The 115343-nt window shown below is 42.2% G+C and carries 119 protein-coding genes, 1 tRNA gene and 1 riboswitch (1 of these 121 running past the window's edge); of the genes, 74 read left to right on the top strand and 46 right to left on the bottom strand.

Annotation, left to right across the window (positions count from 1 at the left end):
• The 3 genes from ACQKFG_RS14220 to ACQKFG_RS14210 form a co-directional block, all read left to right on the top strand.
• A protein-coding gene (locus tag ACQKFG_RS14220) for an NUDIX domain-containing protein (protein WP_427559934.1) crosses the window boundary here: on the top strand, positions 1-423 show its 3' portion. The gene continues 60 nt to the left of window position 1, outside the view; the window shows 423 of its 483 coding nt (coding positions 61-483); the start codon falls outside the window, past its left edge; its stop codon occupies positions 421-423.
• A 107-nt stretch (positions 424-530) separates the two neighbouring features.
• Positions 531-848 carry a YuiB family protein gene (locus tag ACQKFG_RS14215; protein ID WP_192206930.1) on the top strand — a complete coding sequence of 106 codons (318 nt, stop codon included), beginning with the start codon at positions 531-533 and terminating at the stop codon, positions 846-848.
• Between the two features lie 357 nt (positions 849-1205).
• A complete protein-coding gene (locus ACQKFG_RS14210) occupies positions 1206-1898 on the top strand; it encodes a 3D domain-containing protein (RefSeq protein WP_192206929.1) in 693 nt (230 codons plus the stop codon).
• A gap of 89 nt (positions 1899-1987) precedes the next feature.
• Here the strand turns inward: ACQKFG_RS14210 and ACQKFG_RS14205 are convergent, their stop codons facing one another.
• Entirely contained in the window at positions 1988-2776 is a 789-nt protein-coding gene (locus ACQKFG_RS14205) for a cobalamin-binding protein (protein ID WP_427559930.1), read from the bottom strand.
• A 9-nt stretch (positions 2777-2785) separates the two neighbouring features.
• Complete coding sequence (locus tag ACQKFG_RS14200) at positions 2786-3268, bottom strand: divergent PAP2 family protein (protein WP_098371458.1); 483 nt, start codon at positions 3266-3268, stop codon at positions 2786-2788.
• Between the two features lie 270 nt (positions 3269-3538).
• Here ACQKFG_RS14200 and ACQKFG_RS14195 point away from each other — a divergent pair, with 270 nt between their 5' ends.
• Positions 3539-5044, top strand: a complete 1506-nt coding sequence (locus tag ACQKFG_RS14195; RefSeq protein WP_349728805.1) for a leucyl aminopeptidase — start codon at positions 3539-3541, stop codon at positions 5042-5044.
• Between the two features lie 61 nt (positions 5045-5105).
• Here the strand turns inward: ACQKFG_RS14195 and ACQKFG_RS14190 are convergent, their stop codons facing one another.
• Positions 5106-5501 carry a hypothetical protein gene (locus ACQKFG_RS14190; protein ID WP_192206926.1) on the bottom strand — a complete coding sequence of 132 codons (396 nt, stop codon included), beginning with the start codon at positions 5499-5501 and terminating at the stop codon, positions 5106-5108.
• A gap of 256 nt (positions 5502-5757) precedes the next feature.
• On the opposite strand from ACQKFG_RS14190, the gene ACQKFG_RS14185 reads away from it, so the two are divergent.
• The 6 genes from ACQKFG_RS14185 (at position 5758) to ACQKFG_RS14160 (ending at position 10630) form a co-directional block, all read left to right on the top strand.
• Positions 5758-6507, top strand: a complete 750-nt coding sequence (locus tag ACQKFG_RS14185) for a GTP cyclohydrolase II (RefSeq protein ID WP_427559925.1) — start codon at positions 5758-5760, stop codon at positions 6505-6507.
• Between the two features lie 13 nt (positions 6508-6520).
• A complete protein-coding gene (gene ribD, locus ACQKFG_RS14180) occupies positions 6521-7621 on the top strand; it encodes a bifunctional diaminohydroxyphosphoribosylaminopyrimidine deaminase/5-amino-6-(5-phosphoribosylamino)uracil reductase RibD (protein WP_349728809.1) in 1101 nt (366 codons plus the stop codon).
• A gap of 17 nt (positions 7622-7638) precedes the next feature.
• Positions 7639-8736 (top strand): FAD-dependent monooxygenase, encoded by a 1098-nt coding sequence (locus ACQKFG_RS14175; protein WP_349728811.1) that lies wholly within the window; start codon positions 7639-7641, stop codon positions 8734-8736.
• Positions 8737-8751: 15 nt separating this feature from the next.
• Complete coding sequence (locus ACQKFG_RS14170; RefSeq protein WP_192206922.1) at positions 8752-9315, top strand: 5' nucleotidase, NT5C type; 564 nt, start codon at positions 8752-8754, stop codon at positions 9313-9315.
• Positions 9316-9425: 110 nt separating this feature from the next.
• Positions 9426-9824 (top strand): hotdog fold thioesterase, encoded by a 399-nt coding sequence (locus tag ACQKFG_RS14165; RefSeq protein WP_427559920.1) that lies wholly within the window; start codon positions 9426-9428, stop codon positions 9822-9824.
• Between the two features lie 86 nt (positions 9825-9910).
• A complete protein-coding gene (locus tag ACQKFG_RS14160) occupies positions 9911-10630 on the top strand; it encodes an MOSC domain-containing protein (RefSeq protein WP_349728813.1) in 720 nt (239 codons plus the stop codon).
• 52 nt (positions 10631-10682) lie between these two features.
• Here the strand turns inward: ACQKFG_RS14160 and mnhG are convergent, their stop codons facing one another.
• The 7 genes from mnhG to ACQKFG_RS14125 are packed head-to-tail and all read right to left on the bottom strand — an operon-like array spanning position 10683 to position 16411.
• Entirely contained in the window at positions 10683-11021 is a 339-nt protein-coding gene (mnhG, locus tag ACQKFG_RS14155) for a monovalent cation/H(+) antiporter subunit G (RefSeq protein ID WP_427559916.1), read from the bottom strand.
• Positions 11005-11277, bottom strand: a complete 273-nt coding sequence (locus tag ACQKFG_RS14150) for a Na(+)/H(+) antiporter subunit F1 (protein ID WP_370023645.1) — start codon at positions 11275-11277, stop codon at positions 11005-11007. The genes mnhG and ACQKFG_RS14150 overlap by 17 nt, the downstream gene beginning before the upstream one ends.
• An 11-nt stretch (positions 11278-11288) precedes the next feature.
• On the bottom strand, positions 11289-11765 hold the full coding sequence (locus ACQKFG_RS14145) for a Na+/H+ antiporter subunit E (RefSeq protein ID WP_076368131.1): 477 nt from the start codon (positions 11763-11765) through the stop codon (positions 11289-11291).
• A 6-nt stretch (positions 11766-11771) separates the two neighbouring features.
• Positions 11772-13253, bottom strand: coding sequence for a Na+/H+ antiporter subunit D (locus tag ACQKFG_RS14140; protein ID WP_349728815.1), 1482 nt, complete (start codon positions 13251-13253; stop codon positions 11772-11774).
• Positions 13246-13587: a Na(+)/H(+) antiporter subunit C gene (locus ACQKFG_RS14135; RefSeq protein ID WP_192206917.1), complete on the bottom strand. Its 342-nt coding sequence runs from the start codon at positions 13585-13587 to the stop codon at positions 13246-13248. Before ACQKFG_RS14135 ends, ACQKFG_RS14140 begins: the two co-directional genes overlap by 8 nt.
• Positions 13587-14009: a Na(+)/H(+) antiporter subunit B gene (locus tag ACQKFG_RS14130; protein WP_260285694.1), complete on the bottom strand. Its 423-nt coding sequence runs from the start codon at positions 14007-14009 to the stop codon at positions 13587-13589. The genes ACQKFG_RS14135 and ACQKFG_RS14130 overlap by 1 nt, the downstream gene beginning before the upstream one ends.
• Positions 14006-16411, bottom strand: a complete 2406-nt coding sequence (locus ACQKFG_RS14125) for a Na+/H+ antiporter subunit A (protein ID WP_427559911.1) — start codon at positions 16409-16411, stop codon at positions 14006-14008. The genes ACQKFG_RS14130 and ACQKFG_RS14125 overlap by 4 nt, the downstream gene beginning before the upstream one ends.
• 333 nt (positions 16412-16744) lie before the next feature.
• Here ACQKFG_RS14125 and ACQKFG_RS14120 point away from each other — a divergent pair, with 333 nt between their 5' ends.
• Positions 16745-17302: a DUF5366 family protein gene (locus ACQKFG_RS14120; protein WP_427559908.1), complete on the top strand. Its 558-nt coding sequence runs from the start codon at positions 16745-16747 to the stop codon at positions 17300-17302.
• A 35-nt stretch (positions 17303-17337) separates the two neighbouring features.
• Here ACQKFG_RS14120 and ACQKFG_RS14115 read toward each other — a convergent pair whose 3' ends face one another.
• The gene (locus tag ACQKFG_RS14115; RefSeq protein ID WP_427559905.1) at positions 17338-19197 is read right to left on the bottom strand and encodes a transglycosylase domain-containing protein; all 1860 of its coding nucleotides are present in this window, start codon (positions 19195-19197) and stop codon (positions 17338-17340) included.
• A 260-nt stretch (positions 19198-19457) separates the two neighbouring features.
• Here ACQKFG_RS14115 and kapD point away from each other — a divergent pair, with 260 nt between their 5' ends.
• Positions 19458-20081 (top strand): 3'-5' exonuclease KapD, encoded by a 624-nt coding sequence (gene kapD, locus ACQKFG_RS14110; RefSeq protein WP_427559902.1) that lies wholly within the window; start codon positions 19458-19460, stop codon positions 20079-20081.
• A 40-nt stretch (positions 20082-20121) separates the two neighbouring features.
• Here kapD and ACQKFG_RS14105 read toward each other — a convergent pair whose 3' ends face one another.
• Complete coding sequence (locus ACQKFG_RS14105) at positions 20122-20508, bottom strand: kinase-associated lipoprotein B (RefSeq protein ID WP_427559899.1); 387 nt, start codon at positions 20506-20508, stop codon at positions 20122-20124.
• A 179-nt stretch (positions 20509-20687) separates the two neighbouring features.
• Here ACQKFG_RS14105 and ACQKFG_RS14100 point away from each other — a divergent pair, with 179 nt between their 5' ends.
• The 4 genes from ACQKFG_RS14100 (at position 20688) to ACQKFG_RS14085 (ending at position 22940) form a co-directional block, all read left to right on the top strand.
• On the top strand, positions 20688-21278 hold the full coding sequence (locus tag ACQKFG_RS14100; protein WP_034310270.1) for a peptidylprolyl isomerase: 591 nt from the start codon (positions 20688-20690) through the stop codon (positions 21276-21278).
• A gap of 134 nt (positions 21279-21412) precedes the next feature.
• On the top strand, positions 21413-21637 hold the full coding sequence (locus tag ACQKFG_RS14095) for a hypothetical protein (protein ID WP_192206910.1): 225 nt from the start codon (positions 21413-21415) through the stop codon (positions 21635-21637).
• Between the two features lie 171 nt (positions 21638-21808).
• The gene (locus ACQKFG_RS14090; protein WP_427559896.1) at positions 21809-22285 is read left to right on the top strand and encodes a GNAT family N-acetyltransferase; all 477 of its coding nucleotides are present in this window, start codon (positions 21809-21811) and stop codon (positions 22283-22285) included.
• Positions 22286-22325: 40 nt separating this feature from the next.
• The gene (locus ACQKFG_RS14085) at positions 22326-22940 is read left to right on the top strand and encodes a PH domain-containing protein (protein ID WP_098371437.1); all 615 of its coding nucleotides are present in this window, start codon (positions 22326-22328) and stop codon (positions 22938-22940) included.
• A gap of 40 nt (positions 22941-22980) precedes the next feature.
• Here the strand turns inward: ACQKFG_RS14085 and ACQKFG_RS14080 are convergent, their stop codons facing one another.
• Complete coding sequence (locus ACQKFG_RS14080; protein ID WP_427560779.1) at positions 22981-23814, bottom strand: manganese catalase family protein; 834 nt, start codon at positions 23812-23814, stop codon at positions 22981-22983.
• A gap of 168 nt (positions 23815-23982) precedes the next feature.
• On the opposite strand from ACQKFG_RS14080, the gene ACQKFG_RS14075 reads away from it, so the two are divergent.
• Positions 23983-24738, top strand: a complete 756-nt coding sequence (locus ACQKFG_RS14075) for a TraR/DksA C4-type zinc finger protein (protein ID WP_427559891.1) — start codon at positions 23983-23985, stop codon at positions 24736-24738.
• Between the two features lie 41 nt (positions 24739-24779).
• Here the strand turns inward: ACQKFG_RS14075 and ACQKFG_RS14070 are convergent, their stop codons facing one another.
• Positions 24780-25964: a MalY/PatB family protein gene (locus tag ACQKFG_RS14070; protein WP_427560776.1), complete on the bottom strand. Its 1185-nt coding sequence runs from the start codon at positions 25962-25964 to the stop codon at positions 24780-24782.
• Positions 25965-26056: 92 nt separating this feature from the next.
• Between ACQKFG_RS14070 and ACQKFG_RS14065 the strand changes: the two genes are divergently transcribed.
• Positions 26057-26317 carry a DUF1871 family protein gene (locus ACQKFG_RS14065; RefSeq protein ID WP_427559888.1) on the top strand — a complete coding sequence of 87 codons (261 nt, stop codon included), beginning with the start codon at positions 26057-26059 and terminating at the stop codon, positions 26315-26317.
• Positions 26318-26558: 241 nt separating this feature from the next.
• On the opposite strand, the gene ACQKFG_RS14060 is transcribed toward ACQKFG_RS14065, so the two are convergent.
• The gene (locus tag ACQKFG_RS14060) at positions 26559-27452 is read right to left on the bottom strand and encodes an alpha/beta fold hydrolase (RefSeq protein ID WP_427559885.1); all 894 of its coding nucleotides are present in this window, start codon (positions 27450-27452) and stop codon (positions 26559-26561) included.
• Between the two features lie 304 nt (positions 27453-27756).
• On the opposite strand from ACQKFG_RS14060, the gene ACQKFG_RS14055 reads away from it, so the two are divergent.
• Together ACQKFG_RS14055 and ACQKFG_RS14050 are read left to right on the top strand one after the other, a co-directional pair.
• A complete protein-coding gene (locus ACQKFG_RS14055) occupies positions 27757-28257 on the top strand; it encodes an Lrp/AsnC family transcriptional regulator (protein ID WP_192206902.1) in 501 nt (166 codons plus the stop codon).
• Entirely contained in the window at positions 28254-29423 is a 1170-nt protein-coding gene (locus tag ACQKFG_RS14050) for an aminotransferase (RefSeq protein ID WP_427559882.1), read from the top strand. Before ACQKFG_RS14055 ends, ACQKFG_RS14050 begins: the two co-directional genes overlap by 4 nt.
• A gap of 160 nt (positions 29424-29583) precedes the next feature.
• Here ACQKFG_RS14050 and ACQKFG_RS14045 read toward each other — a convergent pair whose 3' ends face one another.
• Positions 29584-29937, bottom strand: a complete 354-nt coding sequence (locus ACQKFG_RS14045; protein ID WP_192206900.1) for a helix-turn-helix domain-containing protein — start codon at positions 29935-29937, stop codon at positions 29584-29586.
• A gap of 141 nt (positions 29938-30078) precedes the next feature.
• Positions 30079-31422 (bottom strand): sodium-dependent transporter, encoded by a 1344-nt coding sequence (locus ACQKFG_RS14040; protein WP_427559878.1) that lies wholly within the window; start codon positions 31420-31422, stop codon positions 30079-30081.
• Between the two features lie 343 nt (positions 31423-31765).
• On the opposite strand from ACQKFG_RS14040, the gene yugI reads away from it, so the two are divergent.
• The gene (yugI, locus tag ACQKFG_RS14035) at positions 31766-32170 is read left to right on the top strand and encodes a S1 domain-containing post-transcriptional regulator GSP13 (RefSeq protein WP_063234086.1); all 405 of its coding nucleotides are present in this window, start codon (positions 31766-31768) and stop codon (positions 32168-32170) included.
• 132 nt (positions 32171-32302) lie between these two features.
• Here yugI and ACQKFG_RS14030 read toward each other — a convergent pair whose 3' ends face one another.
• Positions 32303-32536, bottom strand: a complete 234-nt coding sequence (locus ACQKFG_RS14030; protein ID WP_063234087.1) for a DUF378 domain-containing protein — start codon at positions 32534-32536, stop codon at positions 32303-32305.
• Positions 32537-32742: 206 nt separating this feature from the next.
• On the opposite strand from ACQKFG_RS14030, the gene ACQKFG_RS14025 reads away from it, so the two are divergent.
• The 3 genes from ACQKFG_RS14025 (at position 32743) to ACQKFG_RS14015 (ending at position 36030) form a co-directional block, all read left to right on the top strand.
• The gene (locus tag ACQKFG_RS14025; protein WP_342614751.1) at positions 32743-33906 is read left to right on the top strand and encodes an iron-containing alcohol dehydrogenase; all 1164 of its coding nucleotides are present in this window, start codon (positions 32743-32745) and stop codon (positions 33904-33906) included.
• 147 nt (positions 33907-34053) lie between these two features.
• Positions 34054-35400: a glucose-6-phosphate isomerase gene (locus ACQKFG_RS14020; RefSeq protein ID WP_192206897.1), complete on the top strand. Its 1347-nt coding sequence runs from the start codon at positions 34054-34056 to the stop codon at positions 35398-35400.
• 225 nt (positions 35401-35625) lie between these two features.
• Complete coding sequence (locus ACQKFG_RS14015; protein ID WP_349728828.1) at positions 35626-36030, top strand: YugN-like family protein; 405 nt, start codon at positions 35626-35628, stop codon at positions 36028-36030.
• Here the strand turns inward: ACQKFG_RS14015 and ACQKFG_RS14010 are convergent.
• Entirely contained in the window at positions 36027-37019 is a 993-nt protein-coding gene (locus ACQKFG_RS14010) for a potassium channel family protein (protein ID WP_427559872.1), read from the bottom strand. The genes ACQKFG_RS14015 and ACQKFG_RS14010 overlap by 4 nt on opposite strands.
• A 247-nt stretch (positions 37020-37266) precedes the next feature.
• A complete protein-coding gene (locus tag ACQKFG_RS14005) occupies positions 37267-38553 on the bottom strand; it encodes a glycosyl hydrolase family 18 protein (protein ID WP_192206894.1) in 1287 nt (428 codons plus the stop codon).
• 165 nt (positions 38554-38718) lie between these two features.
• Here ACQKFG_RS14005 and ACQKFG_RS14000 point away from each other — a divergent pair, with 165 nt between their 5' ends.
• The gene (locus tag ACQKFG_RS14000; RefSeq protein WP_076368100.1) at positions 38719-38928 is read left to right on the top strand and encodes an alpha/beta-type small acid-soluble spore protein; all 210 of its coding nucleotides are present in this window, start codon (positions 38719-38721) and stop codon (positions 38926-38928) included.
• A 60-nt stretch (positions 38929-38988) separates the two neighbouring features.
• On the opposite strand, the gene ACQKFG_RS13995 is transcribed toward ACQKFG_RS14000, so the two are convergent.
• Positions 38989-39732 (bottom strand): glycerophosphodiester phosphodiesterase, encoded by a 744-nt coding sequence (locus tag ACQKFG_RS13995; protein ID WP_427559868.1) that lies wholly within the window; start codon positions 39730-39732, stop codon positions 38989-38991.
• 153 nt (positions 39733-39885) lie between these two features.
• Here ACQKFG_RS13995 and ACQKFG_RS13990 point away from each other — a divergent pair, with 153 nt between their 5' ends.
• The 4 genes from ACQKFG_RS13990 (at position 39886) to ACQKFG_RS13975 (ending at position 44183) form a co-directional block, all read left to right on the top strand.
• Positions 39886-40713 (top strand): undecaprenyl-diphosphate phosphatase, encoded by an 828-nt coding sequence (locus tag ACQKFG_RS13990; protein WP_286182396.1) that lies wholly within the window; start codon positions 39886-39888, stop codon positions 40711-40713.
• A 376-nt stretch (positions 40714-41089) separates the two neighbouring features.
• Positions 41090-42412, top strand: coding sequence for an APC family permease (locus ACQKFG_RS13985; RefSeq protein ID WP_427559864.1), 1323 nt, complete (start codon positions 41090-41092; stop codon positions 42410-42412).
• Positions 42413-42559: 147 nt separating this feature from the next.
• A complete protein-coding gene (locus ACQKFG_RS13980; protein ID WP_427559861.1) occupies positions 42560-43750 on the top strand; it encodes an MFS transporter in 1191 nt (396 codons plus the stop codon).
• A gap of 103 nt (positions 43751-43853) precedes the next feature.
• Positions 43854-44183 carry an Ac45/VOA1 transmembrane domain-containing protein gene (locus tag ACQKFG_RS13975; RefSeq protein ID WP_427559859.1) on the top strand — a complete coding sequence of 110 codons (330 nt, stop codon included), beginning with the start codon at positions 43854-43856 and terminating at the stop codon, positions 44181-44183.
• Between the two features lie 104 nt (positions 44184-44287).
• Here the strand turns inward: ACQKFG_RS13975 and ACQKFG_RS13970 are convergent, their stop codons facing one another.
• A complete protein-coding gene (locus tag ACQKFG_RS13970; protein WP_192206889.1) occupies positions 44288-44431 on the bottom strand; it encodes a hypothetical protein in 144 nt (47 codons plus the stop codon).
• Between the two features lie 145 nt (positions 44432-44576).
• Here ACQKFG_RS13970 and ACQKFG_RS13965 point away from each other — a divergent pair, with 145 nt between their 5' ends.
• From ACQKFG_RS13965 to ACQKFG_RS13955, 3 genes are all read left to right on the top strand, one after another.
• Complete coding sequence (locus ACQKFG_RS13965) at positions 44577-45440, top strand: STAS domain-containing protein (RefSeq protein WP_427559856.1); 864 nt, start codon at positions 44577-44579, stop codon at positions 45438-45440.
• A 178-nt stretch (positions 45441-45618) separates the two neighbouring features.
• Entirely contained in the window at positions 45619-46056 is a 438-nt protein-coding gene (locus ACQKFG_RS13960) for a hypothetical protein (RefSeq protein WP_427559853.1), read from the top strand.
• A gap of 253 nt (positions 46057-46309) precedes the next feature.
• Positions 46310-48679 (top strand): penicillin acylase family protein, encoded by a 2370-nt coding sequence (locus ACQKFG_RS13955; protein WP_427559850.1) that lies wholly within the window; start codon positions 46310-46312, stop codon positions 48677-48679.
• A 53-nt stretch (positions 48680-48732) separates the two neighbouring features.
• Here ACQKFG_RS13955 and ACQKFG_RS13950 read toward each other — a convergent pair whose 3' ends face one another.
• On the bottom strand, positions 48733-48951 hold the full coding sequence (locus ACQKFG_RS13950) for a hypothetical protein (protein WP_081395591.1): 219 nt from the start codon (positions 48949-48951) through the stop codon (positions 48733-48735).
• Complete coding sequence (locus ACQKFG_RS13945; protein WP_192206884.1) at positions 48944-49567, bottom strand: sigma-70 family RNA polymerase sigma factor; 624 nt, start codon at positions 49565-49567, stop codon at positions 48944-48946. The genes ACQKFG_RS13950 and ACQKFG_RS13945 overlap by 8 nt, the downstream gene beginning before the upstream one ends.
• 156 nt (positions 49568-49723) lie before the next feature.
• On the opposite strand from ACQKFG_RS13945, the gene ACQKFG_RS13940 reads away from it, so the two are divergent.
• The 4 genes from ACQKFG_RS13940 (at position 49724) to ACQKFG_RS13925 (ending at position 55772) form a co-directional block, all read left to right on the top strand.
• Positions 49724-49888: a YvrJ family protein gene (locus tag ACQKFG_RS13940; protein WP_228467557.1), complete on the top strand. Its 165-nt coding sequence runs from the start codon at positions 49724-49726 to the stop codon at positions 49886-49888.
• 414 nt (positions 49889-50302) lie between these two features.
• Positions 50303-51133 carry a GNAT family N-acetyltransferase gene (locus ACQKFG_RS13935; protein WP_427559845.1) on the top strand — a complete coding sequence of 277 codons (831 nt, stop codon included), beginning with the start codon at positions 50303-50305 and terminating at the stop codon, positions 51131-51133.
• Positions 51134-51144: 11 nt separating this feature from the next.
• A complete protein-coding gene (locus tag ACQKFG_RS13930) occupies positions 51145-51603 on the top strand; it encodes a DinB family protein (RefSeq protein WP_349728844.1) in 459 nt (152 codons plus the stop codon).
• A gap of 350 nt (positions 51604-51953) precedes the next feature.
• On the top strand, positions 51954-55772 hold the full coding sequence (locus ACQKFG_RS13925; protein WP_427559842.1) for a bifunctional 2',3'-cyclic-nucleotide 2'-phosphodiesterase/3'-nucleotidase: 3819 nt from the start codon (positions 51954-51956) through the stop codon (positions 55770-55772).
• A gap of 66 nt (positions 55773-55838) precedes the next feature.
• Here the strand turns inward: ACQKFG_RS13925 and ACQKFG_RS13920 are convergent, their stop codons facing one another.
• Positions 55839-56297 carry a TspO/MBR family protein gene (locus tag ACQKFG_RS13920; protein WP_427559839.1) on the bottom strand — a complete coding sequence of 153 codons (459 nt, stop codon included), beginning with the start codon at positions 56295-56297 and terminating at the stop codon, positions 55839-55841.
• A 142-nt stretch (positions 56298-56439) separates the two neighbouring features.
• Between ACQKFG_RS13920 and ACQKFG_RS13915 the strand changes: the two genes are divergently transcribed.
• Positions 56440-57303 carry a DUF4349 domain-containing protein gene (locus tag ACQKFG_RS13915; protein ID WP_427559836.1) on the top strand — a complete coding sequence of 288 codons (864 nt, stop codon included), beginning with the start codon at positions 56440-56442 and terminating at the stop codon, positions 57301-57303.
• Positions 57304-57350: 47 nt separating this feature from the next.
• Here the strand turns inward: ACQKFG_RS13915 and ACQKFG_RS13910 are convergent, their stop codons facing one another.
• On the bottom strand, positions 57351-58718 hold the full coding sequence (locus tag ACQKFG_RS13910; RefSeq protein ID WP_427559833.1) for an amino acid permease: 1368 nt from the start codon (positions 58716-58718) through the stop codon (positions 57351-57353).
• A gap of 457 nt (positions 58719-59175) precedes the next feature.
• On the opposite strand from ACQKFG_RS13910, the gene ACQKFG_RS13905 reads away from it, so the two are divergent.
• A complete protein-coding gene (locus tag ACQKFG_RS13905) occupies positions 59176-59472 on the top strand; it encodes a hypothetical protein (protein WP_427559830.1) in 297 nt (98 codons plus the stop codon).
• On the opposite strand, the gene ACQKFG_RS13900 is transcribed toward ACQKFG_RS13905, so the two are convergent.
• Both ACQKFG_RS13900 and ACQKFG_RS13895 read right to left on the bottom strand, forming a co-directional pair.
• Positions 59444-59788, bottom strand: a complete 345-nt coding sequence (locus tag ACQKFG_RS13900) for a phage holin family protein (protein WP_427559827.1) — start codon at positions 59786-59788, stop codon at positions 59444-59446. The two genes, ACQKFG_RS13905 and ACQKFG_RS13900, sit on opposite strands and share 29 nt — an antisense overlap.
• A gap of 428 nt (positions 59789-60216) precedes the next feature.
• The gene (locus ACQKFG_RS13895; RefSeq protein WP_192206877.1) at positions 60217-61107 is read right to left on the bottom strand and encodes a TetR/AcrR family transcriptional regulator; all 891 of its coding nucleotides are present in this window, start codon (positions 61105-61107) and stop codon (positions 60217-60219) included.
• A gap of 609 nt (positions 61108-61716) precedes the next feature.
• Between ACQKFG_RS13895 and katA the strand changes: the two genes are divergently transcribed.
• The 3 genes from katA to ACQKFG_RS13880 all read left to right on the top strand — a co-directional run bounded on the left by katA (position 61717) and on the right by ACQKFG_RS13880 (position 66180).
• Positions 61717-63174 carry a catalase KatA gene (katA, locus tag ACQKFG_RS13890; RefSeq protein ID WP_427560773.1) on the top strand — a complete coding sequence of 486 codons (1458 nt, stop codon included), beginning with the start codon at positions 61717-61719 and terminating at the stop codon, positions 63172-63174.
• Between the two features lie 197 nt (positions 63175-63371).
• Positions 63372-64907 (top strand): glycosyltransferase family 2 protein, encoded by a 1536-nt coding sequence (locus ACQKFG_RS13885; protein WP_427559824.1) that lies wholly within the window; start codon positions 63372-63374, stop codon positions 64905-64907.
• 79 nt (positions 64908-64986) lie between these two features.
• Positions 64987-66180 (top strand): M14 family zinc carboxypeptidase, encoded by a 1194-nt coding sequence (locus ACQKFG_RS13880; RefSeq protein ID WP_427559821.1) that lies wholly within the window; start codon positions 64987-64989, stop codon positions 66178-66180.
• A 432-nt stretch (positions 66181-66612) separates the two neighbouring features.
• Here the strand turns inward: ACQKFG_RS13880 and ACQKFG_RS13875 are convergent, their stop codons facing one another.
• Positions 66613-66789: a hypothetical protein gene (locus tag ACQKFG_RS13875; protein WP_427559818.1), complete on the bottom strand. Its 177-nt coding sequence runs from the start codon at positions 66787-66789 to the stop codon at positions 66613-66615.
• 418 nt (positions 66790-67207) lie between these two features.
• On the opposite strand from ACQKFG_RS13875, the gene purT reads away from it, so the two are divergent.
• The 9 genes from purT (at position 67208) to rpsN (ending at position 74232) form a co-directional block, all read left to right on the top strand.
• On the top strand, positions 67208-68365 hold the full coding sequence (gene purT, locus ACQKFG_RS13870) for a phosphoribosylglycinamide formyltransferase 2 (protein ID WP_427559815.1): 1158 nt from the start codon (positions 67208-67210) through the stop codon (positions 68363-68365).
• A 336-nt stretch (positions 68366-68701) separates the two neighbouring features.
• Positions 68702-70069 carry an alkaline phosphatase gene (locus ACQKFG_RS13865; protein ID WP_427559812.1) on the top strand — a complete coding sequence of 456 codons (1368 nt, stop codon included), beginning with the start codon at positions 68702-68704 and terminating at the stop codon, positions 70067-70069.
• Positions 70070-70091: 22 nt separating this feature from the next.
• Positions 70092-70739 (top strand): DUF4352 domain-containing protein, encoded by a 648-nt coding sequence (locus ACQKFG_RS13860; protein WP_353872659.1) that lies wholly within the window; start codon positions 70092-70094, stop codon positions 70737-70739.
• Positions 70740-70842: 103 nt separating this feature from the next.
• On the top strand, positions 70843-70995 hold the full coding sequence (locus ACQKFG_RS13855; RefSeq protein ID WP_076368068.1) for a YpzG family protein: 153 nt from the start codon (positions 70843-70845) through the stop codon (positions 70993-70995).
• A gap of 199 nt (positions 70996-71194) precedes the next feature.
• The gene (locus ACQKFG_RS13850) at positions 71195-71575 is read left to right on the top strand and encodes a nucleotide excision repair endonuclease (RefSeq protein WP_260285755.1); all 381 of its coding nucleotides are present in this window, start codon (positions 71195-71197) and stop codon (positions 71573-71575) included.
• Between the two features lie 166 nt (positions 71576-71741).
• Positions 71742-71912: a hypothetical protein gene (locus ACQKFG_RS13845; RefSeq protein ID WP_427559808.1), complete on the top strand. Its 171-nt coding sequence runs from the start codon at positions 71742-71744 to the stop codon at positions 71910-71912.
• 417 nt (positions 71913-72329) lie between these two features.
• Complete coding sequence (locus tag ACQKFG_RS13840; protein ID WP_427559805.1) at positions 72330-73523, top strand: GTP-binding protein; 1194 nt, start codon at positions 72330-72332, stop codon at positions 73521-73523.
• A 22-nt stretch (positions 73524-73545) separates the two neighbouring features.
• Positions 73546-73695, top strand: coding sequence for a 50S ribosomal protein L33 (rpmG, locus tag ACQKFG_RS13835; RefSeq protein ID WP_260285636.1), 150 nt, complete (start codon positions 73546-73548; stop codon positions 73693-73695).
• 267 nt (positions 73696-73962) lie between these two features.
• Positions 73963-74232 carry a 30S ribosomal protein S14 gene (gene rpsN / locus ACQKFG_RS13830; RefSeq protein WP_349728858.1) on the top strand — a complete coding sequence of 90 codons (270 nt, stop codon included), beginning with the start codon at positions 73963-73965 and terminating at the stop codon, positions 74230-74232.
• Between the two features lie 141 nt (positions 74233-74373).
• Here the strand turns inward: rpsN and ACQKFG_RS13825 are convergent, their stop codons facing one another.
• Positions 74374-74778 carry a VOC family protein gene (locus ACQKFG_RS13825; protein ID WP_427559801.1) on the bottom strand — a complete coding sequence of 135 codons (405 nt, stop codon included), beginning with the start codon at positions 74776-74778 and terminating at the stop codon, positions 74374-74376.
• 302 nt (positions 74779-75080) lie between these two features.
• Here ACQKFG_RS13825 and ACQKFG_RS13820 point away from each other — a divergent pair, with 302 nt between their 5' ends.
• From ACQKFG_RS13820 to ACQKFG_RS13810, 3 genes are all read left to right on the top strand, one after another.
• A complete protein-coding gene (locus ACQKFG_RS13820) occupies positions 75081-75350 on the top strand; it encodes a DUF1292 domain-containing protein (RefSeq protein WP_034310405.1) in 270 nt (89 codons plus the stop codon).
• A 220-nt stretch (positions 75351-75570) separates the two neighbouring features.
• The gene (locus tag ACQKFG_RS13815) at positions 75571-75999 is read left to right on the top strand and encodes a cell wall hydrolase (RefSeq protein WP_192206867.1); all 429 of its coding nucleotides are present in this window, start codon (positions 75571-75573) and stop codon (positions 75997-75999) included.
• A gap of 146 nt (positions 76000-76145) precedes the next feature.
• On the top strand, positions 76146-77612 hold the full coding sequence (locus tag ACQKFG_RS13810; RefSeq protein WP_342614739.1) for a PAS domain-containing sensor histidine kinase: 1467 nt from the start codon (positions 76146-76148) through the stop codon (positions 77610-77612).
• Positions 77613-77650: 38 nt separating this feature from the next.
• On the opposite strand, the gene ACQKFG_RS13805 is transcribed toward ACQKFG_RS13810, so the two are convergent.
• Positions 77651-78643, bottom strand: a complete 993-nt coding sequence (locus ACQKFG_RS13805) for an NADPH:quinone oxidoreductase family protein (protein WP_427559797.1) — start codon at positions 78641-78643, stop codon at positions 77651-77653.
• A 163-nt stretch (positions 78644-78806) separates the two neighbouring features.
• Between ACQKFG_RS13805 and ACQKFG_RS13800 the strand changes: the two genes are divergently transcribed.
• On the top strand, positions 78807-79247 hold the full coding sequence (locus ACQKFG_RS13800; RefSeq protein WP_192206864.1) for a peptidylprolyl isomerase: 441 nt from the start codon (positions 78807-78809) through the stop codon (positions 79245-79247).
• Positions 79248-79324: 77 nt separating this feature from the next.
• Here ACQKFG_RS13800 and ACQKFG_RS13795 read toward each other — a convergent pair whose 3' ends face one another.
• Positions 79325-80263 carry an oxidoreductase gene (locus ACQKFG_RS13795; protein WP_427559793.1) on the bottom strand — a complete coding sequence of 313 codons (939 nt, stop codon included), beginning with the start codon at positions 80261-80263 and terminating at the stop codon, positions 79325-79327.
• Between the two features lie 321 nt (positions 80264-80584).
• Positions 80585-81355, bottom strand: a complete 771-nt coding sequence (locus tag ACQKFG_RS13790) for a sulfite exporter TauE/SafE family protein (protein WP_192206862.1) — start codon at positions 81353-81355, stop codon at positions 80585-80587.
• A 217-nt stretch (positions 81356-81572) separates the two neighbouring features.
• On the opposite strand from ACQKFG_RS13790, the gene ACQKFG_RS13785 reads away from it, so the two are divergent.
• The gene (locus ACQKFG_RS13785) at positions 81573-82355 is read left to right on the top strand and encodes a TrmB family transcriptional regulator (RefSeq protein WP_192206861.1); all 783 of its coding nucleotides are present in this window, start codon (positions 81573-81575) and stop codon (positions 82353-82355) included.
• Positions 82356-82415: 60 nt separating this feature from the next.
• Here the strand turns inward: ACQKFG_RS13785 and ACQKFG_RS13780 are convergent, their stop codons facing one another.
• A complete protein-coding gene (locus tag ACQKFG_RS13780; RefSeq protein ID WP_427559790.1) occupies positions 82416-82769 on the bottom strand; it encodes a hypothetical protein in 354 nt (117 codons plus the stop codon).
• Positions 82770-82950: 181 nt separating this feature from the next.
• Between ACQKFG_RS13780 and nagZ the strand changes: the two genes are divergently transcribed.
• Both nagZ and ACQKFG_RS13770 read left to right on the top strand, forming a co-directional pair.
• On the top strand, positions 82951-84186 hold the full coding sequence (gene nagZ, locus ACQKFG_RS13775; RefSeq protein WP_427559787.1) for a beta-N-acetylhexosaminidase: 1236 nt from the start codon (positions 82951-82953) through the stop codon (positions 84184-84186).
• Positions 84187-84277: 91 nt separating this feature from the next.
• On the top strand, positions 84278-84466 hold the full coding sequence (locus tag ACQKFG_RS13770) for a hypothetical protein (RefSeq protein ID WP_260285626.1): 189 nt from the start codon (positions 84278-84280) through the stop codon (positions 84464-84466).
• A gap of 382 nt (positions 84467-84848) precedes the next feature.
• Here ACQKFG_RS13770 and ACQKFG_RS13765 read toward each other — a convergent pair whose 3' ends face one another.
• On the bottom strand, positions 84849-85250 hold the full coding sequence (locus ACQKFG_RS13765; RefSeq protein WP_192206858.1) for an SET domain-containing protein: 402 nt from the start codon (positions 85248-85250) through the stop codon (positions 84849-84851).
• A gap of 283 nt (positions 85251-85533) precedes the next feature.
• Positions 85534-87159 (bottom strand): M4 family metallopeptidase, encoded by a 1626-nt coding sequence (locus ACQKFG_RS13760; RefSeq protein ID WP_349728864.1) that lies wholly within the window; start codon positions 87157-87159, stop codon positions 85534-85536.
• Between the two features lie 441 nt (positions 87160-87600).
• Here ACQKFG_RS13760 and ACQKFG_RS13755 point away from each other — a divergent pair, with 441 nt between their 5' ends.
• The 3 genes from ACQKFG_RS13755 to ACQKFG_RS13745 all read left to right on the top strand — a co-directional run bounded on the left by ACQKFG_RS13755 (position 87601) and on the right by ACQKFG_RS13745 (position 91198).
• Positions 87601-89085, top strand: a complete 1485-nt coding sequence (locus ACQKFG_RS13755) for an amino acid permease (RefSeq protein WP_192206856.1) — start codon at positions 87601-87603, stop codon at positions 89083-89085.
• 243 nt (positions 89086-89328) lie between these two features.
• Positions 89329-90429 carry a CaiB/BaiF CoA transferase family protein gene (locus tag ACQKFG_RS13750; RefSeq protein ID WP_427559782.1) on the top strand — a complete coding sequence of 367 codons (1101 nt, stop codon included), beginning with the start codon at positions 89329-89331 and terminating at the stop codon, positions 90427-90429.
• Between the two features lie 244 nt (positions 90430-90673).
• Positions 90674-91198 carry a hypothetical protein gene (locus tag ACQKFG_RS13745; protein WP_427559780.1) on the top strand — a complete coding sequence of 175 codons (525 nt, stop codon included), beginning with the start codon at positions 90674-90676 and terminating at the stop codon, positions 91196-91198.
• 147 nt (positions 91199-91345) lie between these two features.
• Here the strand turns inward: ACQKFG_RS13745 and ACQKFG_RS13740 are convergent, their stop codons facing one another.
• On the bottom strand, positions 91346-92449 hold the full coding sequence (locus ACQKFG_RS13740) for a 5-methyltetrahydropteroyltriglutamate--homocysteine S-methyltransferase (RefSeq protein ID WP_427559777.1): 1104 nt from the start codon (positions 92447-92449) through the stop codon (positions 91346-91348).
• Positions 92450-92531: 82 nt separating this feature from the next.
• A riboswitch (SAM riboswitch) is annotated at positions 92532-92633 on the bottom strand.
• A gap of 166 nt (positions 92634-92799) precedes the next feature.
• Here ACQKFG_RS13740 and ACQKFG_RS13735 point away from each other — a divergent pair.
• From ACQKFG_RS13735 to glpK, 4 genes are all read left to right on the top strand, one after another.
• Positions 92800-93228 carry a hypothetical protein gene (locus ACQKFG_RS13735; RefSeq protein ID WP_427559774.1) on the top strand — a complete coding sequence of 143 codons (429 nt, stop codon included), beginning with the start codon at positions 92800-92802 and terminating at the stop codon, positions 93226-93228.
• A 165-nt stretch (positions 93229-93393) separates the two neighbouring features.
• Positions 93394-93936, top strand: a complete 543-nt coding sequence (locus tag ACQKFG_RS13730) for a glycerol-3-phosphate responsive antiterminator (RefSeq protein ID WP_061465361.1) — start codon at positions 93394-93396, stop codon at positions 93934-93936.
• A gap of 225 nt (positions 93937-94161) precedes the next feature.
• Positions 94162-94986 (top strand): MIP/aquaporin family protein, encoded by an 825-nt coding sequence (locus ACQKFG_RS13725; RefSeq protein WP_192206850.1) that lies wholly within the window; start codon positions 94162-94164, stop codon positions 94984-94986.
• Between the two features lie 21 nt (positions 94987-95007).
• Positions 95008-96498: a glycerol kinase GlpK gene (glpK, locus tag ACQKFG_RS13720; RefSeq protein ID WP_349728870.1), complete on the top strand. Its 1491-nt coding sequence runs from the start codon at positions 95008-95010 to the stop codon at positions 96496-96498.
• A 299-nt stretch (positions 96499-96797) separates the two neighbouring features.
• Here the strand turns inward: glpK and ACQKFG_RS13715 are convergent, their stop codons facing one another.
• Complete coding sequence (locus tag ACQKFG_RS13715; protein ID WP_427559769.1) at positions 96798-97175, bottom strand: hypothetical protein; 378 nt, start codon at positions 97173-97175, stop codon at positions 96798-96800.
• A gap of 78 nt (positions 97176-97253) precedes the next feature.
• On the opposite strand from ACQKFG_RS13715, the gene ACQKFG_RS13710 reads away from it, so the two are divergent.
• The 4 genes from ACQKFG_RS13710 (at position 97254) to ACQKFG_RS13695 (ending at position 100953) form a co-directional block, all read left to right on the top strand.
• Positions 97254-98906: a glycerol-3-phosphate dehydrogenase/oxidase gene (locus ACQKFG_RS13710; protein WP_427559767.1), complete on the top strand. Its 1653-nt coding sequence runs from the start codon at positions 97254-97256 to the stop codon at positions 98904-98906.
• Between the two features lie 206 nt (positions 98907-99112).
• Positions 99113-100567: an alanine/glycine:cation symporter family protein gene (locus ACQKFG_RS13705; protein ID WP_342614730.1), complete on the top strand. Its 1455-nt coding sequence runs from the start codon at positions 99113-99115 to the stop codon at positions 100565-100567.
• A 102-nt stretch (positions 100568-100669) separates the two neighbouring features.
• Complete coding sequence (locus ACQKFG_RS13700) at positions 100670-100834, top strand: sugar diacid recognition domain-containing protein (protein WP_427559763.1); 165 nt, start codon at positions 100670-100672, stop codon at positions 100832-100834.
• The gene (locus tag ACQKFG_RS13695) at positions 100831-100953 is read left to right on the top strand and encodes a sugar diacid recognition domain-containing protein (RefSeq protein WP_427559760.1); all 123 of its coding nucleotides are present in this window, start codon (positions 100831-100833) and stop codon (positions 100951-100953) included. The genes ACQKFG_RS13700 and ACQKFG_RS13695 overlap by 4 nt, the downstream gene beginning before the upstream one ends.
• A 168-nt stretch (positions 100954-101121) precedes the next feature.
• Here the strand turns inward: ACQKFG_RS13695 and ACQKFG_RS13690 are convergent, their stop codons facing one another.
• The 4 genes from ACQKFG_RS13690 to ACQKFG_RS13675 all read right to left on the bottom strand — a co-directional run bounded on the left by ACQKFG_RS13690 (position 101122) and on the right by ACQKFG_RS13675 (position 106627).
• Positions 101122-102342: a PucR family transcriptional regulator gene (locus tag ACQKFG_RS13690; RefSeq protein ID WP_427559757.1), complete on the bottom strand. Its 1221-nt coding sequence runs from the start codon at positions 102340-102342 to the stop codon at positions 101122-101124.
• A gap of 131 nt (positions 102343-102473) precedes the next feature.
• Positions 102474-103943: a sodium/proline symporter PutP gene (putP, locus tag ACQKFG_RS13685; protein ID WP_349728880.1), complete on the bottom strand. Its 1470-nt coding sequence runs from the start codon at positions 103941-103943 to the stop codon at positions 102474-102476.
• A gap of 167 nt (positions 103944-104110) precedes the next feature.
• Positions 104111-105652, bottom strand: a complete 1542-nt coding sequence (gene pruA / locus ACQKFG_RS13680; RefSeq protein WP_342614727.1) for an L-glutamate gamma-semialdehyde dehydrogenase — start codon at positions 105650-105652, stop codon at positions 104111-104113.
• Between the two features lie 57 nt (positions 105653-105709).
• Entirely contained in the window at positions 105710-106627 is a 918-nt protein-coding gene (locus ACQKFG_RS13675; RefSeq protein WP_095394596.1) for a proline dehydrogenase family protein, read from the bottom strand.
• A gap of 400 nt (positions 106628-107027) precedes the next feature.
• Between ACQKFG_RS13675 and ACQKFG_RS13670 the strand changes: the two genes are divergently transcribed.
• A complete protein-coding gene (locus ACQKFG_RS13670; protein ID WP_179891108.1) occupies positions 107028-107195 on the top strand; it encodes a hypothetical protein in 168 nt (55 codons plus the stop codon).
• Between the two features lie 551 nt (positions 107196-107746).
• On the opposite strand, the gene ACQKFG_RS13665 is transcribed toward ACQKFG_RS13670, so the two are convergent.
• A complete protein-coding gene (locus ACQKFG_RS13665) occupies positions 107747-107977 on the bottom strand; it encodes a helix-turn-helix transcriptional regulator (protein WP_141992925.1) in 231 nt (76 codons plus the stop codon).
• 241 nt (positions 107978-108218) lie between these two features.
• Here ACQKFG_RS13665 and ACQKFG_RS13660 point away from each other — a divergent pair, with 241 nt between their 5' ends.
• The 4 genes from ACQKFG_RS13660 (at position 108219) to ACQKFG_RS13645 (ending at position 111957) form a co-directional block, all read left to right on the top strand.
• Entirely contained in the window at positions 108219-108614 is a 396-nt protein-coding gene (locus ACQKFG_RS13660) for a VOC family protein (RefSeq protein WP_192206840.1), read from the top strand.
• A gap of 24 nt (positions 108615-108638) precedes the next feature.
• Complete coding sequence (locus ACQKFG_RS13655; RefSeq protein ID WP_427559750.1) at positions 108639-109010, top strand: MmcQ/YjbR family DNA-binding protein; 372 nt, start codon at positions 108639-108641, stop codon at positions 109008-109010.
• 197 nt (positions 109011-109207) lie between these two features.
• Positions 109208-110419 (top strand): PLP-dependent aminotransferase family protein, encoded by a 1212-nt coding sequence (locus ACQKFG_RS13650; protein ID WP_427559747.1) that lies wholly within the window; start codon positions 109208-109210, stop codon positions 110417-110419.
• Between the two features lie 560 nt (positions 110420-110979).
• Positions 110980-111957: a tRNA dihydrouridine synthase gene (locus tag ACQKFG_RS13645; protein ID WP_427560768.1), complete on the top strand. Its 978-nt coding sequence runs from the start codon at positions 110980-110982 to the stop codon at positions 111955-111957.
• A gap of 683 nt (positions 111958-112640) precedes the next feature.
• On the opposite strand, the gene ACQKFG_RS13640 is transcribed toward ACQKFG_RS13645, so the two are convergent.
• Together ACQKFG_RS13640 and ACQKFG_RS13635 are read right to left on the bottom strand one after the other, a co-directional pair.
• Positions 112641-112713: transfer RNA gene (locus ACQKFG_RS13640), tRNA-Ala, on the bottom strand.
• Between the two features lie 214 nt (positions 112714-112927).
• Entirely contained in the window at positions 112928-113638 is a 711-nt protein-coding gene (locus ACQKFG_RS13635; RefSeq protein ID WP_192206837.1) for an MgtC/SapB family protein, read from the bottom strand.
• A 149-nt stretch (positions 113639-113787) separates the two neighbouring features.
• Here ACQKFG_RS13635 and ACQKFG_RS13630 point away from each other — a divergent pair, with 149 nt between their 5' ends.
• On the top strand, positions 113788-114687 hold the full coding sequence (locus ACQKFG_RS13630; RefSeq protein ID WP_342614721.1) for a DMT family transporter: 900 nt from the start codon (positions 113788-113790) through the stop codon (positions 114685-114687).
• Between the two features lie 31 nt (positions 114688-114718).
• On the opposite strand, the gene ACQKFG_RS13625 is transcribed toward ACQKFG_RS13630, so the two are convergent.
• On the bottom strand, positions 114719-114904 hold the full coding sequence (locus ACQKFG_RS13625; protein ID WP_192206835.1) for a hypothetical protein: 186 nt from the start codon (positions 114902-114904) through the stop codon (positions 114719-114721).
• Between the last annotated feature and the right edge of the window lie 439 nt (positions 114905-115343).

Raw genomic sequence — 115343 nt, 5'->3', positions numbered from 1 at the left:
GGTGAGTGGCTGGTCGTGAATAAAAGGTATGGCGGATTGAAAGGGCAATGGTCGCTTCCGGCAGGTTTTGTCAAAAATGATGAAACCGTCGATGAAGCTGTCGTAAGGGAAGTGTTGGAGGAGACGGGTGTTCAAACAGAAATTGAAGGCATTGTAGGTATGAGAAGCGGAGTCATCAAAGGGGATATAAGTGATAATATGTTGATATTTTTACTTAAACCAGTCAGTTTTGAAGTAACCGCTCAATTGGATGAATTATATGAAGCTAAATTTTATGACCCTGATTTACTCATGCAGGAGGGGAAGCAATCTTTACTATTGGAACAGCTTTTAGCTTTTAAAAAGGAAAGAATGCAGACGATGCTTGACGGGTTGAACCCGGGAGATCAATTTGGATATACATCATATAAATTATTCATGTGATTTGGGTAATTATCTTTTCTTCGGCATTATTTGGTATAAGTCGTTGACGCAGCAATTATTTTTTCAGTAAACTAAAGGTGTCGCTTTTAAGGAGGGTCAAGAATAACATGCCATTGCCTGTTTTAATTATCTCAATACTCTTATTTTTCATATTGTTTTTCGGAATTGGCTTTTTGCTGAATATGCTTTTTCGTTCTTCGTGGATCATGGTCATCTTATTTCCAATCGTCTTCATCATCATTGTCAATGAAACAAAGCTAATAGAATATTTTAGAAATCCGGGAATCTCTTTTTCCAATCTTGGAACGAACCTTACATCCCTTCATACGGCAGACATCATTATTTTATCAAGCGGGCTGCTTGGTGCGGTTTTAGCGGGTGTGGTCATCAAGATTCTAAGGAAAAAAGGATATCAAATGTTTTGATAATGGAAAGGGCCGTCATTTATGGACGGTCCTTTTTTTGTAGGCTGTTTTCGCATACTTTGTTGCTATTTACCAAGTAGTGCGGTGTGGTTGATTTCCCCTCCAGATGCTCGCTTTCCGCGGGGCGGGCGGTGAGTCTCCTCGGCGTAAACGCCTGTGGGGTCTCACCTGTCCCGTTACTCCCGCAGGAGTCTCGCACTTCCGCTCCAATCAACCTTAAATAGTTTCGTTTAAAAACAACAATCCTTTACGAAAAGAGCCTTTTTGTAAGAAAAATTGGATCTTTCCATGCTTTATGAATACTTTCACTCTGGAAAGGGAACAAATATCCTTGTGAGAGGAGTGGAATTAATACATATGAAGATTGTAAAGGCATTATTTCTGAGGGTTGCTATTATCATATTATTTATCTTGGCCATCGAATCAACCTTGAATCATGTTTTTGGAGCTGTGCCTGAAGGCCATCCTTTTGACCAGGCAATGAGACAGCATCGAATGCTTGGTCTTGAATATAAAGCGATCCATAGTGGAGGCCAAGTTGCAACGCTAATGGCATCGGCATCCACGAGCAATGGTCCGACGACGATAGCGGAGGCAATCGAGCTCTCGAAATACCCGAAGCATGAAGTTTTGGCTACAGGATATACAGCAGGGTATGAATCGACAGGAAAGTACCCGGAAAGCCCATCCTATGGAATCACATATTCAGGGGTGAAGGTGAAAAGGGATCTGTTTTCCACCATTGCCGCCGATCTTGCCGTATTCCCTCTCGGAACCATCCTTTGGATTCCGGGCTATGGCTATGGGGTTGTAGCGGACAAGGGTGGTGCGATTAAAGGAAACCACCTGGACCTATACTACGAAACGGTACAAGATGTATATGAGAACTGGGGCAAGAAAACCCTTGAAGTATATGTTGTGCAAAAAGGGAATGGCGAGTTATCTGAAGAACAGCTAAGCAAGTTGAATGAAACAAAGATCAAGCAGGTATTCAAGCCGAAAATCGCTGAGAAAACATTGAACGAGAATGTAGCTTCCTTTGCTTTTTAATGTTTGATAGACAAATCGGAGAAAGTGAAGGTGAAAGGCTGCCTCGATTGAGGCAGCCTTTTTGATTGTCTGTTTCAGTTGTGACGCCCTTAGGCCATGCTTTTGTAGGCTTCAGGATGCAGGGTCTTTGCCAATTTGGAAAGCCCATCCAGTAAACGCGGAGAAGGCCGGCAGAATAATGGTTCTTCCATGATGTGAATATTGTTATCCCGGACGGCCTTCATATCAGACCACCCTTTCCGTTTCTTGACCAGCTCTGGGTTTACTTTTCGTAAAGGGACACCGACCCAAGCTAAGCAAATATGGTCGGGATCCTTTTTTTTGACATCTTCGGAAGTGACTTGAATGCTTGCCATGTCGACATCTTCGAAAAGGTTATATCCTCCCGCAAGCGTGCTGATCTCGGATAACCAATTAACTCCCCCTGGGCTGAATAAGGGATTAGGCCACCATTCCCAATACAGGGAAGGCTTTATTTCGATTTTGTCGGCGACGTTTTTATATTGAAGGATGGCATGACGGAATTTGGCAGCCTGTTCCTCTGCTTTTTCCTTAAGATCCATGGCCTCGCCCAAGGTCACTAAATCTTTTGCGATATCTTCAAGTGATTGCGGGTTGAAGATGATATGGGGGATGTTCCTTTCTTTTAGCCCTTCAATATTTTTTTCCATTCCCGGTACACTCAGGGAAGCCAGCACCAAATCGGGTTTTAGTGATTCAACATGATTGATGTCGATCGATAAGTCTGGCCCCACCTTGGGCAGGTGCTGTATGGTTTCAGGCCAATCAGAGTAGTCATCGATGGCGATAAGCTGATCTTCAATCCCTAGATATGTGCATAGTTCCGTATTGCTGGGGCAAAGAGAGATTATTTTCAAATTGAACACCTACCCTTGAAAGATGAAAAAATGAAGTGCCAGTGCAATGAATACTCCGGTCAAGGCTCCGAAAAATACCTCGATTGGTTTATGGCCCAACAGTTCCTTTAATTGTTGTTGTTTCTGTTTATCTTCTTTTTTCTGCCAGTTCTTTGCTTGCTCGACAAATGTATTGAAGTCGGTAACGAGCTGGTTCAGGACAGCTGCCTGTTCCCCTGCCTGCCGTCTCACTCCTGTTGCATCGAACATCGTGATGACTGCAAAGATCGTGGCAACCGCAAATACAGGGGAATCCATTCCGGTTTCGATTCCTACCGCTACGGTTAGGGCTGACACGGCCGCAGAGTGGGAGCTTGGCATACCGCCTGTGGAGTTAATGAGTGACCAGTTCACTTTACGAAATGCTATGAAGTGGATGGGCACTTTAATGAATTGAGCAAAGAAAATGGCAATCAATGCTGCGATTAAAGGGAAGTTGAGTAATAATTCCAAGAGTATCAGCCTTCTTTCTAGTTATAAGTAAAGATGAAAACCATATTTGGGTAAATACATCCTGCTCGGAATAAGGCCCTTATTATTAGTTCCATTCAGTCCTGTCGATTCCCTGCTGGTAATAGTATAAATATGATCTTTCTTATACTATTACTCTAAAGTCACCCAATCTAAACTATATCCCTTTTTATTATTATTTTCGCAGGCCTTATTCGAAAATGTTTGAAGATTTCGTTATAATGAATGTAATTGAATGGAGGAGGTAGCAGGATGTTCACAGTAAAAGATTCCTTGAATATAGATTTGATTGACGAATGCCTGATTCTAGGCGTATTTGAAGGACCCGTTAAATTTACAGGCATAGGAAAAGAAGCGGATGAGCGATTGGACGGCCAGCTAACAGAGTTAGTGAAAGCGGGAGAAATCTCTTCTAAGAAAAAATCGGTGGTCAAAATACATACATTAGGTAAATTAAGTGTAAAGAGATTGATTTTCGTAGGGTTGGGCAAGGAAAAGGAGCTATCATTTGAAACCCTTCGCGAAGCGTTGGGAAAAGCGCGTAAGACGATTAAAGAATCCAAGGTTACGACTCTTTCGATCGCTTTGGATACATTCACGACTGAAAATCTGGATGCATTGGACGCAGCGCATGCTTGTTCCGAGGCTTTCGAACTTGCTTCCTATAAATTTGATGGATACAAGCAAAAATCGAATCAGGTTGAAAAAAGCCTCGAATCAATCACGGTTTACAGTGAATATGGTCAAGAAGAGGTCGGTGCCGCGCTTCATGTAGGGAGAATCTTCGGAAGGGCGACGAACTCAGCCAGAACATTGGTCAACACACCAGGCAATTTGTTGACTTCCACGGATTTGGCGGATTATTCATCCGCCTTGGGCGAACGTTATGGTTTTGAAGTGGAGATACTCGAGAAGGGAGATATGCTCAAGTTGGGAATGGGCGCACTACTTGCTGTCAATAAAGGTTCGGCCGAACCTCCGAAAATGATCGTCCTGAAGTATCAAGGTAAGGATGAATGGAAGGATGTTATCGGGCTGGTCGGTAAGGGCATCACATTCGATACGGGTGGATACTCACTGAAAACGAAGGCTGGAATCGTTGGGATGAAAACGGATATGGGCGGTGCGGCAGCTGTTTTAGGTGCAATGGAAATTATCGGCGAATTAGGTCCCGATCAAAATGTCGTGGCTGTCATTCCATCTACTGATAACATGATCAGCGGTGATGCATTCAAGCCGGATGATGTGATCACTGCCATGAGCGGTAAGACGATAGAGGTGTTGAATACGGATGCGGAAGGCCGGCTGGTTTTGGCGGATGCCATGACGTACGCTAAACATCATGGGGCTGACTATCTTATTGACGTTGCCACCTTAACGGGCGGTGTAATAACGGCGCTGGGCATGGATATGACGGGTGCAATGACAAATGACACGGAATTCTATGAGCAGGTGGCCAACGCCTCAGAGGAGGCCGGAGAGCCCATTTGGAGATTGCCGATTACAGAAAAGGATAAAGAACGGGTACGGAATAGTAAAATAGCGGATTTGAATAATTCACCTGGAGGGGCAGGACATGCAATCATGGGCGGTGCCTTCGTCGGCGAATTTGCTGAAGGCACTCCGTGGGTCCATCTGGATATTGCCGGAACCTCCACAACCTCGAACAACTCCGAATTGTGCACGGCGGGGGCTACCGGTGTCATGGCACGAACGCTTGCACTATTGGTTGAAACCTTTGAAACGAAAACAAGATGAACCCAAATATCCGAAGCCGAAAATAGGCTTCGGTTTTTTTACCAAAAGAGGGTGGTGGACGTTATACATCCCTCCATTTCAAACTGACGATGATATGACAATTTTCTTCCCCCGCTTTAGGATAAAAATCAAAACGGATCCCATCGGGGTTATACGTGATATCAGGCTCGTTATTAATTCCTATCTTTCGGATCATATCGATCACGACACTCTTTTGCGATGCTTGGGCTGCGGTCATCAACCGGTTCGAGAAAGGCTTGGATGTGGCTAAAGTATCCATGACTTTTTTTACATCAAGCATTAAAAATTGCGAGGTCTTTGCCGATTTAACCAGCAGATCCGGATTGGTTGCCGAGTAGGGACGCAATGTTCCTTCCCGTTCCCGATTCAGATTCATTGCCCTGGCGTGAGGCGGAAATAGGATGGGGTCATATAAAAAATAAGGGAAATCCTCCAAAAGGTTTCCGTCCTTTCCTTAAGTCTGTCTATAGACACGTTTTCGTTATACGTTAAAATATGTATATAGGCCAGCCGATATGATTGCTGTTTGTGAATGACCTTTCGCCTGCAAACAAACTTCCCTGAAAATTATGATCAAAGACACACTATTATTTGTAAACTGCTTCATTGACAGGTATAGTGTATAGTAATATACTTACTTACCTAAAGTAAGGAGAAGGCACACTATAAATTATAAAATAGGTGATGTTAACATGAAAATAACCGAGGAAACAAAAAACCTTTTAATAGATAAAATGAATATCATCAAAACCCCGGGAAAAGCTGATATATGTCTTGTGGGACCTGTGAACCTGCCTGTTGAACAAGGAGATTTCTCAACGGTTTTCCAGTGGTATACATGGCTTCAGCTTGACGGCGCGGATAATGACAAGAAAGCGGTGCTTGATTCGCTTTCGGAAGCCAACCTCGCTTTTGGACAGCAATCCTCCGTATTGGTGTATGGAGATTTTAAAAATTCGGGGGATGCACTTGTCCGGATGCATAGCATCTGTCACACGGGTGATATCTTCGGCAGTAAACGCTGTGATTGCGGCTACCAGCTCCACCAATCGATGAAAATGATAGCCGAACATGGGTGCGGGGCCATCTTTTACCTTGCAGACCATGAAGGAAGAGGGATCGGCCTGTTTTCCAAATCACTTGCCTATTTGCTTCAGCAGGAGGGTTATGACACGGTCGAGGCGAATGAGGCTTTAGGATTCGAAGATGATACGCGATCTTACGAGGGAGCCATTCGAGTGTTGAGTGCACTGCGCGAGAATCCGGTGACTTTAATCACGAACAACCCCAAAAAGCTGGAAGCCCTCATGAAGCATGGACTTGCGGCAAAGGACCATATTCCGCTTTGGGGCGGTTTGACGGAAGATAATAGTTTCTATCTGGATACAAAAGTTAAGAAGTCTGGACATATTCCCCAAAAGAAGCCAACTTTGATTGTATAAGGAGAGCTATAGTATGAATGATGATCAATATTACATGAAGCTGGCACTGGATTTGGCGGCCAGTGCAAAAGGAAAGACGAATCCGAATCCAGTGGTCGGTGCAGTCATAGTCAAAGACGGCGTGATAGCCGGGACAGGGATCCACCGTAAAGCGGGTGAACCGCATGCGGAAGTGCATGCTTTCAAAATGGCGGGTGAGTATGCAGAAGGTGCAACGCTATATGTGACTCTTGAGCCTTGTTCACATTATGGAAAGACCCCTCCTTGTGCAAACTTGGTGAAAGAATCAGGTGTCCGGAGAGTTGTAGTGGCTACTCAAGATCCGAATCCGGAAGTGGCCGGCAGAGGGATATCGATCATAAAGGAAGCGGGCATTGAAGTGGAAGTTGGCATCCTGGAAAAGGAAGCTCAAAGGCTGAATGAGCGTTTCATTCACAATATGCTGACGAATCGGCCATTTGTCATATCGAAGTATGCGATGACGCTCGATGGAAAACTTGCAACCCATACAGGCCATTCAAAATGGATAACAGGGGAAGAATCACGTCATTCCGTTCATTTGCTGCGTGATGAGGTGGATGCCATTCTTGTTGGTATCGGGACAGTATTGGCCGATGATCCATCACTGACGACCAGACTTCCGGAAGGCGGAGGGAAAAATCCGATTCGGATCATTTTAGACAGTGAATTACGGGTTCCCTTGGATGCCAATGTTGTACAAGTATCAGATGCAAAAACCTTGATCGTAACACAGGAAAATGCACCTGCGGATAAAATGGACCTTTTACGTGAAAAAGGAATCGAATTCATTTTCATCCCCAAAAACGAGACGGGACTGAATCTAAGGGCTTTGATGGAAGAGCTGTATAAAAAGGGGATTACGGATGTCTTGCTGGAAGGTGGAAGCGAAGTGAATGCCTCTTTCCTTAGGGAAGGGCTCATCGATAAATACTTGATTTATATAGCCCCTAAACTATTGGGCGGAAGAAACTCATTAACACCGTTTACTGGAATGAATGTGGATACGATGGATGAAGCGATGGATGTTTCCTTCTCTGGCGTGGAAACGTTTGGCGAGGACATACGCATCACGGCTTATCCTAAATTAAAATAGACAACAGGTGAAGAGGCATGTTGGTTAAATCAGATGTATGCATAGTAGGATCAGGACCTGGAGGAGCCCTGCTGGCCTACCTATTGGCCAAGCAGGACATTTCAGTCGTATTGCTTGAGAGGCATTCTGAGGTTTCAAGGGAGTTCAGGGGCGAGTTCTTGAACGATGAAGGAGAGGGCATTCTTAAAAAACATGGTTTATTCCAGAGTGTGGAAAGACTAGGCTTGCTTAGGATGGAACAAATTGAATATTGGAATGACGGCCAAATATTCAAAAGGATTTTCCCTGAATGGCCTGTCGATCATGTTGGGATACATGTCCCTCAAAATCATCTGCTTACAGCTATATTGAATGAAGCCGAAAAGCTGGACTCTTTTCAATTGATGATGAATACGAGGGTTACGGACTTGATACAGAATGAAATGGGCCGTTTTACGGGTGTCAAGGCCCGAAATGGCGGAAATGACCTGGAAGTGCAAAGTTCATTGATAATCGGGGCGGACGGCAGATTTTCCATCGTTCGAAAAAAAGCGGGGATTCCAGTCGTGATAAAAAATCATGGTTATGATTTATTGTGGGCAAAAATTCCAGCCCCCGAGGGATGGAAGCCTTCGATCAAGATGGCATTGGTCAATGGCTCACAGGTTGCCCTCTTCACTCAGGCTGGAGGTTTCATCCAAATTGGCTGGAATATAGAACATGGTTCGTTTCCGCATTTGCGAAAACAGCATTTTGATCCGTTCATCGAAGATTTGCTTTTTGCCTTTCCTGAATTAAAAAAGGTTGTGGGTGAAAATATCCGCTCTTGGCATGACTTCATTTTATTGGATGTTTACAGTAGCTATTGTGAAACATGGACAAAGGATGGCGTTGCTTTATTAGGTGATGCAGCCCATACGATGACGCCTACAGGTGCATTCGGACTCAATTGTGCCATGAAGGATGCAGATATATTAGCCGAGCTTATTTCTGGATGCATCCTGCAGGGGGATGCTGGTTTCCTTGGGCTTAAAATGGCTGAGCCAAAAAGAAAAGCCGAAATTGATAGATTACAGGCCATTCAGGTGGACAAGGAAATTTCCTTCGCATCACAGTTTGCCGCCGCTTATGTTTGAATGGGAGTGAAGGATATGAAATTTGGTTTTGATATTGACGATACCCTTATTAACTTGAGGGAGTTTGCGTTCCATCTTTATAATGAAAAGCTTAATACGAATATAGAGATATCGAAATTCAGAGCTTTAAAGACGTTGGAGATCCATGAAGCTTTCGGGCTTGATAAAGAGGCTGGGGGCAAGATGTGGAACAGCCTTGCCGAGGAAGTTTATTATTCATCCTGTCCAGCCTTCGAGGGCGCAGTGGAAACGCTGCAGGAGCTTGAACGCGATGGTCATGAAGTCTATTACATCACAGCCAGGAAAGCGGAGCATGGTGAACGGACGAAAAAATGGCTGATTGAAAACGGCTTTCCGGTTAAGGATGACCATTTTTACTGCGGTATGAAGGATCATGAAAAAATTGAAACGATCCGCAAATTGGAACTGGATTATTATTTTGATGATAAACCGGCAGTGCTGGAAACTTTATTGGATATTCCAACGAAAGTGTATGCAATAGATAATTCCTATAACAGGGAATTGGATATTCCAAGACTGACAAGCTGGTTTGAATTAAAAGAAATCCTCTCCAAATAATACAATTCACATTATTGAGGGATGACTTGATAGACTTGGGTCATCCTTTTTTTGTATACTGATATGAATAGTGATTCATTTATTTACAGAAAAAAGTTGGGGGTAATGGGATGGAAAGAAATATTGAACAGTCATTGATCGGCACGCTTGGGATAGAAATGAAAGAAGTCGGTGATGGGAAAGTCATTGCGAAGATGCCTGTAGATGAACGAACTAGGCAGCCGTATGGTTTATTGCACGGGGGAGCGTCCGTTGCCCTTGCTGAATCTGTTGCAAGTTTTGGCGGCATGCAGCTGGTGGATCGTGCAAAACAGGCTGTCGTCGGCCTTGAAATCAATGCCAATCATGTAAGGGGCGTCCGTTCCGGTTTTGTTACCGCAGAAGGGAACATCCTCCATCGCGGGAAGACGACGATGGTGTGGGACGTGAAAATCCGTGATGAGGAGAGTCATCTTATCTGCGTTTCACGCTGTACATTGGCCGTTATCGACTTACCAAAACCAAAATGAATCAATAGAACAATCGCAGCGCAATGATTAGTATCCGGTTTAAGTATAATATGGCAGCAGATTATTGTATGAGAAGAGGTGTTTTTATGCTGGTTGGTCATATACAAGAAATCACCCGTCATCCTGTAAAATCATTTACTGGTGAACAGGTACAGAAAACAAGGGTGATGGATTATGGATTATATGGAGATCGCAGCCATGCCTTTAAAGGCAAAAATGGGAAATTCCTGACGATAACCCAAGTCCCGGAAATGGTCCGTTATCAAGCTGCTTTTTCTGGTGAGGAAACCGTTGACCAATATCCGGAAATCAAGGTGAAGACCCCAACAGGACAGGTGCTGACATGGGGAGAGGAAGCCTTTCAGGAGGAAATGGAGCGGTTGTTGAAACAGGAGGCAGCACCAGTTGTTTATCATCCTGCACATATTCCGTTAGGTGCGATTGAAGAAGAAAACATCCTGCTTGTCAGTGATGCCTCGATTGGCGAATTGACAAAGCTTTGGGGAAAAGAACTGGATGGCAGGAGATTCAGGCAAAATTTGGTGCTATCTTTAGTGAACAAAACGCCCTTTTTAGAAGAGCAATGGTTCGGAAAAAGGATTCTAATCGGAAATGAAGTGGAATTGGAGATCAAAAGGCATTGTGAGCGTTGTATGATCATAACGGTCGATCCAAGCGATTCCCATAGGGATCCAACTCTCCTGAAAACTGTCGTCAAGGAAAGGAACAATCATTTTGGCGTATATGCCTCAGTCATCAAAACAGGTGAAATCAGAGTGGGCGACCAAGTATTTTTAAAGGATTGAAACAGAAAAGAGCTGCTCCTGTAATCAGGGCAGCTCTTTTTCATGGCAGGGATCACTGGGTTTTCTTTAAATCATCCTGGATACTCCGATCCCACATTTTTATGCCAGTATGATAAGCCGAGCGCATGATTAAATGTCCGGCAACAGGACTGGTCATGAAGATAAAGATGATTGCTAGCACGACCCGGAAATCGAAATGGCCATGTTCATAGTAAAAATATAACAAGGTGCCGATCAGGATGAACATGATTCCAAGTGTCGAGCTCTTTGAGGCAGCGTGATTTCTGGTATAGACGTCGGGCAGCCGGATGATGCCGAAAGCCGAGACTAAAAAGAGAAAGACTCCCATCAATAGGAATAGGGCCGATAGGATTTCAACGATTGCGGTCATCTTCGATTATCTCCCCTTTCTCAAGGAATTTGGCGAAAGCGACCGTTCCGATGAATGATAGGATCCCGAGCAGTAGAATGGCTTCCAGATATGCGCTTGTATCCATGACAATGGAGGCAAGTGCAACGATCGCGATAAGATTGATTCCCATTGCATCGAGTGCGATGACCCGATCCGGTACGGAAGGCCCTTTGATTAAACGGTATAAGAATCCAATCATGGAAAGCGAAACACCTAGCAACGCGATTTTAAGCATTAGATCGAACATTATTTGCCCACCTCCATAATCGCTTTTTCAAATGTATTCTTAATGCTGTCCACAGCCTCATCTTTGTCGGCAATATCCATCGCGTGGATATAAAGAATCCGATTATCTTCCGATACCTCAACGACAAGTGTTCCTGGTGTAAGTGTAATTAAATTCGATAGTATCGTAATTTCCCAATCCTTGGTCAGCACGGTTTCAAATGCGAATATGCCAGGTCTCATATCCAGGCTCGGTTTAAGCACGGCCTTCAGGACGCTAATGTTGGAAAGTATGAGTTCCCTTGCGAATATGAGGAGCAATAGAACGACGGCATTCACCCTTTTCAAATAAAAACGTTCATTGAAAAAATGACGGAAGACGAACATGATGCCGAGCCCCAATATATATCCGATGATAAAAGTGCTCCCATTAAACTCATTTTTCAAAAACATCCAGATAACCGCAAGGAACACATTCAATAAAATTTGGAATGACATCAGGCACTACTCCTTTAAAACCGCTTTGTTATAGATTTCGGGATTCATTAATGAATCTACAGCTTGTGTAATGAATGGGTAAATCGATTCAGTCCCTACTCCGAATAAGACGGAAATGATCACAAGAATGACGGCAGGGACCAGCATTTTATTAACCGTTTGATTAGTTAAGGTATAATCAGCTTTCGGAGTTCCCCAAAAGCCATTCATGAATATTTTCATGACGGAATATAGGACCATCAAACTTGAAAGTAAGACAATGGCCATTCCAAAGTAGGCCCCTTTTTCGGCAGCTCCCTGAAGAATCAGGAGCTTGCCGGCGAAACCGCTGAACGGCGGGATTCCCGCCAATGATATGGCAGCTATGAAGAAGGTCCATGCAACGGCCGGGTATTGCTTGATCAAGCCGCCCATGTCCCGCAAATCATCCGATCCGCTGATTTTGATCATGATGCCAACCAGCAGGAAGAGTGCAGCCTTGATCAGCATGTCATGAATGATATATAGAATGGAGCCTGATAAAGCCTGTTCATTCATGACGGAGATGCCGAACAGGATAACCCCGACAGCGATGATGATATTGTAAATGATGATTTTTTTTACATCCCAATAAGCTATCGCACCAATGACACCGATGATGATGGTCAAGATGGCAAGTATCGCAAGGAAAGTATGGGTGAAATCCTGGTCATGATAAAACATGAGTGTATAGGTCCTGAAAATGGAATAGATCCCGACCTTTGTCAGCAATGCCCCGAATAGGGCCATCACGGGAATGGGCGGAGCATAATAGGACCCAGGGAGCCATTGGAAGAGCGGGAAAATGGCTCCCTTCAAACCGAATACGATCAAAAAGCCAATCGCTATCACCGAGACGATTCCAGGCTGGTTGACTTCCGCTATCTTCTGGCTGATGTCCGCCATGTTCAATGTTCCTAGAACTGAATAAAGGTACGCCACCATGATGACGAAAAAGGAAGAAGAAAGCACATTGACGATGATATACTTCAATGATTCCCTCAGCTGGATTTTCGTCCCTCCCAGTACAAGCAGCACGTAGGAAGCCATCAGCATGACTTCGAAGAAAACGAATAGATTGAAAAGATCCCCCGTAAGGAAGGCACCGTTTACACCAATCAGCAAAAATTGAAATACAGGATAATAATAATGTCTTTCACGTTCCTCCCCTATGGAATAAAACGAGTAAAGCAGTATGGCCAATCCAATGATATTCGTGGTCAGTACGAGCAGCGAAGAAAGCATATCTGCGACGATCACGATCCCGAATGGCGCATCCCAGCTGCCGACACCTAAAGTCAAGATCCCTTGAGTATGGACCGTAAACACTAGATAAAGGGAAATCGCAATTCCTATTAGAGAAGAAAAAAGGGATATCCCTCTTTGGAGTTTGATTTTTTTTGCAAAGAAAATGAGAAAGATGCCTGTGAAAAGCGGCCATAAAACAGGCATGAAAGTTAGATTATTCATTCGCTTCCGTACCTCTCATTTCATCCATGTCATCCGTACCGAGTTCCTGGTAGGTCCGGTATGCAAGTACCAGCAGAAATGATGTGACCCCGAAACTGATGACGATCGCCGTCAAGATAAGCGCTTGCGGAAGCGGATCGACATAGGATGCGGCTTCATCACTCAGCAATGGAACGGAACCGCCTTTCAAACCGCCCATCGTCAATATCAAAAGGTGGGCGCCGTGACTAAGCAGCCCAGTACCGATTATGATTCTTAAAATGCTTTTGGAAAGCATTAAATATGTTGCACACATAAATAGTATTCCAATGACAATGGCCATTAAAAGTTCCATTATTCACTCTCCCCTATCGTTTGAATAATGGTCATCGTTACACCAACAACCACAAGATAAACACCCAGATCAAAAAGTACCGCGGTATGAAGCGAAATGTGCCCAAGAAGCGGTAAATCAACATAATGATAAACATGTGTCATGAGGGGCACCCCAAACACCAGCCCACCGGCTACGGTCAAGCTTGATATGAGCAAGCCTGAACCGATCATTAACTTATAGTCAATCGGCAAGATGCCGGTAACGGTCTTAATGTCGAAAGCGAGCAACAGCAGGACTATGGCGGCTGAAGTCATTAAACCGCCGACAAACCCGCCTCCTGGCGAATAATGCCCGCCTAAAAAGATGGCAACCGCGAACAGCAGGATAACAAAGGCGGCGACTTTCGTAACCGTTTGAAGAATTAGGTCATTTTGCTTCATGATTTATCTTTCCTCCCCGTCAAACGCAGTTTGATCATCGCGAATATTCCGAGCGCAGCGATGGAAAGGACAGTGATTTCAAACATTGTATCAAGTCCGCGGAAGTCAACGAGAATGACGTTCACGACGTTTTTTCCGCCTGCTTCCTTATAAGCATTTTCAAGATAGTAATTTGATATGGAATCAAATAGTTTATTGCTATGTGCCGATAAGGCAATCAATGTCACGATGACTCCTACACCAATGGATATCAACGCGTTATTCAACTTGAATGTCATCCGTTCTTCCTTTCTGCTTGCCATTAATGGAAGGTGGAAGAAACAGAGCAAAAACAGGGATACCGAAATCGTTTCGATGACTAGTTGGGTCAGGGCTAAATCTGGTGCCCGCAGCAAAACGAAAAATAAGGAAATCGTATAACCGACCGCTCCTAAGATGATAATGGAAGTTAAACGGGATCTTGCAAACAGAATGGCGATCGAGCCAATTACGATGATCGCAGCCAATATCAATTCATATAGGCCAATCCGGGCAAAGTTCCCTGTATCCAATTTAAATGCATCCTTCCAATAAAGCGTAAAGCCCAATGAGAGAATGAAGAAAAGGAAGATTGAAAGCAGATATGTCCGAATATAACCTGTCATTAAAAATTTCATGACTGATGATGCTGAGCGATCGAGCCCTCTAACCCCGTTATCATACAAAGCATTCAGGGAGATGCGTTCAGGAATCCATCTAGTGATCTTCTGCCACTTCGGAAGCGTTTTGTATAAAAGGATTCCAAATGCTATGATGCCGACGGTCATCCATACTTCAGGTTTGAATCCATGCCAGAAGGCGATATGGACTTGGAAATCGGGACCCGCCAAGCTAGGCTGTATGCTGGCTACCGCAGGTTCAATGATCCGGGAAGATAGCAAGTTTGGAAAAATACCGAAAACGATGACCAGCGAAGCAAGGATGATCGGGGATATCAGCATCCCGACCGGTGCCTCGTGGGGCCTCTTGTCCAATAGTTGCAACTGAAGTTTGCCTGTAAAGGGTTTGAGCACGACGATCATGCTATATATGAAAGTGAATACACTGGCTACCCATGCCGCCACAGGGAAAAGGACCCCCCATGTCTCCATATTGAAGATATTCAATTCCAATACATTCACCATGCTGGCCAAGAACATTTCCTTGCTCAAAAAACCATTGAAGGGCGGAAGTCCAGCCATTGAAAAAGCGCCTATGACAGCGACGGTGAAAGTGATCGGCATCACCTGCATCAATCCGCCGAGCTTTCTGATATCACGTGTACCTGTTTCATGGTCAATGATGCCGGCAACCATGAAAAGGCTGCCTTTAAAGGTCGCATGATTAATCAAGTGGAATACTGCAGCAACCGTGGCTGCCAAGTATATATTTTCCCCAAAAGATTCATAGTGGAGGGCCGCTGCCCCAAGTCCCAAAAGCGACATGATCAATCCGAGCTGACTGATGGTGGAAAAAGCGAGAATACCCTTTAAATCAGTCTGCTTGATTGCTGAGAATGAGCCCCAGAACAGGGTGATCAGTCCGGCGATCGAAACGAGCCAGAACCATAATCCTGATTCTGCAAAAACAGGGCTTAATCGGGCTACCAAATAAATTCCGGCCTTGACCATTGTGGCGGAATGAAGGTAAGCACTGACCGGTGTCGGGGCTTCCATCGCGTCAGGAAGCCAAATATGGAACGGGAACTGTGCAGATTTGGTGAACGCTCCAAGCAGCACAAGCAAAAGTGCAGGAATGAAGAGCGAGTGGTCCATAAGTTCCCCGCTTTGGGCAATCAATTCACGAATGCTGAATGTGTTCCCCATAATGGAAAGGAGAATGATGCCGCCAAGCAAGCTTAAGCCGCCAAGCACAGTGATCAACAGGGATTTCTGCGCCCCATAACGTGAACGCTCCCTTTCATTCCAATATCCTATCAAGAGAAAAGATGATAAACTCGTGAATTCCCAAAATGAATAAAGAACAATTAGATTATCGGATAAGACGACACCAAGCATCGCTCCCATGAAAAGCAAAAGGAAGACGTAAAATTGGTTCAGCCTTTCTTTCTCTTTCGATAAATAGAAAATTGAATACAGAACGACGAGTGAACCTATACCTGTAATGAGCAAGGCGAACAAAAGGCCTAGTCCATCTATATAGAAATCAACGTGAATTCCGAGAGAAGGAATCCATGTAGCGCTTTCCATAATGATATCCCCTTGTTTGGTCAAGGAAATGAACCTTGAAAAATACGTGAAAAGGAGAATCGGTAAAATCAATACAAACCATCCTGTATGTATTTGTCGAAATAGTTTGTATAATATTGGTACGATGATTGCTAATAGAAACGGTGATAATACCGCCCAATGAAGTAAAGACATAAACTCCCTCCCTTTTTAAAACGAACCTCAGCCGTCTTATTATGCTTTTTTTTGAGCAATTCTAGACGTTAGGAAATCTTCGCTGAATATGTATTTTTTTATCGAATACTTGCCTCGCTTAAAAGTATAACGCAATTTATGTGGGTTTGCATGGCTTTGAAAACGGTGAAGGCCAACTTGAACGAAGTTTTATATATAGGTAGAAAAGGAGGGGGAACCAACCTGAAAAATTTTATAAAAAATTTTTTTAAGGGTGAATTAATAGAATATCCATTGTGAAATAGTGGATTACCTAGCATAATATAGGGTAAAAGACGCGCGGATGGAGAAATCATGAAAAACACATATTTACTTAGCTATTTACCAATCATTTCAATCTTATTATTCAGCCTCTCCTTTGCCATTTATGGGGAAATGCAAATGCTCAAGTTATTTGGTAATTTGGGAATTTACCAAGGGATGCTTGAGTTCTTTTCTGAAACCGGCATCAAACTGGCGCTGCTGATCGTATTGCTCCTATCATTCTTCATGGTTTTCGCTGCATTGAAGCTGATCTCCGATACGATATTGGAGCTGTCTTTATTATTCTTTTCCAAGGATTCGGAGGGTAAAGCCCTTACCAGTGTAAGAAAGGGAGCGGTCATATATGTGATTGGCGGTACCTGTTCATTGTTCAGTGTTCAATTCATCATCGGGCTTGGGTCGATCTTTATCGCAACGAATATTGTGGCTTTAATTTATTTTGTCAATAAGTTAAGCCTAAGCCTGGACTTATCGAGGCTGGTGGGATTGGTCTTCTTTCCAATCTTCGCTTGGACGGCACTGATTTCAATTGTCGCTTATGCGGGATTGAAGCTTTATAACAGCGTTATTGCAAGTCTTCCCATATAGCAAAAAAGAAGGTGCCATCTCGGCACCTTCTTTTTTCATTCGGCAGTCTGGCTGATATCTTTCCAAATCAATACATGGGGTGATTGTGAATAGATGGATTGTAAAGTGGATGGCTTGTCTCTTCCAACCCAAACTCCCGTTGTATAGTTTGCTGTCAGACCGACAAACCATATGTCTTTCACGTCATTGGTCGTACCGGTTTTCCCGCCGACATAATCCGTAGGAAAGTAGGCTTTGCGGGCTGTCCCGGAAAGGGCCGTTTCGTGGAGCAGCTGCCGCATCTTGGCTACGGTGCCTTTGCTCCATATCTCCTTGGAACGGTCTTTCCATTTATAAAGGACTTTACCTTCTTGATCGGTGACTTTAGTAATGGCGCGCGCTGGCTGATAGTTTCCGTCATTGAAGGAAGTATAGGCATCCGTCAGTTCTAGGGGACTCATGCCATATTCGAATCCGCCTATGGCCGAACTTGTATGGTGGTCTTTTTTGCTCACCTTTTTAAAGTCGAAAGCATCCAGGTACTTGAAACTCGTCTCAACCCCCGTCTTTTCAAAAAGCCTTATGGCGGGTGTGTTATAGGATTGAGCGAAGGCAGTTCTTATTGAGACCATCCCGTAGCTGGCACCGCTATAATTCTTTGGGCAATAGCTATTGCTGCAATAGCTTGCTCCACTAACGAGCTGATTGATGTCAGCATCCGTTTCTTCTAAGTAGGGAGCATAATCGAGAAGTGGCTTAATGGCTGACCCTGGCTGCCTATAGCTTTGGTATGCCCGATTGAAAGAATTTTTTTTATAATCCTTTCCCCCAATCAAAGAGACAAGCTCGTGCGTATGATGCTGTATAACCACTAAAGCTCCCTCGATATCATTGACACCGAGTTTTGATTGAACAGCAGTCTTTGACTGTGTTTGCAGTTTAGTATCGAGGGCGGTATGGATGGTTACACCGGAATTCAAAAGCTTTTTTATCTTTTTATCCAGCTCGGCTTCTGCCTGCTTACGGATAGCGATATCAGGGCTTTGCAGAGTTTTGTCGAGACCCTCGGAGGATGCAACCAGATTTTTCAATTCCTGATGAACATACGTCACGTAATCGGGATATAAGTCGACTGGGGTGGACAAGTCTAATTTAATCGTACTTTTGATAAGTTTTTCGTACTCGTCCTGTTTTAAATCACCTTCGGCCACCATTTGTTTCAGTAATCTCTCCTGACGCTGTTTCGTTGCATCGAAATGTTTAAGAGGATTATAGTTTTCCGGATTATTAGGGATTGCGGCCAGGAAGGCAAGTTCTGCCTTGGATAACTCTCCAGTCGGTTTACTGAAATAATATTGGGAAGCAGCTTCGATTCCATATGCGCCATTACTGAAATATATGGCATTCAAATACAGCTCCATGATTTCCGGTTTTGATTTTTTTCTCTCTATCTGATGGGCATAAATGAACTCACTGAGTTTTCGGCTATACGTCCTATCATGTGAGAGATAAACATTCCTGGCCAGTTGCTGGGTAATGGTACTGCCGCCTTGTTCGATTGCTTTATTTTGTGAATTGATAAGAAGCGCCCTGCTTATGCCGGATATGTCAACGCCTGCATGATCATAAAATTTCTGATCCTCTGTAACGATGAACAGATTTTCCAGGAAAGGGGGGATGTCTTCAAGTTTTAGGTAAGTTCGTTTCTCACCAGTGGAAATTTCACTGATGACCTTTCCATTTGCGGCCTTCATGTAACTATTCTGAGCCAGTTTTATCGATTCAATGGGAATTCGCTCGTCGAGTACATGATAGGGAGATTGCGCTACGGACCACTCCTGATAAGAAAGGAAAATGGAAAGGATCAGTATCGGAACTAAGAGGAAAATCGTGATATAACCAAGATACGTGCGCATAGTTCAACTTCCTCACTAATATATTTTTAGTATGTCCTTGGATTGAAGGGATGAAAAAATGGTACTTTTGGTCCATTCATCCATCATAATCCAAATAAGGTAGATAATAAAGAGTTTTGGGTAAATTAGGTATGACGTCAGGGTCCGTATCCGAATGGTATGTTACGATCCTAAGAAAAAATTCTAAATCTTCTGTTATAATGAGAAAAAACATTTTTTGCTTATAGGTTGATGTCAGGAATATGAAGGGGGTCATAAAAATGGAGGAACAACAGCAATATGTATTCATTGATTTTGAATTTACGATGCCGGAAGGAAAAGCCAATCCAGTAGGGTTTTATCCGGAAATCATTGAGGTTGGTTTAGTCACCGTCATTAATGAGACCATTCAGGAACAATTCTCATCTTTTGTTAACCCGATGAAATTTCCAGTTTTGACGGGGAGATGCAAGAAGTTCTTGAACATTGCCCAGGATCAGGTGGACCGGGGGATTTCATTTGAAGAGCTGGTCACTTTATTGAAGAAAATGGATGAGCAGCACCCGACGACGATTGTTACATGGGGAAATATGGACATGAAGGTGCTTCGCCAGAACTGTCAGAAAGCAGGGTTGGATTTCCCTTTTTCAGGAAAACAAATTGATCTTTGCCTGGAGTATAAACGCTTTTTCGGGGATCAAAACCAAACCGGACTTTGGAAAGCTGTACAGGCCTATGGCAAAGAAGGGACAGGCAAGCATCACAGGGCGTTGGATGATGCCATTACGACATATAATATCTTTAAGTTAGTAGAGAAAGATAAAAGTTATATGAAAAATCATGAACCGACGACAATTGGCGATCGCATTGATTTATCAAAGGTTTTGAATCATTTAGCGTTATAAAAGCCAAATCATATACTACTGATTTGGCTTTTATCATGCTTTATTTGAAATAGTCTGCTGCTAGATCTTCAAGCAACTGTAAGCTTTTATCATTCCACTCTGTTTGGGCTTCGCTTAAAGTGCTTTTCATTTTCTCAACTGCTTCTCTTAAGGATTCCTTATACTCAGGAATCTCCTCATCAAAGTTCTTTATCATATTCTTTGGTACATTGGTTTGCTCCCGGAATGCCAGAGCACGCCGTTGATGGAACATGGACACTTCCGTTTGCTTCGGGTTATGAAGATCTCCCTGCATGGGATGCTTCAAGACAGCCAACACTTTAACAAGATATGCAGCAGGTCTGATATCGGTGACTTCCCCGATGTATTTTCCAGTTTTATATATGGCGGTAACCTTATCGCCTATTTTAAAATCCTGTTCTGACATTTCCCTACCACCTTTCTTTTAACTTCCTTCATGATACATAAGAACAACGATTTTTCACAGCGAATTTGTTCAATTTCGTAAAGATGCTTTTTTTATGAAAATCGTGTAAAGTGTACAAATGAAGATGAAAAATGGTGTTTCATGCCATTTTATTTTTAAAAAGAAAGAGGTTATGTCCAATGACAAACTTTCCACAATTAACAAGTGAAGTTTTGGAAAATGAAAAAGCGGTTATCATGCAAACGACGATGGGCGATATTAAAATTAAACTATTCCCTGAACTGGCTCCAAAGACAGTGGAGAATTTCCTGACACATGCTGAAAACGGTTATTACGAAGGAATCATCTTCCACCGTGTCATCAAGGATTTCATGCTTCAAGGCGGAGATCCGACAGGGACTGGAATGGGTGGAGAAAGTATCTGGGGAGCTCCATTTGAGGACGAGTTCTCCATGCAATTATTCAATTTGCGCGGAGCTCTTTCCATGGCTAATGCAGGCCCGGGAACAAACGGCAGCCAATTCTTCGTCGTACAAGCCCAGCATGTGGACAGCAGGATGGGTGAGCAAATGAAGCAAGCCGGTTATCCGGAGGAAATCATCAGTGCATATATGGAACAAGGAGGCACACCATGGCTGGATCATAAACACTCTGTTTTTGGACAAGTGGTCGAAGGCATGGACGTTGTTGATACGATTGCCAACGTGGAGACAGTTGCGGGAGACAAGCCAGCAGTGGACGTGGTCATAAAAGGGATCACCATTTTATAAATAAAAGAAAAGCGGGGGGCTTACTGCCTCTCGTTTTTTTATGTTTTAGTGGATTAGGCCCACTAGTGGATTGTTCTGGTAATTGATATAATGGGATAATGCAGTTTAATTCCCTATCAGGAAGGATGTATCGGATGGACTTTCTCAATCATGCTTTACTGGGTTTGTTTCTTTACTTTCCAGAAGACAAGACTGAATATATCTCGGCTGGTATAACTTGCTTCATTTTTTTAGTGGCAGCCGTTTTTACGATGAGGGCAATTATAAGATATTCAAAGAAGGAAGAAATGAAAACCAAGCAATTCGAAGATGAAGTCACCAAAAGGAACCAGCGAATGAAGGATGATACCATTTCTTGATCCTAGAAGATGCCAGCAATTTGCGAGCCCCGTTTTTTTGATATTGATTTTCTGAATATGAATGGTATTATGTTTTTGTTTGAAGGTAGAGATGAATTAAATGTTCCCTTATCAGCATAAGCATTTTATACTATAAACATAGAGATAGAAATTTTGGGGGCGTAATTGGTTATGCAAATCATAGCGAAAAGAATGATTGCGGCAGATACGGTTAAGGATTTTTTCATTCAGCACTGGGAGACGACTCAAGTCGTTTTTTCAAGAGGCTTGTTTCATTATGCGGAACTTGAGGGTGTTGGGGTGATGGACGAGAATGAAAAAATCACGGGGTTGGGAACATACAAATTATCCGGCCATGTTTGTCAGATCATCTCTTTGAATAGTGAGCATGAGAATCAAGGTGTGGGCTCATCGTTGCTTTACGTGATGGAAAATATCGCTAAGGAAAAAAATTGCCATACTATTAAAGCGATTACAACGAACGATAATCTACAGGCATTGAAGTTTTTTCAAAAGCGTGGTTATGTCATCTCGGAAATCGTTAAAAATGCCGTTGAAGAATCACGGAAAATCAAGCCCGAAATACCATTTTACAGTTTTGATGGAATTCCGATCAGAGACGAGATAATACTGGAGAAATACTTATAATAAGGTGAGATTCACCTGGATTTTGATAGGGGGAATAGGGATGTTTAAGAAAATGGCGGCGGATGCCCTTGGTCTTAGTGATATTGGAAGTGTGATTAAGCCTGCTGATTATGACAAGGTGGATGCAGATGACTATATCATGCATGAAGATGGGGAAAAGATTTATTTCCTGATCAAATCGAAAACCGATGAGTATTGTTTTACGAATCAAGCCTTCATACATTTGGACGGCACAAGTGCCATAAGCAAAAAGCGTACACTTACAAGGTATAGCTACAGCCAGCATAATATTTCCAACGCTACACTTGAAACCGCAGGGACCGTGGATTTGGATGCGGAAATTAAATTTTCGATCGGTGCAAAGACTTTCTCGATTGATGTCCATAAGAAATTCATTGAAGAATTAAAAGACTTATTCAAATCACTCGTGAAAATCTCGGAAATTTGCCATGAGAATGAGTATGCCCTTCAATATGCCCAGCAAAGCGTAAACCTTGCTTCTTCCACTTTGAACCAGGTTCGAACTGATGGCAGCCAAATGGCTGCAAGTTTCAAGGAAATTAATTCTGCAGCTTTCGAATGGTTGATGGATAGCCGGAAAAAGTACCATGTTAAAGATTTCGGCTTTGTTTTCGAGAAATATATCAATAATTAAAAAAGGAGGCGAACACGGAATGATGTGTCCGCCTTCTTTTTTAATTGTTCAAATCACTCAAGCCAGGGCTATGTTCATTTGGCATATCCGGCATTTCAGGGACAGGGAATCCTTTTGGCGGATCGGTAACAGCAAGGTTTCCGCCATTTCGGCTCGGTGTCTCCCCTTTGAAAATCTCGCCGATTCGTGTTTGGTCCAGCCTGAAATTGAATTGTGCATTATGGTAGCCTAAATCCACATATTTGCGGCATTCAGGATATTTGTTCAAATCATAATTAGGTACAGGGAAGATTTTTCCCCAGTCAACCCCAAGCGTTTCTAATGCCTTGGCAAATGCATTTTGGTGGGCATTGTCGCGCACCATTAAAAATGCCAGTGTTTCGCGCATAGATTTATTGGAACTCATTTCATAAATCCTGGACTTTTGCAGGACCCCCGTGGATTCAAGCATGACATTGTTCAAAAGGTTAGCCACAAGATTACCATGATCATAAACCCCTGATCCATTCCATGGATTGCCGCCAGCATCGACGGGCAGGGATGCTTTCGCACCGATGATGAAGTGATGGGGGTTTGCACCGCCTTTGATGACTTCATCCAGTGGGGCGCCATCGGTAGCGGAATCTCCAGGCATATTCCCGCCAGCACCATTCAGCAGCTGGTTTATGGTTGATTGGACAAGTTCAATGTGGCTTAGTTCCTCCAAGAAAACTCCACGGAGTAAATCACGATATTGTTTAGCCTTGCCGCGGAAGTTTGCGCTTTGGAATGAATACTGCATCATCGTCCGCATTTCGCCGAATTGTCCTCCAAGCGCTTCCTGAAGTACTTTTGCTGCATTCGGATCAGGCTTATCGGGAACGATTATATTGATTAAGTCTTCTTTCTAGAAATACAATTGAAAAGCCCTCCTTGAAGTTAATATTCCTAAGTTAGCTTCTGTTATCTGAATTAAATTATTCCTAAGGTAAAAAGTACCTTTATGGAATGGCGGGAAGAGAGAAATACTAGAGGGAAGAACGATTTTGAAAGGATGTTGCACATGCTATCCAATCAGCAGCTTAAAGAATTTCAACAGCAATTGCAGCAATCGAAGCAAGAGTTGGAAGAGCGGTTAAATGATTCAGGCAACCACGATTTAAGAAGAAGCTTGGAGGATTCGACAGGTGAGTTATCGAGTTACGATAATCATCCCGGAGATGAAGGAACCGAGTTATATGAACGGGAAAAGGATTTGGCCCTTTCCGAGCATGACCGCGATGAAATAAGGGATATTGAACGAGCGCTTTCCGCCATCGAGGCAGGTGATTATGGAAAGTGTGAGGTTTGTTCAAAGGAAATACCTCTTGAACGTTTGAATGCCATCCCTACCACTACTTATTGTGTCGAGCATACTCCATCACAGGAAACTTCAGACAATCGGCCGGTGGAAGAGGAAGTGCTGGGACCCCCATTTGGAAAGTTCGATTATGATGACCGTCACGAATCGGTAGCATACGATGCGGAGGATTCATGGCAGGATGTTGCCAGTTATGGAACATCTGAATCGCCTTCCGATTTTGTAAATCCGCCAAACGATTATGAAGATATGTATGTCGAGTCCGAAGAAAATATCGGATATGTCGAAAATTATGAAAACTTCGTTGGTGTGGATCTATACGGTAAAGAGATAACGGTTTATCCAAACTCCCAATATCAAGAATTGAAGGAAGAACTTTTTGAAGAAAATATTCAAACCTCGTTTGGGGATTTGCCACGATATGAGCATGATCCTTATGTCGATGAAGAGAAAGATTGAAAAAGAAGAACCAGGATTCTAATCCTGGTTCTTCTTTTTATTTATGAAAACGCCAATTTCAAACGGTTTAGCCCTTCCATCAGGACGCTGCGTGAACAACCTAGATTCATTCGGACGAAACCTTCCCCGCCAGGTCCATATTTTGAACCAGGTTCCAATGCGAGCTTCCCTTGATGGATCAGTCGATCCTTGATTTCCTTGTCGGTCAATCCAAGGTCACGGCAGTCAATCCATAAAAGGTAAGAAGCTTCCGGATGCATGACATGCAGCGAAGGGATTTCGGCAGCAATGAATTCCTCTGCCACTTTAATATTTTCCTCAATGTAGCCAATCATTTCTTCAAGCCATTCCAGGCCCTCTCGATAAGCGGCTTCCATTGCTGTTAAGGCAAAGATGTTAAGACCATGGAAGGCCAGTTTCGTTTGCGCCTTTTGCAGTTGCTTCTGCAATTTTTCATTACTGGCGATCAGGAATGAAGCCTGAATGCCGGCAATATTGAATGTTTTGCTTGGCGCCATCAATGTAACGGTTATGTCCGCCAAATTTTTTGAAAGCGAGCCGATCGGATAATGCCTTGATGTTTTATGGAATAAGTCAGCATGTATCTCATCACTGACGATGACTACATTATATTTTGCACATAACTCCCCGATTCGTAACAGTTCGCCCTTTGTCCAAACGCGTCCGCCCGGGTTATGCGGACTGCAAAAAAGGAATAGTTTCACTCCGCTTTTCAGCTTGTCCTCAAAATCGGTGAAATCAATCTCGAAGCGGTCCTCTTCCATGATAAGGGGACTATTGACCACCACCCGGTCATTATTTTTGATCATATCAAAAAATGGGGTATAGACTGGAGATTGTAACAATATTTTATCGCCCGGGTTCGTGAATGCTTGGATCGTTGTACCGATTGCAGAAACGACGCCAGAGCTAAATGAAATCCACTTCTTATCGATTTGCCAGGAGTGCCGGTCTTTAAGCCAGCTTTGAATTTCGGTGAAAACCGTTTCAGAAGGGACCGTATAGCCGAAAATTGGATGGTTCAAACGTTCCATCAATGCCTTTTGAATGCCCTCAGGAGATGGGAAGTCCATATCGGCAACCCACATCGGAAGAACATCTTCGCGACCATATAATGATGTGAGCGAGTTTTTATCCCATTTTGCAGACCCTGAATTTTCCCTGTTTATTTGTTCTTCGAATATTGACTTGTTCAAAATATCCACCACCGAATAAAAATTTGTCATTTCGCGAAAAGCTTGTTGTTATGATACTATGAAATCATGTTCTTTGAAAATATTGAGCAGGTGATGATTAAATGGATACACAGCAAATGAATCTAGCGTTGGTTGCCGTATTGCAAGAATGGGATCCATTCAAGATAGGATGGGATCTTTATGAGCCGGAAATTGCAGATACGGTCGTAGCAATCCGGGATATAGATGAACCAAAGGAACTGGCGGAAAAAATAAAATCCATTTACGAGTTCTCGTTCGATGAATCCGTTCAGATGGAAAAGTGCCTTGAAGTTGCACAACAGCTGCTCATCATAAAAAATAATGCCAGCTGTTCGATCTAAAGGTGAAAAAGGGTGTACCCATCAGGGGCACCTTTTTTAGGTTTTTTTTGCTCTATACTCGTAGTTTGTGCAGTACAATCGCAATTTGTGCAGTATACTCGTAAATTTGCGCAATCTACTCGTGAGTTTGTGCAATTTACTCGTGAATTTGCGCGATATACTCGTGAGTTTGTGCAATTTACTCGTGAGTTTCGGCGATTTACTCGTGAATTTCAGCCATTTACTCGTGAGTTTGCACGATTTACTCGTGAATTTCGGCGATATACTCATGAATTTCGGCGATATACTCATGAGTCGTTGGGGTGGCCACTCCAATAAACCCTTTAATTAATTGATATACTTCTTCCGGTTTCTCCTCTGGAAGAAGGTGCCCGGATTCCTCAAGGACAACAAGCTTGGAATTAGGCAGGTCTTCATGGAGCCTTTGGCCAATATTCAATGGCACAACTCGATCATGCCTTCCCCAAATAAGCAGGCATGGTGTATGGATATCACTAAGGTCCTCCTTCAATAAATCGACTTCCTTGTCTCGAAGCATCCTCCCCAATGCCCGGAAAATATCATGCTTCTTTATGAAGGGACCTAGGTATCCCTGCCGCATTTCATCGTCAATCATTGCCGGGTCGTGGACGACATTTTTCAAATTCTTTTCGATACCTGATTTTTGTAGATACCGTTTTATCCCGAATGAAAAGAAGGGCAGGTAACTGACCATCTTCATTTTCTCCGAATAGCTGGGCTGATAGCCTGAACCGGCAAGAAGAATGGCATGGTCGACAAGATGAGGATACGATTTGATGAGCTGCAGGGAAATCTGCCCGCCCATGGAATGGCCGATGGTGCTGAATTTCCTGATGTCTTTTCCTTCTAAGAACATAACGACTGAATTGGCAATGTTCCGGAATGAATATGTATATCGATAATCTTTTCCGCTTTGCCCGAATGGCGGGAGGTCTATGGAAATCACATTGTATTCCTTGATTAAATAGGGCACTAATTTACGGAAACTGAAGCTCGACGACAAAAATCCATGAAGCAGGACAAGGGTGGGTAGGGAATCGTCGATTCGGTCATATTCAAAATAGATATCCATATTACCCACCTGTTCGACGCCTTTGATTGTATGACTTTCCATAAAAGCTCCTCCTCCGTAATTGGTCCATGATAAAAATCCATGTTTTCCTTGATATTCCAAAAAAGGTCCTTTAATACTGTTGCATAACAGTAATTGTAATAATAACGATGAAAAAAGACAATTACTATAACAGGTCACCAACCAATTTTGATATAATAGTGTAAGTTTATCCTGACAGAATAGGACTTATTAAATTATTTTGTCATATAGGTTTTTAAAAAAGTCTAATAAGGTAATTCGTGAGACTATCTGCCAGCCAAACCATCACATCTAAATTAGTGAATTCCAAAAGGGGGGTTTTCCAATGCACTTGAATGAAGAGGAATTGGAAGTCTTGAGAATCATTGAAAGTAACAGCCGGATTGATATGAAGGATTTGGCTAAAATGACCGATCAATCAGAATCGGACATTGAAATCACATTGAAGAAATTAGAAGATATGCGGGTCATTGTCCGTTATTTAACAGTCATTAACTGGGCTAAAGTGGATGAATACCATGGTGTCACAGCTATGATCGATGTAAAAGTCACTCCTAAACGCGGCGTCGGTTTCGATGAGGTCGCAAAAAGGATTTATAAATTCAAAGAAGTCCAGTCCGTTTATTTAATGTCTGGGGCTTATGATCTTTCGGTCATTGTCGAAGGACGTTCGATGAACGAAGTGGCAAGCTTTGTTTCGGAAAAGCTTTCGACACTGGATTCCGTCATTTCTACTACGACTCACTTCATTATGAAAAAATATAAGCATGATGGCACTATTTTCGAGCAAACTGAAGAAGATAAGCGGATAGTGGTGTCACCATGATTAAAACGAGTTATGTTTCAAAAACGGTTGCAGATATTAAACCATCAGGCATCCGCCGTTTTTTCGACTTGGCTGCCAATTTGGAAGGGGTCGTCTCCCTTGGTGTGGGTGAACCGGATTTCGTTACATCTTGGGCAGTAAGGGAAGCGGCGATCAACTCCTTGGAGGAAGGGTATACCTCTTATACGGCCAATGCCGGATTATATGAATTAAGGTCGGAAATCAGCGGGTATATGGAGAAGCAGTTCCATGTTTCGTATAGACCGGAGGATCAAATCATCGTCACGGTCGGAGCAAGCCAAGCCCTCGATATTGCCCTGAGGACAATCTTGAATCCGGGTGAAGAAGTCATTGTCGTCGAACCGTGTTTCGTCGCCTATGCACCGCTTGTGACCATGGCAGGGGGAATACCGGTCACGGTCCAAACATCCAAGGAAGATGATTTTAAATTGACTCCCCAACAACTCGAGGCGGCGATCACGCCTAAAACGAAGGCTGTATTAATCTGTTCGCCGAATAACCCGACGGGAACCCAACTTGGGCAGGAAGAATTAGTGATGCTTGCTGACATCGTTAAAAAGCATGACTTGCTGGTGATTTCCGATGAAATCTATGCAGAACTTGCTTATGATGAGACATTCACTTCTTTTGCTGCCATTGACGGCATGCTTGAGCGGACAATTGTCATCAATGGGTTTTCGAAAGGGTTTGCGATGACTGGATGGCGTCTTGGGTTCGTTTGTGCACCTAAGGAAATTTCCGAAGCGATGCTTAAGCTTCATCAATATGCGATGATGTGTGCGCCGACCATTGCGCAGCATGCTGCATTGGAAGCTTTAAAGCACGGAATGCAGGATGTGGAGGAAATGCGCCGCAGTTATCGAAGAAGGCGAAATTATATCGTGAAATCATTTAACGATATGGGGCTGGATTGCCATAATCCTGGCGGGGCTTTTTACGCATTTCCTTCAATCGAGAAAACGGGAATGACTTCAATGGAATTTGCTGAAAAACTTCTGACGGAAGAACTTGTAGCCGTTGTGCCGGGTGATGTATTTGGGGAAAGCGGCGAAGGTCATATCCGCTGTTCCTATGCATCCTCGATGGAACAGCTTCAAGAAGCGCTTAGAAGGATGGAACGTTTCATGAAGAAACATTGTAAATAAAAGCAAAAAAATAGGGATCCGGCCGTTCCAAGCAGCCGGATCCCTTTCCATAGGGGGAATTAGAAAAAAGAGTTAATCTAATGGATTAACATAGAAAGTGTTAATCATAGTATATCCAGTACCCTGGAAAAAAATACACATACTATGACCTTTTTTTGAATTAAGCTTGTGTATTATATAAAGTATGCATAACATTCAGAATTTGGTCTTCACTAAAGTCCTTGGCTGTTCTTAGAATGAGCTCCGCTTTTTTTGTTCCGATTTCTTCAATCAGTTTTTTTATGTCCTCGTCGATACCAGCAGCGTTCCCAGTTTGGGCATCCTTCAGGAATTCTGAAGCAGGAATGTCAAGAACGGTGGAAAGCCGTAGAATGGTTTGTGTATCTGGAATCGATTCACCCGATTCATACATTTCTATCTTCTTCGTGCCCATTCGTAATTTCAAAGCAAGTTCCTGTTGAGTGAGGTTGTGATTTTCTCGGTATTGCCGGATATTCTTCGCGATATTTGACATAGTCAGACACTCCTTTTTCAGGAAATATATTTTCTTCTTGTCATTATTTTACCATATTATTACTTAAGGAAAGTCACGGAATATGTAGGTTTTGTGAAAAAAATGCCGCATCGAGAAATATCGAAACGGCACGTCGGAATGTTAAATGAGACTAGTGGACTTAAGGAATACGAGTATAATCATGATAGGCACGACGTAGCGAATCAGGAAATACCAAAGTTTAAAAAGTGATCGGCCGGAATCAGCGCCAGATTCGAACTCCTTTTGTACCTCGATCCTTTTCATTTGATAGCCGATGAAAAGAGATATGAACAAGGCACCGACTGGCAGCGCGATATTGCTTGTCAGATAATCAGCGAAATCGAATATGGATAAATTGAAAATCTTCACATCCGAAAGCACCCCAAATGATAATGCACTAGGAATCCCAATCAGGAAAACGGTGATACCAGCTATCCAAGAAGCCTTCTTCCGCTTTGCTGCATCACCCTTGATCATGGCTGCAACGGTGATTTCGAGAATGGAGAATGCCGTCGTAAGGGTGGCAAATAATAATAATATGAAGAAAATGAACATGAAGATCCCGCCAAGCGCCATTTCATTGAATACGGCAGGCAACACGACAAAAACCAGTCCAGGCCCGCTTGAGGGGCTGAAACCCAGTGCGAAAACAGCAGGGAAGATGACCAAACCTGCCAGCAAGGAAATGAAGATATTCAGTCCAACTACCGAAAAGGCCGATTTTGTAATATCTTCTTTTTTACTTAAATAGGATGCGTAGGTTACCATCACGGAAACACCGACACTTAGTGCAAAGAAGGATTGGCCAAGTGCCAATAGGATCGTTTCCCCTGTTAATGCGGAAAAGTCCGGCATCAAGAAGAATTTAACACCCTCCATCGCTCCATTCAGAGTCAAGGAACGGATAAGAAGAATGATGAAAAGGATGAACAAGGAAGGCATCATATATTTATTAGCCTTTTCAATTCCCTTTGAAACCCCGCCTTGCACGACCCAAATGGTAAAGACCATGAATAATAACTGAGCGATAACCGTTTCATATGGATTACTGATTATCGTATTGAAGAAGTTCCCGTATTCTTCTTGCGTCAAGTTTGAGAGAGAACCTGTAAAGCTTCTTGCTAAATACGAGATGATCCAGCCTCCGACAACACTGAAGAAGGAAAGAAGAATGATTGAAGCGACGACACCGCCATATCCAATCAACGCCCAAGGCTTTCCAGGGGCGATATGTTTATATGCGCTAATGGCATCTTTCTGTGCATTGCGGCCAATCGTGAATTCCGCTATTAATATCGGTGCACCGATAAGTATGGTGAATAAAATGAAGAGCAGGAAGAAGGCCCCTCCGCCATTTGCCCCAGTCATATATGGGAGCTTCCAGATGGCGCCTAATCCAATAGCGGATCCCGCGGCTGCTAGGATGAACCCAAGTTTTGAAGTCCATTGATCTTGTTTTGACATGATGGAAAAACTCCTTTGGATGTAAAGAATATCTAGCTGTATAATACTTATTTAAAACATTTTCTCATCTTACTATGATTCGGGGGAAATGGGTAGTGCTCACTATTGCAATCTTTAGAAAAATGAGCAAATATTTAAGGGGAATAGAGGTTATTTGCAAATTTTTAGGATAAGTTATACGTAAAGAGCTTATAATATTTATTATTTCCAAAAAACAAACATTTTTAATGAGTAAAATCCCAAAAAGTATGGTATACTTAACTTTGATTATTTTCCAATTATGTGATATAATTTTTTATTGCGTGAAAAGACGAAAAAATATATATAAAATAGGAGTGTTACCATGTCTGAAAAATTCGAAATTGGTGCGGTAGTTGCTGGTAAAGTAACTGGTATTCAACCATACGGTGCATTTGTTGCTTTAGATGATTCAACTCAAGGTTTAGTTCATATTTCTGAAATTACTCACGGCTTCGTTAAAGATATCAACGAACATTTAAAAGTGGGCGATGAAGTGAAAGTTAAAGTCCTTTCCATCGATTCAGCTGCTGGAAAAATCGGCTTATCGATCCGCGCTACAGAAGAAGCTCCTGAGCGTACTGAAGCTCCGAAAAAAGCTCCGAAAAAACGCCAAGCTTCTGTTAAAGCGACATCTCACATCGAATCTACTGAAGGTTTCAACACATTGAAAGACAAACTTCAAGAGTGGATTGAACAATCTCAACGCGAAGACTTAATCAAAAAATAATTTTGGGAACCGGCAGATCCTTCGATCAGCCGGTTTTTTTGTCCAGTGGGGCATATGAATGAAATAAAGCCGGGTCATGTGTTTATCCATGGTCCGGCTTTATTTTATAAAACATAAACAATGTCGATGACATCAACGAGTCGGTTTAGTTTCAGGCTCTCTGGAAATTTCAGGGCTTGGTTTAAAGAGAAGACCAAGATTAATGAGACCGGCGATTCCAACCAACCCATAAACGATACGGGCTAATCCAGCATCTTGCCCCCCGAAAATCGAAGCGACCAAGTCAAATTGGAAAAAACCTATTAATCCCCAGTTGATTGCCCCAATTATTGTAAGAACAAGTGCAGTTCTTTGTATTCCACTCATTGTACTGCCTCCTTTTTTTGAAAAAAATCAGTTCTTTATTTATCATGCTTTTTCATCATGTAAATATACATCACTTCAAAAGTTCCGGGCGGATATTTTGTATTTAAATGGAACATTGGTCATAATGAATAAAAGAAAAACTAGCACATGCACTTTGGACAATTCTAAAACGGAGTCAATGTGGCATCATTAAAGGAGAGATATCATTGGAGAATTACACTTATAAAAATCCTACTAAAGTCATTTTCGGCAAAGGTCAGCTTGAAAGCCTAAAAACTGAAATTCCTGCGTATGGAGATAAAGTTTTACTTGTATACGGTGGGGGAAGCATAAAGAAAAATGGCTTATATGAAAAAGTGGTCAATACCTTGAAAGAGATTGATGCAGAGGTGCACGAACTTTCCGGGGTTGAACCGAATCCACGCATCTCGACAGTCCGAAAAGGTGTTGATCTTTGTAAAGAACATGGTATCGACTTTGTCCTGGCTGTTGGGGGAGGAAGCGTAATCGACGCTACTAAGGCCATCGTTGCGGGTGCTAAATATGAGGGGGATCCATGGGATCTTGTCATTAAGAAGGCACCAGTCGAAGAGGCACTTCCATTCGGAACGGTGCTGACTTTAGCTGCAACCGGCTCTGAAGCGAATTCGGGATCTGTCATAACAAACTGGGAAACGAAAGAGAAATATGGATGGGGAAGTCCATTGGTATTTCCGCAGTTCTCCATTTTGGATCCTGAAAATACTTTTTCAGTACCAAAAGACCAAACGGTATACGGAATGGTCGATATGATGTCACATGTGTTCGAAACGTATTTCCATCCGGAAACGCATGCGCCGCTACAGGACCGTTTTTGTGAATCGCTGTTATCGACGGTGATTGAAACGGCACCTAAACTATTGGAAGACCTGGAGAATTACGAGCACCGGGCTACCATCCTGTATGCTGGAAACCTGGCCTTGAATGGGTCGCTTGGGGTCGGTTACAGCGGTGATTGGGCAACGCATAACATTGAACATGCCGTTTCAGCTGTTTATGACATCCCGCATGCAGGGGGATTGGCCATCTTATTCCCAAATTGGATGAAGCATGTGCTGCATGAAAATGTCGCACGCTTTAAACAAGTGGCAGTCCGTGTATTCCATGTAGATCCTGAAGGTAAGACAGATGAGGAAGCGGCCCTTGAAGGCATTGAAAGACTTAGGTCATTTTGGAGCAGCTTAGGGGCTCCGACCAATCTTTCGGATTATGGCATCGATGACTCACAATTGGAAGTCATGGCTGATAAAGCGATGAGCAGAGGGGATTTTGGAAGATTCAAAGTGCTGAACCGGGAAGATGTTCTTGCCATTTTACGGGCTTCATTATAAACAAGTGATATGATCCATTCTCCCGCCTTGTCAGGTGGGAGATTACTTTATATGCATAATTCATTGTTTACTTGATCGATTTCTTGATTATGAGAATTACATCAGATAAAGTGAAAGGGAAACTAAAGAATTCAAGGAGGAATTTGAATGGCCCATATTCGTTTCGATTATTCAAAAGCCCTGCCGTTTTTCGGGGAGCATGAAATTACCTATTTACAGGATGCTGTAAAAGTGGCACACCATTCCCTGCATGAGCAGACAGGGGCAGGCAATGAATATCTTGGCTGGCTTGATTTACCCGCCAATTATGATAAAGAAGAGTTCTCAAGAATCAAAAAAGCGGCCGCGAAAATAAAAGAAGATTCAGAAGTGCTGCTGGTTATCGGAATCGGTGGATCATATCTAGGAGCGCGGGCAGCAGTTGAGATGCTTCAACATAGTTTTTATAACATTTTACCTTCGGATAAAAGAAATGCACCGCAAATTTTGTTTGTGGGTAATAATATAAGCTCTACATATATGCAGGACGTCATGGACCTATTGGAAAATAGGGATTTCTCGATCAATGTCATCTCTAAATCCGGTACGACCACGGAGCCTGCACTGGCCTTCAGGATTTTCCGGAAACTGCTGGAACAAAAATACGGCGTTGAAGAAGCTAAGGGCCGCATTTATGCTACCACTGATAAAGAGAAGGGTGCATTAAAAACGGTAGCGACGGAGGAAGGTTTCCAAACTTTCGTCATTCCTGATGATGTTGGCGGACGTTACTCGGTCTTAACGGCTGTAGGGCTGCTTCCGATTGCGGTCAGCGGGGCGGACATCGATCAAATCATGGAGGGAGCCGAACGTGCCAGGGTGGACTTCAGTTCTTCCGAGTTAGGCGAGAATCAGGCATACCAATATGCGGCGGTTCGGAATATCCTTTACAATAAAGGGAAAACGATTGAAATGCTGATAAACTATGAGCCTGGACTTCAATACTTCTCTGAGTGGTGGAAACAATTATTCGGGGAAAGTGAAGGAAAGGATCAAAAAGGGATATTCCCTTCATCGGCTAACTTCTCGACTGACCTGCATTCATTAGGGCAGTATGTTCAGGAAGGACGGCGTGATCTTTTTGAGACGGTCATCAAAGTGGAAAAGGCCCGTCATGAAATCTTGATTGAAGAAGCGGCCAATGACTTGGATGGCCTGAATTACCTATCAGGTAAAACGGTTCAATTCGTGAATGATAAAGCATTTGAGGGTACGCTGTTAGCCCATACGGACGGTGGAGTTCCCAACCTGATCGTAACGGTTCCGCAGCTTGATGCTTATACTTTTGGCTACCTTGTGTATTTCTTCGAGAAAGCTTGTGCAATGAGCGGATACTTACTGGGTGTAAATCCATTTGATCAGCCTGGAGTGGAAGCCTATAAGGTGAACATGTTTGCACTTTTAGGAAAGCCGGGTTATGAAAAGAAAAAAGCGGAGCTCGAACAGCGCTTATAATATAAAAGGCATCAAGCGGGAATAACATCCTGCTTGATGCCTTTTTTTGTTGAAAGCTAGAGCAGTGCCATCAAGGAAGCGATGAAGAAAGAGGAACTTCACAAAAGCATAAGGGTGTCTTGGAAGCAACCTTTCGCCAATCGAGGGAACAATAGAGGCATTCCAGGTTTTTTTTTAGGCACTTTGGTTAAGCTAATAGAAAATTAGCGAAAGAGGTTTTATATAATGATTAAAATTTCTTCTCAGTTGGAAGGGAAAACATTCGGTTTGTTCGATCTGGAGACGAAGTTGAAACCGGAAGGATATGTGATAGGCGGGGGATGGGATTATGACCACGGGTCTTTTGATTATAAGATTGATGGCAGTGATGGCTACCAATTCTTGCGAGTCCCTTTCAAGGCTGTTGATGGTTCACTCGATAAGGATGGGGTAATGGTCGAACTATTACAACCGTTTTTGCTATCTCACAAGTACGAGGACGGGATGGATGATGAAGGAAATATCGGAAACCTCTCCGCTTCCTTCAATCAGTTTGCCGAGCCTGAAGATCCGGATGCCGAATTTCCGGAAAACTATATCTCATTAGGAAAAGCGCTTGTCCGTGATTTGGAAAAGATTTTATTACATTAATCTTCAATGATGAGCAAAGTGTCATCACGATGTATAATTACATCTCCAGGGGGCTTGAATAATGTCTTGCCTCCTGAAATGATGCCGACCAATAAAATATCTTGATCGAATAGTTTAACGTTCAACTGTTTAAACGTCAATTCAACCCAGTCATCCTCGACGGACAACTGCTTGATGTTCAATCCATCCCGGTCTTTTTGTTCTTCGGCATCCGCAAGGATTCCCTTCGATAAGCAATCCTGCATATATTCACTCGCAAATTTATTCGTTTCCACGATACCGTCCGCTCCAGCCCGTAAAGCATTTTCCTTTTGTTCATGCGTTAATATTTCCACAAGACAATATACATGAGGATTCAGCCCTTTGACGGCCAGTAATGTTAATATCGAGAACATATCCGTTTGCAGCTCGTCTTGCTTAAGGTCAGCCGTGATCAGGACGCGTATGGCTTGCTTTACATTTGCTTTCTGCAAAACGGAATCCAATGTAGCCTTTCCTTGAATAAAGTGGATATTCGTTCTTGGAAGCGGGTGCTTTTGCAGCGTATCATCTATAAGGACAATGCATTGATGATGATTACGATCATGAATGTTTTCGATGATTCTCTGGGAACGGCCATTCCAGCCCACAATAATAAAATGTCCGCTGCCGCCGAATACTTTCTTTCCTGTTAGAAATTGCTGTTCATTGGAAATGGAAATCTTTGCAATGTACGCAAAATAAGAGGTAATCAGGCCGGCGCCTGACAAAATGAGGACCATCCCAATGACTTTACCAAGATTTGTAACGGGAGTGAAATCTCCGTAACCCACCGTTGACATAGTCACGATTGCCCACCAGATGCCATCAAGTAAAGTAGGGAATCTCTCCGGCTCCACAAAGTGTATCAAGACCCCGAATGAAAGTAAAAATACTGCGATGGTGGATAGCAACCTGATGAAACGCGGAAATCTGGGAACGATGCTGGAGTATGGACCGATTCGAATCATGTTTTTCACCCCCCCTTAAGCTGTTCCTTTTAGTATGGTCAAAAAAGGCTTGGCTCATAAGGGTGCGGCCAGACAAACTTTGAATGATGAATATTGGAAAGTTGCCATTATATTTCGGGTAAATGATAAAAGCCATCCGGATGATGCCGGAAGGCTTTTATGGTTGAGTCACGTATCCTAAAACCGGACTTCATGCTCGATGATTGATTATATGCCCGTTTGCGTTGCGGTATTCCTTCATCTTTTTTTAGACCCTTCTCCTGACGTTAAAGTTATCACTGATGAGCAGCCAGTTTTGAGGGAAGGCTAAGCCGAGCTTCCAATAACTCATTCCCCTTAGATTCAGTTCTTTGATTAAATCGAATTTAGCCTGAATGGATCTGGCATCTTCAAACCACACCTCATGCTTCCTATCCTCTATATCGGTATAGTTGAAGTGCGGGGCCTGTGCGGTTTCATCATACTCGATGGCAACATTATTGGCCGCCGCAATCTGGATGGCCTGCTGCGGGCTCACGGCCTTGGCAGTGGATCCCTGTACAAAAGGCAGGGTCCAATCATAGCCATATAGATTCTGCCCCATCAGGATCTTGTTGGAGGGAATATCGGTGACAGCATATTCGAGAACTTCCCGAACAGGTCCAATAGGTGACACGGCCATTGCCGGTCCTCCGCTATATCCCCATTCATAAGTCATGATGATAACGAAGTCGACGATTTCACCATGTGCTTTATAGTCATGTGCCTCATACCAACGGCCTTTTTGCTCAGCGCTTGTTTTAGGGGCAAGTGCCGTGGAAATGTACCATCCTTCTTTCTTGAAACGTTCCTTGGCTTTTCGGAGAAATTGATTATACGCTTCCCTATCGGCCGGCCTTAAAAACTCAAAGTCAAAGTGAATATCCCGGAATCCATATTTCTTTGCCGTAGTAACGATATTGTTCAGGAACTTATTTTGAATGGAAGTATTCGTTAAAATGATTCGCCCAAGCTCATCGCTGAATTGGTCGTTTTCCTGATTCGTGATGACCATCATCAGGACATTTTTATTTTCTCTGGCGATGGCAGGGAATTCATTGAGCAAAGGCTCTTTTAAGGAGCCGTCACGAAGCGCCTGGAAGCTGAAGGGGGCTAAATAGGTTAAATAGGGCCCAGCTTCCCTGGCGGCCGTTTCAAGGGCCGGTGCAACGGATGTACCCCGCGGCTCGACATACCCGTTGAATTCGGCGGTCCTTTTCTTTCGTGCCGGAATATAGAGCCGGTATCCAACGGATAGGTTTTGATTTTCGGAAATGCCATTTATTTTTGCCAATTCTTGAACAGGGACATCAACTTTTTGAGATATCGAATATAAACTATCACCCGGTTGAACGAAATAATAACTGCCGACGATTGGAATGACAAGGGCCTGCCCCGAAACAAGATTATTTGGGTTAGGGATCTTATTTGATTCGATGAGCCTGTCAACGGTTACGCTGTATGTCTGGGCGATGCCATATAACGTCTGGCCTGGCCTAACCACATGTATTTGCAATTCTTTTCCCTCCTACTGAAAGTTTCCTAACAGTTTATGAGCATAAAAAGAAATTCATGATAAAGAGCTTAGGATTGAGAGAATCCCAAATGGAAAAATTCAATAAATTGGCAATAATAATTTAAGCTTAAAATGCTAATTAATATTAGTAGGAGGTGAAAACACATGGCAAACAACAATAACAGCAATCAACTAGTAGTAGCTGGTGCAGAGCAAGCTCTACAACAAATGAAGAATGAAATCGCTAGTGAATTTGGTGTAAACCTAGGTGCTGACACTACTTCTCGCGCTAACGGATCTGTTGGTGGGGAAATCACAAAACGTTTGGTTCAAATGGCTGAACAACAACTAGGCGGTTCAAACTTTTCTCGTTAATTAATTGAATAAATATGGATTAGAAAGAGAAGGAGCATCGCTCCTTCTCTTTCGCATTGTTCAGCCATGTGACTGCCGGGCTTTTAAAATCTTGATTGCCTTTTCAGGGAAATCGGTCATGATGACGTCGACTCCCAACTCTGCCAGCTTGACGATGTCGGCTTCATCATTGGCAACCCAAGGACGGATTTTATATCCAAGTTTTTTCGCTTTTTCATTAACTTCCGGGGTCAGGCTGTTTTTATCGGGATGAAAACCCGCTTCTTTTTTATCACGTAAGATTTCTTCGTAGTTTTCAGGAAGCCCCTCGAACAATAATGCACGTTCAAGGTCTGGGGCAAGCATCTTCACTTTTTCAATGGATTGATGGTTGAAGGAAGAGAGGATAACCCGATTTTCCATATGATATTGACGAATTAGATCAATGATTTTCTGTTCGATTCCCTCGTAAGCGAGTTTATCCGTTTTGATTTCGATATTCATCAATAAAGCGTTGCCCTTAGCCCAGTCGAAAACGTCCATTAAAAAAGGGATCCGCTCCCCAAGGAATTCCTTGGAAAACTTCCTCCCGGCATCAGCCGTTTTCAGCCTTTGTGCCGACTGCTCTTTTACATAACCAGTAAGGGTGGTCGTTCGATCAAGTGTTTCGTCATGGATGATGACCAATTCCCCATCAGAACTGAGATGGACATCGAACTCGATCCCTTCGGCCCCGATTTCTGCCGCCTTTTGAAATGCAGCCATGGTATTTTCAGGATGCGTCCCCTTGGACCCCCTATGGGCAAAAATAAGTATGTTTTGCAAAATCATCACATCCCCTTTAAACTTTATCTTGAACCCTATCATACATGTATCACTGAATAGTTTCAGCAATGTTTAATAGACAATATTTTAAACAACGAGTAAAATACATATGGTATTTCCATAAATAGGCGTTCGAAATATGAGGTGAATAAAATGAATATGTGGGAAATTTTTGTTGCAGTTATCCTTGGTCTTGTAGAAGGGTTAACTGAATTTGCTCCTGTATCTTCTACAGGGCATATGATCATCGTCGATGATTTATGGCTGAAATCAACTGAGCTTTTCGGGAGTGAAGTGGCGAATGCCTTTAAGGTGGTCATCCAGCTTGGTTCGATACTCGCCGTTGTCGTGCTCTTCTGGGGACGGTTCATGGACTTGCTTGGTTTAAGGAAGCTGAAGGGCACATCCGCTGCGAACGGCCCAAAGCTTAACTTATTGCAGATCTTTGTCGGATTGCTGCCGGCTGGCGTTTTAGGTCTAATATTCGAAGATTACATTGATGAACATTTATTTACGATGAAGACGGTCATCGTCGGATTGTTCCTTGGCGCATTCTTGATGATTGCTGCGGATAAATTCCGTCCTAAGCTGACTGCTGAAACGGTTGACCAAATCACTTATAAACAAGCTTTCGGTGTAGGGTTAATTCAATGTTTGTCATTGTGGCCGGGATTCTCTCGTTCAGGTTCAACCATTTCCGGAGGAGTGCTTTTAGGAATGAGCTATCGCGCTGCTTCCGATTTCACGTTCATCATGGCAGTGCCAATCATGGCTGGTGCCAGTCTGTTGAAAATCGTGAAATATTGGGAATTCTTCACGCCTGAAGTTCTGCCATTCTTTATTGCAGGTTTCATCAGTGCATTTATCTTTGCATTATTCTGTATCCGCTTTTTCTTGATTTTAATCAATAAAGTTAAATTGACTCCTTTTGCCATTTACCGGATTGTCTTGGCGGTTGTGCTTCTATTTATTATTTGGTAATACGAAATGAAGCGTGAAATAGGAGAGGAACCACCCCGTTGATTCGGGGTGGCCTTTTTTTGTGGTCGAAAAAAAGCTGAATTTCCAGAAAAATCTTTACGAATGATAATTAGTTTTTTGTATTTTTAGTTCGTTATTATTGAGTTAATTATCAATAAATCTTTTGATTATAAAAAAATATTCGGTTTTTGGTGTGTTTTTAGACATAGTTAGTAAAAAAAATATAAGTGCGGTAAAGCTCCCTGAGCGTAGTGATACCAACGTGTTTGATTATTTTTTGTAATATTCAAAGGATTGCATAAACTATTCCCGTATAATTTATATGATATAATTTTTAGTATAAATAAAGTACATGTGTACACCTGGGGAGGACAACATGAGAAATGACCAATTGAAGAAAACGATTGGATTTTGGGTTGGAACATCAATTGTAGTTGGTACAGTTATCGGTTCTGGTATTTTCATGAGACCCGGTGACGTGCTTGAGTTAAGCGGTAATTCAACCATGGCCTTATTAGCCTGGCTGATAGGCGGCCTGATTACCCTTGCTAGCGGGTTGACGATTGCGGAAGTGAGTACACGGATCCCTAAAACCGGAGGCTTATATGTTTATATGGAAGAAGTGTACGGAAAAGCATGGGGATTCCTATGCGGCTGGGTTCAGACATTGGTATATGGACCTGCAGTCATGGGCGCACTCAGTTTATACTTCGGGTTATTAGTCGCAGGAATATTTAATATCGCTTCTGGCTACACTTTGGCGATAGGGATTTTTACGATCGTATTCATAGCAGGCATGAATCTTCTGGGGACAAAATACGGCGGTATCATACAAACCTTATCGACCGTTGCTAAACTGATCCCCATCATTTTCATAGCGGTGTTCGGTATCGCACAAGGTGATATGCCTGTATTCAATATCGATAGTGAAAGTTCAATGAAAATCAGTATGGCCGGTGCGATTTTGGCTACGCTCTGGGCGTATGATGGCTGGATGAATGTCGGCTTCATGGCTGGGGAAATGAAAAACCCGCAGAAAACGCTGCCGCGGGCAATCATAACGGGATTGGTCGTGGTCATGGTCGCTTACTTGGCTGTGAACCTTGCCATGCTTCATGTATTGGGGGCGGAGGGAGTCATAGCTCATGGCACGAATGCAGCGAATGTTGCGGCAACGCTTCTATTTGGTGAATTGGGCGGGAAATTGATATCAATCGGAATAGCGATTTCAATCTTCGGTTGCTTGAACGGAAAGCTTTTGACCTTTCCGCGCATTACCTTGGCGATGGCGACTGATAAAATGATGCCAGGCCATAAACAAATCGGGAAAATATCGCCCAAGTTCAAAACGCCTATAAATGCGACGATATTGCAAGTGATCATTGCAATCATCATGATGGTTGCAACAGACCCTGACAAACTTACCAATATGGCCGTATTCTCTGTCTTCTGTTTTTATGGATTAGCCTTCTTTGCGGTCTTCATCTTACGCAGAAAAGATCCGGATGCAAAAACTTATAAAGTGCCATTTTACCCATTCATCCCCATCGTGGCGATTGCTGGTGCAATATATATTGTTTTAAGCACATTAATCCAAACACCTTTAAATGCCTTGTACTCGGTGATCATCCTCATTATAGGAATGCCAGTGTATTGGCTCCTTAAAAAAGGTGAACGGGATGATAAACGTTCATATTAATGAAAAACCCTTCACTGCATGCAGTGGAGGGTTTTTGTGAATTTGTGGAACAAAACTTTCCCTTTGGACAAAAGTGGCGAAATAGACAACTCGGGAAGTTCGTATTAACATAGGGGGAAAGTTAAATAGTGAAGGGTCTGAACAAAAGTGAATTATATCGAGCCTGCTGGTAAATCATTCAGGAAAACAATCTTGGCTTTATTTCTTGGTAGCTTTGTAACGTTTGCGGATCTGTATAGTACCCAACCGGTCATTCCGGTTTTCGCAAAGCAATTCGGAGTCTCTCCTGCAATGGCAAGTCTTACATTATCATTCGCAACAGGAACGCTTGCCATCTGTTTATTGCTTGTTTCCTTTTTCTCAGAAAATATCGATAGGAAAAAAATAATGGGGACGGCCCTCACTCTGTCTGCATTGTTATCCATATGCGTCAGCTTCATCCAGGATGACCTATACATCCTTATCGCAATACGGGCGATTCAAGGAGCGGTGCTTGCAGGTTTCCCGGCAATTGCGATGGCCTATATCAATGAAGAATTTCATCCGAAAAGCCTGGGCTATGTGATGGGGATCTATGTGAGTGGTTCGAGTATCGGCGGATTGGCTGGAAGGCTGATTGTCGGGGTGCTGACCGACCATTTCTCATGGAACATAGCGATTGGAAGCCTTGGGGCTTTAAGTTTGATCATCAGTCTGGCTTTTTGGTGGATGCTTCCGCCTTCGCAGCATACCATCCGCGTAGGGGCCTCATTTTCGAGAATCAGAACCTCCCTTATTAATAACTTAAGGAATGGCAGACTAGTACTCTTGTTCGGTATGGCCTTCCTATTAATGGGCTCGTTCGTTACTGTCTATAACTTTGTGGGCATACCTTTAATGGGACCGCCATATCATTTATCACAAACATTGATAGGTTTCATATTCATTATCTATCTTGTGGGGACATTCAGTTCCACATGGATGGGGAAGCTTGCCGATCAATATGGTCGGAGGCATGTACTTCTTATCGGAATCGCAATCATGCTGATGGGCGCCCTTTTAACCTTATTGGATCCGCTTTTGCTTAAAATAATGGGGCTTGCATTGTTTACATTCGGTTTTTTTGGAGCTCATTCAATTGCGAGCAGCTGGGTCGGAAGGTTGGCTGATAAGAGTGAAAAGGCACAAGCGTCCGCTTTATATCTCCTGTTTTACTATGCGGGATCAAGTGTAGTGGGGGCATCAGGCGGTTTATTCCTGATGAAATTCGGCTGGGGAGGGGTCATCTCGGCTGTATCCATTCTGATCATCCTGGCTGCCGTTTGTGCAATGATGGCTGGAAAAGTGAAAACCGTTTAAATAAAATGATCTTTTCTATCATGTTTTTCCGGAATCCTGAATATAATCTAGTGGAAATGGATATTGAATAATAGATTGATAAGAGAAGAGGGTAATAGATAGAGTGAAACGAAAAGCAGTAATTCTCATGGGGTTAATAGCCGTTTTAATTATATTATTCGTTGTATACTTAACAAGTCCGGGCAGATTGGAAAAGGTGGAGATTGTTGAAAAATACTATCCTCATTTCTCCGATGGCAAGGCAGTCGGTTTTAAGACGAACGAAGTCATTGATGTGTCGGAAACCGAAGAGGGATCCAATTGCGCAATGAAATTCAACAATGGGAAAACATTGGAAATTGATTGTGACCGTTATTTAACATACAAAATTGATGAAACAGTCTATATTACTACTGAAGGAAACCATGTGAAGGAAATCCGGAGAAAAAGGTAGAGGCTATCAATATTTAATGACGGAGGAGCTGGGTTTGCATAATAAAGCAACTCAGCTCTTTTTTTATCCACTCAAAAACCCAGACCGTATTGGACTGGGCTTTTTCATTTTTTATCTTTGGTTTTACCTTTATCCTTTTTATTACGCCGAAGCACATCCAAGATTCTGCGGCTGTTATTTTTACTGTTTATGAGTTCGACTAAATCGCTCATGTTTTCAGATTCAAAGTCTTGTTGATCTTTTTTCATGGTAATCCCTCCAAGTCATATATCATAATACCCTTATGTAGAAGAGGGTAAACGTCTATTATCATACTGGTAATAGAAGGATTTTATATCTTTAACCATTCATTATTTGATAAAATGTGATAAAAGCCCTGTATGGGAGGTCCATATGGAAGAATTAAGAATGATCGGTGAAAAAATTGGAAAATTCAAATATATCTTAGTGGAGCATATCGAGTTGTTTGAAGAAGAGGAACCGCTCTATGATTTTGAAACGAGTAAAGAGGTACGTTCAAAGCTTATTCAAATACATGCAGATGCCTTGATCCATGGGAAAGCACAAGCGATGGAAAGTATGAAAATAACGGGTATGGAAATAGGAAAGCGCATCGTGGACATGGGCATTCCTTTAGATAAGAATATTGAGGAAGCTCAGCTGATACGCAACCTTTTCTGGAGTTTCATTGAAGAAGAGGTAAGCAATCGCTATTACTCCATTGAAATTCTGCTAAAGGCAAGCTCGATAATAGATGCAATCCTGGACCAATTCATACACTGTGTGAGTATCAGTTATGTGAATCATTATAAAGAAATGGCGAAAGTGGCAAACGATTCTTTGCGGAAGATAAAAGAAAACCAGGAAGTCATGGAAGAACTGTCCACCCCGATCGTTCAGACCATATTAAAGGATGTGCTGCTCTTGCCATTGATCGGACGCATTGACGATTGGAGAATGGAGTCGATGCAATCGACTGTTCTGCAAAAATGTGCAGATTTGCATGCGGAAGTATTGATCATGGATTTCTCCGGAATTACTTTTACGAAGGAAAACAATATGCTCTCCCTGCTGGATCAATTAGTGGGGGCACTGGCATTGATGGGGACGGAAACGATTTTTGCCGGTTTTCCCCCTGATGTCATGAAAGAGATCGTCACACTTGATTTTGCAAATCGGGTAGAAGCCTTTCTATCGTTCAGGCAGGCTCTGGAGCATCTGTTTAAACAAAGGGGACTGGCTGTTCAGCCAATATGATGGAGGTATCCTTTTTCAGGGTATCTTTTTTCTATGTCAGGCTAACATTCCTGCGACTCTCATATTTTATCGCCCATCGCCATTTCTCCGTGTTATAGTGAAATGACGTGGGCGGACAAGTTGATTTTCATTTGAATTAAATAGGACATGTAAAGCGTGTAAGGAAGGTGGATGAAGCGTGTTTTTCAAGAAAAGTGAAGAACCTGATCATAACGAAAAATGGTATTGTGTAGGAATCATGACGGATAAAGGGTTGGAAGATGAAGAATATGATGTTTTGTCCAAACTCATCCTCGACTCGGTCCAAAATGTCTCGGTCATATCGGACTTGGTAAGGGTGGAATGGGATCGGGATAAATTGCGAGCCTTGAACGAACGTTTTCAGGACCCATCCTTTTCCGACCCATGTTTTATCATTAATGAATTCATACCAGAGGATATAAAAAGGGAAAGGAAACTTCTGGAGAAAACTTATAAATGGAAGAGGCTCTTTGGTCTCCTCTCCCCGATTGAATACATGGAAGCCGAGACGAAGGCGGCCCATGACTTTGATAAAGCTCTCTTTTATACAGACGATGCAGATAAAGTGATTGAATACATTCTTGCAAATAGCTAGCATCCCCTGCAAAAACACCGATACAATGTATCGGTGTTTTTGCATTTGATTCTATGTTTATCGGAGCAATTTCGATAGTAATTCGGCCTTGCTCGGAATAATCCGTTCTTGTGCGAGTAAAGTCAGACCTTGTACATTTACGAACTTTCGGAAATAAAAAGAGAGAATGTAAGGAAGTTGGTAGGAAAGAGGGGCCTAAACGCGGAATATCTAAAATAGAAAGAGAGTTTTAAGGGGAGAGGAAGATGAAGCGATGGAAGTTGCCATACCTCAGCAAAAGCCAAAACGGAAGTGGAGAAAGCGTGCGCTATGGGGTTTTGGTATCCTGATCATTCTTTTGCTGTCAGTCCTGATTGCTGCAAATGTATTTCTTTCAAGGTCCTTGCCGGAAACAAAGGGGGAAATATCGCTTCCAGGTCTTTTGAAACCGGTTACGGTGGTGAGGGATTCAAGTGGGGTACCGCATATTAACGCAGCGAATGAACATGATTTGTATTTAGCCCAAGGGTATATCCAAGCACAGGACCGCTTATTTCAAATGGATTTAAGCAGGCGTCAGGCGTCAGGAAGATTGAGTGAAGTGATTGGTGAGAAAACCGTCAAAAATGATAAGTATTTCCGCACACTTGGGTTGAGGCGGGCGGCTGAAGCCTCTTATGCAGCATATTCAAGTGACGGGAAGGAAGCCTTGGATGTGTTTGCCGAGGGGGTGAACCTTTATATCGATGAATTGAAGGAGAATGGGAAATGGCCGGCGGAGTTCACCCTGCTTGGATACGAACCAGAGCCTTGGACACCCGTCGATTCGCTGACCATCGGTAAATATATGGCCTTTGATTTAGGCGGGAACTGGGAAGATCAGGCGTTTAGGCAATATTTGCTGCAAACGTTCCCGAAGGAAAAAGCATATGATTTATTTCCTGATTATCCAAAGAGTGCTCCATATATCATCAGCAAGGAAGAACTGGATATTGAAAAAAGTTTTGCCGGGGCCGTTATTCCCTATGAATTCAACGGCAGCAATAACTGGGTCGTTTCAGGCAAGAAAACGGATTCCGGTCAGCCGTTATTGGCGGATGATCCCCATCTGGGCTTGGCTACACCATCCGTTTGGTACCAAATGCATTTGGAGGCCCCTTCAGTCAATGTGAGCGGTGTTATTTTTGCCGGGATTCCGGGAATCATACTAGGCCATAACGAAAAGGTCGCTTGGGGTGTGACCAATACCGGCCCGGATGTTCAGGATCTGTATATCGAGAGGAGAAACCCGGAAAACGAGAAGGAATTCTCCTACAAAGGGAAGTGGGAAAAAGCTGATATCTTGGACGAACCCATCAAAGTGAAGGATGGTAAAACACTTGATTATCAAGTGACGGTTACCCGCCATGGACCTGTGGTCTCCGAGTTTGCCGGGAAAAGCGGAAAAGATACCGTGCTTGCAGTAAGGTGGACGGCACTTGATCCATCCGCCGAGCTTGAAGCGGTACTGAATATGAATAAAGCTGGAAGCTGGAAAGAATTCGAAAAGGCCCTCTTGAAATTCGAAACGCCGGCACAGAATTTCGTCTTTGCCTCAGCCGATGGGACCATTGCCTATAAGGCGAATGGGAAAATCCCAATCCGGAAAAAAGGCGATAGTATGCTGCCTGTACCTGGCTGGACGGATGAATTTGAGTGGAAAGGCTTCATTCCCTTTGATGAACTTCCAAAAACGGTGAATCCGGAAGAGGGATTCATTTCGACAGCGAATAATAAAGTCATCTCGGATGACTACCCTTACCACATCAGCAATAACTGGGCACAGCCGTACCGTCAGATGAGGATACAGGAGTTTTTAAAAGCCAATAAAAAGCTTACTGCCGAGGATATGCAAAGCCTGCAGATGGATAAGGTGAATTTGCAAGCCAAGGAGTTTGTTCCTCAATTCGTGGATGTATTGAAAGGTCCATGGGGGAAACAGGAAGACCAGGCACTGACGATTCTGAAGAAATGGAATCATATTGATTCCGTTGATGAAGCGGCACCGATGATTTTTAATGTTTGGATGAAAAAAATAGGGGATGTTCTGCTTACGGAAGAAATACCGGAGGAAACCCTCAACCTCTTTAATGGAAGGCGTTCGGCCGTTGATGAACTACTAAGGCGGGCGCTGGACGGTGAGCCGGGCCCTTGGATTGAAGAGGCAGGCGGACTTGAGCAGGTGCTTGCCAAGTCGTTACAAATGACGTTAACCGAGCTTGAAGAATCACAAGGTGACGATATAGCCGATTGGGAATGGGGAGACTATCATCAGGTCAGGTTTAACCACCCGCTATCGAGTATCGTCCCGTTAAATTATGTATTTAACAGCGGCGGCGGAATACCGGTAGGCGGCAGCAGTGTCACCGTACAGGCAGCGGCATTTTTAGATGATGGAACCGTTAATCACGGGGGCTCCTGGAGATTCGTCATCGACCTATCCGACATGAATCAAGGATATCACCTCGTTGGCCCGGGTCAATCAGGTAACGTCAAAAGTGAGTGGTACCACGATCAGCTTGATGATTGGGCAGAAGGTACTTATCACAAAACCACATTGGATGATCCAAAAGGGGATAAGCTGACATTGAAACCATCATATTGAAATCTGAAAAAAAATACCAAGTCCAGCATCCTTGCTCTGGACTTGGTACTTTTTCATTGTTTTTGCTTAGTAAAGAATTCTGCAAGGAACTCCTCAAAATTAGGGGCCTCGATTGCTGCGATTTTTTCATATGATTCAATGATCTTGAGTTTAATTTCTTGCTCCAGATCATTCCGGTCTTGATAGTTCGTGTTTTTTAACGATTTTTTTATTTTAGGATTCAAAGAGTCTATGAGATCCAACAATTCTTCTTTTGACAGTTTTTTATCCACAATGGCTTTTCTCCTTTCTAACATATACCTCATCCATATAGTGCTTTCGAAGTTTTTTTAGAGCTTGTTTACGGATGCTTGAGATATTCTGCGGCGACTCATGGAAATAGGCAGCAATTTCCTTGTTGGATAGGCCGTAGGAAAAAATCATGGTCAATACCAGGCTTTGTTTGGCTGTTAACGTCTTCAAGGCTTTGATTATCTCTTCATCACTTATGTGTGAAGCGAGTTCGTTCGTTTCCCCCATCTTTTCAAGTTGAACGTCCAACGTGCCGATTCGATCGATCAAACCGCCAGTATCCATTGGTGTCGCATCAAGTACCATTCGATAGCGTTCCCGTTGCTTCCGTGCCCTTTTATCAAAATCAACAGAGAAAAAGTAAATTAAGGAGCACATGTATTTGTATACTTTAGCCCGGTAATAGAAAATTCTGAAAGTCTCGTTGAGATGATCAATGTTGTGGGAAGAAGGGGAATCAAGAGTTTCAGTGAAAATCTTTAAATGCTCTGGATTCTGTAAAAATAAATGAATGATCGGCTGTGCAAAGAAAGATGAGTACTGTTGCTGCAGAAACTCCAAGGAATGAGAAAAAAAATGAGAAGTAAAGTGGTTCATTGTTATCCCTCCTTTTATTAATAAAGTGATAGACAAGGGGAATAAATCAATTATATAGGAACATTCGTTCTTTTTTCCATGAATCAATAGTGCTAGATTGATTTTTTAAAACAAGTTTCACTTTAGATATCAGATACAAGAAAAGGGGTGAAGAGGATGATGATTGAGGATGCTACTATGTGGGTTTCATTAGTTAGCGAATTTGGCTATCCATTCGTCGTTTCTATGTTTTTGCTCTTCCGCTTCGGTAAACAATTAAAAGAACTGACTACGGACGTAGAGAACTTAAAAAAGTCCGCTCATAAAACGAAAAATCGATAACCTCAGGACGTAATGTGCCAGGTGATAAACACCGAATTTCGGATTCTATTCTAAAAAGGGTCCGGAATTCGGGTATAAAGAAATGGGTACTCTGAAAAATCAAGACTTAAGTAAAAATCCCTCCTTTAAAGTCAAGTTAAATAATGGTAAACCATTATTTGGAATATAGCACAAAATAGGTAAAAAATAATCGTCATTTGGAATCATTTTACTACTATAATTCATCCGACAATGGAATTAGATAGGAAATCCTCCCCTCGTACGATTTTTGTTTTATGGATTAAAGTGAAAATACTTTTAAAAAAACAACATTCATCAATAAACTTATGAATAGTATGCGGCATCCAAGTAAAAGGGTGCTGCTTTTCTTATTTTTTGGTAATAAACTGATAAAATGGAAAAGGGGTGGAGAATTTGAAGGGTGAACAGCTAGAAGATATTCGAATCCTGCAGCAAGAATGTGAACGGGAAGGTTTTACTTTAAAGCTAAACTGGGAAACGCTTCGCAGTCGGAATGGTGTGCATAAGAATGACTTTTTTCACTATGATGGATTGAAGCTTGTTGGGTTTATTGGTCTTTACGATTTTGGAAACAAAGCGGAGATGTGCGGGATGGTCCATCCTGATTACCGGAGGAAAGGCATTTTTACAAAGCTTCTGGAAGAGGCTATAGGGAGTGCAGTGGAGCGCAACTATAAGTTGATTCTCTTGAACTCACCTGCTCAATCCCATTCAGGAACAGGATTTTTGAAACAGCTCCCATGTGAGTTTGCGTTTTCTGAGTTTCAAATGAAGTGGTCCGAAATGGAGCTTGACGATTATGGTGATGCAGTCGTTCGCCCTTCACGGAGAGATGATGAGGAAACGGAAATTCAGCTGGATATTCAATGTTTCCAATTTACGAAACAAGAGGCGATGGATTATTATCAGCGCATCCTATATGAGGATACTCTGAAAACCATGATGATTGAAAAGGATGGCCGAGCGGTCGGTAAGATCCGTGTTGATCACTCAGACCAGGAAGCATGGATTTATGGATTTTCAATTTTGCCAAAGTACCAGGGAAAAGGACTTGGCAGAAAGGCGTTGAAAAAGGTCGTAGCCGAACAATGCCAGCTGGGATATGATATTTTTCTTGAGGTCGAGGCGACTAATGAGCATGCATTAAGACTCTATGAATCTTGTGGATTCAAAACCATTCAAAGACAGGATTATTATCAATACAAAGGGAAGACAAAGAGTTAGGGGCTGGGATGATGTTGACATTATTCATTTATAACTGGCAGGTGCGAAGTGAGTGGTTCGTATGGTGCCGGGCCTTACCGAGTGAGGAACTGAAACGGCAGCGCATAGGAGGGATGGGCAATATATTGAGGACACTTGCCCATATTATCGATGTCGAATGCAGCTGGATAAAGGCCATACAAGGAAAGCCTGATGTAGCGATCGATTTGGATGCTTATGATACGATCGAAAAGGTTGAAGATCTGTCCATCCGTTATCATTCTGAGGTCATGGACTATTTGAATTCCCATTCGATTGAAGATGAGCAAGGAATGATACAGCCATCTTGGATGGAGGGGACATACGAAAAAGGCATGATACTGCGCCATATCATAGCTCACGAAATTCACCATATAGGCCAGCTGTCCATCTGGTCGAGGGAAATGGGCATCGAACCGGTATCAGCCAGTTTAATAAATCGGGCTTTATAGGCATTAAACTTTAAAACTGGTAATGCAACTGGCATTACCAGTTTTTTATTTTGAAAGGAATTCTGAGGGTTTTTTTCAAAATGTTTCATTGAAGTATAGAGTCTAAGAAACTTATCTTTGTGATCTACCCTGGGTTTATTAATAGGGAACTTTCTCCCTAGGGACTCAATGGGATTCGATGATGACTATATACATGATTGAAGGTATAACGAGCTATGGACTCTGAATGGGAATGGTTAAAAAGTATGATTTATTCAAAATTCGTAATATTACGGTAAATTTTGACGCTTATTCGACAAAATCATGATATATTATTCTAGCATTTTACAAAAATAGAAGGGTTGTGAAGTATGTCGTTCAAGATGCATGTTAATAAGATGCTCGCCCCGATTCTTGCTGTGAGTTTGGTTGCAGCCCCATTTACCGTACCGGGGGAGACATCCGCCAAAGAGCCTAATAAGAAACCGGTCACGACTGAACCATTTATCATTACAGCTCCAACTGTTAATTACACAAAAGGCACAAAGGCGACTGTAACGGTCACACCGAAGAAAGGGAATAAAGGAAATGAAACCGTTGTCTTCCAATTGATGAATGGGACGAAAGTCATTTCACAGTCAGCCATTGAGGCGGATATTAAATCGGCCCAAAAGTTCTCCGCGTACTTCAATTCGTACAAATCGGGTTATTGGGTCAAAGTATCGGTTGTCTCCAAGTATAACGGCAATACTAGTAACTTCGGCAACAGCCTGGCAGCCTCCGTATCGGATGCACCATTTGAACTAAGGATCATGGAAACGACGGATATACACACTAATCTGGTGAGCTATGATTATTATAAGGATGCCGTATCGGACTCGGTCGGCTTTTCGCGCACGGCTTCTTTAATCAAACAGGCACGAAAAGAAGTGAAAAATAGCGTTTTGGTGGATAACGGCGACCTTATTCAAGGGACCCCGCTAGGTACGTACAAAGCGAAAATAGCGCCACTGAAAAAAGGTGAAGTCCACCCCGTCTATAAGGCGATGAACTTACTTGACTATGATGCGGCCACATTCGGCAATCATGAATTCAATTATGGTTTATCTTATTTGGACGAGGCCATCAACGATGCGAACTTCCCTTACATCAATGCCAATGTTTATAAAAAAGATAAAGACAATAATCCAAAGAATGATAAAAATAAATATACTCCATATAAAATCGTCACGAAGAAAGTGAAGGACATCAATGGAAAAGAAAAATCAGTAAAAATAGGCTACATTGGATTTGTCCCTCCACAAATCATGGATTGGGATAAAGCGAATCTTGACGGTAAGGTCACTACAAAGGAAATCGTCACGACAGCGAATAAATATGTACCTGAAATGAAGAAAAAGGGCGCGGATGTCATCGTGGCGCTCACACATTCCGGGTTTAATGGCGACACCAAAAATACCGAGGATGTCATCTATTCATTAAGCAAGGTATCCGACATCGATGCCATCACGTTCTCCCATACGCACAAGGTCTTTCCGGCACAAGATGAGGCTTCTTTAGACAGCCTATTCAAAGATGCCCAAGGAAAAATCCTTAAAGGTGTGGATAATAAAAAGGGTACCATCAATGGTATACCAGCCGTTCAAGCAGGATATGGCGGCAGTAATCTCGGGATCATCGATCTTGATATCCAAAATATCAAGGGAAAATGGAAAGTCGTCAATTCCGAATCATCCACACGGGCAATCAACGACAAAATAACAGGAAAAAAGGCAGCTGAAGATGCGTCTGTCGTCAAAGCTGTGAAGAAGGATCACGAAGGAACGATCAAGTATGTTAACATGCCAATTGGAACGACTACAGCTCCAATTCATAGCTATTTCTCCCTTGTGCAAGACGATCCTTCCGTACAGGTCGTGACGAGCGCACAGAAATGGTATGTAGAGAAATACATCCAAAGCAACCGCCCAGAATACAAAGACCTGCCCATTCTCTCTGTAGGGGCTCCTTTCAAAGCGGGTCGCAATGGAGTCGAGGAATTCACCGAAATCAAGGAAGGCGGACTGACCATTCGCAGCGCCGGTGATTTATATTTATACGATAATACCTTGAAGGCAATCAAGGTCAAAGGGTCCGTGGTTAAAGAGTGGCTTGAGATGTCTGCAGGGAAATATAATACAATCGATCCTGCCAAGTCTGAGGAACAGGAGCTTCTTAATGGAAAATTTGCCGTCTATAATTTTGATGTGATTGACGGCGTCACGTACCAAATCGATGTCACCAAGGCTCCGCGCTATGATGAAAAAGGGATGAAAGTGTCGGATTCCAGCAGGATAGCAGATTTGAAATATAATGGTGAACCAGTGGATCCGAATCAAGACTTCATCGTCGTGACGAACAATTACCGTGCTTCGGGCGGGGGGAACTTCCCGGGAGTCAAGGGCAGCGAATATGTAGTTGACTCTGCGGATGAAAATCGCCAGATCTTGATGGATTACATCACACAAGAGGGTGAGATCAATCCAACCGCCGATAATAACTGGTCGATCGCCCCGATTTCAGGTAAGGTGAACGTTACCTTCACCTCATCACCAAAAGGTGCGGAATATTTAAAAGAAGACAGCGCGATTTCCTATACAGGCAAAAAGGATGATAAAGGCTTTGGTATTTACAAATTCAATTTGGGGAAAGAAAACGTCAAGGTGCAGCTGCTCGGGATCAATGATCTTCACGGCCAGCTTGATACCACCTCCGATTTTGGCGGTATCAAACAAGGGCGTGCTGATTATTTAGCTGCGCACTTGAAGCAGCGTAAAGCTGAAAACCCTGAAAATACACTATTATTATCGGCAGGGGATGCTGTTGGGGCAAGTGCTCCCGTTTCTTCTTTGATCCAGGACAAACCGACGCTTCAGTTTTTGAATAATATGAAATTCGATGTCGGAACTGTCGGGAATCATGAATTCGATAAAGGGGTAGAAACCCTGATGGCTCAAATCAATGGCGGAAAGTCACCAACATCCGATGTAGTATTCGATAAATTGAACTTTCCATATGTAGTAGCCAATGTCGTATATAAAGACACGAAGAAACCAATTTTGGATCCTTACGTGATAAAAAAGGTCGGCGGGGTTGATATTGGGTTCATCGGTGTAGTCACGAATGCCACTCCTCAAAAAGTAAGTCCGGATGGCATTAAGAATGTGGAATTCATAGAACAGGCACCTGCAGTAAATAAGGCGGTTAAAGAGTTGAAAGATAAAGGCGTCAAATCGATTGTGGTCATCTCACATGACCCAGGCACGGAAAAGGAAGGGGTCATCACAGGGGAAGTGGCTGATCTTGCTAATGCCGTGGATGATGAAGTAGATGTGATCTTAGCCGGAGATAATCATGCTAGGGTCAACAATTATGTGGATAATAAATTGATTGTACAAGCTTACTCTTATGGAACGGCTTTTGAAGATGTGGATTTGGAAATCGATCCAAGCACAAAGGATATTGTCAAAAAGTCAGCTGAAATTGTTACGGTTACACAAGATGGCATCACACCGGATGCCGTGACGACTAAATTCATTAACGACTATTTAGACATGTTCCCAGAGTTGAAAGCCCCGCTTGGGACAACGGATGAGAAAATTTTAAGAACCAACGCCTATACACAGGAAACGGGCCTTGGGAATTTAATCGCCGATTCGATGAAGGCAGATTTGAATTCCGATTTTGCCTTCATGAACCCAGGTGGAATTCGTGCAGATATTCCAAAGGGGGAAGTCACTTTTTCCGATTTAGCGAAAATCCAGCCGTTCGGAAACGTATTGGTTAAGCTGGAACTGACTGGAGCAGAAGTGAAAACACTGCTTCAACAGCAATGGGTCGTCGAAGGAGCTCCGAAAACTTTGCAAATTTCTGGACTGAGCTATACAGCCGACTTCAGTAAACCTGTCACGGAACGTGTCACCTTATTGAAGAAAGCGGACGGAACGCCGATCAAGGATACCGAAACATACACGGTGGCCGTCAATGATTTCATGGCTAGCGGCGGTGATAACTATACCGTCCTGAAAGGAAAAGAGCGCGTGTTTGGACATGCTGACCTGGAAGCATTCGTTAACTATGTGAAAGAAACCTTTAAAGGCGGGAAGATCACGGCAGAAATCGAAGGCAGAATTACGAATATCAATAATTAATAGAGGCTTACTCGTGAAACTCTAAAAGTGAGCGCCCCTTAATAGAAGGGGCGCTTCTTTATGTGGTTAATTGTTTCTGAAAATGGAAAAGTTCAATCCCAATGCGAAGGTGACCCATGCTATATAGGGAATCATCGCTAAACCGGATGCACGGTCTATTCTATAAAACTCGAATGCCGTTAAAGTAATCAGGGTCAGAAGTGCAGCCATTTCAATAAAGGCCGTTCCGCGCAATCCCCATTTGAAGAATAAAAAAGACCATAAGAAATTTAACCCTAGTTGAGTATCGTAGAGGCGTTCAGCGGACTTCGATTCCTTTTCTTTGGCTGCAATGCGATATTTCGCTATTCCCATAATCGTATAAAGGCTTGTCCAAGCAACGGGGAAAGTCCAGGAAGGAGGAGCAAATGCAGGCTTCTTGAGTTTATCATAAATTTCTTTTGAATTTCTTGTGGCGAATATACCCACGAGTGAACCTCCGACCACAGGTACCAATAAACTTTTAGCAAATTTTCCGTAGTTCATAATGAATCCACTTCTTTCTTCATAATTTGGATGTTCTTATACCTTTACCTATTCATATGAAAATAAAACATGTTCTTCAAGGACCAAGTGTAACTTTCTTCCAAATTATACGTCGGTACTATTAAGAAAAGGGGGAATACCGATGAACCGTAAAACAATGTTGCTTATGTTCTGTTTGTTACTTTTACTTGCTGGATGCAGCAGTAATGAAAAAGATGATTCGGCATCTAAGGCACAGGATGAAACGGCGGACAGTAAAATGGACGCTTCAATTTCCGGGAATAAGGTGCAGGAAGAAGCATCGGAAAAGGAAGGGATGACGGATGAAAGAAAGGTCATCCATCAAGCTCAGCTTGAGTTGAAGGTGAAGAACCTTGAAAAAGCACAAATGAAGATTGAGAATAAGGTTGCTGAATATGGCGGATATGTGGTCGAGTCCAATGTATACAGGGAAGATGAAGAACTGGTGGAAGGAACGATCACTGTACGGGTCCCTGAATCCCATTTTCAGGATTTTCTGACCGATAGCGAGGGCGAGGCTTCAGAAGTGGTCGGAAGGAATGTGACAGGACAGGATGTAACGGAGCAATATGTAGATCTAAAAGCAAGATTGAAATCAAAGAGGGCAGTAGAGGAAAGATTACTTGCATTCATGAAGGATGCCGAGAAGACGGAAGATTTACTGAAAATATCATCCGATCTTGCCGTGGTGCAAGAAGAAATAGAGCAGCTGACCGGGCAAATGAAGTATCTTGAAAACCAAACCTCATATTCGACGGTTACCATCACGTTATCACAGGACCGGATAGTTGTGCCTGGCATTGATAATAAGGAATTGAATACATGGGAGAGAACGAAGAAACAACTTGCAACGAGTGCGAATCTATTACTTAAAGCGGGTTCAGGAATCATTGTTTTCATAATAGGAAACTTGCCTATCCTCATTATTTTAGGCGGAGCTGGTGCGGTGGCTTATTGGGTGATCAAAAGAAGGGGTAATAGGTGAAAGGCAGAAATAAGAGGGTGCCAATTAGATTGGGCACCCTCTGACATTTATTTATTCCGTTTATGCAAGCCAGTCACATAATACAGGGCTATCAACAGTAAGATCCAAATCGGACCAACGATTAGAGCGATTCTTGTATCTGCTGAAAAGCCGAGTACTACCATTACGAATACTAAAAAGGCCAAAGTGAAATAAGAAGTGAATGGGAAAAGCGGCATTTTGTAAGACAAGCCTTGCTTTTCTCCCTGACTCATTTTCCGTCTGGACATGATCTGTGTGACAAGTATGGTTCCCCATGTCCAGAGGGCACCGAATGTGGCGACACTTGTGACGTAAGTGAAAACTTTATCGGCTTCCATGTAGTTAAGGTAAACACCGAAAAGAAGCACGACAGCCGAAACGATGATGGCAACGCCAGGAACGCCTGACTTTGTAGTACGTTCGAAACTTTTTGGTGATTCACCTTGCTGCGCTAGGTTGAATAACATTCTTCCTGTACTGAAGATCCCGCTGTTACAAGATGAAAGGGCTGCTGTCAGTACGACAAACTGAATGATTCCTGCTGCGCCTGGTATACCGATTTTATCAAACATCATAACGAATGGGCTGTTTTCTCCATTCATTTCATCCCATGGGGTGATCGATAAAATGACTGTCAGAGCTAAAACGTAAAAAAGTAAAATCCGATAAAAAACGGTATCGATGGCTCTTTTTAAAGATTTTTCAGGATTTTTAACTTCACCTGCGGTTACTCCAAGCATTTCAATTCCCAAATAGGCGAACATGACCATTTGGAAAGAGAGGATGAAACCGGAGATCCCATTAGGTAAAAACCCTCCATGTTCAACAAGGTTGCCGAATCCGACCGCGATTCCGCCGTTCCCAAGTCCGAAAATGATCATTCCGAAGCCAAGGACGATCATAAGTATGATAGTAATGATTTTCACTAAGGCGAACCAAAACTCCAATTCACCATATGCTTTTACGGCAAGAAAGTTAATCGTCGTCATGATGGCAAGAGCGGCTAACGCCCAAGCCCATTGCGGTGTATCAGGGAACCAAAATTGCATATAAATTCCGACTGCCGTAATTTCAGCCATACAGGTGGCAATCCAAACGAACCAGTAATTCCATCCGGTTATATATCCGGCAAGAGGACCGACAAATTCGCTAGCATAACGACTGAAAGAGCCTGCGACAGGATTCTTAATCGCCATTTCCCCTAGTGCACGCATGATAAGATAAATCATAAGCCCGCCAATGGCGTAGGAAATGATGATGGCTGGGCCGGCTAATTTTATCGCAGATGCCGAGCCAAGAAATAAACCGACTCCAATGGCTGCGCCAAGAGACATTAATGCGATATGTCTTTCTTCCAAACCTCTATGTAGTTGAGATTCTTTGGAGTTTTGCATAATTTTCCCCTTTTCTATGTTGGAGTTTATTTTCTCTATCTAGCATTTTATCACTAGTAGAGGTGAATACATATAATTTATTGATTTTTCACATAATATTACAACTAAATAATATATTTTAATAGGAAGAATGTAAAGTAAAAAATGAAAACGCTTACTACAAGGCGATCCAAACAATTTTCATCGTATTTATAATCATTCAAAACTATTAGAATGCTATTCAAACAAAATATAATTATGTGATTTTTCTAAAAATTTAGACTTTATCAAGTAAAAAAGCTGGCCCCAAAATAAAGAACGGCATGTTCGTTCCACAAAAGCCAGATGGCGGAAGCCCATTCAGGATGATCTACAAAGGGTAGCGATTATGCTGATTGATTTTAAATGACCTCATTTCGGTTACGCCCGAAGGCATCTACAGGACTCTGTTCATATCACTCCGGTAAGAAGCCATTCCATGAATCGATTGATACGGATTTCCAGAGAAGTCATTTTATATGTAGATTTATGGAAAAATATTGTCGAAAATGAGAGAAAACGGCCAGTGAGGCTTAGCGGAATTCAGGGGAATAGCCCGGGAAATATCGAAGGCTGGTATGGAAATGAAAATGATACGAAAAACCGTCAGAAATTCAATTTAATGTTTCAGTATGAGTTCCTAAAAAAAACTGTAGACAAACTCGGTGAAGTCGAGTTTGTCTACAGTTTTAGCCAACAGCATGCTACTAACGGTTTTTTTTACTCTGTTTTATAAGAAGACTTTGAATGAAACTCAATAACAATGATCCAATTAAAGCTCCCCAAAAAGAATGTATTACAAAGCCACTGACTGCATAGGAAGTGATTTGAAATGTGAAGGCATTGATAATGAAAGAAAACAACCCGAACGTCAGGATGGTGATTGGCAATGTGATAAGCAGGAGAATGGGTCTAACCAGCAAGTTCATGATCGATAATATAAAAACCGCCAGCAAGGCTGTTCCGTAAGATTTAATCGTGATGGAGTCGAGAAGCCAGTCAATAACGAGCAATACCAGCCCGTTGATAAGAAAACGCATTATTATGTTCATGAATAACTCCTCCTGAAGGCACTTTACTACAAGTCATTATACTAAAATTTCATGAATTTCAGTGATGTGTTTGCAGAATTGTCACAAAAAAAAGAGGAAAGCTATGTATTTCCCCAGAGTCGACATTGACCTTTTTACTAAAAAGGGGTCCAGTAGATTTCAGAAACCCGCTCCCTTTCCGCCGACTGTCTGCCAAGCCTCATCAAAGCAAGCGCCTGTGGGGTCTCGGCTAGTCAGTTATTCGGCGAAATTTCTTCAGGCTTCATCTGATATAAAAAGTAAACCATGAAGTGTAAGCAAGTCTTGTTTTAAAAACACCGTTCGTCTACATTCTTTTCATTTAAAAAGGTCCAGTTGATTTCAGAAACCTGTCCCTTTCCGCCGAAAGAACCACCACTTGTCTGCAAAATGCACCCATTAGGTTCTACTTAGTTGTGGGCAATGATCTTTTCGAATTCACTTAATTCCAATGTGTTTTTCAATTTCGGGTTGGTGTTTAAGGAAAGCAGGGCACTTTCGATGAGAAAGATTCGCGGTTCAGCGTTTTGTAATAATTCCTCTTGGATAAAGTGAATCAATTTTAAGTTTTTGACACGTTCCGCTTCATCATCTTGGCATAGCCTCAAGATCATCTTTTTTAGGCCATTGGCAGAGTGCAGGAGTGCTGTATGAAAATCCTGCTGTGTATGGAAGCACTCAGGCAGCCATTGCTTGATGAGATCGGGTTCCAAAAGCTGTGCTTTTGACGAGCTGACATCTTCGAAAATCGATTTAATCCTATCTACACAATAACGGATAATTTCAGTAGGGTTGAAATCGGGCTCTTTAGCCAAGGCATTAAAATGAACCGTTTGATGCATCATCCCCGAGTAGAGAATGGCACAGTCCAAAATATAAGGTTTTTTATCAGCACCGAAAATGTCCAGAAACCGTTTGGATAGCCAATGGATATGCTGGAATTTAGCATGTGTTATGAAGTTCTTAAGTTCTGAATCATTTGAAATCATTACTTCTTCATATAAGAAAAAGATTTTATTGTTTTTGTTGGAGTGCATTTGTAATTCGGATTGTTTGATGAATATTTCAATATCTGCAAGGTTTTGCCCAATCAGCAATTCATTCCGCTCTTTTTCGAATTTTTCTTGCGAAGTCAGGAAGACTGCCTTAAGCAATTCGCTTTTAGAAGAAAAATAGTTATAAAATGTTCCTTTTGAAATGCCGCTATAATCTAAAATATCCTGAATGGAAGTGGCTTGATAACCCTTTTCAATAAATAATTGGTGTGCATATTTAACTACCAGTTGTTTGCGCTCATTCATATATATCACCCTTACTCTTATTGGACGGTCATTTTAACGTAATAGTATCTTATTTTCTATACGAACACAAACCAGTATGTTTACAATTTCTCCAGCGAAATAAGGGGGAAGGCATTTTTATTTCAGTCCGATTATGAAGAGTCCTGCTGTAGTTGAGGTTCACAAAAGCAATGAAACATTCAGTTTCTGCCGCCTTCTATCCGTCATGTAAATAAAGCTTGATGAAGTGAACAAAGTCACAGGTAATCACTTCGGTTTGTTATAAGATAAATAGAAGGAAATAGGTAAGTAGCGCAAAGTATCCATGAATATTCGTGGTCATTCTCGATTACTACCCCATTGGTAGGAGAAATGATAAAATCACTTATCAAGAAGGAATTTTGGGTATAAGGGTCGTATACCATTATTAGGAATTATAATATGTCAATAAGTTGTTATATCAATGTTTATACATTTCCAGTTATCCGTATTATGGTAAAAATTGAAGTCGTTTTATCAACGGAAAACAAATGAATTGATTATTATATTAAAATTATTATAAATAAGTATTGATTTTTTTCTGAGAAGCTTTATCATTATATACATAAATATTAATGAAAAGGTGGTTCAATTATGTCGAATAAGAGAAACCTTACTACAAGCTGGGGAGCGCCAGTTGGAGATAATCAAAACTCGATTACTGCCGGAGAACGCGGCCCGGTACTCATTCAAGATGTACATTTATTGGAAAAACTAGCCCACTTCAACCGTGAACGTGTGCCTGAACGTGTAGTTCATGCGAAGGGTGCCGGTGCATTCGGAACTTTCGAAGTAACGAACGACCTTTCTCAGTACACGAAAGCTAAACTTTTCAATGGTGTGGGCAAAAAGACAGATCTTTTTATCCGTTTCTCCACAGTTGCAGGTGAATTGGGTTCTGCTGATACAGTCCGTGACCCGCGTGGATTTGCTGTTAAATTCTACACGGAAGAAGGAAACTACGATATCGTCGGTAATAATACGCCTGTATTCTTTATTCGCGATGCGATTAAATTCCCTGATTTCATTCATACACAAAAAAGAGATCCTAGAACACATTTGAAAAACCCTACGGCTGTTTGGGATTTCTGGTCACATTCACCAGAATCTTTGCACCAAGTGACAATCCTGATGTCCGACCGGGGCATTCCTGCTACACTTCGTCATACACATGGTTTCGGAAGCCACACATTTAAATGGGTGAATGCTGAAGGACAAGGCGTTTGGGTGAAATACCACTTCAAAACAGAACAGGGCATCAAAAACCTTGATGTGGATCTAGCTGCAAAACTAGCAGGTGAAAACCCTGATTACCATACGGAAGATCTTTTCAATGCGATTGAAAAAGGGGACTTCCCTGCATGGAAATTATATGTTCAGATCATGCCTCTGGAAGATGCGGATACATACCGTTTCGATCCATTCGATGTGACGAAGGTATGGTCTCAAAAAGATTATCCGTTGATCGAGCTTGGCCGTATGGTATTGAACAGAAATCCTGAAAACTACTTTGCTGAAGTAGAGCAAGCCACGTTCTCACCAGGAACATTCGTACCGGGAATTGAAGCTTCCCCAGACAAGATGCTTCAAGGACGTCTATTCGCATATGGAGATGCACACCGTTACCGTGTGGGCTCGAATCACAACCAGCTTCCGGTTAACCGTCCGAAAGTGGAAGCGAATAACTATCAGCGTGATGGCTTCATGCGTGCTGATGACAATGGCAAGGGATCTGTTTATTATGAGCCGAATAGTTTTGGAGGCCCTGCCGAATCAACGGAAAATAAAGTGACTCCTTTCGAGGTGACTGGACAGGCTGCACAAGTCGGTCATAATAGTGATGATCACTACACTCAAGCAGGTGACTTATACCGTCTATTAAGTGCCGAAGAGAAAACTCGTCTTGTTGACACAATCGTGGGCGCAATGAAACCTGTCGAATTGGAAGAAATCAAGCTTCGTCAAATCGGTCATTTTTACAAAGCCGATCCAGAATACGGAACCCGCATAGCCGAAGGTTTAGGTTTGCCCGTACCGCAAGAAGCGTAAAATATGGGACTCTCAATCTATTAAATGAAATCAGGCATCCATTCATGAATGGGTGCCTGTTTTGTTTATGGAGGGCTCCGTTATATAAGTGGCACCCGACAAGTTCGGTAAGAATATATAGTTATAAATGTTTGTAAGGAAGTCAGGCTGTCAGATTAATTGGGGGCCAGTTACTTAAATTATAAAGGGTGGAATTTATGACTAGTAAAAAGAATCGGGTGTTAGTAGCCAGTCCAATTTACCAGAAACCAGATATTTTACAAAAGTTCCTGCTCTCACTTAAAAGGTTGGATGTGGAGGGACTGGAGCTTGGCATTATCTTCATTGATGACAATGAAGATGAGCGATCAAGCAAAATGCTCGAGGATTTCGGTCATGAGCGGAACAATGTCAAAATACTGGCATCCAATCAAAGCGATGTATATGTGTGTAATGGCATTACCCATTATTGGAATGAGAATCTAGTATGGAAGGTCGCTGATTTCAAAAATATGATGATCGAACACGCGATTAAGGAAGACTATGATTATTTATTTCTAATCGACTCGGACCTCCTGCTATACCCTTTGACCATCAAGCAGCTTATTTCTGCCAAAAAGGATATCATCTCTAATATTTTCTGGACAAAATGGCAGCCTGATGCCCAAGAACGGCCCCAAGTATGGTTATACGATGAATACACCCAATGGGAGATATTACGCGGTCAAGAGTTGGCGGACTCGGAGATCACCACACGTTATCAGTCGTACATCCAACAGATGAGAACACCTGGTGTTCATAAAGTTGGGGGCCTGGGTGCCTGTACACTCATCAGCCAAAAAGCGTTGAAAGGAGGTGTGAATTTTAAAATGATTGAGAATCTATCATTTTGGGGTGAAGACCGGCATTTTTGCATCCGTGCGGCAGCTTTAGGGTTTTCCCTGTATGTTGATACCCACTTGCCCGCTTATCATATATACAGGGATTCGGACTTGGACGGTGCGATGGAATTCCTTGATCGGACGGATAAGCGGGGGGCTTCACCTTCAGGGGCATCCCGACCCAAATTAACGCTGAGCATGGTCATCAAAAATGAAAGTGACCGTTATCTAAGGAAGGTTATAGAGGAAATTCGTGATTATATTGATGAAGCCGTGATTATTGATGATGGAAGCACGGACGATTCCGCAGAGGTTTGTTTAGAGGTATTGAAGGGGATACCGGTGCGTATCATCAGGAATGATGTCTCCAAGTTCTCCAATGAAATAGAACTTCGTAAACAACAATGGTCGGAGACGGTGAAGTCAAATCCCGAGTGGATTTTAAATCTTGACGCTGATGAAATGTTTGAAAAAAGATTCAAAGAGGTAGTCAGGCAGCTGATAAGTGATCAAGAAGTGGATGTATATTGCTTCCGATTATATGACTTTTGGAATGAAACCCATTACAGGGAGGATGAACACTGGTGCGCTCACCGGTATTACCGGCCGTTCCTGGTCAGGTATCGGGAGGGGTTTGAATGCAAATGGAACGATAGGCCGCAGCATTGTGGGAGATTTGCAGAAAATGTCTTTGAATTGCCTCACAAGTTATCCGACATTCGCTTAAAGCATCTGGGCTGGGTCAAAGAAGAAGATAGGTTGGCGAAATTCAAAAGATATCAGGAATTAGACCCTGAGGGGACGTATGGAAGTAGTGAGCAATATGTAAGCATTCTGGATGATGCCCCCAATTTGGTTCGTTTTGAGGAGTGACTTTTCTATTGGTGAGGGTGCGTTGCGTTGGCAATAATTAAATCGAATCAGCATACATTTGGTTAAGAGGAGGTGCAGTATGGACGTTTTTGTGCGGCAAAATGATTCCTTGTGGTATTATAGCCAATTATTCAAGGTGAATTACCAACTTATCATTGATTCCAATAGTGGGATTGATCCACTTGCACTTATGATTGGCCAACAAATCAAAATTCCTGGCTTTACGACGACCAGTTATAATATTAAACAAGGTGATTCGTTATGGGCAATTGCCAGGTCGCGTCATCTTACATTGGATGCGCTATTTTTGGTTAATCCCAATCTCAATCCGAATGCCCTGCAAGTTGGTCAGACAATTTCTGTGCCATTAAGAATTACGTGGAGACTAATTCAGGGTAACAGGGAATATGATTATGAGGCGATGATGACCGATGTAAGACGTTTGAAAACTATCTATCCATTTATTAAAACCGCCCCGATCGGTGACTCTGTGCTTAAAAGGGATATCCCTGAAGTGCAGATTGGAAATGGTAACAAACGAGTTCACTATAATGGTTCCTTTCATGCGAATGAGTGGATAACGACGCCTGTGATCATGACCTTTTTAAATGATTATTTACTTGCAATCACGAATCAGGCTGACATCCGCGGTCTATCCCTGTTTCCCTTTTATCAACAGACGATGCTGTCGATCGTCCCCATGGTGAATCCGGACGGAGTGGAGTTGGTTCTTAAAGGCCCGCCTGCAGATGAGTCATTGAGACGACGACTCGTGGAATGGAATAATGGAAGCGAAGACTTCTCAAGCTGGAAAGCAAATATTAACGGGGTGGATCTGAATGATCAATTTCCCGCCAAATGGGAACTGGAAAAAGAACGCAATAATGTAACGGAGCCAGGTCCGGCAAATTATTCCGGTGAAGGGCCGCTTACACAGCCAGAAGCCATTGCAATGTCAGAGTTGACAAGAAAACGTGATTTTGGCAAAGTCCTTGCATTCCATACCCAAGGAGAGGTTATTTATTGGGGGTTTGAAGGTTTGGAACCGCCTGAGTCGGAAACGATAGTCAATGAGTTTGCGAGGGTCAGTGGATATGAGCCTGTCAAATCCGCCAATAGTTACGCAGGGTATAAGGATTGGTTCATTCAGGATTGGCGCAGGCCGGGGTTTACCGTGGAGCTGGGCAAAGGAACGAATCCCCTCCCTATATCACAGTTCGATGAGATTTATCAGAAGTCGCTTGGGATTTTCTTGGCAGGATTATATATGTGAATTTTGTCCAAATGAAAAAGCTCAACTCCGTTACCATGGGGAAGAGCTTTTTAGTCTTATAAACTATTAGACTTGCAACGGTGAGGGCTGCTGCAAAAAATAAGTAAAGTCATGCTTTACTTATCGATTGCATGATTGACACGCTTTTAGCCTGAAATTAACGGACATTCTCCATGTCCCAGTAATATTGCAGCCCTTACAAAAGGAATTCTAATCATTTTACGGTAAGAAGTTTAACTTCCTTAACGCTAGTATTGGCCCCACCTACGCCAGATACTGTGACGGCCACGCATGCCATCCAACCTAATTTCATTATAATAGAAAGCGCTTACATTTTCAAAAATAATCGTAATGCAAATTTCGACATTCGCAAAAGTGTCCCTTATCAGTAAGAGGAGAATGGGCGTATTACTGATAAGGACACTATATGATTCAAGTTAATCTGCAATGAACTCCTGCAGCTTTTTTTGTCAGTCCTCCACTGCCAAATTTAATGAACTTTGTCTTTCCAGCTTCTTGTGCCGGGGGAGCAGCAAACTCCAAAAAGGTTGATCCTTCGGTAAAGTATATGGTCAATGCCATATTGATAGAACCAATTATCGATTGCATTGTAAGCTCCTCTATTCAAGGCATATTGCTGCCGGCACCATTCGAAGAATAATCTGTCAGGCAGATTGATGTTCTTCATGTCGCCAAGGCGGTCATTTTTCTCCTCAATTCAAAATAGGGAAAATGGGCCTTACTACTTTCTTTTGCATAGTGTTTTTGCTCCCTTATTGATAAAAACGAAAAGGCTCCCTACTCATGTTGAATAGGGAGCCTCCAGTGAACTGGTCAGCTTATATATTTTCATTCAGCATAAAACTTATTATTCTCATTTGTTAAGTTTGTCTTTAAAAAACTTAAATGAAATACGTATGTTTTATATTTTAGGTGCAATTTAAATGGAAATACGAATAAATATTTATGTTTATTCATTTATAGTTCGTATATAATGATTTTGAGGATACGGAGGAGGAGAGACTGAATGTATAAATCGAAAAAGATTTTATTATTGGGCTCGGGTGAATTGGGGAAAGAGGTCATAATTGAAGCGCAGAGACTGGGTGTGGAAACCGTTGCTGTAGACCGCTATGAACATGCCCCTGCCATGCAAGTCGCTCATCGCAGTTATGTGATTGATATGCTGGATGCGGAACAACTAAGGGGTATTGTGGAAAAAGAACAACCCGATTTGATTGTACCGGAAATCGAAGCCATCGCTACATCTGAATTAATCAAATTGGAAGAGGAAGGCTTTCATGTCATTCCGACGGCAAGAGCGGCTAAATTGACAATGGATCGTGAAGGAATCAGGAGGTTGGCTTCTGAAACCCTGGAGATTCCGACCGCAGCCTACAAATTCGCCGATACATTTGAAGAATTTGTTCAAGCTGCCAAGGAAGTTGGATTTCCCAATGTCGTAAAACCGCTGATGAGTTCCTCAGGTAAAGGTCAAAGTGTGTGCCGCACGGAAGGTGACCTGGAGGATTGCTGGAGAATCGCGATGGAAGGCGGACGGGTTCAAAATGGACGGGTGATCATTGAAGAATTTATCCGTTTTGATTCGGAAATCACGCTGCTTACTGTCCGGGCCATAAATGGTACCATGTTTTGTGCCCCAATCGGTCACATTCAGCAGGGCGGGGATTATATTGAATCCTGGCAGCCGCATAATATGACAGAGGCTCAAATTATGGAAGCGAAAAGAATTGCCCATGCCATTACGGATGAGCTTGGAGGGTACGGATTATTCGGGGTTGAACTTTTCCTTTCAGGGGATAAAGTCTATTTCAGTGAAGTTTCCCCACGACCTCATGATACGGGGCTAGTGACTTTAGTGACTCAGAATTTATCGGAGTTTGCCTTGCATATTCGGGCGATTCTAGGATTTCCCATCCCGGAAATCACGCAGATCAGCCCAGGTGCCAGCCGTCCATTAAAAGCGCGGGATGAGTTATCGGAATATTCTATAGTCGGTGTTGAACAGGCTTTGGCTTTACCTAATACACAAGTGCGTCTTTTCGGAAAACCTGTTACAAAGGCAGGTAGAAGGGTCGCAGTCGCCCTGTCGACTGCCGATTCAATCGAGTTGGCGAGAGTGAATGCGGCCCGTGCTTTGGAATGTTTAGTTGTAGAGAAGTAGGATAGATTTTGTCTATAGTCTGACTCTAAAGCATCCTGATAGGGTGCTTTATTTTCTTTTCCCCATTGATTTTTAGCACTTTCAAATTCCTTACAAATCATCCTGATTTGAAGACATTGAATGAAAAGATCACTTACCCCCGCTCGTGTTAACTAAATCTTTTCACTTCTCCAACACTAACAACCCTTATAAAAGGGGCAAGCTAATTCCGTGGCCTGTCCCTTTACCTTGTCTTAACAATTATCCTGCTGCAATTTTACATAGCCTTGACATTGAGTTCATCTTCATCACCTATAGTTTAATTAAATAGAAAACAATTAAAGGGAGGCTATTCATTTGAATCGCACATGGAGTAAAAAGGTATTGCCAATCACACTGGCTTCAGCATTGGCATTTGGAGGTTTATCATGGTCCGCTGCGGATCGTGTTTCGGCAAAGGATAAGACAAAAAAAGACCCGGAAATCAAGAACGTGATATTCATGATCGGTGACGGCATGGGTGTGTCCTACACCTCCGCTTACCGGTATTTAAAAGATAACCCTGGTGCGAAGGTGGCAGAACGGACAGAGTTTGATAAATACCTGGTTGGCCAGCAGATGACTTACCCAGAAGACTCTGCACAAAATATAACGGATTCAGCTTCTGCCGCAACGGCAATGTCTGCCGGAGTGAAGACTTATAACGCTGCGATTGCAGTGGATAACGATAAATCTGAAGTCAAAACCGTATTGGAAGCAGCAAAGGAAAAAGGAAAAGCGACGGGATTGGTTGCCACTTCAGAAATCACTCATGCTACACCTGCATCTTTTGGCGCCCATGATGAAAATCGGAAAAACATGAATTCAATCGCAGACGATTATTATAATGAATTAATCAAGGGCAAACATAAAATTGACGTCCTATTGGGCGGTGGGAAGTCCAATTTTGTCCGGCCTGATGTCAATTTGGCGAAAGCCTTCGAAAAAGACGGTTACAGTTATGTGACTGATAAAAATCAAATGCTTAAGGATAAAAATGAACAGGTCCTTGGTTTATTCGCTTCTGAAGGACTACCGAAAATGATTGACCGCCCTAGTGAAACGCCTTCTTTGTCAGACATGACAAGTTCGGCGATCCAGCGCTTGAATAAAGACAAAGATGGTTTCTTCCTCATGGTCGAGGGAAGCCAGGTGGATTGGGCCGGACATGATAATGATATCGTAGGTGCAATGAGTGAAATGGAAGACTTTGAAAAAGCATACAAAGCGGCCATCGAATTTGCGAAGAAAGACAAACATACCCTAGTGGTGGCTACTGCGGATCACTCTACAGGAGGATTCTCGATCGGGGCAAAAGGAATATATAACTGGTATGGTGAACCGATCAAGGCAGCCAAACGCACCCCTGACTTCATGGCGGATGCCATCGTCAAAGGAGCGGATGTCGAAAAGACGTTAAAGCAATATATTAATCAAAATGAAGTGAAGCTAACTGATGCTGAAATCAAAACGGTAACAGAAGCTGCCAAATCAAAAAATGTGACGAACGTCGATAATGCCATCGAAGCCATATTTGACAATCGGACCAATACTGCATGGACTACCGGGGGACATACAGGTGAAGATGTTCCGGTCTACGCATATGGACCATATAAAGAACGTTTTGCAGGCCAAGTCGATAACACGGATCAAGCTAAAATCATCTTTGATCTATTAAAGAAGTAAAAACGCTTCAGGGAGGGATTCAATGAACAGACTGATGATTGGTGCCCTGTTATTAACCGCATTTGGTGCTCTTAATACACAACCAGCTTACAAAGAAGAAACGACAGCTAAAGAAAAAACAGAGGAAATTGCACGACCACTGGTAAAAGAGGATGTCTATGTTCCGAATCCACAGCTTCCTGATGATATAAAATTGAACCAGATCGGTCAGAACGTTTCTGATGCAAAAGGCGAATTGACTTTGAAGGCCTATAAAAAAGTGAATGAAACAGTGAATGTAGGCCCGATCGAGGTTAAAGTCAAAGAAATGAAAGTGATGCATGCCACTCCGGATTACAGTATGATTGATTTCTTCCACGGCTATACGCATGATGAGGATTTCGATATCGTAAAAATGAACGTGGAAATCAAAAACAATACGGATAAAAAAATCAAGTTTTCCCCAGTTGCCTTCCTTGAAACGGACAATGGAGAACATCTGACATGGGAAGATGATATCTACTTGGAAGAACTTGCTGGTGAAATAGAAGGAAACGGTTCAAAAAGCGGAAACATTGGTTTCATTGTAAATGATGGGAACATAAAGGGCATATCCTTCATGACAAGTGATTCGGTGGATGAAGAAGGGGAAGTCCTTGCAAAAGGCAAGTCAGCTGAATTCGCTTTTTAAAGAATATGTATAAATGCCTTGGAAAAATAAGATACTAGAACAAGTGATGGGGATTACTATCACTGAACGGAATATCCAAATCCTAATGATGAGGTGACACAGAATGAGCTATAAAGATCAATTAGATCCACATTCTCAAAAGTTTCACCATAATTGGACAAGACCTAAGCGTTCAAATTCTCAAGTTAATGGCCATACGCAAGAATCACAAACGAACATTATACTAAGAAGCAATGCAAAGGCTCACAGGTGGTAACGGATATTTCCGACAAAGAAGGAGGCTCCCAGCGAGTCTTCTTCTTTATATTTAATCCAGAAAACCGATCAAGGCATACATGGCTTTTCACTCATAATTATGATACCATTTACCTTTAAGATTGAAGTGATGAGCTTGGCGTGAAACTGGAGTTTCGTTTCCGATTGAACGTTTCACTTTATACAAATAGAGGACGTGAATTGTAATGATTAAAATTGAAATCCCTGCAGCGGATATAAGCATCAAACAAAGAAAGCAAGTTATAGAAGGAGACGAACCTGTCATTCCTGAAATTTACGGGTTTATCGATTTTCATTTGATTCCCCGTGATAAAGGCGGCATCATCTTGTTTTACAATGAGAATGATGAACTGATTTTTGTCGGTAAGGCCCGTAAATTAAGACCAAGGGTCAAGAAGCATTTCGAGGATAATGTTTCACCGATTAAAGAGCATCGTAATGAAGTCAAGAAAATTGACATTCTTTTAGTCGAAGACGCTATGGAACGGGAAATCTATGAAACGTACATGATCAATAAGCTTCATGCTAAATACAACGTCGACAAAGTGTTTTATAAATAAGAAGTACCTATGAAAAGCTGACTGCATATGCACTCAGCTTTTTTGTGTGCAAACTTAAGTTTACATATGTCCAAAAATAATTTCATACATTTACAGCTGCTACATGCCAGGTTAACATTGTTGGTTTATATTTAGAGTATTCCAATACATTCTCAGGAGGAAGCTATTGAAGAAAATACTTTGTAAAAAGGTGTTAGTTATCTCAATCGGGACAGTGATTGCCTTTGGGAATTTAACGTGGTCCGTGTCACAAGCCTCAAAATTGGCGAAACAGAGAGAAATTGAAACTTTTGAACAAAAGACAGTAAAATCTTCAGGGTGGGAAATGACGGAATAAGCATAGTGACGAATGATTTTTTTCTCGATTTGCAACAAAGAAAAAGAAAAATGTATTGGAAAATGAAACGTTGTGGATGATCAGCAGCTTGTCAAAAATACATTAAATGATATAACTCAATGGAGGTTCTTTACACAAAATGTTATGTGTGATTGGGCTTCCTTTTAATTTTTGTTTTAAGTTTTATGAAGAATGTCAACACCGTTCATTTATCCGTGATTGCACCTGGAGCAGGATTGGAGCAATCGTGATTACATTTGTCAGCAAAAGTATTAGGAGGCAATTTTAAAAAAACTTGCAAATAGTAATGATTACGTTTTATTATTAAAGGGTGTTTTTACTTGAGTGATAGCTTCGGCATTTAAATCGTAATGATTTTGATTTATGGGAAGGTATCAGGTAAAGGAGTGGGAAGTGATGGAGATGAAGAAAATTCCGGTTACGGTATTGAGTGGATACCTTGGAGCGGGAAAGACGACGCTTTTGAATCATATTCTTGAAAATCGGAATGATCTGAAGGTTGCCGTCATCGTTAATGATATGAGTGAAATCAATATTGATGCGTCTCTGGTCAAGCAGGGAGGATTTACCAGGACGGATGAAAAACTGGTGGAAATGCAGAATGGCTGCATTTGCTGTACGCTTCGTGAAGATTTGATGATTGAAGTGGAGAAATTGGCGAAACAAGGGGACATTGATTACATCGTGATTGAATCGACTGGGATAAGTGAACCGGTACCTGTAGCTCAAACCTTCTCGTATGTTGATGAAAGCATGGGAATTGATTTAGGGGAATATTGCCGGCTCGATACGATGGTTACCGTTGTTGATGGGTATAACTTTTGGCAAGACTTCACTTCAGGAGAATCACTCATTGACAGAATGCAGGGAACTGATGCTGCGGATGGCAGGGAAGTGGTCGATCTATTAATAGATCAGATAGAGTTTGCCAATGTCATCCTGTTGAATAAAATCGATCTAATTGATGCTGACGCCGTTGAGGAATTGAAAGCAGTTCTTCAAAAAATGAATGCCGATGCGAGGATCATCGAAACAAACCATTCCAAGGTGCCGCTAAAGGATGTATTGAATACACATTTATTTGATTTTGAAGAGGCAAGCCAAGGAGCCGGCTGGATAAAGGAATTGAATGAAGAGCATATTCCGGAGACCCTGGAGTACGGGATTTCTTCCTTCATCTACAGAAGGAAAATACCCTTTCATCCCGAGAGGCTGATGGAGTGGTTGGAGAACTGGCCCGTACAAGTGGTGAGGGCAAAGGGCTTCCTTTGGTTGGCAACGAGAAATGATACGGCAGGCTTGCTATCGCAGGCAGGACCGTCATTAACTTTACAAGCAGCCGGTAAATGGATTGCAGCATACCCTGAAGAAGAACAGCGCCGAATTTTAAAGGAGGCACCTGAATTATTGGAACGGTGGGATGCAGTATACGGTGATAGGATGACGGAGCTGGTGATGATTGGCATTCAAATGAATCGACAGGAAATCGAAACTGAATTAGATCAATGCTTATTGACGGAAACTGAGTTGCAGCAGGATTGGTCTCTGTACGAAGATCGATTGCCTGCATTCACGGAAATCGTTCATTAAAAAACTTTAGGAGGAAACAAAAATGAGAGTGAACATTACTTTAGCATGCACAGAAACAGGGGACCGAAATTATATCACGACGAAGAACAAGCGGAATGACCCGGACAGGATCGAATTGAAAAAGTACTGCCCGCGATTGAAGAAACACACGCTTCACCGTGAAACGAAGTAATTTTAAGGTTTAAATCGTAATGATTATGTTTTAATGGAGAGAGGGATGTAAAAGTCGGGAAGTTCACGTTGGAATGGATCATTAGTGGGCGAGGCATTCAAGTATGATGATGGCTGCAGTATGGAGTCATTACCATGTTCTCCATCCGTACAATTGGTGTACATGCTCCCGATTTCCAGGAATATATCGTTAGCAAGACAGGCAGCGGAACGAATAGTGAACAGTTTATAGAATCTATAAAAAAATCTTTTAAAAAGGAGAATATGAATGGCGAAAAAATCCAAGGTGATAAAAGCGCAAAAACAATTGGAAATGGTCGAAAAGTATGCACAGCTTAGAAAGGAATTGAAGGAGAAAGGGGATTATGCATCATTGGCCAAACTCCCTCGTGATTCATCGCCGATAAGGGTCCACAATCGTTGTGGAGTAACGGGGAGGCCTCGTGGATATATGCGCAAATTCAATATGTCACGTATCGTTTTTAGGGAGCTTGCTCATAAAGGGCAATTGCCAGGTGTCAAAAAGTCAAGCTGGTGAAGCGGGAAAGGATCAAGTTCATTCATAAGAAAAGGAGCCTATGTTAAATAAGGGGTTGTTATCTTGGAATTTTGTTGAACTTGACGAAGCGGCTTGTAAAGTGAGCGTTTAAAAAAGCAGAAGTCTTTAAGACTCTGCTTTTTACCTTTGGAAAAATTCAATCCACTCTTTTTCCGGTCCATATACGTAGAAATAGCGATAACCATTTGGAAGGGTGACTATCTCTTCATCAATCAGCTCAGTGTTATCCAAGCTTTTGATCCGGGCGTATTCTTCTTCGATATCATCCACGGTAATGGCAAAATGGTGGATCGTTGCCTCGGATGGCAGTGTGTCACTATATCCCTGAATCAATTCTATTTCTGTTTCGTCCGACTCTTCGTATCCCAGAAATGCTAGTTCGATTACCCCATTAGTATGTGTCATGCGTGCTTTTAATTTTAATTCCAGCACATCTTGATAAAAGGCGATGGATTTTTCAAGATCTTTTACAACGACGCCAATGTGATCGACCCTTTTCACAGCCAAGAGATCTTCCTCCTTCATATGTCCAGACGCAAAATGATAATATTAGTATATATAAGATTATTCGAAATTAAATTACATTTTTATAGCCGTTTTTAGATAATTTTTTTAAATGATGTTAATTAAGGGAAATTATTGGTAAATAATAAAAAAATGACAAATGGCTTATAGGATAATATTTTTCTTCCATAATTTTTCTAGATTCTTTTCTTGTAAAGAATGGCATTCATCATTTTCCAGGGCAAAAATTTGTTTCTAAATGGAATAGTCGATATACTTATTGAAACAACTCCATTATTAATGGATAGGAAAGGAGAGGTAGTATGGGAAAAATTCGTGAAGGTGAAGTTTTCACCCTTACCGATGACAGCGATGAAGGCCATGAAGTTGAGGTTTTAGGATCATTGGATGTAGAAGGAACAGAGTATGTAGCAGTAGGTTTGCTTGAAGATATTGAAGAGGATACAGATGAAGATATCGATATTTTCTTTTTCAGGGTCGAAGGTGAAGGTGAACTGCTCGATATCGAATCGGATGAAGAATTCGAAAAGGTATCGTTGGCGTTTGAAGCGGCATTTGAAGCGAAAGAATGACAAGATAAAAGGCGGCACATTATGTGTCGCCTTTTTTTATGTATAAAGAAAGTATGGGCTCCGCCTTCGCCAAATACCATGATAGCCACGCGTGCTATCCAGCCTTACTTAAGTATAGGGTACTATTATTGATAGGACGTGTACGATATATGAATATTTTGTTAATAAACGGAGTATTTTTCCATATCAAAGACATAGGATAAAAAGTGGAGGTGATGGGATGGCCGTTGTTAAGCACACTGATGCCGATATTGCCTTATTGGCAAGATTGCTTAGGGCGGAAGGCGAGGGTGAAGGTGATCAAGGCATGTTGATGATCGGTAATGTAGGGGTCAATCGGATTAGGTCAAATTGTTCCGATTTCAAAGGATTGAGGACGATTCCAGATATGATTTATCAGGAGCATGCCTTTGAAGCTGTACAGAAGGGATATTTTTATCAGCGGGCAAGGGATAGGGAAAAAAGGCTTGCGCGACGGAGCGTAGGTGGTGAAAGGCTATGGCCCTCTAAATTTAGCCTATGGTACTTCAGGCCACCCGGAGATTGTCCGGCAACCTGGTATAATCAGCCCCTGGTTGGGCGTTTCAAGCTTCATTGCTTTTATGAACCAACAGGTACAGAATGTCCGAACATTTATAATACATTTTAAGGAGGAGGCTGAACCTTATGGAGGTTTGGCCTCTTTGTGCATCAGTCTTTAACTAGGAAAAATCAAATGATAAAACTGGCAAATGATTTACTGATAATGTAAAATTGAGACTGTAAATTTCCGGATAAGAAAGGAATAAAAAATTGATGAGTAAAAGGCTTATTAATTATGGACAAGGGCAAATGGGAATACAGCCGGAGGATAATACCGAGAAATTTAAATCTTTCATGGAGAATAACCCGGACGCCATTTCCATTGTTGATCTGGAAGGAAATACACTTCAGGTGAATGTAGCTTTTGAAGAGTTTTTCGGTTGGACGAATGAGGAGCTCATTGGCATGCCGTTTCCTATTATTCCTGATTTCTTGAAGGAATCAGTCAATGAATTGCATGACCAGATTAAGGCAGGGGTACAAAAGAAAGGCTTTGAAACGGTCAGGTTAAGGAAGGATGGCCAGTTAATCGATGTAAGTATCTCCCTGTTCAATATTCAGGATGATGAAAATGAGCCGTGCGCCCTGGTTTTCGTTTATCGGGATATCACGAATCAAAAACTTGCTGAAGCTGCCTTGAAGGAAAGTGAGCAAAGGTATCGCAGTTTAGTGGAGGTGTCACCTGAAGCGATTTTTGTGCATCGCAATGGGATCATCGAGTATATGAATCCCATGGGGGCGAAAATGCTTGGGATGGATAGTGTGGAGGATATTATCGGTAAATCGGTTTTTCAGTTCGTTCACCTGGAGTCCCGGGAAAGTGTACAAAAAAGAATCGATATCATGAGGGATGATCATCAGGCGGTTGGTTTACTGGAACAAAAATTCATTCGACTTGACGGACAAGTATTTTATGGAGAAACACTCGGTCTTCCGATTATTTATAAAGGTCAGCCGGCCATACAGGTATTCTGCAGGGATATTACGGAGCGTAAAAAGACCGATGAGCTGCTCTGTAAATCCAATATGTTATCAGCGGTAGGACAGATGGCTGCAGGCATCGCACACGAATTAAGAAATCCATTAACTACGGTCAAAGGATTTTTACAATTATTAAGGGAAAATCCTGAGCAAAAGGACTATCTTGAAATGACGGTCAGCGAAGTTGAAAAAATCGAAACCCTGGCCAATGAATTTTTAAGTTTAGCAGAGCCTGAAGCGAAGGTTTGTGAATACATCCAGCTTAACGATATATTGGATAGTGTGATTACGTTAGCCGAGTTACAAGCGATATTGAATGATGTTGAATTTATCAAGGAATATAATACGGATTCGGCATCTGTCTTTGGCGAACCGAATCAGTTAAAACAAGTATTCACGAATGTCGTCAATAATGCGTTAGAGGCCATGCCGAATGGCGGCAAACTTCATATACAGTTACACCATGGAGGAGACTCTGCAATGATCCGATTCATTGATTCAGGCTGCGGAATCTCAAATGAGCGTATGCAGCATTTAGGGCAGCCATTTTATAGCACCTCTGAAAAAGGAACGGGGTTTGGGCTCATGGTCAGTACTAAAATCATCCATGAGCATAATGGGGAAATTCATTTCAGCAGCGAAGTGGGAAAAGGGACGATTGTAGAGATCAGACTTCCTATCAATGAAAGTTCACAATAAAAAGTGACGAGAAGCCATGCTCTCGTCACTTTTTTGGTTTATAGCTTAACGATCGTTCTGCCTCTTGCTTCCCCTTTTAATAGGGTAGGAAGGACGTCAGGCAATTCATTAAGTGTAATTTCCTGTTGAACAAGCTGTTCTAAATGCTCGAGTTTAAAGTCGGTGGCAAGGCGATGCCATACTTTCAATCTTGTTTCCATCGGGCAATTGACCGAATCAATCCCAAGTAGATTAACCCCTCTTAAGATGAATGGAAAGACGGTGGTAGGAAGGCTTGTACCAGCTGTCAATCCACTGACCGCCACAGCTCCGCCATACTTGATTTGGCTAAGGACTGAAGCTAACGGTTCGCCGCCGACGGGATCTACCGCCCCGCTCCACTTCTGTTTGCCCAGTGCCCGCAGCTTGCCATCATATACTTCTTCACGCGATACGATGGTCGCCGCACCGATTTCCTTCAAATATTTATGTTCCGATTCTTTTCCTGTACTCGCCTCAACGGAATAGCCAAGTTTGGAAAGGATCGAGACTGCAAAACTGCCGACCCCGCCAGTTGCACCAGTGACAAGAATGCTCCCTTGCCCGGGGGTGAGGTTATTTTCTTCCAGTCGCAGAACCGATAAGGCTGCAGTGAAACCGGCCGTTCCGATGATCATGGCCTCTTTCATTGTAAGGCCATCAGGAAGCGGGACGATCCACTCTGCAGGAACACGGGCAAATTGACTATAGCCCCCTGATTGGGAAACGCCAATCCCGTAGGAGGTCGCAATGACTTCCTCTCCTTCTTTAAAGCGGGAATCCGCAGATGAAACGACAACACCAGCCATGTCTATTCCCGGAACGATCGGATAGCTGCTGACAATGTTTCCATTTGGAATTGCTGCAAGGCTGTCTTTATAGTTCACACCGGAATAATGAACACGGATGAGCACTTCGCCTTGAGGTAGATCATCAAGAGATAGTTGCTGAATGTTAACGGTGAATTGATCATCTTGCTTGTTCACGACCAATGCATCAAATTGCTGTATCATGGTTAGTTCCCCCTTAAAAATAATGAATCTACCCCATTATAAATGAAAAAATATAGGAATGTATAATGATACAATTCGAAATAAGTAGCGCTCGCTTTTCTTTCTGCTTCTAAAAATGGTACTATTAGATTTGATTCAGTTCATATTAAAGGAGATGTTTAACATGGCTAAAAAAGGATACATACTTATGGAAAATGGAGAAAAAATCGAATTCGACCTTTTCCCGAACGAAGCACCGAACACAGTGGCTAACTTCGAAAACTTGGCTAACACAGGATTTTATAATGGTGTAGTCTTTCACCGTGTAATCCCTGGTTTCGTAAGCCAAGGCGGAGATCCAACAGGTACAGGTGCAGGCGGAAGCGGCAAGCAAATCAAATGTGAAACAGAAGGAAACCCTCATAAACATGAGGCAGGAAGCCTATCGATGGCACATGCCGGAAAAGACACAGGATCAAGCCAATTCTTTATCGTGCATGAACCACAACCGCATCTTAACGGTGTTCACACAGTATTCGGTAAAGTGACATCTGGACTTGAAACAGCCAAAGCTATGAAAAATGGCGACAAAATGGAAAAAGTCGAAGTTTTTGACGCTGAATGATGAAAGCGAAAAGAGGGGGCATTATGCTCCCTCTTTCTTTTTGCACTGTTCATGAGTGGAAACAGGGGAATGTAAAGTCATTTTGGCGTCATGCTTTCAGTGAAATGATATTCGACCTCTGTCAAGGCTTCCGAAATGGCCCATAATCTTTTCGAGATTTCTTCATTATATAAGGAATCGATGATATCGTCTTTTCTCGGAAAGCCTTTCCTGCTCTTCTTTCCATCGGGTCCGATATACTCCCCGCCTGTTAATGTAGGTTCCGTTGCGGCATAAAGGGTAGGCAATGCTCCCATGCTCGCCGGCTGGGTGATGGTTTTCGAAAGAAAATGCACGAATCTATTTACGGGTTTGCCAGATCCGCGAGACATGAGATTAGTATGGGAAAGGCCCGGATGACAGGCGATGCTGATCGGGTTTGCATCATGCTGGTTGAATTTATTCTGTAATTCGCGGGCGAAGAGTAGATTCGCCAGCTTACTTTGCCCATAGTATTTCATTGGTTTATAACCGCTTTCACCATTTAGGTTTTCGAAGTCTATATATCCATTGATGGCGGCCAAGCTGCTCAATGTGACCACACGCGATCTTGGCGTAGAAAGGATACGCGGAAGAAGGAGGCCTGTCAAAGCAAAATGACCGAGATGATTGCTGCCGAATTGCAGCTCGAAACCATCTTTCGTCTTACTGTATGGCGGAATCATCACACCTGCGTTATTGATGAGGACGGATAGAGAGTCATAGTTTTCCTGAAAGGAATCAGCAAAATGCCGAATGCTGCTTAAATCACTTAAATCCAGCTGCATCACGTGTACATTCGCCTTAGGATGGACCGATAAGATTCTATCGACTGCCTTTTCACCCTTTGAAGCATTCCGGACTGCAAGGATGATCTCTGCCCCCTTACCGGCCAGTGCAAAAGCCGTTTCGAAGCCAATTCCACTATTTGCACCAGTAATCACAATGGTTTGCCCCGATACATCTGCCATTTCTTCGCCATTCCACTTTTCAATCATCCAATCACACCTTCCCACACAGTCTATACCTATCATATACCCAAATAATTCCTATATGTCACATTCTGTGGCGGGAACATGTGCTGTATTCTATTTTTTTTTTTGTTAAGATTGTTGTTTTTAAAACGAAACGATTTAAGGTTGATGGAGCGGAAGTGCGAGACTCCTGCGGGAGCAGCGGGACAGGTGAGACCACACAGGCGTTTACGCCGAGGAGGCTCACCGCCCGCCCCGCGGAAAGCGAGCAATGGAGGGGAAATCAACCACACCGCATTACTTGGTGAATAACAACAAAGTATGCGAAAACAGCCTTTTAAAAAATTAGCCGCCCATTAAATAATCCATTATATTTTTCAAAATCAGAATGACGGTTACTATGATAAATAATACCCTTACATATGCCACTCCCTTCTTAATGGCGAATTTGGATCCGGCCAATGCACCTGCTATCATGGAGATCCCCATCGGTATTCCGTAAGAAAAGTTGACGGTATCAAGGAATATGAACATGATCAGTGCTGCCAGATTGCTTCCGAAGTTCAAAAATTTTGCATTTCCTGCAGAGTGCAAAAAATCAAAGCCAATCATTAAAAAGGCAAAGAGAATGAAGGATCCCGTTCCAGCGCCCAAAAACCCATCATAAAAACCAATGGCAAATATAGCGAAGGCAAATAGTGCAGCCTTTTGCCATGTGAGTTTATGGTAAGTCGATTTCTGTCCCCAGTCCTTTTTAAAAAAGGTATAAATGGCAATAGCTATTAATAGAACCAAGATCATTGGCTTTAATAATTCAGGCGAGACGAAATTAACAACCCAAGCGCCCAGCAGGGAACCTATGAAAATCAGTGGGAAAAGTTTGGATACCAATCGAAAATCAACCTTACCTGAGCGAATGAAGGCAATGGTGCTTGTTAAAGACCCCATGGAACTTGCTAACTTATTCGTTGCGATCGCTTGAGAGGGGGGAAGTCCTGAAAATAATAAAGCAGGTATGGAAATCAGGCCTCCGCCGCCTACCACAGAATCAATGAATGCTGCCAAAAATCCGAAAAACATCAGCAGCAAGAGTGTTGAAATTTGTATATCCTCCATCCAAGAAGCCTCCGTATCAATGGCATTATGGCTGAAATGCTTGTTATGCAGATGCCATAATCCAAAGTTTTTCTATTAGTCACTATTTAGATAGTAACTAATAAAACCCATTCTGTAAATGAGAATATTATGAGTCATACCTTTTGAAATCGAATAGATTTCGATAAGAGATTTGGTATGATAGGCATATAACTTACTAAAAGCACTAGGAGGTACTATGCAAGATATCATTCAAAAACTACAGTCTCTCGGGTTTAGTCAATATGAAGCAAAGGCTTATGTTTCTTTGGTTCGCCAAGGTCCAACCAGTGCCTATCAAGTAAGCAAGGAATCAGGAATTCCCAGGGCCCGCATCTATGAGATATTAAACGGATTGCAAGAAGAGGGAATCGTCTTAAAAGAGGAAATCAATGACTCGATAAAATATTCACCGCTACCAGTCGATGTGTTTTTGGAATCGGTTCAATCAAAATGGAACAATACCTATCAATCCATCAGCCATACACTAAAACAATTCGAGAAAATCGAACCGATGTCCGACAATCGTGTAATGACGCTTAAGGGGGAAGAGCATATCCTTTCCTTTTGCCGTACTCTGATTCACAAAGCCGAGAAAAGGGTGGTGGTTTCCTTATGGGACGAGATGTATCGAAAACTCGAACAAGAGCTAAAGGGGGTTGCCGCGCATTGCACTCTTAAGGGGATTGCCTTTCAGGTTGAAAATCCATTATCAGATATAGACATACATCGCAAAACAAGTTATGTGGAAAATATCGGAGAAAACAAATGGTTCATCTTATCCATCGATGGCAAGGAGACGATTTACGGCCCTTCTCCCGAAACGAGAGAAACGGCGTTCTACACAGATGATCCCATCCATATTAATTTTCTCGAAAATTACATTTGGCATGATATCCTCGTTAACCGCTTGGTTAAAAAGAATGAAGAAGATACCGAGAATTGGATTTCAAGTGAAAGAGACCGGTTTTTCTCCCTATAGAAAAAAGCTGATAGCCCCATTACAGGGGGGCTATCAGCTTTTTTATTTTTGTATCAAAAGTCATTCGGATAAAAGGGTTTTAGGAAATCTGATGGCCGTGGGCAAGCTGGATTTATCCCGATAAGATCTGTAAGACACAATAGGATGATTATGGGCTTGAACATCCAACTGGAGAATCTGTGAGCTTTTCATTTCCAAATAATACGTAACGTCTTCTTTTTGTAAATGATAAAAAGAAAAGGGGATCCCTAAAAGGTTATTCCTGATTAGTTTTGTTTCAGGCTGATTGATGATGTGCTCACTCAATTCCGCTATCGTAACAGAGGTTGTTCCTGTAATGGCTGTTATTTTTTCTTTTGCATAATCAACTGCATGACTGAAGGTACCGGCAATATTCTTCAAGATTCCGTTCATGGGGGCATCTCCTTTTAATTTTAGGCTATGTTTGTAGTATGGTACCTGGCTAATGCTTTATGCAAAAAATACGCGTAGATGATATAGAATTGTCACTTTATGAACATGATTAAGAAGTGTGCAATGAAATCAAAAAAAGCAATCAAGGAAGGACAGGGAAAATGTCAATGAAGGTCAAAGCATGAAGAATAAAAAAATGTATATGGGCCTGCTTTTCATCATAATCCTCGCTTTTTCAATATTGTTCATTCAGTTGAATATCGATATGAACTCAAGAGAGGAAAAAGGGAAAGACGCCGAAGCGGATAGTCATGAGAAAGTAGAAAAATTGCTAAAAAAAATGACGCTTGAAGAAAAAATCGGACAGCTTATGATGGTCGGTTTCAAGGGAACTGAAAAGGGCAATGAAATCACGGAGCTTATCGAACAAAAACATATAGGAGGCGTCATTTATTTTGACCGCAATATGAAATCGCCTAAACAAGTGGCTAGGTTATCAAACTCGCTTCAGCAAACGGCCATTCAAAGTACACATTCGCTTCCGTTGATGGTGGCCATCGATCAGGAAGGAGGGGACATCATCAGGATGAAGGAAAGGGTATCGCCCCTCCCTGCGCAACAGGATCTTGGAAAAAATGCCTCTATTGAAGACATGTACAAGGTGGCCAAATTGAATGGAACAGAACTTGGATCCATGGGGGTTAACATTAATTTCGCCCCTGTACTAGATCTATCGCAAACGGATAAGCGTTCATTGGGGCAAGATCCCGAAAAGGTCTATCAATACGGAAAGAAAGCCATTGAAGGCTTGAATGATGCATCGATAACTGGTGCATTGAAGCACTTTCCTGGAAACGGACGCAGCGAAATCGATCCGCATGTCGAAACATCTTCCGTTGAGGCAAACCAACTTGATCTGGAAAATTCGGATATTTATCCTTTCAAGCAAATCATAAGTGAAATGGATAACCAAAAGTTTTTCGTGATGGTGACCCACATTAAATATCCAGCCTACGATAAAGAAAAGCCAGCAAGCCTATCTAAAATCATCATAGAAGAACTGCTTCGAGGGAAACTCAAATATGAAGGGATTGTCGTTACCGACGATTTGGAAATGGGTGCTGTGAACAAGTATTACTCCTATGAAGAGATGGGGAAGCAGGCAATCCTTGCAGGAGCTGATTTATTACTTGTCTGTCATGAATACTCCCATGAGCTTGAAGTATATAATGGATTACTGCAAGCGGTAAAAGCAGGGGAAGTTCCAATGGATAGAATTAACGAGTCAGTGAAAAGAGTGCTGACATATAAACTTTACAATATGAAGCAAATGAAAGCTGACCCGGATCAAGCTGAAAAAGTAGTGGGAAATCCAGAAAGCATAAAGTATATCGAAAGCCTGGGCGATGATGAATAAAAGCGAAACCACCTTCTCAAAAGGATGCTTTTGTTTAAATCAGCTGATAGAGGGAATACTATATATGACTAACTTGAAGGAGGAAACTAACATGCCATCAAACAAAATGCTTGGAACCGTCCTGATAGGAGCAGCCGCATTTTTAATGCGCAATAAGAAAACCCGTGAAAAAACCATGAGTCAAATAAAGTCCCTAGCCACACCGGAAACCATCGATAAGGTTAAGGGCCAATTCCAATCAATAACCAAAACAAAATCAAGTAATCCATCCGTACGTTAAGGTGAAATAACCCATTAGAAGTTTTAATGGGACATGACTGTAAATTAGAGAAAAACTAGTTTACAGTCATTTTTTTCTTGAAAAAGTTCCAGTTGATCCGCTCCCGTTCCGCCGACTGTCTGCCAAGCCTCATCAAAGCAAGCGTCTGGCTTGGCTAGTCAGTTATTCGTCAGGGGTTTGCGCATAGAGGGTTCATTCGTATAATAAAATCATGGTTCGGGGTGGGAGCATTTCGAACTTCTTTTGTCATCAAACTGTCCCCGCTAAAATGGGGGCTTTTTTAATTGCTTAATATCCAGCAGTAAAAGGAAAAGCACCCGCTACTTTAGAAGACCTTGGGAAGGTCTTCTAAAGTACAAGTGCTTTCATGAATGGTCAATGATCATTCAGCTTCATCTTCACCGTCATCTTCTTTGTTGAACCAAAGCGGATCCTCATTATCAACTTCACCATTATAATTAATCAGGATTTCTTCTCCTGCTTTTATGTCGGTGTAAGCAAAGAAATCAAACGTATGATTCTTGAAGTTTATGTCATACGTAGCGTTGGGTGTATAAGAATGATTAAACAGCATGCCATAACCTAAAAGCATGGCAGTATGGTTAATTCCATATTCAAACGCATAATCAGCCAGCAATGTTTTCTCTATGAAAACATGCTCCTCGTTCGGATAAGCAATGACAGGTGCCTCATGCAAAAGCTCACCCTTTTTAATGTCTCGTGTTGCGAATACGCCTCTATTGAACTCACCATCACTGAGTGTGGAAGTTTTAACTTCAATCATGTTCGTCACCTACTTGTTCTATTCAATATAGTCCAGATCATCTAAGCTTGACAGTTAATAAGAAGAAAAGCAACTATTTTACGGAATTAATCAATTTTAACAAACGGCACGATTGTTTTTTATGCGGCTCTACCGGTACCGTGGGACGGAATTCTTCACATGAGGAACGAAAAAAGGTAGCGAACGGCTGAAGTAATCGGGATGGCCCCGTATATCCATTCCAATAAAAAAACACCTCCGCTAGAAGAAAGCTAGGGAGGTGTCGGTCATATAGGTAAATCCCTTAATTCACACCGACAGCTGTAAAGGCATTTTTGACAGCTGTGACTTCTGCACTGCTAGAACCGTATAAATCAGAGGCCGCTTGTACGACTGCCGCTTTGGCTTGTGAAAATGTCGACGAGGAAGTTAAATAAACCGTGTTGGCCCGGTAAAAGATAGTTCCCAGTTTATCGATGCCAATCCCGGATACGCTCACGCCATGGTGAGTTCCGCCTGCAGAGATCAAATAGGCCGCCTTATTGATGATTCCGCTGTTCGTATGGACTCCGCCGTTATCACCCGTTCCCGTATAGCGGTTCGAATAATGGTCAGGGTCACCATTCAATGTAGGATTAGCCATTGAACGAAGTGCATCACCGGAAATGTTAGGTGTGTAAATATCTTCGCCGATCAAATAATCGGCTTTGTCACTTTGATTCTTGAATTCGACGACCGTGCCAAATATATCAGAAATCGCTTCATTCAAAGCACCGGATTCATTCTGATAGGTAAGGTTCGATTCCGAGGAAGTCACGGCATGAGTCAGTTCATGTGCAACGACATCCAGACCGCCTGACAGTGGGATGAACGTCGTGCCATCTCCATCACCATAAACCATTTGGGTGCCATCCCAGAATGCATTATTATATCTTGAGCCATAATGAACGGTCGATTTCAGGATGGTTCCATTTCCATCATAAGAGTTCCGTCCAAACGTGGATTTATAATAATCATAGGTTTTACCTGCATAATTATGGGCATCAACCGCAGCTTTATCGGTAGAAGTAGTGAAAGCATTTGTCGTGTTGGAAAAGAGAGTACCAGGCAATTTTGAACGGTTATTGGCATTATAAGTATAGATGCCTTTACCGCGTGTATTGTCCTGTAAATAGTATTGGCCGTTGGATAAGGTAGTGTTCAATGACACGGTATTGTTTAAGACGCCGGTGCCCGTTCCGATGGAATTGGTCCCCGTCACTTCATCTAGTGTATTAAATTTATTCAGGATTTTACCTGTTTTGACTGATATGAAATAATTATGATTTCCTGGTTCGGGACTTAAGAATTTCAAATTGACTTTATATACATAATCGGCCTTACCTTCATTTGCGTATACATACAGGTCGGATTCAGGTGATTGTTCGTAGGCAGGAGTGAACCCAAGATCCGCTTCAGCTATTTTGATAGCTTCGGATTTACTGATGCCTTTTTTAGCCTTTTTCCCTAATTTCGTGTTTAGATTGGCTTCAACCGTACCGGACACGACCGTCAATACACCTTTAGTGTCAATCAATACTGCTTGTGTGGAATTCCATACAGGTACGCCTTTATAGGTTTGTTGCAATTTAAGGACGGTATTGCCTAGTTCATCCTTGCTTTCTTTCTGGATCGTGAAGGAGTCTTTCGCCTTTTGCTTTTCTAGCTTGTAAGACTTTTTGTTTTCATCAAAAAAGGTAAGAATGATATCTTCTGCAGTTTGCTTTGATGGGTCCGTAAGTTTCCCAGACTTGAATTCTAGCGAATCCTTATGCTTATTGTACTTTTCAACACTTAACACATTTTTTGCCGCTAAAGCTTCTTGATGGGGAATAGCAGAAAATAATAGACCGAGAGATAGTGCAGTTCCTAAAAATACCTTACCTTTCATAACACTCAACTCCTTCATGAGAATAACCTCATTTTTACACCGTTTCATATTATTTACAAATGGAGAAAATTTGCAAAAAATATGACATTTAAAGGAATAAAATGGAGAAAAATGGTTTTTGGTAGAAATATTCTCTGAATATATTCTTATAGTAATATTTGGAATGTATGTAAATTGAACCAAATGAATAAAAGTGCAAAAAAACATGGCATAAAGTGCAAAAAAACGTGGCGTAAAGTGCAAAATATTTTGTCTAGTAAGGGCGTTTTTTTTGTTTATTTGTTGAATATTGCGTTTTATAAATTTGGCATGAAAATTGCATATATTCAGAAAAGGAATTCGAATTGTAAATTAGATCTATTTGAAAGTCTATGAAATAGGAAAATTTATTAAATGGATTTCCCATATATGAAAGCGCTTATATAGAAAGGGATGAAAATTATGATACCAAAACAAGAACATGACATCGTTCAACATCCTCCCCAGCAAGAAGGACAAGAACTAAAACGCGGTTTAAAATCCCGCCATTTAACGATGATTTCCATTGGCGGGGCTATTGGCACCGGTCTGTTTCTTAGCAGCGGGGCAGCCATCCATACAGCTGGGCCAGGCGGCGCATTACTTGCATATGCCTTAGTTGGGGCAATGGTTTACTTTGTGATGACGAGCTTAGGGGAACTGGCAGCCTTTATGCCGACAAGCGGCTCATTCAGTACTTATGGAACGAAATTCGTCGATCCGGCATTTGGCTTTGCCTTGGGATGGACGTATTGGTTCAATTGGTCGATGACGATAGCGGCAGAGTTGGCAGCCTCGACAATGATCATGAAATTCTGGTTTCCGAATAGTCCATCATTGTTATGGAGTTCATCATTCTTGGTGCTCATTTTCCTTTTGAATTATTTATCCGTTAAAGGATATGGTGAAGGGGAATATTGGTTTTCCTTCATAAAGGTTACAGCCATCGTTATTTTTATAATCGTCGGGCTTCTAATGATCGTCGGCATTATGGGCGGCGAAGCAGTAGGTTTTAAAAACTTCACCGTCGATGACGCTCCTTTCCCGGGTGGGTTCATGGGTGTCTTCATCGTGTTCATAGCGGCTGGCTTTTCTTTTCAAGGTACCGAAATTGTTGGTGTGGCTGCCGGGGAAAGTGAAGATCCTGCACGGAATATACCGAAGGCCATTAAGAGTGTCTTCTGGAGAATCTTGCTTTTTTACGTATTTGCAATATTTGTTATAGGGCTGCTTATCCCTTATACGAACTCAAGTTTACAAGGTGATAACGTCATGGTAAGCCCATTCACGCTCATTTTTGAAAAGGCTGGAGTGGCCTTTGCCGCTTCGCTTATGAATGCCGTCATTTTAACCGCGGTATTATCTGCAGGTAACTCAAGCCTATATGCATCAACGCGTATGTTATACTCAATGGCAAAAGATGGACAAGCACCGCGCATTTTTGCAAAACTTAATAAACGCGGAGTACCGGTTGCAGGCATGATTTTGACATGTTCCATCGGCATGCTGGCCTTTTTGGCCTCCATTTTCGGGGATGGTAAAGTGTATATTTGGTTAATGAATGCCATTGGAATTACAGGATTTATCTTTTGGCTCGGCATTTCCATCAGCCATTACCGTTTCCGGAAAGCATTCATCGCTCAAGGCCATTCATTGGAGAAGCTGCCATATAAGGCATTATGGTTTCCGATTGGACCGATCTTTGCCATTTTAATTGGCATGATCGTCATCCTGTCCCAAAATATCCAAGCATTTTTCTCAGACCAAATCGATTGGGGCAGTGTTATAGCTGCATACCTGGGAATCCCGCTTTTCCTTGGACTATGGTTTGGCTATAAACTGGTAAGAAAAACTAAATTCGTTAAAATTGATGAAGTAGAATTTGATTTTGACAAAAAATATGAATGAACAAGCTTAAAGTAAAATCAGCCGGACAATGTAGTTTTAAATTGTCCGGCTTTTACTTGTTTTCTATAGGCTCATTAACAACAGCCAGGAAGCTGATTCCTGGCTGTTTATTTTTTTGAATGGATATTTATACAAAAATGACAGGCGGTGTTATATGATAATCGTAAACTCTGCATAATTGCATGTACAGAACGACGGGGAAAGCTTTTACTATTTCCAATGGAAAGGGAAGGTGTACGGCTGATGACATTATTGACTCATTTAAAAGTATTGGACTTTTCAACGTTACTGCCAGGCCCATTTGCCACTTTGATGCTAGCGGATTTAGGAGCGGATGTTTTGAAGGTAGAGAGGCCGGGAGCAACGGATTCATGGGGTGTGAACCAATATCTTAACAGATCGAAAAAGTCGATCACACTTGATTTGAAACAATCTGAGTCAATCGAATCCGTAAAAAATCTAGTGAAGGAATACGATATCGTCATTGAACAGTTCCGTCCAGGTGTCATGGAACGCCTAGGGCTGGGATATGAGGCATTAAAATGGATCAATCCGAAGCTGATTTACTGTTCCATCACGGGCTTCGGCCAGACCGGTCCCTATAAAGACCGACCGGGACATGATATCAATTATATTTCGATTGCGGGATTATCTGGCTATTCCGGTACAAAAAAGGACGGCCCGGCAAAAAACGGAACCCAAATAGCAGATCTTGCCGGAGGATCTCTGCATGCTGTTATCGGTATATTATCTGCAGTCATTCACCGGGAAAGAACGGGATTCGGCCAAGCAATCGACATCAGCATGACCGACTGCAGTTTTGCGTTGAATGCCATCTCCGCCCCCCTGAATTTACAGGGGGGCCTCGAGCTTGAACCAGAAAAACTGATGTTGAACGGAGGATCCTTTTATGACTTTTACGAAACGAAGGATGGACGCTATTTTTCGGTAGGAAGCCTAGAGCCCCCTTTTCGAAAAGCATTATGTGAAGCGATTGGTGCACCCGAATTGTATGACTTGAGCACCAAAAGTGATGAAGAAAGCGGAATCAGGTTTAAAACGGCCGTCCGACTGGCTTTCCTTGAACGGGATTTTCATGAATGGCAGGAAATATTCGCTGATTTCGAAGCCTGCGCAGAACCAGTTCTGACCTTCACTGAAGCGGCCGAACACCCCCAATTGAAGGAGAGGGGAATGATCGTCGAGGTACCGGACGGAAAAGGAAATGTCCAGAAGCAAATCGCATGCCCGATCAAAACATCGGTTTTCACCCCTGAATATAAACATGCAGGCTTGAGGCCAGGACAAAACAACGAAGAAATTCTTCACACCCCCAATCGTTAATGAAGATGTTAAGGCTATCACTTTTCCGAGTTTTTTCGGAAGGGAGGTAGCCTGTTTCTTTGAATTAAGCTGGAGTCAGGCCTAAAAACCTGGAAACAACCCGGATTAAGCAGAAGGTGAACAATAGCACTTGTGGTAAGCGATATATCACTACTGTGAAAATTTACTAGTTATAACGAATGTGGGCAGGGTATCAGAGTAGCATCTGATAAGAAATTGCTCAGGTAAGGAGGGTTGCATAAACATGTTTGGTCTCTCTGATATCATTAAATTTCTATTTTCCTTTTTTTTGATCATGCCGATCGTTACGCTGATACATTTGAGCGGGCATATTTTTTTTGTCACGATCTTTGGGGGATCAGAAAAGAAAATCTTGATCGGTTGTGGCAATAAACTGTTTGCCTTTCGGAACATGGAGGTGAGGAAATATTATTTTTGGAATGGGACTTGCGAGTTCAAGGGATTGAAACATGATAATCGATTGACGAATACGCTGATCTATTTAGGAGGGGCTATCTTTAATTTAGTCAGCATGCTGATCATCTATAGCTTAGTGTATCAGGATATCCTGGACAGCTCGGTGATCTGGTATCAATTCATCTATTTTTCTTTCTATGTTATGTTCTTCTCGTTGTTTCCGATGTATTTCTCGGACGGGTCGCCTAGTGATGGGAAGGCCGCGGAATTGGCCTTGAGGAACAAGCTGGAAGATAGGGTGACGGATGATATATTTGTGAAGAAAATGGATGATGATGAAAGCTGCAAGTAAAAAAGGGACGTGCTGGTGGCCGTTCTTTTTTGTTTGTTCTCGGATTTAGGGATGAATGTCTTTTACGCTTTTATTATAAACCTAATCGGCACGCTTATATTGATGCCGATTAGGTTGTTCGAACGGATTAAAGTCTCCGCAAAAAAATCATTTCCAAACTTCTTTTGCTACATCAACGACGAATTTCAGCTTTTCCCATTGTTGTTCTTCGGTCAGCTTGTTGCCGTGATGGGTGGAGGCGAACCCGCATTGCGGACTTAAGCATAATTGTTCGAGAGGAACGAAGTGCGAGGCTTCTTCAATGCGTGCCTTAACAGCTTCCTTGTCTTCGATTTCTCCATTTTTTGAAGTAACGACACCCAGTACGACCCGTGCACCGCCATTTTGAATGTATTCTAATGGCTTGAAATCCCCTGAGCGTTGATCATCATATTCCAAGAAAAACCCATCCACTGTTTCTTTTGCCAATAAAGTTGGGGCGATACGGGCATAGCTTCCTTCAAACGCCCAAGTCGACTGGTAGTTCCCACGACATAGGTGTGTAGTGACGACAAGGTCTTCTGGTTTGCCTTCCAATGCGCCATTAATTACGCGAAGTGCAAGATCGATTAACTGTTCCCTCGTATATTTTCCATCTTTGAACTGGAAATCCGGAGCTGAAAGTCTGGCAATATATACATCATCCAATTGAAGATAACGCACACCTGCATCATAAAAGGCTTTCAAAGCATGCTGATATGCTTTAATGATATCATTTGCATAGTCTTCAATATCAGGGTAGATGTCTTCATTATGAATGCCTACAGCAAATAATTGATTCGGACTGGGAATGGTTTGCTTGGCAATGGCGCGTCCGTTCACGATTTTGTTCAATTCAATGAAGTCACCAATGAAAGGATGTTCAGGGTTGAATGAAACCTTCCCGGTATTGCGAACGTTATATCTCTCTGTTTCCACACCATCGAACGTGAGCCCTTTTTCAGTCACATATCCCTCGATTCCATTTAAATGTTCGAGGAAGTCAAAGTGCCACCATGTTCGTCTGAACTCACCGTCCGTCACGGCCTCCAATCCAACTTCAATTTGTTTTTCGACAATCCGATTGATTTCTTCGGTTTCAACTTCACCAAGCCGCTCTGCTGAAATGGTACCTTCCTTAAATTGCTTTCTGGCAATATGTAAACGTTCTGGTCTTAATAAACTTCCGACGTGATCGGCCCTGAATGGTGCTTTCGTTAATGTGATGGACATGTTGCATTCCTTCTTTCCTTTTAAAAATAAAACACCTCTTCTTAAAAATAAGAAGAGGTGTTGGCAACCAAGCTATATACTCTTCTTATCTTCAAGTTTTTACACTTCTGGAATTAGCACAGTACATGATCAGTCTGTTGCTGAGGTATCAAAGGGCCAGTCCCTCCACCTCTCTGGATAAGAGTTGTCTATTAAATTAATTATGACTATACAGGTAGTTTTTATAAAGGTCAAGGGTTGAAGGTGCAAGATTTTGAATATACCGATTATTGTTCTGTGTTACTACATCAGGGAACCCGGCATATGCTATAACCGAAGATTCATATGAGCGGCAGGAGGGGAATGCAAGGATGAATACATTCAGTCCATTCAAAAATGGCATAACGATAACTTTAACTGAAGCCATGATAGAGAAAATCATAAGAAGTAAATCATATGGTCAGGATATTAAAATCGAAATTACGCCAAAACATATCGTGCTTTCCGGAACGACGGAAGTGAAAAAAATGATGTTTAAGAAAAACGTAGCTTTCCGGATTACATTAAAACCGGTATCTGTGGAAAAAAGAACGATTTTATTTGAATTAGTGGAAATGGAACCAATTGACAGGAAATTCATCAACCAAAGGATATTTAACAGACCGCCATTTTTTGAATTTGAAAAAAGAACGATCAAAATGAATGTTAACGCCTGGAAAATCGTGAGGAAAATTCCCGTTGGCACAATTAAATCGTTTGAACTCGTCGAAGGTGCATTGAAAATAAAACTTACTTTATGATCGAGTTTACATACATCCTTAGCCGAAAACTATAAAGGGAGTGCCAGGTATGATAGTGTTATGGTGATATGGGTCATGAAAAAAATGTGTTTGATAAATCAAGCTCTTTAAAATATACTAAATGACTTGAAGTTTTGAGTTTTTCTGGGAATGAGGAGGATAATGATGGATCAGAAGATTTTGCCTGCTTCAGCAAGCATGAAGGATTTCGAAAGATTTTTAGAAAGTTCCTATGAAATAGGTGTGTTTCTTGATTTGCATATATCACAATTGAAAAACGTAAGTATGATGGCAAAGCAGCATAATAAGAAAATGATATACCATGTCGATTTGATCCATGGCATAAGAAGTGATGAGTACGCGACAGAATTCATTTGTCAGGAATATAATCCATATGGGCTGATTTCGACTAAATCAAACGTTATATTGAAGGCGAAGCAAAAGGGGGTCATTGCCATCCAACGAATCTTTTTAATAGATTCACATGCACTTGAGAAAAGTTATAAGCTGGTGCAGAAAACCAAGCCGGATTATATCGAAGTATTGCCGGGCGCCATGCCATGGATGATAAAAGAAGTGAAGGAACGGTTGCAGACACCGATTTTTGCAGGCGGCCTCATACGTACTTCGGATGAAGTCCTGAACGCCCTTGATGCTGGAGCGTCATCAATTACCACTTCCAAAACTGAATTATGGGATATCGTTTAATAGGGGAAATTAAAAAAAACACAGAAAAATAGATTAATTCTTTACAAAATATTGACAGCGTTTTCATAACCTAGTATATTTTACTGTACAAGTTAATATATGTGACGGAGACTAGGAGATTCACAACAGATCTATTCATAATTTATTTTATGAAGATAGTTCTGCTGTGGATCTCCTTTTATTTGTTGGCATGGTTTAAAAATTTATCAGGGGAGGGGTTTATTCATGACTCCATTTTGGGGAGAAGTGTTAGGTACGATGATATTAGTTTTATTCGGAGCAGGCATTGGGGCTGGTTCATCCTTAAAGGGATCCTATGCAAAAGATGCCGGCTGGATCGTTATCACGATTGCGTGGGGATTGGCTGTTACCATGGGTGTTTTTGCAGTGGGTTCCATAAGCGGGGCGCACTTAAACCCGGCAGTCACAGTGGGGTTTGCCATTATTGGGGAATTTCCTTGGAGTGATGTGCCCGGTTACATCGTTGCCCAAATGATTGGCGCAATCCTTGGAGCAACTCTAGTATTCCTGCACTATTTGCCACACTGGAAAGCTACGGATGATCCAGGAGCGAAGCTTGGTGTGTTCGCGACATCACCTGCAATCCCGCACACATTTTCAAATCTATTAAGTGAGATGATTGGAACTTTCATCCTTATTCTTGGTTTATTATTTATAGGTGCCAATCATTTTACAGAGGGTCTAAACCCATTCGCAGTCGGGTTATTGATTGTCGTGATCGGGATGTCACTTGGGGGAACGACAGGATACGCAATTAACCCGGCCCGCGATCTGGGGCCGCGCATCGCTCACTTTTTGCTGCCGATACCGGGCAAGGGCAATTCGAATTGGGGCTATTCATGGATTCCGGTCGTTGGACCGATTATTGGGGGTTCACTTGGTGCCGTTTGTTATAAAGCGTTCTTTATGGGAGAAATAACAGCAGGATTTTGGTCTGTTTTGGGTGCAAGCCTGGTACTATTGATATTAGCCTATGCATTTGGTAAAAAACAGTCACATGAAATGGAAAGCAGAAATATTGCCAGTTAATTAAAAGGAGGGGCATACACAATGGAAAAATACATTTTATCATTAGATCAAGGAACAACGAGTTCGCGGGCGATTTTATTTAACGAAAAGGGGGAAATCGTCCATTCCTCCCAAAAGGAATTCACACAGCATTTCCCTAAACCAGGCTGGGTCGAGCATAACGCCAATGAGATTTGGGGATCGATCCTGGCAGTCATTGCCGGTGTACTATCTGAATCCGGTGTAAAGCCTGAGCAAATTGCCGGGATCGGCATCACCAATCAGCGTGAAACGGCAGTCGTTTGGGATAAGGAAACAGGTACCCCTGTCTATAATGCGATTGTATGGCAGTCCAGGCAAACAAGTGAAATCTGTGATGATTTGAAGGAAAAGGGACTTAATGATCTATTCCGGGATAAAACGGGATTATTGATAGATGCTTATTTTTCCGGAACGAAAGTGAAATGGATCCTCGATAATGTCGAAGGGGCCCGGCAAAAGGCGGATGAAGGCAAGCTGTTATTCGGTACCATCGATACTTGGCTGATCTGGAAGCTATCAGGAGGCAAGGCTCATGTAACGGACTATTCGAATGCATCCCGGACATTGATGTATAATATCCATGAACTGAAATGGGATGAAGAACTGCTCGAGATATTGACTGTACCAAAATCGATGCTGCCGGAAGTGAGGCCTTCCTCTGAAGAATATGCACGTACGATCGAATATCATTTCTTCGGCCAATCGATTCCGATCGCCGGGGCAGCCGGTGATCAGCAGGCAGCATTATTCGGCCAAGCCTGCTTTAATGAAGGAATGGCTAAAAATACGTATGGAACAGGCTGTTTCATGCTCATGAATACAGGAGACAAGGCTGTCAGTTCCGAACACGGACTATTGACGACACTTGCCTGGGGACTGAATGGGAAGGTCGAATATGCATTGGAAGGCAGCATATTCGTCGCGGGCTCCGCAATCCAATGGCTGCGCGATGGCCTGCGGATGCTTCATGATGCCAAGGACAGCGAAGCCTATGCAAAACGGGTGGAAAGTACGGATGGAGTATATGTGGTACCGGCTTTTGTAGGACTTGGAACTCCATATTGGGACAGCGAAGTGCGGGGAGCCGTTTTTGGTTTGACGCGCGGCACATCCAAAGAACATTTCATTCGTGCCACACTTGAATCACTGGCATATCAAACGAAGGATGTCCTTGATGCAATGGAGGCGGATTCAGGAATCGAGCTCCAGACATTAAGAGTGGATGGCGGGGCAGTCAAGAATGACTTCCTGATGCAATTCCAAAGCGACTTATTACGGGTGCCCGTCGAGAGGCCGACCATAAACGAAACTACAGCATTAGGTGCTGCATACTTAGCTGGGCTTGCTGTCGGGTATTGGAAGGATCAAGAAGAAATCTCCCGGCAATGGGCGGTAGACAAAACCTTTAAACACTCCATGGAAGAGCAAGATAGTGAAAAATTATATGAAGGCTGGAAAAAAGCTGTACATGCCGCTATGGCATTTAAATAAAAAACGAGGTGTATTCTTTCTCAAACGAGCTGGAGTATGCTATAATGAAATCAAGTTAATAACTCGGCCGGAGAACAGGAGAGACCATGAATGCGTTATCGTTAATTCGATAATGTCATTTATGGTCTCTTTTTTGTTTTCAATGGCAGATTAGGGATATTAATATCTATATAAACTATGTGAACAAATGAACCAATTGAATATAATGACCGAATTCACGAGTAAATAGCGTGAATTCACGAGTAAAGCGCACGAACTCACGAGTAAATAGCGTGAATTCACGAGTAAACCGAGCAAATTCACGAGTAAACGCAGAATTTACGAGTAAAGCGCACGAACTCACGAGTAAACCGAGCAAATTCACGAGTAAAGCGAACGAACTCACGAGTAAATAGCGTGAACTCACGAGTAAACCGAGCGAATTCACGAGTAAAGCGCACGAACTCACGAGAAAACCGTGCGAATTCACGAGTAAATAGTGTGAATTCACGAGTAAAGTGTACGAACTCACGAGAAAACCGAGCGAATTCACGAGTAAACGGTTCGAATTCACGAGTAAACGCAGAATTCACGAGAAAACCGTGTGAATTCACGAGTAAAGCGCACGAACTCACGAGTAAATAGCGTGAACTCACGAGAAAACCGTGCGAATTCACGAGTAAATAGTGTGAATTCACGAGTAAAGCGCACGAATTCACGAGTAAACGCAGAATTCACGAAAAAATAGAATGCAATACTTAAAGGAGGAGTCAGGCATGAGGTTTTCAAATATATATCGGGAAGAAACGATCGAACTTCTGAAAAAAGAGAAATATGATGTGGTTGTCATTGGCGGGGGAATTACCGGTGCAGGTATCGCCCTGGATGCAACGACCCGTGGAATGAAAGTGGCTTTGGTTGAAATGCAGGACTTTGCAGCAGGGACTTCAAGCCGCTCGACAAAACTTGTTCATGGCGGATTGCGGTATTTAAAGCAATTTGAAATAAAAATGGTTGCCGAGGTTGGTAAAGAGCGGGAAATCGTTTATGAAAATGGACCGCATGTTACCACACCGGAATGGATGCTGTTACCGATGCACAAAGGTGGCACCTTCGGGAAATTCAGTACTTCCATTGGCCTTCGGGTATATGATTTCCTTGCGGGGGTTAAAAAAGCTGAACGCAGGAAAATGCTTTCGGCGGAGGAAACGCTAAAGCGGGAGCCGCTCGTTAAGAAAGAGGGACTGAAGGGCGGAGGCTATTATGTTGAATACCGGACAGATGATGCACGTCTGACAATCGAAGTGATGAAGGCGGCTGTCGATAAAGGTGCAACACCGATAAATTATACAAAAGTGGAAAAATTGTTATATGACAATGGCAAGGTGAACGGCGTCCAAGTTGCCGATTCACTATCAGGTGATTCTTATGAAATATACGCAGACAAAGTTATTAATGCAGCAGGTCCATGGGTCGATTCCATTCGTGAAAAGGACCAATCGAAAAAAGGGAAAACGCTGAAGTTATCCAAGGGTGTTCATGTGGTCATCGATCAATCGAAATTCCCGTTGAAGCAGGCGCTTTATTTTGATACGCCTGATGGCCGGATGATTTTTGCCATCCCGAGAGCCGGTAAGGCTTATGTAGGGACTACGGACACTTTTTATGATGGTGATCCTGCAGTGCCGACCGTTACGTCCGAAGACCGTGCCTATTTATTAAAGTCGATACATTATATGTTTCCAGAAGTGAACATTACGGGTGATGATATTGAATCAAGCTGGGCTGGAGTGAGGCCGTTGATTCTTGAAGAAGGGAAAGATCCTTCTGAAATATCAAGGAAGGATGAAATTTGGGAGTCCGATTCGGGCCTTATCACGATTGCTGGAGGGAAATTGACCGGTTATCGCAAAATGGCCAAAACGACGGTCGACCTTTTGGCAGGGAAGCTTGCCCAGCAATCCAATAAAACTTACCCAGCCAGCAGCACTAAAGGAATGCCGATTTCCGGAGGGGATGTCGGGGGATCAAGAAACTTTCCCGATTTTATCAAGCAACATATTCAAATGGGAATTGACTCGGGACTCGCAGTTAAGGATACCGAAGAGATATTGGCCATGTACGGGTCCAACGCACCTGTGATATTCGATATCGCAAAAAATGAAGGAGTCGGAGGAGCAAGCAGTGGCCTTCCAAAGAAGTTGTTCGTACAACTGAAATACGCACTAGATCATGAAATGGCCGCAACTCCAGTGGATTTCTTCTTCCGCAGGACGGGGACGCTATTATTCGATATCGATTTAGTACAAACGCATAAACATGCAGTGATTGATTTTATGGCTGGATATTTTGGATGGACGGAATCAACAAAAGTTGAGAGAACCAATCAATTGGAACAGGAAATATCGGGTGCGATTAGAGTATCTTGACCAATATGCAAAAACATGACGCCGGCGGAATCGCTGGCGTTTTTTTAAATTCGGAATGTGATAATTGAAGCATTTGCAAGTTGAAAAATAAAAATGTTTATGTTAGTTTTCCTGACGCGGAAACTATTGTTTAATCCATTAAGATGAAATATAATCAATAAAAGATAAGTTTGAATTTTCTAAATTTAATTAAAGGGGGAACTTGATTGTCTGATTTTATTACGGCTTTAAATGGGGTTTTATGGAGTACGCCAGTCATTTATATTTTATTGGGAGTAGGTTTAGTATTCTCTATTTTAACCCGGTTTCTGCAAGTAAGGCATATTAAGGAAATGGTCATTTTGATGTTCCAAGGCAAAAGTTCGGAAGCGGGCGTTTCCTCGTTCCAAGCTTTATCCATAGCACTTTCGGGACGGGTCGGTACAGGTAACATTGCAGGAGTGGCAACGGCTATCGCCTTTGGTGGCCCTGGTGCCGTTTTTTGGATGTGGGCCATTGCCTTCATTGGAGCATCAAGTGCATTCGTGGAATCAACTTTAGCTCAAATATATAAAGTCAAACAAGACGGTCAATATCGAGGGGGACCAGCCTATTATATTGAAAAAGGAATGGGCGTGAAGTGGTTTGCTGTCCTTTTTGCATTCGCTGCACTAATAGCCATGGCTGTGCTGATGCCTGGTGTTCAGTCCAATTCAATTGCCGCCGGAGTGGAAAATGCATTCGGCATCAACCCGGTGATCACTGGGTTGGCAATTGTCCTTTTGCTGGGCTTCATTATATTCGGCGGTGTAAAACGGATAGCTAATGCTGCACAAATAATCGTGCCATTCATGGCCCTTGGTTATATATTATTATCTGTTGTCATCGTCCTAATGAACATTACAGAATTACCAGGAGTCATCTCTTTAATATTCAGAAGTGCCTTCGGGATGGATTCTGCATTTGGTGGGTTAATCGGGATGGCGGTAGCTTGGGGAGTGAAACGCGGCATTTATTCGAATGAGGCGGGACAAGGCACAGGTCCTCACCCTGCGGCTGCGGCTGAAGTATCGCACCCGGCAAAACAGGGTCTTGTCCAAGCATTCTCGGTTTATATCGACACATTGTTCGTTTGTTCCGCTACGGCCTTCATGATTTTATTTACAGGCATGTATAATACTCAAGCGGAAAATGGTTCATATATCGTCAATAATTTGGGCGATGTAACACCTGGTCCAGGGTATACACAAGCGGCAATCGATAGTGTAATCCCAGGCTTAGGTGCTGGCTTTGTAGCAATAGCCCTTTTCTTCTTCGCCTTTACGACTATCATGGCCTACTATTATATTGCGGAAACGAATATTGCCTATTTAATGCGCAAACGGAATAGTAAGTGGGCCATGCTGGCATTGAAACTTATCATACTTGCAGCTAGTTTTTATGGCACCATTCGTACGGCGGAGCTGGCTTGGGCATTAGGTGATGCTGGCTTGGGGATTATGGTATGGCTCAATGTCATTGCCATATTGATTCTTGCTAAGCCGGCGCTTATTACGTTAAAGGATTACGAAAAGCAAAAGAAGGCAGGGGTCGATCCGGTTTTCAATCCAAAAGCTTTAGGCATAAAAAATGCCGATTTTTGGGAGCATGAATACACCGGCGACAAGGAAAACGTTTCTTGAAGGAAAATGACCTTAAATTAATTTAAGAAGATACATGAAAAACCAGCTCAAGATATTTGAGAGCTGGTTTTTTATAGTTTTGCGATAACCAGGGGGGATGATATGTTAGCTAAATTAGCTCAAGAAATTGCGAATATAACCAGTGAAGTAATCGGGCATGACGTGCTTATTACGGATAAAGACGGAATGATTCTTGGTTCAAGCGATAAGTCGAGAATCGGCACATTGCATCAAGCTTCTCTTGGAGCCTTCGTCGTTAGGAAATGACTCACAATGAAGTGGTATCGAGTACATTGAAGGGAGTGAAACCTGGAATTACCATTCCCATTGAATTATCAGGGGAGTATGTTGGGACATTGGGCATCACGGGATGCTGGTCGTATTAAGCGTTCAAACGGGGAATTCTATATATACGAAGAAGGGGTGACCCCATCCGTCATTTTAGAAAAATAATAGGTGAAACATATATAAGGAGAGAGGAAAACGGCAGACCTAGCCGCTTTCTTCTCTCCTTGGCTTATTGAATTTCCCAAACTCAAAAACTGGGGACCTCTTTAAGATCTCTGCTTTATAAGCTGTAAATCGATGTATAGTTGCATTCTTGAATGAAAGTCATCAAAATCGATTGAGGTGAGATCGGTTATTTGATTCAATCTATATTTCAATGTGTTGGTATGGATGTATAGCTGTTCAGCTGTCGGTTTGATCCGGCAATTGTTAAACAGATATATTTCCAGTGTTTGAAGGAGTTTGGTTTGGCTTTCCTGGTCCTTCTTTTGAAGAATCTCTAGATCCGTATTGATATAATTCGTTTTAGTGTGATGGTTGGAGATCATTTCGAGGTAACGGAAAATCCCAAGCTTACTATATTGGAAGGGAAGCTGTTCAGGTTCACCGATGAACTTGGCTGCATTGATCACTTCCAGGGCTTCGAGATAGGATTTTCTTAATTGAAGAATGGAAGTGTACTCATTTCCGATACCCGGAAATATCTTCTTGTCATTGAATTGGGAAAGAACGGTGTTTGTTAAATCATTGGCGCTATCGGTAAGCAAATCTTTCCCTTTTCCATTGCTTCCAATCAAGACGATGATCTTCAATTGGTTTGTGAATACATGTGTAAAATGATTCAATGCATTGGCGAATAGGCTGACTGTATCCGATAATTCATCGAAATGTTCCGCATCGGATTGAGCGATGGTAAAGACATTGACAAGGAAATTTTCCGGAATGAGAAGACTCATATTGGCGGCTTCCCATTTTATTTGATTTTCCGTTTGATAGACTTCATCAATCACCTTTTGATAAAACTCATTTTTTTCTTCATCTTTTTTTATGTTTATCTGTTTTTTCTGATAAAGGAGCTTGCCGATATGATGGGAAACTTCATGTAAAAATTCCAAATCGGAATCAGTCATCATTTCCGTTTCTTGGACCCAAATGAATCCGAAGACCTGTCCTTTGTGAACGGCGCTCACAACGACTCTTTGATTTAATCCGATTTCCTCGATTTGTTTCACCCTGAATGGATGCTCCACGGTTTTAAGCTGTTCGACAATGCCCTCATCCATGAATTTTTCCAGAATTGGAATCGGCCAATGCTTTGTGAAGATGGTTTGCCGATTGGCTTGGTCGAAGTGTTCGATATAATATGAACTATATGCCAGCAATAAAAATTGGTCATTTTCGATGACGACTGGTTTTTTTAAATAAGTGCTGACCATATCCGTTATATCGTTGATGTTTGTGAGAGTCAGAATTTTTTCTAATGACATATATGGCCCCCTGTAGTTTTTTGAAGTGTATGACAACTTAGTATAATAATACTTTTAAAGTTATGATGTGTATAGGGGCAAGAACAAAGAAGGAACGGTATATGAAGAAATACCGTTCCTTTTAGGGGGATTTATGATTGTTTTAATGTTCTTTCGAATTCTTCGAATTGATTTTCTACTTCTTTAGATGGTTTCGCTGTTAGAAGGCTGACCAGGACGATGGCAATCAAGCTTGCGCCAAAACCAGGAATCATTTCATAAAGCGTATCGGATAATCCGGCCATGGACCAGAAAATTACAGTAGCGGCACCTACGATCATCCCTGCTAAAGCTCCCCATTTTGTCATCCGTTTCCAGAAGAGACTTAGTAAGACCAACGGACCGAATGAAGAACCGAATCCTGCCCACGCGTACCCGACAAGTCCAAGAATCGTGTCATTCTGCTCCCAAGATAGGATCAGCGCGATGATCGAAATGATCAGTACGGAAAGCCTGCCGAGGAAAACAAGTTCTTTATCTGAAGCGGTACGACGGAAGAAGGTTTTGTAAATATCCTCCGTTAAAGAACTGGCTGTTACCAGAAGCTGTGAAGCTATCGTACTCATAACGGCTGCAAGTATTGCAGAAATCAAGAAGCCAGTAATGAAGGGGTGAAATAATATTTCTCCTAAAACCATGAAGACGGTTTCAGGATCGTCTAGTTTCAGGTCGTTTTGAGAAAAATAAGTGATTCCGATGAATCCTGTCAGCATCGCACCGATACTGGCGAAAATCATCCAGCCCATCCCGATATTTCGAGCTTTCTTGATTTCCTTTACAGAACTGATTGCCATAAAGCGGACAATGATATGCGGCTGTCCGAAGTATCCCAGTCCCCATGCAAACAATGAGATGATGCCTAAAAAGCTCGTCCCTGTGAAAATGTTCAATAGTGCTGGATCAATGGAGCGTGCCGTGTCGATGGAAGGACCGAAACCTCCCACGTGGAATAAGGTGACAATCGGTACAAGGATCAAGGCGACGAACATGATGATTCCTTGAACGAAGTCCGTCCAGCTAACTGCCAGGAATCCCCCGAATAAGGTATATGCCACAACAACACCTGTTAAGATCCATAAACCTGTATGGTATTCCAGGCCAAATGTACTCCGGAATAGGACCCCGCCGGATACCATTCCTGATGAAACGTAAAATGTGAAGAATACCAGGATAACCAATGCCGAAATGAACCTTAGGATTCTTGAACCCTCGCCAAAACGATTTTCCAGGAAAGCGGGGATCGTAATGGAGTTATTGGCTACTTCCGTATAGGTCCTCAATCTTGGTGCAACATAAAGCCAGTTCGCATAGGCACCTAGTGTCAGGCCAAATACGATCCACATCGAACTTAGTCCTGTTGCAAACATGGCACCAGGCAGCCCCATTAAAAGCCAACCGCTCATATCCGCAGCCCCGGCACTTAAAGCGGTAACTGCTGCACCAAGACCCCGGTCGCCAAGCATATAGTCATTTAGATTAGAGGTCCTTTTGTAGGCGAAATATCCGATTAGCAACATGCCAGCCATGTAAATGCTGATTGAAATTATTAATGCGTAATCCATAAAAGACTCCCTTCATGATGAAATAAATAATTTTTTGTTTTAAAAGAGGAAGCAACCTATTTGTCACTTCCTCCATTTAACCTCATTATGGTTTTGGTATCCAGAATGGAAGATACGAAAACCATAAGGGGTTATAAATCATCTTCAAATTGCTTAATGGAACATTATCAGAATGTTTCGGACGTTGTTTTGGCTTGCATATGAAGCTGCAAGTAGTCCGGTCCGCCTGCCTTGGAATCGGTTCCTGACATGTTGAACCCGCCGAATGGCTGATAACCTACGATTGCGCCAGTGCAGCCGCGGTTGAAATACAAGTTCCCCACGTGGAATTCTTCGCGTGCTTTTTCCATGTTAAGGCGATTTGTCGTAATGACAGCTCCGGTCAAACCATATTCAGTGTTATTGGCGATTTCAAGAGCTTCGTTAAAGTCCTTCGCTTTTGTGAAAGCAACGACTGGTCCGAAAATTTCTTCTTGCATCAAGCGGCCTTGCGGATCGACATCAGCAACGATTGTCGGCTGAACGAAGTAGCCTTTAGAGCTGTCTCCTTCTCCTCCAGTCAGAATGCGTCCTTCTTGGTTCCCGATTTCAATATAGCTCATGATTTTGTCAAAAGCAGCTTGATCGATAACTGGTCCCATGAAATGATTTTCAACAGGATTACCAACTGTTAGCTGTTTTGTTAATTCAACAGCGCGATCTAATACTTGATCGTATACGTCTTCTACGATGACAGCACGGGAGCATGCAGAACATTTTTGTCCCGAGAAGCCAAATGCAGATTTCACGATCGATTGAGCGGCCAATTCAAGATCTGCCTCTTTGTCTACGACGATCGTATCTTTTCCGCCCATTTCAGCAATGACACGCTTCAGCCAAATTTGGCCTTCGTTCACTTCTGAAGCACGTTTGTAAATGCGCAGACCTACATCACGTGAACCTGTGAAGGAAATGAAACGTGTTTTAGGATGATCAACCAGGTAGTCGCCCACCTCGGCGCCGCTTCCTGGAACGAAATTCAATACACCTGCTGGAAGACCGGCTTCAAGCATCACTTCAACAAATTTCGCAGCAACGATAGGGGTAGTAGAAGCTGGTTTCAATAGAATTGTGTTACCAGTAACGATAGCGGCAACAGCTGTACCTGCCATGATCGCAAATGGGAAGTTCCAAGGAGAAATGATGATGCCTACCCCTAATGGAATGTAATCATAGCGGTTGAATTCGCCCGGACGGCTTTGAACTGGCACACCATCTTTAAGCGTCAGCATTTGGCGTGCATAGAATTCAAGGAAATCGATCGCTTCCGCTGTATCCGCATCAGCCTCATTCCAAGGTTTTCCCGCTTCTTTCGTCAATAACGCAGAGAACTCATGCTTGCGTCTGCGAATGATGGCAGCTGCTTTGAACAAAACGTCAGCACGGATTTCCGGCTTCACTTTTTTCCAGCTTTCAAAAGCGGTAACAGCTTCCTGCATGGCTTTTTCAGCAAGATCCCTGTTCGCTTTCGATACTCGGCCGATGACCTCTTGCTTATCTGCAGGGTTATATGAAACGATTTTCTCATCAGTCGTCACTTTCTCTGCCCCGATATAAAGAGGGTAGTCTTGCCCTAAGTAGCCTTCAACAGTTTGAAGTGCTTCCTGATATGCTTTTTTGTTTTCCTCGTTTGTAAAATCGACAAATGGTTCGTGTTTATATGAAATCATTGATAATCACACCTTTTAATAGATTTTTTGTAGCCATTAATAATGTTGAATGTATATTTAGCTTCTGACCATCCCTTTGAAGGCAAAGGCAATATTGGATGGCCGTTCTGCAAGCCTTCTCATGAAGTATCCATACCAATCCAGACCATATGGTACATAGACGCGCATTTTGTAACCTTGCTTGACCAATTCGTATTGAGTTTTATTTCTCATGCCATAAAGCATTTGAAATTCGAATTGTGTATTCGGGATGTCGAACTTCTTAGCCAGCTCTTTTGTATATTCGATGATTTTGTCATCATGTGAGGCAATGGCCGTATAATTTCCGTTAAGAAGACTTTGCTTAATCAACTTTTTATAGTTTTCGTCTACATCATTCTTTTCGGGAAAAGCTACCTCGGCAGATTCCTTGTAGGCACCCTTTACGAGACGCAGGAATGGCTTATATTGGCCAAGGTCCTCCAAATCTTTCTCTGTGCGGAATAAATATGCTTGTAGAACAGTACTTATGCAGCTGTATTTTTCTTTGAACTGTCTAAAGATATCGATAGTTGCCTGACAGCGAACTTCATCTTCCATATCGATCGTGACCATGACTTTATGTTTTTCGGCTGTATCAAGAATTTTCGTCATATTCTCGATCACGAGTTTATGATCGATATCGAGTCCCAAAGAAGTCATCTTCAGAGAAACCTGTGAATCAAGTTTTTCCCTGCTGATCATTTCGATGGTTTCGATGCATTCTGCCGTCCGTTCTTGAGTCACTTCCTTAGAATCAACGAATTCCCCAAGGTGGTCTACTGTAACAGACAAGCCGCTATTGTTAAGTTGTTTAATGAATTTAATGGAACTTTGGAAATCAGTTCCCCCAATGATCTTTCCAGCAGCAAAATTTCCTCCGCTTTTTTTAGCAATATTATTAAGCAGATTATTTTTAGATAAAAATAAGAAAAAGTCCCTTGTAATGGCTTCCATATAAAGCGCACCCCCTAAGAAGATGTATTTCAATAAATTAAGCTTACGGTTTTTCGACAATATTCTCAATGTTCCAAAAAAACAATAATTCTGTCATTTGTTTGTCGGTTTTGGACAAATGAAAAGGTTTACATTGCTTCTTGTATGTTCGGATGAAACGAAGGTTTATATTTTAACTTAAAGAGAAACGCTAGAGGTAGAGCCTTTATTAGTAAGCAATGATGTGAATGACAGCAATAAATACGTTTAAAAGTGGCATCTCGACCATAATCATCCAATGCGTTATAATGAACCTTATTTAACAGAATGGGCAAGGCCCAAGAAAAACCGATAAATGACAAAAGTAAAATAGATGTAAAACCGTAATTAAGTCGCATCGGCAAGCCGGGGAGGTTAAGGAATGATGGATGCTGTACTTGAAGAACTTAGAGAAACATCAGGATTGATAATAGGATTAATCTTGGCCCTGGTAATAATGGGTCTGATCGGCTATGCCCTTACGAATGTACATGAATCGATTGTGTCACCTGTGGTTCAGTTCATAAAGAAAATGGTTAGTCGAAAATAGCTTTATAGGAATATATAACCTTTTGTCCCTTTTAGACAATCCCTGCAGGGTTTTTCTAAAAGGGACAAAAGAACCGCAAGATATATACATATCATCAAAAACCCCCGCTCCTAATGGAATGGAAGTGGGGGTTTATTTTTTAGATTCAGGGGAAGTTGGAATTGAAGGTATTATCAATGACCCAGCCTTGGGCGAGTCAATTTGTCCTGGGGGAGGTTAAATACGAAACAAGGTCATGGAGAACGAATTATCGTACCGTGGCCTACTGGCAATCCAGATGTTGCTGGATAAGCAAGGATATTCAAAGGACAAACCTTCAACCTTGTATGATTATGGGTGTATGTAAGGTTAATTGCTTGAAGGTAATTGAAAATAACGGAACGCAGGTAATATTGGAAGGGACTTCAAAGTGGGAGGGGGCGCTTGGGAAGTTAAGGACATGCAGCTGCTGGATGACTTATTCCAGCGAAAGGACAGCATGGTTTATGGGGCATGAACAAGGATTGAACAAACACATTTAGCCCCGGCCATTACGCTAGGGCCCTTTTTGTTTACAAATCAAAGTAGTCATCTGCCTTTGCGCCAGCATCTATGCTTCGAACCGCCTTCATGATTTTCTTTAAAACCCCGGCTGACGGTACATACTTAGGATCGCTGCAAACTCTGCTTATCGTATTACGTGAGATTCCTGACGCACTGACAAACTCCTCTTGTGTATATCCGTGCTTATCGATTAATTTACCGACCTTGCTCCGCAACTTTCTCTTTCCGAATCTAAACATTTGATAACCTCCTAGAATCATTTACTAGCAGTCTAGTCCAACTTTCACAAAAATATACACATAGTTTCGCAAAAATTAGGCATGCAAACCGTTGGTCGGAACAAACCAGTTTTGACAGATTGTATGATGAAGCTCCAAGTTCTTTGAATTTATTTCCATTCCCATTATAATAGTATATGTAAGCTAACAGATTGGATAAGGTAAGTGAATAGTTAATTCATATGTTACTTAGGAGGGAATCATGGGAAGATTAGTTCATTTCGAAATTCATGTGAATGACATGGAACGGGCAAAGAAGTTTTATGGAGAGGTATTTGGATGGTCATTTCAAGATTGGAGTGAGTATGCAGGCATGCCTTACTTTGGAGCGGTAACTGGCGATGAGAAAGAACTTGGGATCAATGGTGCTTTGATGCAGCGTCAAAGTGCTCCGCCGGAAACAAACCAAGCATTAAATGGATTTGCTTGTACAATGGGCGTGGAAGATTACGATTTAACGGAAGCTAAAATTATTGAGAATGGCGGTAACGTCGCAATGCCCAAATATGCCCTGCCTGGTATGGCTTGGCAAGGCTACTATATTGATACCGAAGGCAATATATTCGGAATTCATCAACCTGATGTAAACGCAAAATAGAGTGGATAATAGGTGAATTAAAACATGAAATTACAAGACACGGCAGCCATGCTTGAAATTGTACGCAATATCTGCCTTGCACTACCTGAAGCTGTTGAACATATTGACGGCTTCGGCCACAATACTTTTAAAATCAATGGAAAATCCTTCGTGATTTCAGGTGAAAGCGAGAAGGGATTCAGCTTGTCGTTCAAGTCAGATCGAGAAACTCAGGAATTATTGCTGCAGAACGAGAATTTTTTCAAAACCCCATATATAGGCCATCACGGTTGGGTTTCTATTCAAAATCCGGATAAGGAAGACTGGGATGAATTGACCTATCTAATTAATGAAGCCTATTTACGCGCGGCACCGAAGCGTTTGGTTAAGAAATGGAATGAGTTGCATAAAAAGTGAAGAAGGGCGGACGATCTGCCTTTCTTTATTTTTTTAGGTTCTTTCATCATTCCTTTGGAGCGGCCAAGAGATTTCTAAAAGATCAAGAGGCATTGTTGTCTCTTGATGACTATTAGCGTGTATCATGAAATAAGAAGCTATCTTCAAAAATTGCGAGAATCAATCAGGTTTGATTGACGGAAAGGTGTATGGTTGAAGTGAATGTTGAATCTTTTTTTCCTGAGAACATTAAAGCGGCACTTAAGAATGATCCGCCCGGTGCATGGATGCCAGATTTGCCAGAAGGTTGCATTCGCCTGAGTTCAGGCTATCCAGATCCTACTCTCGTTCCTGCTGAGGAGCTCAAGGTAGCTGTAGCCAGACTTCTTGATGAGGAGCAGGATTTGCCGCTCCATTATATCGGAAGTCCAAGAATTGCAAGACTAAAGCATCAAATCCAAAAAAGATTGGGAGAGCGTGGAATTTCCATTTTGGAAGATCAGCTTTTGATTACATCAGGAGCTTGCCAGGGGATTGATCTTATTGCCCGCGTCCTTCTTGATGATAAAGTGGCCGTAGCGGTAGAGTCTCCCACCTATATGGAGGCTTTAGAGATTTTTCAAAACTATACGAAGCAGATAATTAGTATACCTATAGATGAACAGGGTCTCCAAACGTACCGATTAAAAGAAATACTGGATGAAAGGAAACGTACAGGTCTAACCCTCCCACGTTTTCTATATACAATCCCAACCTTTCAAAATCCTACAGGGACGACTATGACAATGGAACGCCGAAAGCATTTAGTGGAGCTTTCCATCGAGTTTGATTTCCTCATTATAGAGGATGATGCATACGGAGAACTATCCTTTGATAAAAATCCGGTGCCAATAAAATCTATGGATAAATGCGGGCGAGTCCTCCAAGTTGGGTCTTTATCCAAGGTTGTTGCACCAGGAATGCGGATTGGATGGATAGCAGGGGAAAGTGAATTCATTAAGGCTTTAGAGTGGTTTAAAAAAGATTTGGACCATCCATTTGCTCAAAGTGCAATGGCTGTATACTTAGAAAACACCGATTTTGAGAAACGGCTCGACCTTCTAAAGGATGTGTATCGTTCTAAATGTACTGCGTTAATCCGTGCGATGGAACAATTTCTTCCAGAATCCGTTTCCTGGTATGTACCAGATGGCGGTTACTTTGTATGGGTGAGAGTTCCAGGTGTTGATACGTCGGATTTATTATCACAGGCACTGGCTGAGGGTGTTTCGTATGTTCCAGGGAAATACTTTTTCTTGGATCAAAACGATGGAACCGAGTTTCTCCGGCTCTCGTTCAGTTATGCCAATGAGAAAGAAATAATAGAGGGAATTCGAAGGCTAGGCCAGCTTATCGCATCTTTTTCCAAAGATTGTCCTGGAGGATTGTAAGTTAGTTAATCAGTGCAATGTTAACATTCCAAGCTATTTCGTTGCTTTTTTAATGAATTTGAATGCGCCTGCTTCCGGATAGGAGGTAGGTGCATTTTCCTGTAATGCCCTATAGTGTTCAGTAATGGCTTTATATCAGAGTTGGATTTGGAATGGAAGATGTCTAATCAAAAAATGCCCTTGCTAGTTTAAAGAAACATTTGCCAGTTCTACCCTGATTTCGTTGAAAAGTACTTTTGCGATTTCGGGGGTCTTTTTATTGTTAAACCCTTGTCAATCCAGTGTTCTTCCAATTTTATTTTTGGTTTTTTTGGAAAAATTTTATTTTAACTCGAACAGTGGAATGCTGGTTGATGGGTTGGGTTTTAGTAGGAGATATTTTGTAAAAAGATTGTGAAGTTAAAATAATCCCCGATTTCGGGAAATAAACATATCCGATCAGTTTGATAAAAAGTGATTAAGCATGGTATAAGTGTAAAAGAAGCAGGGACATTTTGCTTTTTAATTTTGGGATAAGGGGTTGGCCTGGTATCCCATAATGAGAGGATTTGGATTTGAACATGATAGATAATTTTTGGCGTGATTTACCACGACCTTTTTTTATACTGGCACCAATGGAAGATGTGACGGATGTTGTTTTTCGCCATGTAGTGAGTGAAGCAGCCAGACCTGATGTGTTTTTTACAGAGTTTACAAACACGGAGAGTTATTGTCACCCAGAGGGGAAACAAAGTGTGCGTGGACGTTTGACTTTTACAGAGGATGAACAACCAATTGTAGCCCACATATGGGGGGATAAGCCTGAACACTTTCGGCAAATGAGTATTGGTATGGCGAAACTAGGTTATCGGGGTGTGGATATCAATATGGGCTGTCCTGTACCTAATGTGACACAGAATGGGAAGGGAAGCGGCCTTATCCGTCGTCCAGAAGTTGCAGCAGATTTAATACAAGCAGCAAAAGCAGGAGGATTGCCGGTAAGTGTAAAGACAAGGCTTGGTTTCACGGAAGTAGACGAGTGGCACGACTGGCTGACACACATATTGAAACAAGACATTGTCAATCTATCCATTCATCTGCGTACAAGAAAGGAAATGAGCAAAGTAGACGCTCATTGGGAACTAATCCCGGAGATCAAGAAACTTCGTGACCAGGTGGCACCAGATACACTCTTGACGATCAATGGGGATATCCCTGACCGTCAAACTGGCTTAAAGCTCGCTCATCAATACGGCATTGATGGAGTTATGATTGGGCGCGGTATTTTCAATAATCCATTTGCCTTTGAAAAGCAGCCGCAAGATCATAGTAGTAAGGAATTGCTTGATCTATTAAGGTTGCATCTGGATCTCCATGATAAATATTCAAAATTAGGACTACGTTCGTTCAAGGCTCTTCATCGCTTTTTTAAGATATATGTCCGCGGGTTTCGAGGGGCAAGTGAATTAAGAAATCAATTAATGAGCACAGAGTCAACAGATGAAGTGCGTGCACTGCTTGATAACTTTGGGTCAAAGAATCTTGATGGAATGGGATAACAGTAGAAGTGTCCCCATTCAGGTGAAAGTGAAGTAGGTCGTTACTTTATATGTTTGTTAATACATGTAAAAAACACACCTAAATGGCTTCTTACATGAAATATTGCTAAAGGAATCAGATGATACTGGTTCCTTTATTTTTTTGTGAAATCCACCAGCCCCCCATGCGTGGTCAATTATAGTAAACCCATGTGGAGATCGGTAGAAATTCACTTGAACATATGATCGATTTTGAACTGGTTTCTGCTCATGGCATGAACTACGGGAATGCGACAAGGTGAAATACCCGGACTACGCGAAAGATGCTGACTTAGAGAAAGGGGGAATAACTATTAGACAAACGTTAAGTCACGACGGAAGGACAATAATAAATGGGGCTAAAACCAAGTCGAGTTTACGAACCATTAATTTATCTGAGAAGGATGCTTTAAGGGGGAATTAACCGTTTCAAAAGAGAGACCAAGATTAGGGGATATTTATCAAGATCACTTATTTAGTGGCTTGCACTCAGCATGGAACTCCTAATGATCCAATGAATGAATTAAATTAGACGATGTACTTAAAAACCGTGTTGTTCAAGGGGATATATGTGAACGTCATCTCAGAACGATTGGGATACAGTAGTCAAAGGGGAGGATTAGATAAAAAGAAAAAAACCCTTGCTACGCAAGGGTTTTCGAATATGGAGCATAGCGGGATCGAACCGCTGACCTCTACGCTGCCAGCGTAGCGCTCTCCCAGCTGAGCTAATGCCCCGAATTGAGGTACAATAATTATTTTATCGGATTTTGGTGAAAAGTCAATAATAAATATGAGATTTTTGCAAAAATGATAAATGGCCATTAATTTAAGAGGATGCCCAATGGGGGGGGGGGATGGTCTACATAGCGGACTCGTTGAGGCTTGATTTCTTAATATGGAGGGAAATTCAAAGGGGTTCGGAATATTTACTTCCGAACCCCTTTTATCTTTATCCTGAATTTTCAATCTCAACCCTTTTAATCTCCTTTAGATTGGAGACAGTGTAATACACTTCCGATGTCCTGATTTTATGATCGACCAGGACTTTAAGTGTCAAAAGGTGGTTGTCATTTGCCACATCTTTAATTCTAAGGTTTTTGATGAATATTTTTTCGTCTTTGATTTTTTTCAGTACGATGGCAATGTCATCTTTATTTTGTACGACTAGCTGCAGAAGAATTTCCTTTTGCCGTAACTTCATCGGTCCGAGCCAGGTGACGATTGCGGGCACCAATTCGACACTTATGATCAATAGGATGACGCCGGCTATTGCTTCGAGAAAAAATCCTGCTCCAACGGCGATTCCGATTCCCGCTGCTCCCCAGATGATGGCGGCTGTCGTTAATCCGGATATGCTGTTGTTGTCCCTCCGGAGAATGACGCCTGCACCGATAAAGCCTACCCCGGAAACAATCTGAGCCGCCAGACGCAAGGGGTCCATTGTGATATTTACGTCGTCGCTCCCCGGGAACTTATAAGCGGATTCCATGGAAACGATCGTTAATAAACAGCTGACGATTGAAATGACCAGGCTTGTTTTTAATCCAACGGGTTTTCGTTTCATTTCTCGCTCTAGTCCGATAATTAGTCCAAGGAGAGCTGAAATCCCCAATTTGATAAGGATTTGCAGTTCCGATTGAGGGTCGAATGTCCATTCCATTTTGTTTCACCACTTCCGAATTATTATCGAATAATAAGATCGTCTGTTGCCATATGCCCGTTTTCTAAAAAAGACTACCCTAATAATTTTAACATAGTAGAATAGAGTTCAATGAAACGTAATTCCGTTGAAAGGAGGAATTTAAGTAAATGCCAAAATTGAATCCTTATGTAGCGTTAGCGATCGGTGTGGCATCCGTATCGTTTTCGGCCATCCTTGTTAAATTGGCGACAGCTCCATCGGGTGTTATCGCCTTTTACCGTTTATTATTTACTGTGCTTCTTATGTTGCCGGTTTTCTTGGTGAAATACCGTCATGAACTTAAATTCATTAAAAAAAGGGATTGGCTGTATTCGATTGCGGCAGGAGTGTTTTTGGCTTTTCATTTTATATTATGGTTTGAATCGCTTAATTACACATCGGTCGCAAGTTCAACTGTGCTTGTCACACTCCAGCCTTTATTCGCTTTTGCAGGAGCCTACCTGTTTTTTAAAGAAAGGTTTTCGATGAAGGCGATATTGAGCGGCGTCATTGCGATAGCAGGCAGCCTTGTCATTAGCTGGGGTGATTTGAGAATCAGCGGCATGGCGCTTTGGGGAGATATTCTTTCGCTTATCGCATGTGCGCTGGTAACCGGTTATTTATTGTTTGGTCAAAATGTTCGAAAACGCATCTCTTCTATAACATATACTTTTGTCGTGTATGCAATCAGCGCTGTCGCATTGTTTTTCTATGTGATCTTCAAAGGAGAGGCATTGGCGCCTTATCCTGCTTCTGATTGGATCAATTTCGTTCTGCTTGCGATTTTCCCGACTCTATTAGGGCATTCTTTATTCAATTGGTCACTAAAGTGGTTAAGCACTTCGACGCTTTCAATGGGAATTTTACTTGAACCGGTGGGAGCGACAATTCTGGCTTATTTCATATTGGATGAACCGATACTCTGGACGCAGGTCCTTGGAGGTACCATCATATTGGGTGGTTTGATGATGTTCTTAAAGGATGAAAAGAAAAGCAAGGTAAATAAAGAAGCGCAAGTTTCCGTATAAAAGCAGTAAGTCTCCCGACTTACTGCTTTTATTAATAGGGGTGAAACAAATAGGTGATCCGTGTGAAAATCAATCCAAAAGTAAAGCTGAATAAAAACGTCGTACCATTCACTTTGCCTTTTTCCCTGCTGAACTTGATGGCTTCATAAAAAGCGGTACTGAATAAATAAAGGGCCATACAGTAAGAAATGAGTAATCCGATTAATGAGAGATTCATTGCTTCACCTCATGGAAAAAAGATATCTATATATGTCTATTTGTGTTTCTTTTGAAATATGCTTCGTTTATTCATAATACATGAGTTTGGTCCGGAAACAGGGTGGGTGTGATGATGATGTAAAGAATATATAGATTGGAACAGGTGAAAATGTTTTTTTTGAAAAAGTTTTAAAAAACGTATTGCAAACACTTTTAGTACATGGTATATTATTTCTTGTCGCTAAGACAACAACTTAAACAACTAACAAGTTGGAAAAACATTTTAAAAAAAGTTGTTGACGAAACGTGACAGAATGTGTTACATTATAGAGGTCGCTTCTGAGAGAAACGACAACAAAAATTGCTCTTTGAAAACTGAACAAAACAAAGCGCCAACGTTAAATTTTAAGTGAGCACACACTATTAAAAAAGCAAATGAGCAAGTCAAACATTTCTTC

The organism is Peribacillus sp. NPDC076916, from assembly GCF_050269675.1.
In the GTDB taxonomy this organism is placed as follows: Bacteria; Bacillota; Bacilli; order Bacillales; family DSM-1321; genus Peribacillus; species Peribacillus aracenensis.
The sequence above is the reverse complement of the archived record's forward strand: the minus strand, read 5'-3'. Positions and strand labels throughout refer to the sequence as shown.

Bases quoted from the DNA above. Each gene is read 5' to 3' on its own strand.
- ACQKFG_RS14215 (WP_192206930.1), top strand. From the start codon at position 531: ATGCCATTGCCTGTTTTAATTATCTCAATACTCTTATTTTTCATATTG.
- ACQKFG_RS14210 (WP_192206929.1), top strand. From the start codon at position 1,206: ATGAAGATTGTAAAGGCATTATTTCTGAGGGTTGCTATTATCATATTA.
- ACQKFG_RS14195 (WP_349728805.1), top strand. From the start codon at position 3,539: ATGTTCACAGTAAAAGATTCCTTGAATATAGATTTGATTGACGAATGC.
- ACQKFG_RS14185 (WP_427559925.1), top strand. From the start codon at position 5,758: ATGAAAATAACCGAGGAAACAAAAAACCTTTTAATAGATAAAATGAAT.
- ribD (WP_349728809.1), top strand. From the start codon at position 6,521: ATGAATGATGATCAATATTACATGAAGCTGGCACTGGATTTGGCGGCC.
- ACQKFG_RS14175 (WP_349728811.1), top strand. From the start codon at position 7,639: ATGTTGGTTAAATCAGATGTATGCATAGTAGGATCAGGACCTGGAGGA.
- ACQKFG_RS14170 (WP_192206922.1), top strand. From the start codon at position 8,752: ATGAAATTTGGTTTTGATATTGACGATACCCTTATTAACTTGAGGGAG.
- ACQKFG_RS14165 (WP_427559920.1), top strand. From the start codon at position 9,426: ATGGAAAGAAATATTGAACAGTCATTGATCGGCACGCTTGGGATAGAA.
- ACQKFG_RS14160 (WP_349728813.1), top strand. From the start codon at position 9,911: ATGCTGGTTGGTCATATACAAGAAATCACCCGTCATCCTGTAAAATCA.
- mnhG (WP_427559916.1), bottom strand. From the start codon at position 11,021: ATGACCGCAATCGTTGAAATCCTATCGGCCCTATTCCTATTGATGGGA.
- ACQKFG_RS14150 (WP_370023645.1), bottom strand. From the start codon at position 11,277: ATGCTTAAAATCGCGTTGCTAGGTGTTTCGCTTTCCATGATTGGATTC.
- ACQKFG_RS14145 (WP_076368131.1), bottom strand. From the start codon at position 11,765: ATGTCATTCCAAATTTTATTGAATGTGTTCCTTGCGGTTATCTGGATG.
- ACQKFG_RS14140 (WP_349728815.1), bottom strand. From the start codon at position 13,253: ATGAATAATCTAACTTTCATGCCTGTTTTATGGCCGCTTTTCACAGGC.
- ACQKFG_RS14135 (WP_192206917.1), bottom strand. From the start codon at position 13,587: ATGGAACTTTTAATGGCCATTGTCATTGGAATACTATTTATGTGTGCA.
- ACQKFG_RS14130 (WP_260285694.1), bottom strand. From the start codon at position 14,009: ATGAAGCAAAATGACCTAATTCTTCAAACGGTTACGAAAGTCGCCGCC.
- ACQKFG_RS14125 (WP_427559911.1), bottom strand. From the start codon at position 16,411: ATGTCTTTACTTCATTGGGCGGTATTATCACCGTTTCTATTAGCAATC.
- ACQKFG_RS14120 (WP_427559908.1), top strand. From the start codon at position 16,745: ATGAAAAACACATATTTACTTAGCTATTTACCAATCATTTCAATCTTA.
- ACQKFG_RS14115 (WP_427559905.1), bottom strand. From the start codon at position 19,197: ATGCGCACGTATCTTGGTTATATCACGATTTTCCTCTTAGTTCCGATA.
- kapD (WP_427559902.1), top strand. From the start codon at position 19,458: ATGGAGGAACAACAGCAATATGTATTCATTGATTTTGAATTTACGATG.
- ACQKFG_RS14105 (WP_427559899.1), bottom strand. From the start codon at position 20,508: ATGTCAGAACAGGATTTTAAAATAGGCGATAAGGTTACCGCCATATAT.
- ACQKFG_RS14100 (WP_034310270.1), top strand. From the start codon at position 20,688: ATGACAAACTTTCCACAATTAACAAGTGAAGTTTTGGAAAATGAAAAA.
- ACQKFG_RS14095 (WP_192206910.1), top strand. From the start codon at position 21,413: ATGGACTTTCTCAATCATGCTTTACTGGGTTTGTTTCTTTACTTTCCA.
- ACQKFG_RS14090 (WP_427559896.1), top strand. From the start codon at position 21,809: ATGCAAATCATAGCGAAAAGAATGATTGCGGCAGATACGGTTAAGGAT.
- ACQKFG_RS14085 (WP_098371437.1), top strand. From the start codon at position 22,326: ATGTTTAAGAAAATGGCGGCGGATGCCCTTGGTCTTAGTGATATTGGA.
- ACQKFG_RS14075 (WP_427559891.1), top strand. From the start codon at position 23,983: ATGCTATCCAATCAGCAGCTTAAAGAATTTCAACAGCAATTGCAGCAA.
- ACQKFG_RS14065 (WP_427559888.1), top strand. From the start codon at position 26,057: ATGGATACACAGCAAATGAATCTAGCGTTGGTTGCCGTATTGCAAGAA.
- ACQKFG_RS14060 (WP_427559885.1), bottom strand. From the start codon at position 27,452: ATGGAAAGTCATACAATCAAAGGCGTCGAACAGGTGGGTAATATGGAT.
- ACQKFG_RS14055 (WP_192206902.1), top strand. From the start codon at position 27,757: ATGCACTTGAATGAAGAGGAATTGGAAGTCTTGAGAATCATTGAAAGT.
- ACQKFG_RS14050 (WP_427559882.1), top strand. From the start codon at position 28,254: ATGATTAAAACGAGTTATGTTTCAAAAACGGTTGCAGATATTAAACCA.
- ACQKFG_RS14045 (WP_192206900.1), bottom strand. From the start codon at position 29,937: ATGTCAAATATCGCGAAGAATATCCGGCAATACCGAGAAAATCACAAC.
- ACQKFG_RS14040 (WP_427559878.1), bottom strand. From the start codon at position 31,422: ATGTCAAAACAAGATCAATGGACTTCAAAACTTGGGTTCATCCTAGCA.
- yugI (WP_063234086.1), top strand. From the start codon at position 31,766: ATGTCTGAAAAATTCGAAATTGGTGCGGTAGTTGCTGGTAAAGTAACT.
- ACQKFG_RS14030 (WP_063234087.1), bottom strand. From the start codon at position 32,536: ATGAGTGGAATACAAAGAACTGCACTTGTTCTTACAATAATTGGGGCA.
- ACQKFG_RS14020 (WP_192206897.1), top strand. From the start codon at position 34,054: ATGGCCCATATTCGTTTCGATTATTCAAAAGCCCTGCCGTTTTTCGGG.
- ACQKFG_RS14015 (WP_349728828.1), top strand. From the start codon at position 35,626: ATGATTAAAATTTCTTCTCAGTTGGAAGGGAAAACATTCGGTTTGTTC.
- ACQKFG_RS14010 (WP_427559872.1), bottom strand. From the start codon at position 37,019: ATGATTCGAATCGGTCCATACTCCAGCATCGTTCCCAGATTTCCGCGT.
- ACQKFG_RS14000 (WP_076368100.1), top strand. From the start codon at position 38,719: ATGGCAAACAACAATAACAGCAATCAACTAGTAGTAGCTGGTGCAGAG.
- ACQKFG_RS13990 (WP_286182396.1), top strand. From the start codon at position 39,886: ATGAATATGTGGGAAATTTTTGTTGCAGTTATCCTTGGTCTTGTAGAA.
- ACQKFG_RS13985 (WP_427559864.1), top strand. From the start codon at position 41,090: ATGAGAAATGACCAATTGAAGAAAACGATTGGATTTTGGGTTGGAACA.
- ACQKFG_RS13970 (WP_192206889.1), bottom strand. From the start codon at position 44,431: ATGAAAAAAGATCAACAAGACTTTGAATCTGAAAACATGAGCGATTTA.
- ACQKFG_RS13965 (WP_427559856.1), top strand. From the start codon at position 44,577: ATGGAAGAATTAAGAATGATCGGTGAAAAAATTGGAAAATTCAAATAT.
- ACQKFG_RS13955 (WP_427559850.1), top strand. From the start codon at position 46,310: ATGGAAGTTGCCATACCTCAGCAAAAGCCAAAACGGAAGTGGAGAAAG.
- ACQKFG_RS13945 (WP_192206884.1), bottom strand. From the start codon at position 49,567: ATGAACCACTTTACTTCTCATTTTTTTTCTCATTCCTTGGAGTTTCTG.
- ACQKFG_RS13940 (WP_228467557.1), top strand. From the start codon at position 49,724: ATGATGATTGAGGATGCTACTATGTGGGTTTCATTAGTTAGCGAATTT.
- ACQKFG_RS13930 (WP_349728844.1), top strand. From the start codon at position 51,145: ATGTTGACATTATTCATTTATAACTGGCAGGTGCGAAGTGAGTGGTTC.
- ACQKFG_RS13925 (WP_427559842.1), top strand. From the start codon at position 51,954: ATGTCGTTCAAGATGCATGTTAATAAGATGCTCGCCCCGATTCTTGCT.
- ACQKFG_RS13920 (WP_427559839.1), bottom strand. From the start codon at position 56,297: ATGAACTACGGAAAATTTGCTAAAAGTTTATTGGTACCTGTGGTCGGA.
- ACQKFG_RS13915 (WP_427559836.1), top strand. From the start codon at position 56,440: ATGAACCGTAAAACAATGTTGCTTATGTTCTGTTTGTTACTTTTACTT.
- ACQKFG_RS13910 (WP_427559833.1), bottom strand. From the start codon at position 58,718: ATGCAAAACTCCAAAGAATCTCAACTACATAGAGGTTTGGAAGAAAGA.
- ACQKFG_RS13905 (WP_427559830.1), top strand. From the start codon at position 59,176: ATGAATCGATTGATACGGATTTCCAGAGAAGTCATTTTATATGTAGAT.
- ACQKFG_RS13900 (WP_427559827.1), bottom strand. From the start codon at position 59,788: ATGAACATAATAATGCGTTTTCTTATCAACGGGCTGGTATTGCTCGTT.
- ACQKFG_RS13895 (WP_192206877.1), bottom strand. From the start codon at position 61,107: ATGAATGAGCGCAAACAACTGGTAGTTAAATATGCACACCAATTATTT.
- ACQKFG_RS13885 (WP_427559824.1), top strand. From the start codon at position 63,372: ATGACTAGTAAAAAGAATCGGGTGTTAGTAGCCAGTCCAATTTACCAG.
- ACQKFG_RS13880 (WP_427559821.1), top strand. From the start codon at position 64,987: ATGGACGTTTTTGTGCGGCAAAATGATTCCTTGTGGTATTATAGCCAA.
- ACQKFG_RS13875 (WP_427559818.1), bottom strand. From the start codon at position 66,789: ATGCAATCGATAATTGGTTCTATCAATATGGCATTGACCATATACTTT.
- purT (WP_427559815.1), top strand. From the start codon at position 67,208: ATGTATAAATCGAAAAAGATTTTATTATTGGGCTCGGGTGAATTGGGG.
- ACQKFG_RS13860 (WP_353872659.1), top strand. From the start codon at position 70,092: ATGAACAGACTGATGATTGGTGCCCTGTTATTAACCGCATTTGGTGCT.
- ACQKFG_RS13855 (WP_076368068.1), top strand. From the start codon at position 70,843: ATGAGCTATAAAGATCAATTAGATCCACATTCTCAAAAGTTTCACCAT.
- ACQKFG_RS13840 (WP_427559805.1), top strand. From the start codon at position 72,330: ATGGAGATGAAGAAAATTCCGGTTACGGTATTGAGTGGATACCTTGGA.
- rpmG (WP_260285636.1), top strand. From the start codon at position 73,546: ATGAGAGTGAACATTACTTTAGCATGCACAGAAACAGGGGACCGAAAT.
- rpsN (WP_349728858.1), top strand. From the start codon at position 73,963: ATGGCGAAAAAATCCAAGGTGATAAAAGCGCAAAAACAATTGGAAATG.
- ACQKFG_RS13825 (WP_427559801.1), bottom strand. From the start codon at position 74,778: ATGAAGGAGGAAGATCTCTTGGCTGTGAAAAGGGTCGATCACATTGGC.
- ACQKFG_RS13820 (WP_034310405.1), top strand. From the start codon at position 75,081: ATGGGAAAAATTCGTGAAGGTGAAGTTTTCACCCTTACCGATGACAGC.
- ACQKFG_RS13815 (WP_192206867.1), top strand. From the start codon at position 75,571: ATGGCCGTTGTTAAGCACACTGATGCCGATATTGCCTTATTGGCAAGA.
- ACQKFG_RS13810 (WP_342614739.1), top strand. From the start codon at position 76,146: ATGAGTAAAAGGCTTATTAATTATGGACAAGGGCAAATGGGAATACAG.
- ACQKFG_RS13805 (WP_427559797.1), bottom strand. From the start codon at position 78,643: ATGATACAGCAATTTGATGCATTGGTCGTGAACAAGCAAGATGATCAA.
- ACQKFG_RS13800 (WP_192206864.1), top strand. From the start codon at position 78,807: ATGGCTAAAAAAGGATACATACTTATGGAAAATGGAGAAAAAATCGAA.
- ACQKFG_RS13795 (WP_427559793.1), bottom strand. From the start codon at position 80,263: ATGATTGAAAAGTGGAATGGCGAAGAAATGGCAGATGTATCGGGGCAA.
- ACQKFG_RS13790 (WP_192206862.1), bottom strand. From the start codon at position 81,355: ATGGAGGATATACAAATTTCAACACTCTTGCTGCTGATGTTTTTCGGA.
- ACQKFG_RS13785 (WP_192206861.1), top strand. From the start codon at position 81,573: ATGCAAGATATCATTCAAAAACTACAGTCTCTCGGGTTTAGTCAATAT.
- ACQKFG_RS13780 (WP_427559790.1), bottom strand. From the start codon at position 82,769: ATGAACGGAATCTTGAAGAATATTGCCGGTACCTTCAGTCATGCAGTT.
- nagZ (WP_427559787.1), top strand. From the start codon at position 82,951: ATGAAGAATAAAAAAATGTATATGGGCCTGCTTTTCATCATAATCCTC.
- ACQKFG_RS13770 (WP_260285626.1), top strand. From the start codon at position 84,278: ATGCCATCAAACAAAATGCTTGGAACCGTCCTGATAGGAGCAGCCGCA.
- ACQKFG_RS13765 (WP_192206858.1), bottom strand. From the start codon at position 85,250: ATGATTGAAGTTAAAACTTCCACACTCAGTGATGGTGAGTTCAATAGA.
- ACQKFG_RS13760 (WP_349728864.1), bottom strand. From the start codon at position 87,159: ATGAAAGGTAAGGTATTTTTAGGAACTGCACTATCTCTCGGTCTATTA.
- ACQKFG_RS13755 (WP_192206856.1), top strand. From the start codon at position 87,601: ATGATACCAAAACAAGAACATGACATCGTTCAACATCCTCCCCAGCAA.
- ACQKFG_RS13750 (WP_427559782.1), top strand. From the start codon at position 89,329: ATGACATTATTGACTCATTTAAAAGTATTGGACTTTTCAACGTTACTG.
- ACQKFG_RS13745 (WP_427559780.1), top strand. From the start codon at position 90,674: ATGTTTGGTCTCTCTGATATCATTAAATTTCTATTTTCCTTTTTTTTG.
- ACQKFG_RS13740 (WP_427559777.1), bottom strand. From the start codon at position 92,449: ATGTCCATCACATTAACGAAAGCACCATTCAGGGCCGATCACGTCGGA.
- ACQKFG_RS13735 (WP_427559774.1), top strand. From the start codon at position 92,800: ATGAATACATTCAGTCCATTCAAAAATGGCATAACGATAACTTTAACT.
- ACQKFG_RS13730 (WP_061465361.1), top strand. From the start codon at position 93,394: ATGGATCAGAAGATTTTGCCTGCTTCAGCAAGCATGAAGGATTTCGAA.
- ACQKFG_RS13725 (WP_192206850.1), top strand. From the start codon at position 94,162: ATGACTCCATTTTGGGGAGAAGTGTTAGGTACGATGATATTAGTTTTA.
- glpK (WP_349728870.1), top strand. From the start codon at position 95,008: ATGGAAAAATACATTTTATCATTAGATCAAGGAACAACGAGTTCGCGG.
- ACQKFG_RS13710 (WP_427559767.1), top strand. From the start codon at position 97,254: ATGAGGTTTTCAAATATATATCGGGAAGAAACGATCGAACTTCTGAAA.
- ACQKFG_RS13700 (WP_427559763.1), top strand. From the start codon at position 100,670: ATGTTAGCTAAATTAGCTCAAGAAATTGCGAATATAACCAGTGAAGTA.
- ACQKFG_RS13695 (WP_427559760.1), top strand. From the start codon at position 100,831: ATGACTCACAATGAAGTGGTATCGAGTACATTGAAGGGAGTGAAACCT.
- ACQKFG_RS13690 (WP_427559757.1), bottom strand. From the start codon at position 102,342: ATGTCATTAGAAAAAATTCTGACTCTCACAAACATCAACGATATAACG.
- putP (WP_349728880.1), bottom strand. From the start codon at position 103,943: ATGGATTACGCATTAATAATTTCAATCAGCATTTACATGGCTGGCATG.
- pruA (WP_342614727.1), bottom strand. From the start codon at position 105,652: ATGATTTCATATAAACACGAACCATTTGTCGATTTTACAAACGAGGAA.
- ACQKFG_RS13675 (WP_095394596.1), bottom strand. From the start codon at position 106,627: ATGGAAGCCATTACAAGGGACTTTTTCTTATTTTTATCTAAAAATAAT.
- ACQKFG_RS13670 (WP_179891108.1), top strand. From the start codon at position 107,028: ATGATGGATGCTGTACTTGAAGAACTTAGAGAAACATCAGGATTGATA.
- ACQKFG_RS13665 (WP_141992925.1), bottom strand. From the start codon at position 107,977: ATGTTTAGATTCGGAAAGAGAAAGTTGCGGAGCAAGGTCGGTAAATTA.
- ACQKFG_RS13660 (WP_192206840.1), top strand. From the start codon at position 108,219: ATGGGAAGATTAGTTCATTTCGAAATTCATGTGAATGACATGGAACGG.
- ACQKFG_RS13655 (WP_427559750.1), top strand. From the start codon at position 108,639: ATGAAATTACAAGACACGGCAGCCATGCTTGAAATTGTACGCAATATC.
- ACQKFG_RS13645 (WP_427560768.1), top strand. From the start codon at position 110,980: ATGATAGATAATTTTTGGCGTGATTTACCACGACCTTTTTTTATACTG.
- ACQKFG_RS13635 (WP_192206837.1), bottom strand. From the start codon at position 113,638: ATGGAATGGACATTCGACCCTCAATCGGAACTGCAAATCCTTATCAAA.
- ACQKFG_RS13630 (WP_342614721.1), top strand. From the start codon at position 113,788: ATGCCAAAATTGAATCCTTATGTAGCGTTAGCGATCGGTGTGGCATCC.
- ACQKFG_RS13625 (WP_192206835.1), bottom strand. From the start codon at position 114,904: ATGAATCTCTCATTAATCGGATTACTCATTTCTTACTGTATGGCCCTT.